The 98816-nt window shown below is 63.6% G+C and carries 88 protein-coding genes and 1 riboswitch; of the genes, 51 read left to right on the top strand and 37 right to left on the bottom strand.

The features are described from left to right. Positions 1-304: 304 nt before the first annotated feature. The 8 genes from MPN20_RS06655 to MPN20_RS06620 all read left to right on the top strand — a co-directional run bounded on the left by MPN20_RS06655 (position 305) and on the right by MPN20_RS06620 (position 8595). Positions 305-1390 (top strand): LacI family DNA-binding transcriptional regulator, encoded by a 1086-nt coding sequence (locus MPN20_RS06655; protein WP_242780711.1) that lies wholly within the window; start codon positions 305-307, stop codon positions 1388-1390. A 153-nt stretch (positions 1391-1543) separates the two neighbouring features. Continuing rightward, the gene (locus MPN20_RS06650) at positions 1544-2656 is read left to right on the top strand and encodes a substrate-binding domain-containing protein (protein WP_242780710.1); all 1113 of its coding nucleotides are present in this window, start codon (positions 1544-1546) and stop codon (positions 2654-2656) included. A gap of 20 nt (positions 2657-2676) precedes the next feature. Beyond that, positions 2677-3501, top strand: coding sequence for an ATP-binding cassette domain-containing protein (locus MPN20_RS06645; protein WP_242780709.1), 825 nt, complete (start codon positions 2677-2679; stop codon positions 3499-3501). Beyond that, positions 3498-4709, top strand: coding sequence for an ABC transporter permease (locus MPN20_RS06640; RefSeq protein ID WP_242780708.1), 1212 nt, complete (start codon positions 3498-3500; stop codon positions 4707-4709). The genes MPN20_RS06645 and MPN20_RS06640 overlap by 4 nt, the downstream gene beginning before the upstream one ends. Before the next feature lie 274 nt (positions 4710-4983). Continuing rightward, positions 4984-5087: riboswitch (TPP riboswitch) on the top strand. Beyond that, on the top strand, positions 5075-5986 hold the full coding sequence (locus tag MPN20_RS06635; RefSeq protein ID WP_242780707.1) for a hydroxyethylthiazole kinase: 912 nt from the start codon (positions 5075-5077) through the stop codon (positions 5984-5986). (Overlaps the previous riboswitch by 13 nt.) Beyond that, positions 5983-6864, top strand: a complete 882-nt coding sequence (thiE, locus tag MPN20_RS06630) for a thiamine phosphate synthase (RefSeq protein WP_242780706.1) — start codon at positions 5983-5985, stop codon at positions 6862-6864. The genes MPN20_RS06635 and thiE overlap by 4 nt, the downstream gene beginning before the upstream one ends. Continuing rightward, positions 6861-7742, top strand: a complete 882-nt coding sequence (thiD, locus tag MPN20_RS06625; protein WP_242780705.1) for a bifunctional hydroxymethylpyrimidine kinase/phosphomethylpyrimidine kinase — start codon at positions 6861-6863, stop codon at positions 7740-7742. Before thiE ends, thiD begins: the two co-directional genes overlap by 4 nt. Before the next feature lie 121 nt (positions 7743-7863). Further along, positions 7864-8595, top strand: a complete 732-nt coding sequence (locus MPN20_RS06620) for a TenA family protein (RefSeq protein WP_242780704.1) — start codon at positions 7864-7866, stop codon at positions 8593-8595. 33 nt (positions 8596-8628) lie between these two features. Here the strand turns inward: MPN20_RS06620 and MPN20_RS06615 are convergent, their stop codons facing one another. The 5 genes from MPN20_RS06615 to nadA form a co-directional block, all read right to left on the bottom strand. After that, on the bottom strand, positions 8629-9147 hold the full coding sequence (locus MPN20_RS06615; protein ID WP_242780703.1) for a DUF1648 domain-containing protein: 519 nt from the start codon (positions 9145-9147) through the stop codon (positions 8629-8631). A 346-nt stretch (positions 9148-9493) separates the two neighbouring features. Next, positions 9494-10708, bottom strand: a complete 1215-nt coding sequence (locus tag MPN20_RS06610; RefSeq protein ID WP_242780702.1) for a cysteine desulfurase family protein — start codon at positions 10706-10708, stop codon at positions 9494-9496. A 1-nt stretch (position 10709) separates the two neighbouring features. Continuing rightward, positions 10710-11579 (bottom strand): carboxylating nicotinate-nucleotide diphosphorylase, encoded by an 870-nt coding sequence (nadC, locus tag MPN20_RS06605; protein ID WP_242780701.1) that lies wholly within the window; start codon positions 11577-11579, stop codon positions 10710-10712. Then, positions 11573-13195: an L-aspartate oxidase gene (gene nadB, locus MPN20_RS06600; protein ID WP_242780700.1), complete on the bottom strand. Its 1623-nt coding sequence runs from the start codon at positions 13193-13195 to the stop codon at positions 11573-11575. Before nadB ends, nadC begins: the two co-directional genes overlap by 7 nt. A 2-nt stretch (positions 13196-13197) precedes the next feature. Then, the gene (nadA, locus tag MPN20_RS06595) at positions 13198-14481 is read right to left on the bottom strand and encodes a quinolinate synthase NadA (protein WP_242780699.1); all 1284 of its coding nucleotides are present in this window, start codon (positions 14479-14481) and stop codon (positions 13198-13200) included. Between the two features lie 260 nt (positions 14482-14741). Here nadA and panB point away from each other — a divergent pair, with 260 nt between their 5' ends. Together panB and panC are read left to right on the top strand one after the other, a co-directional pair. Further along, the gene (gene panB, locus MPN20_RS06590; protein ID WP_242780697.1) at positions 14742-15665 is read left to right on the top strand and encodes a 3-methyl-2-oxobutanoate hydroxymethyltransferase; all 924 of its coding nucleotides are present in this window, start codon (positions 14742-14744) and stop codon (positions 15663-15665) included. Next, complete coding sequence (panC, locus tag MPN20_RS06585) at positions 15665-16507, top strand: pantoate--beta-alanine ligase (RefSeq protein WP_242780695.1); 843 nt, start codon at positions 15665-15667, stop codon at positions 16505-16507. Before panB ends, panC begins: the two co-directional genes overlap by 1 nt. A 56-nt stretch (positions 16508-16563) precedes the next feature. Here panC and MPN20_RS06580 read toward each other — a convergent pair whose 3' ends face one another. Next, positions 16564-17277, bottom strand: coding sequence for a LysE family translocator (locus MPN20_RS06580; RefSeq protein ID WP_242780693.1), 714 nt, complete (start codon positions 17275-17277; stop codon positions 16564-16566). Positions 17278-17456: 179 nt separating this feature from the next. On the opposite strand from MPN20_RS06580, the gene MPN20_RS06575 reads away from it, so the two are divergent. The 8 genes from MPN20_RS06575 (at position 17457) to MPN20_RS06540 (ending at position 25040) form a co-directional block, all read left to right on the top strand. Beyond that, the gene (locus MPN20_RS06575; RefSeq protein WP_242780691.1) at positions 17457-18359 is read left to right on the top strand and encodes a LysR family transcriptional regulator; all 903 of its coding nucleotides are present in this window, start codon (positions 17457-17459) and stop codon (positions 18357-18359) included. Positions 18360-18468: 109 nt separating this feature from the next. Continuing rightward, positions 18469-19602: a GuaB3 family IMP dehydrogenase-related protein gene (locus MPN20_RS06570; protein WP_242780689.1), complete on the top strand. Its 1134-nt coding sequence runs from the start codon at positions 18469-18471 to the stop codon at positions 19600-19602. A gap of 31 nt (positions 19603-19633) precedes the next feature. Continuing rightward, positions 19634-20641: an SURF1 family protein gene (locus MPN20_RS06565; RefSeq protein ID WP_242780687.1), complete on the top strand. Its 1008-nt coding sequence runs from the start codon at positions 19634-19636 to the stop codon at positions 20639-20641. Between the two features lie 2 nt (positions 20642-20643). Beyond that, the gene (locus MPN20_RS06560) at positions 20644-21081 is read left to right on the top strand and encodes a DUF3817 domain-containing protein (protein WP_242780685.1); all 438 of its coding nucleotides are present in this window, start codon (positions 20644-20646) and stop codon (positions 21079-21081) included. Positions 21082-21171: 90 nt separating this feature from the next. Next, the gene (gene guaA, locus MPN20_RS06555) at positions 21172-22752 is read left to right on the top strand and encodes a glutamine-hydrolyzing GMP synthase (RefSeq protein ID WP_242780683.1); all 1581 of its coding nucleotides are present in this window, start codon (positions 21172-21174) and stop codon (positions 22750-22752) included. Positions 22753-22843: 91 nt separating this feature from the next. After that, on the top strand, positions 22844-23533 hold the full coding sequence (locus MPN20_RS06550; protein WP_242780681.1) for a biotin transporter BioY: 690 nt from the start codon (positions 22844-22846) through the stop codon (positions 23531-23533). Next, positions 23530-24333, top strand: a complete 804-nt coding sequence (locus MPN20_RS06545; protein ID WP_242780679.1) for an ABC transporter ATP-binding protein — start codon at positions 23530-23532, stop codon at positions 24331-24333. Before MPN20_RS06550 ends, MPN20_RS06545 begins: the two co-directional genes overlap by 4 nt. Then, the gene (locus tag MPN20_RS06540) at positions 24330-25040 is read left to right on the top strand and encodes an energy-coupling factor transporter transmembrane protein EcfT (protein WP_242780677.1); all 711 of its coding nucleotides are present in this window, start codon (positions 24330-24332) and stop codon (positions 25038-25040) included. The genes MPN20_RS06545 and MPN20_RS06540 overlap by 4 nt, the downstream gene beginning before the upstream one ends. A 15-nt stretch (positions 25041-25055) precedes the next feature. On the opposite strand, the gene MPN20_RS06535 is transcribed toward MPN20_RS06540, so the two are convergent. The 8 genes from MPN20_RS06535 to MPN20_RS06500 are packed head-to-tail and all read right to left on the bottom strand — an operon-like array spanning position 25056 to position 34606. Then, the gene (locus MPN20_RS06535) at positions 25056-26609 is read right to left on the bottom strand and encodes an ABC transporter substrate-binding protein (protein ID WP_242780675.1); all 1554 of its coding nucleotides are present in this window, start codon (positions 26607-26609) and stop codon (positions 25056-25058) included. Continuing rightward, positions 26606-28138: an amidohydrolase family protein gene (locus MPN20_RS06530; RefSeq protein WP_242780673.1), complete on the bottom strand. Its 1533-nt coding sequence runs from the start codon at positions 28136-28138 to the stop codon at positions 26606-26608. The genes MPN20_RS06535 and MPN20_RS06530 overlap by 4 nt, the downstream gene beginning before the upstream one ends. Positions 28139-28163: 25 nt before the next feature. After that, positions 28164-29651 carry an amidase family protein gene (locus MPN20_RS06525; protein ID WP_242780671.1) on the bottom strand — a complete coding sequence of 496 codons (1488 nt, stop codon included), beginning with the start codon at positions 29649-29651 and terminating at the stop codon, positions 28164-28166. After that, the gene (gene menC / locus MPN20_RS06520; RefSeq protein ID WP_242780669.1) at positions 29648-30763 is read right to left on the bottom strand and encodes an o-succinylbenzoate synthase; all 1116 of its coding nucleotides are present in this window, start codon (positions 30761-30763) and stop codon (positions 29648-29650) included. The genes MPN20_RS06525 and menC overlap by 4 nt, the downstream gene beginning before the upstream one ends. After that, positions 30763-31587, bottom strand: coding sequence for an ATP-binding cassette domain-containing protein (locus tag MPN20_RS06515; protein WP_242780667.1), 825 nt, complete (start codon positions 31585-31587; stop codon positions 30763-30765). Before MPN20_RS06515 ends, menC begins: the two co-directional genes overlap by 1 nt. Then, positions 31584-32591: an ABC transporter ATP-binding protein gene (locus MPN20_RS06510; protein ID WP_242780665.1), complete on the bottom strand. Its 1008-nt coding sequence runs from the start codon at positions 32589-32591 to the stop codon at positions 31584-31586. The genes MPN20_RS06515 and MPN20_RS06510 overlap by 4 nt, the downstream gene beginning before the upstream one ends. Before the next feature lie 8 nt (positions 32592-32599). Beyond that, on the bottom strand, positions 32600-33487 hold the full coding sequence (locus MPN20_RS06505; protein WP_242780663.1) for an ABC transporter permease: 888 nt from the start codon (positions 33485-33487) through the stop codon (positions 32600-32602). Between the two features lie 12 nt (positions 33488-33499). Continuing rightward, positions 33500-34606: an ABC transporter permease gene (locus MPN20_RS06500; protein WP_242780661.1), complete on the bottom strand. Its 1107-nt coding sequence runs from the start codon at positions 34604-34606 to the stop codon at positions 33500-33502. Here MPN20_RS06500 and MPN20_RS06495 point away from each other — a divergent pair. Together MPN20_RS06495 and MPN20_RS06490 are read left to right on the top strand one after the other, a co-directional pair. Then, on the top strand, positions 34588-35547 hold the full coding sequence (locus MPN20_RS06495; protein ID WP_242780659.1) for an Lrp/AsnC family transcriptional regulator: 960 nt from the start codon (positions 34588-34590) through the stop codon (positions 35545-35547). The genes MPN20_RS06500 and MPN20_RS06495 overlap by 19 nt on opposite strands. Positions 35548-35771: 224 nt before the next feature. Then, positions 35772-36377, top strand: a complete 606-nt coding sequence (locus MPN20_RS06490) for an isochorismatase family cysteine hydrolase (RefSeq protein WP_242780657.1) — start codon at positions 35772-35774, stop codon at positions 36375-36377. A gap of 103 nt (positions 36378-36480) precedes the next feature. Here the strand turns inward: MPN20_RS06490 and MPN20_RS06485 are convergent, their stop codons facing one another. Next, complete coding sequence (locus MPN20_RS06485; protein ID WP_242780655.1) at positions 36481-37734, bottom strand: glycosyltransferase family 1 protein; 1254 nt, start codon at positions 37732-37734, stop codon at positions 36481-36483. A 157-nt stretch (positions 37735-37891) separates the two neighbouring features. On the opposite strand from MPN20_RS06485, the gene MPN20_RS06480 reads away from it, so the two are divergent. The 3 genes from MPN20_RS06480 (at position 37892) to MPN20_RS06470 (ending at position 42340) form a co-directional block, all read left to right on the top strand. Next, positions 37892-38500, top strand: coding sequence for a LemA family protein (locus MPN20_RS06480; RefSeq protein WP_242780653.1), 609 nt, complete (start codon positions 37892-37894; stop codon positions 38498-38500). Continuing rightward, entirely contained in the window at positions 38497-39354 is an 858-nt protein-coding gene (gene truA / locus MPN20_RS06475) for a tRNA pseudouridine(38-40) synthase TruA (RefSeq protein ID WP_242780651.1), read from the top strand. The genes MPN20_RS06480 and truA overlap by 4 nt, the downstream gene beginning before the upstream one ends. Positions 39355-39730: 376 nt before the next feature. After that, on the top strand, positions 39731-42340 hold the full coding sequence (locus MPN20_RS06470) for a bifunctional UDP-sugar hydrolase/5'-nucleotidase (protein WP_242780649.1): 2610 nt from the start codon (positions 39731-39733) through the stop codon (positions 42338-42340). An 89-nt stretch (positions 42341-42429) separates the two neighbouring features. Here MPN20_RS06470 and MPN20_RS06465 read toward each other — a convergent pair whose 3' ends face one another. Continuing rightward, positions 42430-44604: a hypothetical protein gene (locus MPN20_RS06465; protein ID WP_242780647.1), complete on the bottom strand. Its 2175-nt coding sequence runs from the start codon at positions 44602-44604 to the stop codon at positions 42430-42432. Further along, positions 44601-47174 (bottom strand): hypothetical protein, encoded by a 2574-nt coding sequence (locus tag MPN20_RS06460; RefSeq protein WP_242780645.1) that lies wholly within the window; start codon positions 47172-47174, stop codon positions 44601-44603. Before MPN20_RS06460 ends, MPN20_RS06465 begins: the two co-directional genes overlap by 4 nt. Before the next feature lie 265 nt (positions 47175-47439). Between MPN20_RS06460 and rplM the strand changes: the two genes are divergently transcribed. The 3 genes from rplM (at position 47440) to glmM (ending at position 50063) form a co-directional block, all read left to right on the top strand. Next, positions 47440-47883 (top strand): 50S ribosomal protein L13, encoded by a 444-nt coding sequence (gene rplM / locus MPN20_RS06455; RefSeq protein WP_242780643.1) that lies wholly within the window; start codon positions 47440-47442, stop codon positions 47881-47883. 37 nt (positions 47884-47920) lie between these two features. Beyond that, positions 47921-48436 carry a 30S ribosomal protein S9 gene (gene rpsI / locus MPN20_RS06450; RefSeq protein ID WP_242780641.1) on the top strand — a complete coding sequence of 172 codons (516 nt, stop codon included), beginning with the start codon at positions 47921-47923 and terminating at the stop codon, positions 48434-48436. 274 nt (positions 48437-48710) lie between these two features. Further along, the gene (gene glmM / locus MPN20_RS06445; RefSeq protein ID WP_242780639.1) at positions 48711-50063 is read left to right on the top strand and encodes a phosphoglucosamine mutase; all 1353 of its coding nucleotides are present in this window, start codon (positions 48711-48713) and stop codon (positions 50061-50063) included. Positions 50064-50126: 63 nt separating this feature from the next. Here glmM and MPN20_RS06440 read toward each other — a convergent pair whose 3' ends face one another. Then, positions 50127-51989, bottom strand: coding sequence for an ABC transporter ATP-binding protein (locus tag MPN20_RS06440; RefSeq protein WP_242780637.1), 1863 nt, complete (start codon positions 51987-51989; stop codon positions 50127-50129). A 319-nt stretch (positions 51990-52308) separates the two neighbouring features. Next, positions 52309-53370: a type I pantothenate kinase gene (gene coaA / locus MPN20_RS06435; protein ID WP_347566805.1), complete on the bottom strand. Its 1062-nt coding sequence runs from the start codon at positions 53368-53370 to the stop codon at positions 52309-52311. Positions 53371-53434: 64 nt separating this feature from the next. Between coaA and glmS the strand changes: the two genes are divergently transcribed. The 8 genes from glmS to MPN20_RS06395 all read left to right on the top strand — a co-directional run bounded on the left by glmS (position 53435) and on the right by MPN20_RS06395 (position 61750). Next, positions 53435-55309 carry a glutamine--fructose-6-phosphate transaminase (isomerizing) gene (glmS, locus tag MPN20_RS06430; RefSeq protein ID WP_242780635.1) on the top strand — a complete coding sequence of 625 codons (1875 nt, stop codon included), beginning with the start codon at positions 53435-53437 and terminating at the stop codon, positions 55307-55309. A gap of 10 nt (positions 55310-55319) precedes the next feature. Continuing rightward, entirely contained in the window at positions 55320-55760 is a 441-nt protein-coding gene (locus tag MPN20_RS06425; protein WP_242780633.1) for a holo-ACP synthase, read from the top strand. Positions 55761-55848: 88 nt separating this feature from the next. Next, positions 55849-57156, top strand: coding sequence for a M20 family metallopeptidase (locus tag MPN20_RS06420; RefSeq protein WP_242780632.1), 1308 nt, complete (start codon positions 55849-55851; stop codon positions 57154-57156). 13 nt (positions 57157-57169) lie between these two features. Next, a complete protein-coding gene (locus MPN20_RS06415; RefSeq protein ID WP_242780630.1) occupies positions 57170-58735 on the top strand; it encodes an NAD(P)H-hydrate dehydratase in 1566 nt (521 codons plus the stop codon). Positions 58736-58778: 43 nt separating this feature from the next. Further along, a complete protein-coding gene (gene alr / locus MPN20_RS06410) occupies positions 58779-59942 on the top strand; it encodes an alanine racemase (protein ID WP_242780628.1) in 1164 nt (387 codons plus the stop codon). Next, positions 59942-60517 (top strand): tRNA (adenosine(37)-N6)-threonylcarbamoyltransferase complex ATPase subunit type 1 TsaE, encoded by a 576-nt coding sequence (gene tsaE / locus MPN20_RS06405; protein ID WP_347566804.1) that lies wholly within the window; start codon positions 59942-59944, stop codon positions 60515-60517. The genes alr and tsaE overlap by 1 nt, the downstream gene beginning before the upstream one ends. Next, on the top strand, positions 60514-61197 hold the full coding sequence (gene tsaB, locus MPN20_RS06400) for a tRNA (adenosine(37)-N6)-threonylcarbamoyltransferase complex dimerization subunit type 1 TsaB (RefSeq protein ID WP_242780626.1): 684 nt from the start codon (positions 60514-60516) through the stop codon (positions 61195-61197). Before tsaE ends, tsaB begins: the two co-directional genes overlap by 4 nt. A 4-nt stretch (positions 61198-61201) precedes the next feature. Continuing rightward, positions 61202-61750 carry a GNAT family N-acetyltransferase gene (locus tag MPN20_RS06395; protein WP_242780624.1) on the top strand — a complete coding sequence of 183 codons (549 nt, stop codon included), beginning with the start codon at positions 61202-61204 and terminating at the stop codon, positions 61748-61750. Positions 61751-61779: 29 nt separating this feature from the next. Here MPN20_RS06395 and MPN20_RS17290 read toward each other — a convergent pair whose 3' ends face one another. From MPN20_RS17290 to MPN20_RS06385, 3 genes are all read right to left on the bottom strand, one after another. Next, a complete protein-coding gene (locus MPN20_RS17290; RefSeq protein WP_278189707.1) occupies positions 61780-61905 on the bottom strand; it encodes a hypothetical protein in 126 nt (41 codons plus the stop codon). Between the two features lie 128 nt (positions 61906-62033). Next, positions 62034-62651, bottom strand: coding sequence for a maleylpyruvate isomerase N-terminal domain-containing protein (locus MPN20_RS06390; protein ID WP_242780622.1), 618 nt, complete (start codon positions 62649-62651; stop codon positions 62034-62036). Between the two features lie 82 nt (positions 62652-62733). Then, positions 62734-63372, bottom strand: coding sequence for a biliverdin-producing heme oxygenase (locus MPN20_RS06385; RefSeq protein WP_242780620.1), 639 nt, complete (start codon positions 63370-63372; stop codon positions 62734-62736). A 135-nt stretch (positions 63373-63507) separates the two neighbouring features. On the opposite strand from MPN20_RS06385, the gene MPN20_RS06380 reads away from it, so the two are divergent. The 4 genes from MPN20_RS06380 to MPN20_RS06365 are packed head-to-tail and all read left to right on the top strand — an operon-like array spanning position 63508 to position 66620. After that, complete coding sequence (locus MPN20_RS06380) at positions 63508-64455, top strand: aldo/keto reductase (protein WP_242780618.1); 948 nt, start codon at positions 63508-63510, stop codon at positions 64453-64455. After that, positions 64452-65027, top strand: a complete 576-nt coding sequence (locus tag MPN20_RS06375) for a hypothetical protein (RefSeq protein ID WP_242780616.1) — start codon at positions 64452-64454, stop codon at positions 65025-65027. The genes MPN20_RS06380 and MPN20_RS06375 overlap by 4 nt, the downstream gene beginning before the upstream one ends. Beyond that, positions 65024-66118: a tRNA (adenosine(37)-N6)-threonylcarbamoyltransferase complex transferase subunit TsaD gene (gene tsaD, locus MPN20_RS06370; protein WP_242780614.1), complete on the top strand. Its 1095-nt coding sequence runs from the start codon at positions 65024-65026 to the stop codon at positions 66116-66118. Before MPN20_RS06375 ends, tsaD begins: the two co-directional genes overlap by 4 nt. Beyond that, a complete protein-coding gene (locus MPN20_RS06365) occupies positions 66105-66620 on the top strand; it encodes an NUDIX hydrolase (RefSeq protein WP_242780612.1) in 516 nt (171 codons plus the stop codon). Before tsaD ends, MPN20_RS06365 begins: the two co-directional genes overlap by 14 nt. Before the next feature lie 46 nt (positions 66621-66666). Here the strand turns inward: MPN20_RS06365 and MPN20_RS06360 are convergent, their stop codons facing one another. After that, complete coding sequence (locus MPN20_RS06360; protein ID WP_242780610.1) at positions 66667-67794, bottom strand: glutamate--cysteine ligase; 1128 nt, start codon at positions 67792-67794, stop codon at positions 66667-66669. 87 nt (positions 67795-67881) lie between these two features. Here MPN20_RS06360 and MPN20_RS06355 point away from each other — a divergent pair, with 87 nt between their 5' ends. After that, positions 67882-69558: a glycoside hydrolase family 3 N-terminal domain-containing protein gene (locus MPN20_RS06355; protein WP_242780608.1), complete on the top strand. Its 1677-nt coding sequence runs from the start codon at positions 67882-67884 to the stop codon at positions 69556-69558. A gap of 57 nt (positions 69559-69615) precedes the next feature. Here the strand turns inward: MPN20_RS06355 and MPN20_RS06350 are convergent, their stop codons facing one another. Beyond that, complete coding sequence (locus tag MPN20_RS06350) at positions 69616-70452, bottom strand: sulfurtransferase (RefSeq protein ID WP_242780606.1); 837 nt, start codon at positions 70450-70452, stop codon at positions 69616-69618. Positions 70453-70519: 67 nt separating this feature from the next. Beyond that, a complete protein-coding gene (locus tag MPN20_RS06345) occupies positions 70520-71761 on the bottom strand; it encodes a class I SAM-dependent methyltransferase (RefSeq protein WP_242780604.1) in 1242 nt (413 codons plus the stop codon). Positions 71762-71849: 88 nt separating this feature from the next. Between MPN20_RS06345 and rsmA the strand changes: the two genes are divergently transcribed. The 4 genes from rsmA (at position 71850) to MPN20_RS06325 (ending at position 76021) form a co-directional block, all read left to right on the top strand. Then, entirely contained in the window at positions 71850-72773 is a 924-nt protein-coding gene (rsmA, locus tag MPN20_RS06340; RefSeq protein WP_242780603.1) for a 16S rRNA (adenine(1518)-N(6)/adenine(1519)-N(6))-dimethyltransferase RsmA, read from the top strand. After that, complete coding sequence (locus MPN20_RS06335) at positions 72770-73720, top strand: 4-(cytidine 5'-diphospho)-2-C-methyl-D-erythritol kinase (RefSeq protein ID WP_242780601.1); 951 nt, start codon at positions 72770-72772, stop codon at positions 73718-73720. Before rsmA ends, MPN20_RS06335 begins: the two co-directional genes overlap by 4 nt. Before the next feature lie 96 nt (positions 73721-73816). Then, positions 73817-74959 carry an alanine--glyoxylate aminotransferase family protein gene (locus MPN20_RS06330; RefSeq protein WP_242780599.1) on the top strand — a complete coding sequence of 381 codons (1143 nt, stop codon included), beginning with the start codon at positions 73817-73819 and terminating at the stop codon, positions 74957-74959. A 219-nt stretch (positions 74960-75178) separates the two neighbouring features. Continuing rightward, entirely contained in the window at positions 75179-76021 is an 843-nt protein-coding gene (locus tag MPN20_RS06325; RefSeq protein ID WP_242780597.1) for a formate/nitrite transporter family protein, read from the top strand. Between the two features lie 150 nt (positions 76022-76171). On the opposite strand, the gene MPN20_RS06320 is transcribed toward MPN20_RS06325, so the two are convergent. The 5 genes from MPN20_RS06320 to MPN20_RS06300 all read right to left on the bottom strand — a co-directional run bounded on the left by MPN20_RS06320 (position 76172) and on the right by MPN20_RS06300 (position 80818). After that, positions 76172-77221 carry a homocysteine S-methyltransferase family protein gene (locus tag MPN20_RS06320; RefSeq protein ID WP_242780595.1) on the bottom strand — a complete coding sequence of 350 codons (1050 nt, stop codon included), beginning with the start codon at positions 77219-77221 and terminating at the stop codon, positions 76172-76174. Between the two features lie 198 nt (positions 77222-77419). Then, a complete protein-coding gene (locus tag MPN20_RS06315) occupies positions 77420-78211 on the bottom strand; it encodes an acyltransferase family protein (protein ID WP_242780593.1) in 792 nt (263 codons plus the stop codon). Continuing rightward, complete coding sequence (locus MPN20_RS06310) at positions 78212-78472, bottom strand: hypothetical protein (RefSeq protein WP_242780591.1); 261 nt, start codon at positions 78470-78472, stop codon at positions 78212-78214. Positions 78473-78543: 71 nt separating this feature from the next. Then, a complete protein-coding gene (locus MPN20_RS06305) occupies positions 78544-78888 on the bottom strand; it encodes a TraR/DksA C4-type zinc finger protein (protein ID WP_242780589.1) in 345 nt (114 codons plus the stop codon). A gap of 58 nt (positions 78889-78946) precedes the next feature. Further along, complete coding sequence (locus MPN20_RS06300; protein WP_242780587.1) at positions 78947-80818, bottom strand: ABC-F family ATP-binding cassette domain-containing protein; 1872 nt, start codon at positions 80816-80818, stop codon at positions 78947-78949. A gap of 355 nt (positions 80819-81173) precedes the next feature. On the opposite strand from MPN20_RS06300, the gene MPN20_RS06295 reads away from it, so the two are divergent. The 7 genes from MPN20_RS06295 to deoC all read left to right on the top strand — a co-directional run bounded on the left by MPN20_RS06295 (position 81174) and on the right by deoC (position 89126). Further along, positions 81174-82244: a BMP family ABC transporter substrate-binding protein gene (locus MPN20_RS06295; protein ID WP_242780585.1), complete on the top strand. Its 1071-nt coding sequence runs from the start codon at positions 81174-81176 to the stop codon at positions 82242-82244. Positions 82245-82318: 74 nt separating this feature from the next. Continuing rightward, positions 82319-83935, top strand: coding sequence for an ABC transporter ATP-binding protein (locus MPN20_RS06290; RefSeq protein WP_242780583.1), 1617 nt, complete (start codon positions 82319-82321; stop codon positions 83933-83935). Further along, a complete protein-coding gene (locus MPN20_RS06285) occupies positions 83932-85164 on the top strand; it encodes an ABC transporter permease (RefSeq protein WP_242780581.1) in 1233 nt (410 codons plus the stop codon). The genes MPN20_RS06290 and MPN20_RS06285 overlap by 4 nt, the downstream gene beginning before the upstream one ends. A gap of 1 nt (position 85165) precedes the next feature. Continuing rightward, positions 85166-86449, top strand: coding sequence for an ABC transporter permease (locus tag MPN20_RS06280; RefSeq protein WP_242780579.1), 1284 nt, complete (start codon positions 85166-85168; stop codon positions 86447-86449). Positions 86450-86476: 27 nt separating this feature from the next. After that, positions 86477-86986 carry a cytidine deaminase gene (locus tag MPN20_RS06275; protein ID WP_278189705.1) on the top strand — a complete coding sequence of 170 codons (510 nt, stop codon included), beginning with the start codon at positions 86477-86479 and terminating at the stop codon, positions 86984-86986. A 99-nt stretch (positions 86987-87085) separates the two neighbouring features. After that, positions 87086-88375: a thymidine phosphorylase gene (locus tag MPN20_RS06270; protein WP_242780577.1), complete on the top strand. Its 1290-nt coding sequence runs from the start codon at positions 87086-87088 to the stop codon at positions 88373-88375. A gap of 97 nt (positions 88376-88472) precedes the next feature. After that, positions 88473-89126 carry a deoxyribose-phosphate aldolase gene (gene deoC, locus MPN20_RS06265; protein ID WP_242780575.1) on the top strand — a complete coding sequence of 218 codons (654 nt, stop codon included), beginning with the start codon at positions 88473-88475 and terminating at the stop codon, positions 89124-89126. A gap of 123 nt (positions 89127-89249) precedes the next feature. On the opposite strand, the gene MPN20_RS06260 is transcribed toward deoC, so the two are convergent. Together MPN20_RS06260 and MPN20_RS06255 are read right to left on the bottom strand one after the other, a co-directional pair. Then, entirely contained in the window at positions 89250-91082 is a 1833-nt protein-coding gene (locus MPN20_RS06260; protein ID WP_242780573.1) for a phospho-sugar mutase, read from the bottom strand. A gap of 147 nt (positions 91083-91229) precedes the next feature. Then, a complete protein-coding gene (locus tag MPN20_RS06255) occupies positions 91230-92039 on the bottom strand; it encodes a purine-nucleoside phosphorylase (protein ID WP_242780571.1) in 810 nt (269 codons plus the stop codon). A 46-nt stretch (positions 92040-92085) separates the two neighbouring features. On the opposite strand from MPN20_RS06255, the gene MPN20_RS06250 reads away from it, so the two are divergent. Beyond that, positions 92086-93087, top strand: a complete 1002-nt coding sequence (locus MPN20_RS06250; RefSeq protein WP_242780569.1) for a GNAT family N-acetyltransferase — start codon at positions 92086-92088, stop codon at positions 93085-93087. Between the two features lie 25 nt (positions 93088-93112). On the opposite strand, the gene MPN20_RS06245 is transcribed toward MPN20_RS06250, so the two are convergent. The 5 genes from MPN20_RS06245 to MPN20_RS17285 form a co-directional block, all read right to left on the bottom strand. Further along, on the bottom strand, positions 93113-96976 hold the full coding sequence (locus MPN20_RS06245; RefSeq protein ID WP_242780568.1) for an FtsK/SpoIIIE domain-containing protein: 3864 nt from the start codon (positions 96974-96976) through the stop codon (positions 93113-93115). Between the two features lie 180 nt (positions 96977-97156). Continuing rightward, positions 97157-97696, bottom strand: a complete 540-nt coding sequence (locus tag MPN20_RS06240) for a pilus assembly protein TadG-related protein (protein ID WP_242780567.1) — start codon at positions 97694-97696, stop codon at positions 97157-97159. Between the two features lies 1 nt (position 97697). After that, positions 97698-98189: a hypothetical protein gene (locus tag MPN20_RS06235; RefSeq protein ID WP_242780566.1), complete on the bottom strand. Its 492-nt coding sequence runs from the start codon at positions 98187-98189 to the stop codon at positions 97698-97700. Further along, complete coding sequence (locus tag MPN20_RS06230; RefSeq protein ID WP_242780565.1) at positions 98182-98625, bottom strand: TadE/TadG family type IV pilus assembly protein; 444 nt, start codon at positions 98623-98625, stop codon at positions 98182-98184. The genes MPN20_RS06235 and MPN20_RS06230 overlap by 8 nt, the downstream gene beginning before the upstream one ends. Continuing rightward, positions 98622-98744, bottom strand: a complete 123-nt coding sequence (locus MPN20_RS17285) for a hypothetical protein (RefSeq protein WP_278189716.1) — start codon at positions 98742-98744, stop codon at positions 98622-98624. Before MPN20_RS17285 ends, MPN20_RS06230 begins: the two co-directional genes overlap by 4 nt. Between the last annotated feature and the right edge of the window lie 72 nt (positions 98745-98816).

Raw genomic sequence — 98816 nt, 5'->3', positions numbered from 1 at the left:
GGGACCCAGCCCCCACCTCGGCGGACATCATGCTTGAGTTTTGGGACCGCTCTGTTGCCTGTGAGTTTGGGCAGGTGTCGCGTTGGCGGGGAGTTCCGTGGTTCGATGACTGAGTGGAGTCATCTTCAGAGAAGCAGAAGGCAATGATTGATTTTCGGCAAGAAGAGGCTGCCCTGACCGGACGCTGATCCGCTCGCGCCTCCAACTGGGTCCTCTCAGGCGCCAACGGCTATCATCATTCCTACGGTCGCGGATTCGCCGGCCGCGCAACGGTGCGAGGAACTCCCGACTCAAAGGTGTCGTCATGGCGAAGCAGAACGATCGGCCGACTCTGGCCACGGTCGCTTCGCGCGCAGGCGTCAGCATCAAAACAGCTTCTCGAGTCCTCAACGGCGAAAAGCACGTGGCCGCTTCCACTGCAGAGAAAGTCGAAGACGCCGCGGCTGAGCTGGGCTTTCGCCTCAACTCAACGGCCAGACGCCTACGCGCCGGAAGCCGATCGCCCTATATCGGCGTGATCATGAGCGACGGAGCCGACCCGTTCCAGGCCCGACTCTTCACCCGCTTGGAAGCCGCACTCGGGCAGGTCGGACTGCACCCGGTCGTGACGGTGACCAACGACGATGCGAACCGCGAGCAGATCTTCCTCGACGAGTGTCTGGCCACCGACATGGCTGGAGTCTGCGTCATCCGGGCCCACCCTGACGTCGCCCACTTCTACACCCGAGCCGCACAGTCCTCATCTGCAGTGATCGTCTCCTTCGACCCCGCAGTCACCGGCGATGGAGTCATCGTCATCACCGGCGACGAAGAGCGTGCCGGTCGACTCGCCGCCGAGCAGCTGCTCGCCCACGGACATATCAGCCTCGGCGTCATCGGCGACCATTCGACGACCCAGATCAGCGCGGACCGCCTCGCCGGAATCCAATCGGCCTTCGTCGGGCGCTCCGACATCGGCTGGCGTGCCTACATGCAGGAAGAGGCGCACGACCAAGCGAGTGCGAAGAACGTCGTCGCCGCGTGGCTCGGCTCCCGCAGCGCCCCGAGCGCCCTGATCACCTTGTCCGCGACTCTGACTCAAGGAGCCATCGACGCGTGCCGCCGCCTCGACCAGTGGCCGGCGCTGGTCGGGATCGACGATTTCCCCGCCGCTGAGCTGCTCGATGTGACCGTCATCGATCGCGACATCGACCTCATGGCCGCCGAGGCGGTCCGCCGTCTGCAGGGTCCGCCGGATTTTGAGGATGGGCCTGAAACCGTCGCCGATGCCGACGACGGAGATCGTTCGCAAGGACAGGGCAACCTCGGCGATCGTGGGGGAGCGGGTGCGATCGAAATTCCCGTCCATGTGATTCCCCGCGGAAGCGGCGAGGAGCGTCCGGACCACTGACAGACTGCAGGCAGGCGAAATCAGGGCAGTTCGTCTTGTCCTCAGAGACGACACCGGCGAACTCATTTCATCGAAACAGTTGACACCGGGCCCCGATGGGCGAATTATATTGACCAGCCTGACAACGTTGTCAGAAAAATTGAAAGGTTCACAATGACGCACAACCTGCAGTCCCGTAACAAGCAGTCCCGGAAGAGATTCGCCCTCCTCGGTGCCTCAGTTGCCATAGGCGCCCTCGCGCTCAGCGGCTGCGGAAGCCAGAAGGGTCAGGGCAATGAGGAAGCCGACAGCGGTTCCTCGAGTGGAGACGGCGACGTCACCATCGCTCTGCTGCTGCCGGAGTCCAAGACCACCCGCTACGAATCGCTCGACAAGCCGAACTTCGAGAAGTACGTCAAAGAAGCCAATCCTGACGCGAAAGTCGAATACCGCAACGCCAACCAGGACGCGACTCAGCAGCAGCAGCAGTTCGAAGCCGCTGTGACCGAGGGCGTCGACGCCATCGTGCTCGACCCGGTCGACGCATCGGCTGTTGCCTCCTCGCTGTCGAAGGCCGAAGCGAAGAAGATCCCTGTCATCGCCTACGACCGCTTCTTCGACGGCGCTGACTACTACACTTCCTTCGACAACAAGAAGATCGGCAACCTCCAGGGCCAGGCTGTCCTCGACGGACTCAAGGCCAAGAAGGTCGACCCGAAATCGGGGCCGGTGTGGATGGTCAACGGTGATCCGAAGGACCCGAACGCCGCTGACTTCAAGGCCGGCGCCGAGGAGACCCTGAAGAAGGCCGGCGTCGACATCGCCGCCAGCCACGACACCCTCGACTGGAACCCGGACGACGCCCGCCAGTGGGTCGAAGGCCAGCTGCAGAGCTCGGACAAGAAGCCCATCGCCATCTACTCAGCCAACGACGGCACTGCCGGCGGTGTCATCGCCGCTACGAAGAAGGCCAAGGACGAACCCGTGGTCACCGGCCAGGACGCCGAGGTCGACGGTCTGCAGAACATCCTCAAAGGTGATCAGTACGCCACGATCTACAAGTCGATCCCGCCCCAGGCGGAATTCGCGGCCAAGGCCGCAGTCGCTCTGGCCGGCGGCGAAGATCCCAAGGGCTCAACGACCTACAAGGACACCCCGACGGACTTCGTCGAAGCCAAGGTCGTCACGAAGGACACCATCAAGGACATCGTCGGTGACCAGATCAAGGCCTCTGACATCTGCACCGGTGACGTGAAGAAGCTCTGCGACGACGCCGGCGTCAAGTAAGCATCGGCGAGTAGGAATACATGAACACTCAAACCAATGATCCGGCGCCCGCAGACCAGCGGGCGCCGGCGGGCGGAGTCGAGCCAGTGCTTGAGCTGCGCGGAATCAACAAACGATTCGGCGCCGTCCAGGCACTGACCGACATCAATCTCACGATCGGCCGCGGTGAAGTCGTCGGTCTCGTCGGTGACAACGGTGCGGGAAAGTCCACGCTCGTCAAGGTCATCGCGGGCGTCCACGGCGCTGATGAGGGCCAGGTCCTCATGGATGGCCGGCCGCAGAAGTTCACATCACCCAAGGATGCTCAGAAGGCTGGTGTGGCCACCGTCTTCCAGGATCTCTCCCTGTGCGAGAACCTCGACGTGGTGGCTAACCTCTTCTTGGGACATGAGAAGACTCGCGGCGGCGTCCTCGACGAAGTCACGATGGAGGCCAAATCCTGGGAGCTGCTGCGCAGCCTCTCGGCGAAGATCCCGAGCGTGAGGGTCCCGATCGCAGCCCTGTCCGGCGGCCAACGTCAGACGGTCGCGATCGCCAGGTCCCTCCTCGGCGAACCATCGGTCGTCATGCTCGACGAGCCGACCGCGGCACTGGGTGTAGCCCAGACGGCCGAGGTGCTCAACCTCATCGAGCGTCTGCGTGAACGCGAACTGGGCGTGCTGCTGGTCAGCCACAATATGGCCGATGTGCAAGCCGTCTGTGATCGAGTCCACGTACTCCGATTGGGCAAGGATGCCGGCGACTTCCCCGGCGACGAACGCACGGATGTGCTGGTCGCCGCGATCACCGGTGCCAGCGACAACGTCGTCACTCAGCGAGCGACGCGAAGGGGTGAGCGTCGATGACCCGCAACTCATTCATCACCGACGAACGGATTTCCAGCGAGGGATTCTTCGCCACGTTCGTGCGCCGAGTCAAGGAGGGCCAGCTCGGCTCGTTTCCTGTCATCCTCGCGCTCATCGTCATCATCGTCGTCTTCCAGTCGGCGAACAGCAAGTTCATCTCACCAGCCAACCTCGTCAACCTGTCCACCCAGGTCGCGTTCCTCGCGATCCTCGCGCTGGGCATCAACCTCATCCTGCTCCTCGGCGAGATTGATCTTTCCCTGGCGCAGTTGGGCGGGCTTTCGGCCTCACTCCTCGGCGTTCTCGTGGTCAGGCAAGGGGTGCCACCGCTGATCGCGCTCGTCATCATGCTGCTGTTGGGCCTGGTCGTCGGTGCGATCCAGGGGTGGTTCTTCGCCGTGGTCGGCATCCCGGCCTTCGTAGTCACCTTGGCTGGTCTGCTGGCATTCACCGGGCTGACCCTGACAACGCTGGGCGTGCAGAAGAACCTGTCGATGGCCGACACCTTCGCCTTCGACTTCTCCAGCTACTACTTCCCAGCCGTCTGGGCCTACGTGTTCGGAGCAGTTGCCGTCATCGGCTTCGGCGCCGGCATCGTCTACTCGAAGATGCGTCGCCATAAGGAAGGCCTCGACAGCCCCAGCTGGACCTCGGTCACCGTGCGCATCGTGCTGTTGGCAGCCATCGTGTTCGGCTTCCTCGTCCTCGTCAACCAGGACTTCGGTCTGGCGATGCCGTTCTTCCTCATGATCGTCATCGCGATCGGCATCGATCTGGTGCTGCGCAAGACCAAGTACGGTCGTTCGATCTACGCCGTCGGCGGCAAGGTCGAGGCGGCGAGGCGTGCGGGTATCCGCGTGACCTGGGTGCGCATCAGCGTGTTCATGGCCGCCGGTGTGCTGGCCGCACTGTTCGGATTCATCAAGACCGGTGTGACGACGAATGCGGGATCGACGCTGGTGAGCACGCAGGACCTGCTCAATGCCATCGCGGCAGCAGTCATCGGCGGCACGTCGCTGTTCGGTGGGCGCGGTACCGCTTGGGCAGCCGTGCTCGGTGCCTTGGTCGTCGGTGCGATCAACAACGGTCTCTACCTCATCGGCTTCAACTCCGATGCGCAGCAGATCATCACCGCGCTTGTCCTGCTCACGGCTGTCGTCATCGACGCCTTGAGCCGCCGCGGACAGCGCTACGTCGGACGCGGCTAGCCCCGATTCGCCGATCTCGCCCAGCGAGTTCATCGAGTGCAGTGAGTGCATCTCGCCCGGCGAGTTCATCGAGCGGACCACTTAACGTCGAAAGTACCAGTTGTAACTGGTGCTCTCGATGATAAGTGGTCCGCTCGACGCGTTGGCGGGCGCTGAGGCGCCGAGGTGGGGAGGGCGCCGAGGTGGGGAGGGCGCCGAGGTGGGGCCTGAGTTCCAGCGTGCCGTCACAGGGTTGCTGCCTCGGCGGTGCTGGGCCTGGGCTGATACAGTCGAAGGCATTGACATGGGGTGCCTGACGCTGATCGCGTGAGGCTGAGAGAACACCCATCGAACCTGATCTGGGCCATACTAGCGAAGGGATCGTCATGGTTGACTTCGACCTGCGTTCTGCCAATGCGCGACTGCGTGCGAACAATCCACTCATCCAATGCATCACGAACACAGTGGTGCAGCAGTTCAGTGCCAATGTGCTTCTGGCGATCGGTGCCGCCCCGGCGATGCTCGACCATGACGCCGATGCCGCACAATTCACTCACATCGCGAACGGTCTGCTGGTCAATTTCGGCACCGCTACGAACCAGCAGTTCCTCGCCGCCGACGCCGCCATCGAGGCAGCCAACGCTGACTCCAAGCCCTGGGTCCTCGACCCGGTGAGCGTCGGAGCCGTCGACTTCCGAACCACACGGATCCACCGCGCTGCCGCGTCGTCACCCACAGCGATTCGCGGAAACGCCTCCGAGATCGCCGCTCTCGCGGGAGTCGGTCTGGGCGGTCGCGGAGTCGATTCCACCGACGAGGTCGACGCAGTGCTTCCTGCGGCAGCAGCCCTTGCGCGAACGACCGGTGCCGTCGTCGCTGTGTCCGGCCCGCGGGACGCGATCATCGCTCACATCGATGGGACAGACCATGTTGCCCGAGTCGACGGAGGACACTCGTTCATGCCGCTCGTCATCGGCACCGGTTGCTCGCTCGGTGCGGTGACTGTCGCGTACCTGGCGAGTGCCGGTGGAGCAGTCGACGACTCGACGGGGGCTGGTGCGTCGGAGGCCAGTCAGTCGCGGCCCGGTCAGTCGGAATCGGCTACCGCCTGGGCGAGGTTCAATGCCGTGGTCGCCGCTCATGCCCACTTCGCCGTAGCCGGCGAAGTTGCTGCCGCAGGGGCGCAGGGACCGGGCAGCTACTCGGTCAACTTCCTCGATGCGCTCTACTCGATGACCGGCGATCAGCTGGCACAGGCTCGCGTCGAGGTCGCAGCCTTCGAGGAGGACGCATCATGATCGAGTCGGACATCTCCGCAGGTCAGAATTCGTCGTCGAGCAGCGAGACTCAGTCTGCTGATACTCAGTCTGCTGATACTCAGTCTGCTGATACTCACCCTGCAAACCCGCGCCTGTCCGGCATCGACTCTCGCCTGTACCTCGTCACCGACACTGCCCAGTGTGAGTCGGCTGGGCGCAGTGTCGCCGAGACTGTTCACGCAGCCGTGGCCGGGGGAGTCGGAATCGTCCAGGTCCGTGACAAGGACATCGACGATACGGCGTTCTACACACTGACGCGCGAAGTCATCGCGGCCGTCGACAGGGCCGTGGCGGGCACGAACCGTCGGGTTCCCGTCGTCCTCAACGACCGCGTTGCCGTCGCCCAGCGACTCCTCGCCGAAGACGAGGCCGTCCACATTCACGTGGGGCAATCGGACACCTCGGTCGAGAAAGTGCGAGGGTTGGTCGGACCGGAACCACTCATCGGACTGTCCGCGGCGAACAGCGCAGAGTTCGACGCCGCCCGCGCTTCGGGCGTCGTCGACCTCATCGGCATCGGGCCGGTCTACGACACCACGACGAAGACCGACGCACCCGACGGGATCGGGCCCGACCGCCTCGGCGAGCTGGTGAGTGAAGCGGGACTTCCCGCGGTCGCCATCGGCGGGATCAGCACCGATCGTGCTGCCGAGCTTCGGGGTCGGGGACTGGTTGGGATCTGCGTGGTCTCTGCGATCTGCCGTGCCGAGGACCCGCGTCTTGCAGCCGAGGAACTGCTCGCAGAATTCGGCAACGGTACTGCTGACGGCAAGGGCAGCGCTGACGGGGACGTCAGTACTGACAGCAACGGCACTGCTGACGGCGACGACTCGACGACCGAGGGCGACGCATCATGACCGGGGCAGAGCAGACCACCCGGCCGCCGATCGTGCTGTCCATCGCGGGCACCGACCCCAGCGGGGGAGCGGGCATCCACGCGGACCTCAAGACCTTCACCGCGCGCGGGGTGTTGGGCACTACGGCCATCACGGCGCTGGTCGCTCAGAATACACACGGAGTCTCGCGCGTCTATCCGATCGACGACGACTTCGTCTCCGACCAGCTCGACAGTGTGCTGACCGATATGCCAGTCGACGCCACGAAGTCGGGGATGCTGGGCTCACGCTCTCTCGTGGAACTCGTCGTTGAACGAGCGGCCCAAGGTCAGCTGGGCTTCTACACAGTCGATCCGGTCATGGTCGCGACCTCCGGACACCGCCTGCTCGAGGTCGATGCCGTCGACGCCGTCCGCGACCACCTGCTGCCGGTCTCCGACCTCATCACCCCGAACCTGCCCGAGGCGGCCCTGCTCCTCGGCGATGATGTGCCCGCGGCGCAGAATCAGAAGCAGATGGTCGAGCAGGCGAAGGAGCTCGTCGCCCGCGGTCCGCGAGCGGTCCTGCTCAAGGGCGGTCATGCGCTCGACGGGGATGTCGCCGATGTCCTCGTCACCGCAGATGGCGAGCTCACCGAGTTCACCCACCCGCGGGTGCCGACGCCGAATACCCATGGCACCGGGTGCACCCTGTCGGCCGCAATCACCGCCGAGGTTGCTGTGCGCAAACGCGAACGTGGAGTCACCGAGGTGAGCACGTCACTTCTGGTTGATGCGGTGGACAGTGCGCTGAACTACCTGGCCCGTGCACTGCGCTCAGCAGCCGACTGGCAGGTCAGCCTCGACCCGGACGGGGCCCACGGTCCCGTCGACCACCAGGTCGACATCGTCCGTCGCTGACACGAGTGGGCTGCGTGGTCGGTTCACCGCACTCGCACACCTCAAACTGACACACACCTCAACTGACACACACCTCAACTGACACACACCTCAACTGACACACATATATAAGGAGAATGAGATGACGACCGACTTCTCTGCCGGATCGCAGACCACGCAGATGTGGGAGCGCGTTCGCCCGATCATTGATCAGATTGAGAGCCTGCCATTCCTCAGCCAACTGGCCGACGGCAGCCTCGATGTGAAGGCATTCACGAACTACATCACTCAGGACAGCCTCTATCTCACCGGCTACGCCAAGGCGATGTCATTCCTGGCAGCATCGACGAACGACCGGGACGAGTCGCGTTTCTGGGCAAGCTCGGCGGCAGAGGCCATTACGGTCGAAGAAGAGATGCACGATCAGCTGCTCGCCGATCCTCGTCTGGCTGCAGGCCAGGAGGAGCTGGTCAACAGCGGCGCCCGGTTCAAAGCCTCTCCCACGACCCTGGGCTACGTGTCCTACCTCGTGGCCACCGCTGCCAGTGCACCATACGGCGAAGGAGTCGCCGGAGTCCTGCCGTGCTTCTGGGTGTATGCGCACATGGGCAAGGTGCTCGTCGAGCGGGCAGGCCAGATGAGCGAAAATCATCCGTATCGGACGTGGGTGCAGACCTACGAATCTCCGGAGTTCGACGAATCGACTCGGCAGGCCGTGCAGATCCTCGAGCAGGAGCTCGACAAGGCTTCGGCCGAAGATGCCGCGAGGATGCGGGCGACCTTCGAACAGGCATGTGTCTACGAGCTGCACTTCTGGGCCTCGGCGCATGCGCTGCAGGACTGGGATGCGACAGTGTTCGTGCCGAAGAGCTGAGCCACTGAGGCGATATCCGGGGTCGGCCCAGTTTCAGGGCTTGAGTTGCCGATAGGTGCGCCACGTCGCCAAACCGGCGATGACGAGAAAAAACACGGTGGGGACGAAGCTCATGCCGGTCGGCATCGATGCGCCGCGACCTTCGCGCAGGATCATGACAAGAATCGTCGTGAAGAGCAGGGCCAGCGAGCCGCCGAGGGTGCGCAGGAACTGCATGAGGCAGTCATAGAGATACGCGTGCTCGCCGCGTTCGAGCCAATAGTCCTTGTTCGGAAAATTGATGATCGCTGTCGGCAGCTTCTCCCAGATCCACCGGATCGAGAAGATCAGCGGAAATCCGATGCCGAGCGGTACCAATACCGCCATCATTCCAGCCTTCGACGACCAGTCATCGGGTTGCCCGGACGCGTCGAAATGGCTGGCGACGGTCTCCGGAGCCTGAGTCCAGAACCATATGGAAGCACCGATGAACACAAGAATCGAGACCGTCGCGAAGACGAGCGCGGCGGTGGCCTCGAGCGGATTCTGGCGCGGAGCTGATGAGGAAGTCACCCTGCCAGACTAGCAATGTCAGCCGATCAGGCTGGGTGAGTTCCCGGCGGTCCTTCGGTCTTATTCGTGATCGGTCCGAACGAACCCATGGCATGCCAACCGCGACGCAACGTGGTCCACAGGAGAATATGGTCGACTTCCATGAGAGGCACGCGATCTCGTCGCGGACAGGCATATCGTCCGATGAAGAAAACGATCGTGGTGAAGGACACCCCGATAACGAAGAGAATCAGCAAATCCATGACGGCCCCCTCGCGCCCGTGTGGAATACTCCCTTCTATTTTCGACCCAAAATGGGCATAAAGATAGAGCCACTTAGCGAGAAGTGGACTGCTCATGCGGAGACTCACATATAGCTGAGCGCCAAGTGATTCGCCGCGGCAACCACCGCTTCGGCAGCCTGACGTCCCTGGTCAGCAGTGATGCTCGACGGGAACGTGAAACGGACGCTTGTCTTGGCGACCTCGGCGTCAATGCCCATTGCCACGAGCACATGCGAGGGTTCGTCAGAACCGACCGCACAGGCTGACCCGCTCGAAGCGGTCACGCCCAAACGCTCGAGTTCGAGCAGCACCGCCTCTCCGCTGGTGCCCGGAAAGCAGAACGACGCATGGTTCGGGGTCCTGGACTCAGCGCTGCCGGTGAGGAAGACACCCGGCACCGAGCCGGTCACCTCGGCGATGAAGGCATCCCGGATGGCCTGGACACGATCGGCGGCCTCGATGCGCTCTGCCTCGGCGAGGTCGAGGGCAGTGGCGAAGGCAACGGCCAACGCGACGTTCTCCGTCCCCGACCGGCGCCCGGACTCCTGGCCGCCACCGTGGATGATCGGCTCGACCGGGATGCGTGCGCGGATCGCGACCACGCCGATTCCCTTCGGTGCACCGACCTTGTGCCCGGCCAGGCTCATGGCGTCGACGCCGAGCCCGCTCAGCGGCAGCCAGCCCGCCGCCTGCACGGCATCCGTGTGGAACAGGGCACCTGCCTGATGGGCGGCCTCGGCCAGAGCTGAGACATCGCCGACCGTTCCGACCTCGTTGTTCGCATAGCCCAGACTGACCAGCGCCGTGTCCTTACGCAGCGCGGCGCGGAGGGCATCGGGCGTGATGGTGCCATCAGGCCCGACCGCAACCTCCGTGACTTCGAACCCGTGCCGACGCACCAAGAAATCCACCGAGGCGAGCACGGCTTCATGCTCGATGGCCGAGGTGACGATATGCCGCCGAGGTGACTCATCATCGGCATTGCCACCACCTGAGGGAACGCCCGCATCGGCACCGAGCCCCATCCCGATGATCGCAAGATTGTCCGATTCGGTGCCGCCGCTGGTGAAGATGATGTCCGTGCTGCGCATGCCCAAGACCTTCGCGACCCGGCGCCGGGCATCCGTGAGCGCTTCTGCCGAAGTGCGCCCAACCTCGTGGTGGCTCGAGGGGTTGCCGAACGCTGCGGTCAGATATGGCCACGCGGCTTCGAGAGCCTCTCGACGGACCGGTGCCGCCGAGGCGGTGTCGAGGTAGAGCGGAGTGCTGCCGTTGCCGAGGGGCGAATCGAGCGTCATGTCAGCCCGCGTCCAGAACCAGGTCGAGCCCCAAATCGATCGCGCGGACACTGTGAGTCAACGCCCCGGACGAGATCACGTCGACCCCGGTGGCCGCAATATCGGCAACCGTGTCGAGAGTGACGTTGCCGCTGGCTTCGACCACCGCGCGACCGGCGATGAGTTCGACTCCGGCACGCAGATCGGCCAGCGAGAAGTTGTCGAGCATGATGATGTCGGCACCACCGTCGAGGACCGGGCCGATCTGCTCGAGTCGGTCGACCTCGACCTCGATCGTCGTCGTATGCGACAGCTGCGCTCGAGCCGACCGGATTGCGGCGCTGACATCTGCCTTCTCACCGGCGAGGACTGCGAGATGGTTGTCCTTGACCATGACCGCGTCGGAGAGGCCGAACCGGTGGTTGTGTCCGCCGCCGCAGCGCACCGCGTGCTTCTCGAAAGCTCGCAGACCCGGGGTCGTTTTGCGAGTGTCAGCAATGCGCACACTCATGCCGGCGGAGTTCGTGGCAGCAGCATCAACGAAAGCCCGGGTATGCGTCGCGATGCCACTCATTCGCTGGCAGAAGTTGAGCGCGATCCGCTCTGCCCGCAGCACTGCCCGGGCCGGGCCCGACACCGTCGCCAGGGTGTCACCGGGGGAGAAGGACTCGCCGTCGGCGGCGGTGACATCCACTTCGACACTGGCATCGACGAGCGAAAATGCCCTGGCGAAGACCTCACCACCAGCAAAGATGCCGGCCTCACGCGCACTGAGTACCGCCTGCGCCGAGGCGGTGGCCGGGATGAAAGTGTCACCCGTGATGTCGCCCCAGGGAGCATCCTCGTCGAGTGCGAATCGAAGCGCGGACTCGATCGTTGCGGTCGTCAGCATGAAACAGCCTCCTGAAGCAGGGAAGTGGTGGGCGTGGATTCGACGAATCCGGGCTGCAGAACCGGCACGGCGCCCGTCGCGGGGAAGTCGGTGCGGGTATGGGCTCCGCGACTCTCCTTCCGCGCGAGCGCATGAGCGGCGATGTGCCGCGCGATGAGGGTGAGGTTCGCGGTCTCGAGTTGCTCGCGCAGCTGCTCGTTGTCAATGTCCGACGCGAATCGATCCGCGGCGCCGGAGATGGACCGATCAGCGTTTGCCTCAACCTCGCCGAGGCGGTCGAGCAGTGTCCGCAGTCCCGTTTCGCTGCGTTCGACGCCGAGGTGATCCCACGCGAGATTCTGCACTTCGTTCCGAGCAATCTGACCGTTCCGAGCGATCTGAGCGAGGGAGGGAGTGGTGCCAGGGAAGCGAGCAGCCCCGGGGGATGCAGTGCAGCCAGAGGAGCCACGGGCGCCCGCCGCGATCGCCTCAGCGGCTCGTGCTCCGAACACCGCACCTTCAAGCAGAGAGTTCGAAGCCAGACGGTTGGCGCCGTGAACGCCGGTGAAGGCAACCTCGCCGATGGCGAAGAGTCCGTCGACCGAGGTTCGGCCGTCCAGATCAGTGGCGACACCGCCCATGAAGTAGTGAGCCGCAGGAGTGACAGGAATGAGGTCGGTCGCGAGGTCGAGTCCGTGGGCTGCGAGACCGCGGGTGATCGACGGGAAGTGAGCAGTCACCTCGGCGATGGCCCTCGCATCGAGGTAACAGGGTTCCCCATCCTGCGCCGCCATTGTCCGGTGGATCGCCAGTGCCACGACGTCGCGGGGCGCGAGTTCGGCTCGGCGGTCGACGTCGGGCATGAAGCGGCGACCGTGCGCGTCGAGCAAGATTGCACCAGCGCCGCGGACCGCTTCCGAGATGAGGAAACCGGCCCCGGCAAGTGCCGTCGGGTGGAACTGAAAGAACTCCAGATCAGCGACGTCAGCACCAGCACGGATCGCGGCGGCCAGACCGTCACCTGTTGCGGCCAGTGGATTCGTCGTGTGGGCGAAGAGCTGTCCCGCACCACCGGTGGCCAGCACCACAGCATCGGCGGCCAGTATTTCGAGTCTTCCGTCGTGGAGCAGGCTGACGCCGGTGGCTCTGCCCTCACCGATTGCGACGTCGACGAGCATCGAATGCTCACGCACAGCGATGGTCCCAGCGGCCGCCTCGGTGCGGGTGGCCTTGACCAGGGCATCGGTGATCGCGTGGCCGGTGGCATCTCCGCCGGAATGGACGATGCGCGCCACAGAATGTGCGCCCTCCATGCCTCTGGCCCAGTGCCCGGAAGTATCCGTGTCGAAGGTGACGCCGGCTGCGGCGAGCTCAAGAATCCGATCGGGGCCCTCTGTGCACAGCACACGGACGGCGGCCTCATCACTGAGCCCAGCGCCGGCGATCAGGGTGTCGTCGATGTGCGAATCGACGCTGTCATCGGCCGCGAGAACGCCGGCGATCCCGCCTTGGGCCATGGCCGTATTCGACTCTCCCAGACCGTCCTTGGTCACGACGGTCACCTCGTGGCTGCCTGCCAACCGCAGCGCAGTGGTGAGGCCCGCAATCCCGGAGCCGATGATGACGATATGAGCCATGATCAGATCCGGGGCTTCGCAGCGAGCATTCGCTCCAGCGAGACACGAGCCGGATCGGCCACCTCGGCGTCGACGGAGATCTGGTTGATCACGGTCCCGTCGAGCAGCGACTCGAGGACCCAGGCGATGTAGCCGGGGTGGATCCGATACATCGTCGAGCATGGGCACACGACAGGATCGAGGCAGAAGATGGTGTGCTCGGGATGTTCGGCCGCCAGGCGCTGGACGAGGTTGATCTCGGTTCCGATGGCGAACGTGGTCGGCTCGACCGCCTCGGCGATGGCCTTCGTGATGTAGGCCGTGGACCCGGACTCATCGGCCGCGGCCACGGTCTCCTGCGGGCACTCGGGGTGGACGATGACGCGCACATCGGGGTGATCGACGCGTGCCTGCGCGATCTGCGCGGGGGTGAAGCGTTTGTGCACGGAGCAGAATCCCTGCCACAGGATGACCTTCGAGTCCTTCACGGTGTCGGGGGAGTTGTTGCCCAGCGGCCGGGCCGGGTTCCACAGCGGCATCGCCTCGATGTCGATGCCCATGGTCAGCGCGGTGTTGCGGCCCAGGTGCTGGTCGGGGAAGAACAGCACGCGCTGCCCGCGCTCAAACGCCCACTCAAGGACCACCTCGGCGTTGGAGGAGGTGCACACGATGCCGCCGTTGCGTCCGCAGAACCCCTTGATCGCGGCCGAGGAATTCATGTAAGTGACCGGGATGACGGGCACCTTGCCCTCGGCATCGGGCTCGGTGCCCAACAGATCGGTCAGCTGCTCCCAGCAGTCCTCGACCTGGTCGATGTCGGCCATGTCTGCCATCGAGCAGCCGGCGGCGAGGTTGGGCAGGATCACCGACTGGTCAGAGGTGGAGAGCAGGTCCGCGGTCTCAGCCATGAAGTGCACGCCGCAGAAGACGATGGCCTCAGCCTCCGGGTGGTTCTGGGCGGCCTTGGCGAGCATGAACGAGTCGCCGATGTAGTCAGCGTGCTCGATGACCTCGACCCGCTGATAGTGGTGGCCGAGGATGACGACCCTGTCGCCGAGCTTGTCCTTGGCGCGGATGATCCGGTCATTGAGTTCCTCAGCGGAGGCGTCCCTGTACTCGGCGGGGATCTCACCCTGGCGTGGAGATGCAGCGGGAATCGGATCGTCCATCGAAGCGCCGGGCCCGTATCCGGGTTTGACGTCGACGTCCCACGGGGCATCGATGAGGTCGGTCGAACACATGTCGTCGTTCGCACCCTTCGCGGAGATGTCCCTGAGGGTGAGCTCGATCGAGGCTGTTGTGGTCATCATCGTCCTTCGCGGTAGGTGCGGGTCCTTCGCGGTGCAGTGTGGCGCGCAGCGAAATATTTACGCAGATTTGAGCTTAATCACCTGAGGTCGTAATGTACAACTCCGACGCCCGCCTCTGTGATGTCCGAGCCGATGCCATAGGCTGGAATCAGGCTCGCAACCCGGGTCGACTCGATTTCGATACTGCGCATTCCGGCATGGGGCAACCGACCGACGCCGGTAGTGTGCCGAACACAGCCGACCGAAGAGGATCCACAATGCCCATGCCCGAAAACTCACTCCCATCCGAAGAGCCGTCGCCGTACGGGGGAGGTGTTGGTGCCTCCGCCCCGTCGAGAGGCGTCGCAGCAGATGCCGCCGATTCTGCCGGAACGGCGAAACCGCCGCGACGGGTGCGCACGCTCGACCTGATCAAGGCCAAGGCTGAAGGCCGGCGGTGGGCGATGCTCACCAGCTACGACCAGTACACGGCCGCGATCTTTGAGCAGTCCGGCGTCGAGGCGCTGCTCGTAGGAGATTCCGCCGCGAACAATGTCTACGGCCACGAGACGACGCTTCCAGTCACAGTCGACGAGCTCATCCCCTTGGCCAGAGCGGTGTCGAAGGCGACATCGCGCGCCCTCGTCGTCGCAGACCTGCCCTTCGGCAGCTACGAAATCTCCGACGAGCAGGCGGTCGCGACAGCCGTGCGGTTCATGAAGGAGGCCGAGGTCCACGCGATCAAGCTCGAGGGCGGCGTCGGTGTCGCCTCGCGCATCCGGGCGATCACGAGCGCCGGTATACCTGTCATGGCCCACATCGGGTTCACGCCCCAAGCCGAGCATAACCTCGGCGGGTACAAGGTTCAGGGTCGCGGGGACGCCGCCGAAGCGCTGCTGGCCGATGCGCATGCCGTCGCCGAGGCGGGTGCATTCTCCGTGGTCATGGAGATGGTCCCAGCGGAGTTGGCCGCCCAGGTGACGGCCGCTGTGGCGATCCCGACCGTGGGGATCGGGGCCGGCGCCGGGTGCGACGCACAGGTCCTCGTGTGGCAGGACATGGCCGGTCTGCGCCCCGGGAAGGCTCCGCGCTTCGTCAAACGGTATGCCAACTTGCATTCGATCCTGTCTGAAGCCGTCGGCAATTATGTCGCTGAAGTCAAAAGCGGAGAGTTCCCCGAGCCGGAAAGGAACTTCGAGTGATGGAGATCGGTGGAATCCAGGCCCTTCGCGCCTGGAGGAAAGGACAGTCCGGAACGGTCGCGCTGGTGCCGACGATGGGTGCATTGCATTCGGGGCATCAGGCGCTGATGGACCGGGCTCGGGAGTCGGCCGATCTGGTGGTGACGAGCATCTTCGTCAATCCTCTGCAGTTCGGAGCAGACGAGGATTTCGTGAAGTATCCGCGCCCGTTCACCGCCGACAAGGCACTGTGTGAGGAGGCGGGAGTGGATTTCGTCTTCGCCCCGGCTGTGGGGGAGATGTATCCCTCGGCTCCGGAGGTTCGCGTGTCGTCGGGACGCATGGGTGAGGTCTTCGAAGGTGCGGCCAGGCCCGGACATTTCGACGGCGTCCTCACCGTCGTCGCGAAGCTCTTCACCTTGGTGAAACCCGATATCGCGGTCTTCGGGCTCAAAGATATTCAGCAGTACTGCCTGGTCAGGCGCATGATCGAGGATCTCAACTTTGACCTGGAGTTGGTCGGACTGCCGGTGGTTCGAGATCCTGATGGCCTCGCAATGTCGAGTCGCAATACGTTCCTCAACGCCGAAGATCGGAGTGCGGCACTGGCGATTCCCCGCGCGCTTGAAGCGGCAGTCGAGGTGGCGTCGCAAGGAGCTGGGCCCGGGGACGTTGAGCGTGCTGCCCGTGTGGTCCTCGATGCCGCCGTGACTGCCGGCGGTATCGATGTCGACTATCTCAGCCTCGTCGATGCGGGCAATCTGCAGCCGTGCCCGAATGACTTCCGCGGTTCAGCGCTGCTGCTCGTCTCTGCGATCGCCGGTGCAACTCGGCTGATCGACAACGCCCCGTTTGAGTTCTGAGCCTGAGGCTGCGGCCAGGAATCGAGAGCTCAAACGGGCATGGCGATGACGAGGGCTCAGACGGGCATGGCGATGACCACGATGCCCATGATGACGAGGATGCCCGCTGAGACGGCTTCGATCCAGAAGTCTGTGCTTCTGCGCTGCAGGGCTGCTGCTGCGTATCCGGCAAGCAGGGCCAGGATGATCTGGTAGACGAGGCCGATCGCGATGACGACTGCAACGAGGAGGACGAAGTCCGCGCCCGCCGCCGACGCTGGGATGAAGGTCGGCATGACGGCTAGGAAGAACAGTCCTGCCTTCGGGTTGGTCAACGACGAGATCAGGCCACGACGGTACGAGATGACCGAGCGCAGCTGTCCCCAGGATCCCTTCGCGCCGGTGCTCGCTGCAGCCGGGACATCGTCGGAGACGAGGTCATCTGTGGCAGCGGCGATCTCACCGACCTGGCCGAGCGGGGGAGTCCCTCGCAGCTCGGTCCTGATGCGCTTGGCCTGGCGGGCCGCCAGCACACCGAGGAAGCACAGGTAGAGCCCGCCGACGACCTTGAGCCCGATCAGCGCCGAGGGATAGGCGGTGAGCAGGGCCGAGACGCCGGTCAGTGCCGCGATCATCCACACCGTCATGCCCGTGGCCGAACCGAACGAATAGATCAGCCCGGCCTTGCGCCGCAGGGCGGCCAGTCGCACGGTGAGAATGGTCTCGGGGCCGGGCGTGACCGCAAGAACGGCGGCTGCGCCGGCGATCGTGATGAGCTCGGGTCCGGTCATGGTGCTCCTTGGTGCATAGCGATGCGATGTGGACGGGTGGGGCGGTGCGTGCAACGCTGCACAAGAGCGACCCCAACGGGGCCACAGCCAATTCTGCCTGCCCAGACAGGTCGAGAAAAGCAATCATTTGCTAACAACCATTCGGTTCTGCCTAACATTCATCGCGTACGCTGAACTGCATGTGGGAACTCAACCGTCTGCGCGTGTGGCGAGCCGTCGTGGCCACCGGCTCCGTGGTGGCCGCAGCGCGGAGCCTCAACTACACCCCGGCCACGGTCAGCCAGCACATCACCACGCTGCAGAAGTCCGTCGGTCTGCCTCTCTATCGCCGCTCGGGGCGGGGCATTGAGATCACCGAGCTGGGCAAGCGCCTGGCCGAGGAGTCCAACGACGTCTTCACCGGTCTGAGCCGACTCGACTCGCTCGTCGAGAGTTTCCGCACCGTGAATCGCCCGCGGATGCGCATCGCAGCCTTCACCTCATTCAATGCCGGACTGCTGCCAGGCATCATCGAACCGATCGCTCTCGACCACCCCGATCTGCGCTTCGACATTCAACTCAACGAACCGGCCAAGGTCCGTCGCAGCCATTGCACGATCGAGATCCGCAGCGAGGTCCCCCAGGACGAAGCCGTCCACCTGCCGGGGATGACGCGCACCGTTCTCTTCGACGACGACTACCGGGTCGTCGTCTCCGAGAGGCACGAGTTCGCCGATCTCGACGTCGTCCCGTTCAAAGACCTCGAGGATCAGCGTTGGGTCGACTACGACCTGTGGGCCGGCCCAACGAGCAAGGTCGTCGAACTCGCCTGCGCCGCCGCTGGCTTCGAGCCGCGGACCTTCGCCGCCTCCGAGGACGACTTCGCTGCGCTCGCCCTGGTCGCGGCCAACCTGGCCATCACCGTCCTGCCGCGCTTGTCGACGCTCCAGCTGCCGCCCGGGTCGGTCGCCGTGCCACTGACCGACCCGCTGCCCGTCCGCCGGGTGGTCATGCATGTGCGTGAGCGCGAAGCCCATCTTCCGCATGTGCGGGCCTTCGTCACCGCCGCCGAGGCGGTCGTGGCCAACTACCTGCACGCTTAGGTTCCGCTTCACCCTTCACGCTCAAGCTCCGCTTTCTACCAGGGGAGACTCCCCGTTCCTCATAGTGGGCTGAGTCCCCGGCGACAGTGGGGTGGGATAGGCTATTCGCGTGACTTCAGAAATCGAAATCGGCAAAGGCAAGCGCGGTCGTCGCGGCTATTCGCTAGATGACATCGCCGTCATCCCTGCTCGGCGAACGAGGGACCCCGAAGATGTGTCCCTGACCTGGCAGATCGATGCCTATCAGTTCGATCTTCCATTCATCGGCGCCCCGATGGACTCGGCGATGTCTCCTGAGACGGTCATCGCGCTGGGCCAGCACGGCGGCCTCGGCGTCCTCGACCTCGAGGGACTGTGGACTCGCTACGAGGATCCCAACCCGCTGCTGGCCGAAATCGCCCAGCTGCCGGCCGAGATGGCCACGGCACGGATGCAGGAGCTCTACTCCGCACCGATCCAGGCCGAGCTCATCACCGCGCGTCTCGAGCAGATCCGTGAAGCCGGAGTCACCGTCGCCGGTGCGCTGACCCCGCAGCGGACTCAGCAGTTCTACAAGACAGTCATCGACGCCGGTGTGGACATCTTCGTCATCCGCGGCACCACGGTCTCGGCCGAGCATGTGTCCTCGCAGTCGGAGCCGCTCAACCTCAAGCAGTTCATCTACGAACTCGACGTTCCTGTCATCGTCGGCGGCGCCGCGACCTACACTGCTGCCCTTCACCTCATGCGCACCGGCGCGGCTGGCGTGCTCGTCGGCTTCGGCGGGGGAGCAGCAGCGACGACCCGTCGAACCTTGGGAATCCATGCCCCGATGGCCACCGCCATCGCGGACGTCCACGCAGCGCGCCGGGACTACATGGACGAATCCGGAGGCCGTTACGTCCACGTCATCGCCGATGGCGGACTGGGCACGAGCGGCGAGATCGTCAAGGCCTTCGGTGTCGGCGCCGACGCTGTGATGCTCGGCACCGCGCTGGCCCGGTCGACCGAGGCACCCGGTCGCGGCATGCACTGGGGCGCCGAGGCGCACCACCCCGAACTGCCCCGTGGCCACCGCGTGGAGCTGGGAACCGTCGGCAGCCTCGAGCAGGTCCTGTTCGGCCCCGGCCGGACGGCGATCGGCGAACTCAACCTCGCCGGTGCCCTGCGCCGAGCTCTTGCCACCACGGGTTACGTCGACCTGAAGGAATTCCAGCGCGTCGACGTCACCGTGTCGCCTTACCAGCCTGGCTCGGTGGTCTGATCTGTTCCGTCTGGCGCTGACCCCCAAATGGTTGGGGTCTCTGCTCCTCGTCCTGCTTCTCGTCACCTGCTTCGTCGGGCTCTCCGCCTGGCAGGTCGATCGGGCCGAGCACAAGAACGACGTCGTCGAGTCGTCTAGCGTCAATGAGCTCAAGGACTTCAACGATGTCATGGGCGCCGAAGCCCCGATGCCCGGGATCCTCGCCGATCAGCGAGTGAGCCTGTCGGGTCATTGGATCCCCGACGCCCAGGTGGTCGTGCCCGAACGAGTCCTCGATGGGGAGAAAGGGTACTGGGTGGTGACGATGTTCGCCCCCGACGGCGCCCACCTCGGCGAATCGGCTCGCGTGAACTCGGACGACAAGACGATCGCGATCCCCGTTCTGCGCGGATTCACCACGGACGAGAAGACCGCTATGAACTCGCGTGCCCAGGAGGGCGACGTGAAGATAGCGGCACGGATCGGGCCGATCGAGGGCCCGCTGCCGGGCAACAGCCTGCCCGAAGGTCAGGTTCGCAGCGTCTCCACTTCGCAGATCATCAACATGTTCCCGGACCTGCTCACCTATTCCGGGTTCCTGATTCCCGAGTCGGCTACCGGCGCCGCCTCATCGATCGGCACGGACGGTCTGACCCTGGTCCCGCCCACGACGACGCGCGACGAAGGCGGATTCGATCTGCAGTCGGCCGTCTATGCCGTCGAATGGCTGATCTTCGCCGTCATGGCCCTGTACATGTGGTGGCAGCTGCTGCGTGACGACTATATGAGGCGCCGACTCGATGGCGGCTCCGACTCTCAGGACCCTGCGAACCAGGTCGAGTATGTTGTGGTCAAGGCTGCGGGCCGGTCCATGATCGATCCCGAGGTGATGTCGGGACTGACGGGGCTTCCCGCCCACAGGCACGGGGCCAAGAAGCCGCGGGGCAGACGTTCCGGTGCCAAGGCCGGCGATACCGATCACGGCGATACCGAATTCAGCAGCACCACGAACAGCAGCACCACGAACGACAGCGACACGAGAACGACCGGAGGAAACTGAGCGTGAGTCACGAACCTGAGTCCTTGGATTCCCGACCCGACGTCGACGAGAGCAATGTGTGGAGCGTTAAGCGCTTCACCTCGGCGCGCAATGCCCTGAAGTTCTACCGGGTGATGGCCATCATCACCGGCACGATGCTGCTCATCCTCACCTTCGAGATGATCTACAAGTACCTCATCGCAGCCGACTCGGAGGCGGCGCTGAACTTCGGCGGCTTCAACCTCGCTGCGGCGATCGCGATCTGCCACGGCTGGTGCTACGTCGTCTACCTCATCGGCTGCTTCTGGCTCAACCAGCAGATGCGCTGGAGTCTGGGCCGCTACATCGTGCTGGCGCTGGCCGGCGTCGTCCCGGTGATGTCGTTCATCCTCGAACGGCGCATCAACCGGCAGGTTGAGGGCGAACTGGCAGCGGCCGTCGTGGTTGCACCCAAGAGCTGAGCCCCACCTCGGCGAGGTTCCGACGGCGCGGTTCGTCCGCCCGCTGAACCTCGTGTTGGGTGCTGGGGGCCCGGTGTTTAGAATTGGGGCATGACGCAAACCCAGAGCACACAGGTGCCTCCTGTCCTCGTAGTCGATTTCGGTGCGCAGTACGCCCAGCTCATCGCCCGGCGCATCCGCGAGGCGGGACTGTATTCCGAGATCATCGCCCACGACGCACCGGCCGCGGAGTTCGCGGCGAAGAACCCGGTGGCCATCGTGCTCTCCGGCGGACCCTCGAGCGTCAACGACGAGGGTGCACCCGGCTTCGACACCGCAGTGTTCGACCTCGGAGTGCCGACCATGGGCATCTGCTACGGCTTCCAGCTGATGTCGACCGCCCTCGGCGGACGCGTGGCGAAGACCGACAAGCGCGAGTACGGATCGACACCGGTCTCAGTTTCAAGCCCCGGATCTCTGCTGGCCGAGACCCCGAGCGACTACAAGGTCTGGATGTCCCACGGGGACTCCGTCGCCGAGGCGCCTGCTGACTTCGATGTCCTCGCCTCGACCCCTGATACCCCGGTCGCAGCTTTCGAATGCGCGGCCCGGAAGTTCGCCGGCGTGCAGTGGCACCCCGAGGTCCTCCACTCCGAGCACGGACAGAAGATCCTCGAGAACTTCCTGTTCAACGTCGCCGGCCTGAGCGCCGATTGGACGAACACCTCCGTCATCGATGAGCAGGTCGAACTCATCCGCGCTCGCGCCGGATCGAAGAACGTCATCTGTGCTCTCTCCGGCGGCGTCGACTCCTCGGTTGCCGCGGCACTCGTGCACAAGGCGATCGGCGACCAGCTCACCTGCGTGTTCGTCGACCATGGCCTCCTGCGCGAAAACGAACGTGAGCAGGTCGAGAACGACTACGTGAACTCGATCGGCGTCCGTCTCGTCACCATCGATGCGCGTGAGCGCTTCATGAGTGAGCTCGCCGGAGTCTCCGACCCCGAGACCAAGCGCAAGATCATCGGTCGCGAGTTCATCCGCACCTTTGAGCAGGCCGCTGCCGACCTCGTGCTCGAGGCCAAGGACGAAGGCGAAGAGATCGGCTTCCTCGTCCAGGGCACGCTCTACCCCGACGTCGTCGAATCCGGCGGCGGATCCGGGACTGCGAACATCAAGAGCCACCACAACGTGGGTGGCCTGCCCGACGACATCACGTTCGAGCTCATCGAACCTCTGCGCGCCCTGTTCAAGGACGAGGTCCGCGCGATCGGCCGGGAGCTCGGCGTGCCGGAGACCATCGTCTCCCGCCAGCCGTTCCCCGGACCGGGGCTGGCGATCCGCATCATCGGCGAAGTCACCGAGGACCGCCTGGCGATCCTGCGCAGGGCCGACGCCATCGCCCGCGAGGAGCTGACGAAGGCAGGCCTCGACGACGAGATCTGGCAGTGCCCGGTTGTCCTGCTGGCTGACGTCCGCTCGGTCGGCGTCCAGGGCGACGGCCGCACCTACGGCCACCCGGTCGTGCTGCGCCCGGTCTCGAGCGAGGACGCGATGACCGCTGATTGGACTCGCGTGCCCTATGACGTGCTCTCGGTGATCTCGAACCGCATCACGAACGAGGTCGACGAGATCAACCGAGTCGTCCTCGACGTCACCTCCAAGCCTCCGGGCACCATCGAATGGGAGTGAGTCGGACCCCCGGCTTCCTCTCCTGAACAGTGTTCAGTTATGGTTGGGTGAACCCGAATCGGCCTCGGGCCACCCAACCAACGGAGAACTCATGACACACGCGCATACCGGTACCCCCGCCTCGGCGAAGGTGCGAGCCAGCAGAGCTGGCGACGTCGCTCTCATCGCGGTCTTCGCGGCCCTGCTGGCAGCGTTCGCGATCATGCCTCCGATCCCCGTCGGCCCCGCCGGCGTCCCGATCACCCTGCAGACCTTCGCGGTCGCGCTCTGCGGTTTGGTGCTCGGGCCGTGGCGCGGTGCCGGTGCGGTGCTGCTCTACGTCGTGCTGGGACTCATCGGCCTGCCGATCTTCTCCGGGATGAACGGCGGCATCGGCGTCCTCGCGGGCCCGAGCGCCGGCTACATCACGTCGTTCACCCTCTACGCCTTGGCCGTCGGCTTCGTCGCCCGCTGGGCCATCCGCCGTTTCCGCGGATCGAAGCTATGGATCGTGCTGTTCCTCGGCGGCCTGGGCTCGAGCCTGCTGCTCAACCATCCCCTCGGCATCCTCGGAATGTCGATCAACGCGCACCTGCCGCTGGGCGTGGCCGCCGTCGCCGACCTCGCGTACTGGCCCGGTGACATCATCAAGAACGTGCTCGCGGTCTCTGTGGCCATCCTCATCCACCGGGCGTTCCCCGATGTCCTCCGCCGCCGAGGTGTCCCCGTCCATGCTCCGAATGCTCAGTCCGTGAATGGTGGGGCTGCGGACTCGACGGCCAAGGGCACGCCTGCGCCATGATCTTCGGACGACGGCCAACCTCGGTGCCGGGGGAGGGCGGCGCAGCCTCGAAGGGTGTGAGTGCGGCTCCGGGGGAGCAGGCGATCCGCTTCACGGACGTCTCTGTGGGAGTCCTCGACGACACCCCCACCGGTGACGTCTACCGGCCGATCCTCACCGCCGTCGACCTCGCCCTGACCGAGCCGAAGATCGCGATCATCGGAGCCAACGGATCCGGGAAGTCGACACTGCTGCAACTGTTCAACGGGTTGGTCACGGCGAACTCAGGGCAGGTGCTCATCGACGGGCTCGACCCGATGGCACAGCCCGGGCAGGTGCGCTCACGCGTGGGGTTCGTCTTCACCGATCCGGCAGCCCAGTTGGTCATGCCGACCCCGCTCGAAGACATCGAGCTCTCCCTGCGCAAGCGCGTTCCCAAGGCCGAACGACGGGATGCCGCGCTGGCAGTGCTCGACGAACTCGGCATCGCCGATCTTGCTGAGCGCAGCGTCTACGAACTCTCCGGCGGTCAGCGTCAGCTCGTGGCGCTTGCCGCAGTCCTCGCCGTCGACCCGCAGATCCTCGTGCTCGACGAGCCGACGACACTGCTCGACCTGCGGAATCGAGAAAAGCTGCGGCTGTGCCTCGAGGACCTCGTCGATCGCCGCGGAGTTCGAGTGATCTTCTCTACCCACGACCTGGAGTTCGCAGAACTCGCCGACCGTGCCCTCGTCGTCGACGACGGACGCATCATCTGTGACGCCACTCCCGCCGAGGCGGTTGCTGAGTACCGCCGACTGATCATGAGCGACTCGTCATGAGCCGAGCATCCGACGGCGGCGACCCGGGAGCCGCTGCCGCTCGACGACCGGCTGGAATCCGGCGACGTGCTGGAATCCGGCCGCGTGCTGGAATCCGGCCGCGGCCACAGCTGTTCGGGAAGGTCGCACACACACCTGGTTGGCTGCACAGGACTCCGACCGGTCTCAAACTCACAGCCATCGCACTCATCGGCATCGTGGCGCTCGTGTTCCGTGACCCGGTCGTGAACTGGTCGATGTTCGCCGTCCTGGTCGTCCTCGGGTTCACGGCGAAGCTGCGACCGCGTCATTTCGTTCGGACCTGGATCTATGCCGGTGTTCTGGTCATCATCGTCATCGCTATGCAGTTCTTCTTCGGATCGCTGACTGCAGGCCTGACCGTGGGCGGGACAGTGTTCGCGTGTGTGCAGGCGGCGATGATGCTGACGCTGACGACGACCGTGGCCCAGCTGCTCGACACCTTCACGGTGATCGTCTCTCCGCTGCGTTTCGTCGGTGCTGACCCGGCCGCGATCGCCTTGACTGCAAGCCTGATGGTTCGCGCGATCTCCCACATCTCCGGACTGCTCGGTGAGGCGGAGCGTGCGGCCAGAGCCCGGGGCCTCGACTCGAGCATCAAGGCCAGAGTTGTCCCCGCGATCCTGCGGTCGGTGAAGTACGCGCAGGACACGGGCCGGGCCCTCGATGCCCGCGGCATCGTCGACTGAGTCTTGGAAAAGAATCTACTGGTGATCGGGGTGGACGTTGTAGAAGATGTCACCTGAGATAGCTGTGAACTCATGGCCAGTGAAGCCTGATCTGATTCCAGTAGTCGTTGTTCTTCCTCCGAATTTGAGTACTGGGAGATAGTCGAAGTAGGCCTTCTGCAGATCATCTTTTGCGGACACAGCTTTGTCCGTACTTGGGGCATTGACAATCCGGTCGAAGGCATTTTGGATCTCCGGGCTCTCCGTCCAGCCGGGCCAGACAGGGTCGAAGAACACCTGGGTCAGAGGCGTCGACGTTGGTGAAAATCCAGTGATGAAGATTTCATAGCTTGTATCATCGGTTCGATTCTGGAGAACTGTAGCCCAGTCGGTGACAATGAGGCGGGCGTTGATGCCCACTTCGTTGAGCTCTTGATTCATCACCACCGCGTTGTTGTAGTGTTCTTCGTACTCTCGTGAGGTGAGAATCCGTACCTCTTCACCGTTGTAGTCAGCCTTCTTGAGCAGCTCGGCAACTTTGTCACGATCTTGGTGGTTATATGAGGCGAGTCCCTCGGTCGAATACCATTCCGAAGTTTTGGGCATCAGCGCGCCATTGGTGTCATAGAGCTTTTCCTGAGAAAATGCGGCCTTCTGAATGTCATCGATGTTCGTTGCGGCGAGAACGGCCTGACGCATATCAGGGTTCGACATCACACCAGTCTTTTTATTGAAAACTGCGGCATTGAATCCGTTGTCGCCCGTCACCACGGAGATGTTCTCATCGCTTTCGAGCATGTCGATATTGTCCGGCGGAAGAGCATTTGCGGCGTCGTACTCGCCAGTCTGCAATCCGGACATTCGAGTGGAAGGATCATTGACGAAATAGAAAAACATGTTGTCGAAAGCTGCATTCTTCTTGCCTGCAGTTCCGCTCGGAGGTCCAGTCGGAGACACATAACCGTCGAATCGTTTCAACTGAACGTATTGGTCAGTGTCCCATTTTTCCATCGTATAAGGTCCAGTCCCAATGAACTTTTCGACTGGGTCCGCACCAGCAGCATCGAGAACTTCCTTTGGCTGGATCGCGGGAAGTTGCCCTTGGTCAGCAAGTAAAGAGAGTGCGATGAAGAGCGGTTCGGGAAGTTTGACCTCGACCTTGTTCTTCACAGGTGAATACACCTTCGCGTCGGAGAAGAATTGTTGCCCGACGGAAGCCTTTGCAATCCAAGCCTTGAGCGAGGCGACGACGTCTGTTGCCTCCATCGTTGATCCGTCGTGGAATTTCACATTCTCGCGAAGGGTGAAACTGATGAGAGTTCCGTCGTCCGAGAAGGAAAACGATTTCGCCAGAACTGGTTTGACTTTATTGTCAGCATCCAAGGTGATGAGCGGTTCGAAGAAGTTGCGTGAAATGTCTCGCGTAGCGGTTGACGTGGTCATGAGTGGATCGAGAGTAGGTGGCTGTGCATTCCAAGCGACAATAAAGTTGTTGCCCTGGCCGCGTTGAGCATCTCCGAGGCCACCACCGGTGCACGCGGTCAAGGGAAATATCAGTACAAGGATGGCGCAGAGGAGTAGCTTTTTCATCCGTGTACTCCTCGCTGAGTCGTGGTAGCTCCGTTGAGTAGAGCCTTCCCGGGAGATATCGCTTGTAAAGTTCCGTTCTCGACGAGCAGTTCACCATTGACGAAGAGATGTACGACTCCGATTGCCGGTTCAACAGGAGCAGGGTTAGTCCGGGGCATTGCTGAATCGAGGTCAAAGATGACGATGTCGGCATCGGACCCCACTCCGAGGTGACCCTTGTCGTTGAATACGGGAGCACAATTGCTGAGAATCCTGGCTGGTATGTCACTAGAACGTGAGATCACTTCACTGAGGTTCATTAACCCGGTATCTCGATGCAACCATGTCAGCGCGCGAATGAAGCAGGAGCTGCTTCTCGGGTGAGCGGCGAAACCCTCCGGGACAGGAAGTGTTGTAGGCAATGTGGTTTCTGATCCGGTGGAACCGACCGTTGTCAGAGGCATTGCGTCAGAGGCGAACGCGGCTCCGGGGAAAGACAATGCCTTCAGGAGTTGGTCGACTCCAACTTGTTGATCGTCTCCGTAGTATTGGATCAGGCAAAGCCCGCCCGGGTCCTGATGTCGCAGTTCCGCGAGCCGCTCGTATGAAACGACCACTTCTGAACGTGGAAGGTAGGTGATCGTTGAAGCTGGTGTTCCGTTGCCTTCGAGAATTTCCGGTGCGAGGAAGTCCGCTCCGATCACCGTTGAGGCGAATTCGAATGGATACGACTCTGTAGTGATGGAGACACCTCGATTGATTGCTTCCAGCAGCAGTTGACCCGATTCGTCGCTCCCGTCCGCATTGGAACTCGCGAAATGGCAGATGTGGATTCGTACCCCAGTAAGCTTGCTCAGCTCGATCAACTCTTCAACCGACTCATGCGCAGGATGTCCAGGGATTCCAGAGCCGAAGCGAGCGTGGACAAACAGAGTAGTATTTCGCGACACTGCCAGCTCTGCGAGCGCTTTGAGTTCCGCTGCGGAAACTTTCGGAGCATAGCCGAGGAGTACTCCGATTCCGATCGCTCCATCATCGAGTTGTTCGGCGATCAAATCGATGATGGCTTGCTGTTGTTCGGGTGATGATGGGTTCGGCCAGTCTCGACTGGTCTGCAACTCGCCAAAGGCGTCGAGGGGAAGTGTTGGAAGGGCATTGATCTCAGAGGGGTTCATGCCCTCCATGACGATCATTCGGGCGAGAAGCCAAGAAGCTGAATATCCATAGTTGAGGACACGCCCTTCGTATTCTGCGGCATCAAGAGCATGCAGAAAGGGGGTCGCACCGCACTCAAGCTCCAAACTCGTTGTCACACCATCGTGTGCCTGGAGTAGGTGACCTATCGGATTCTGCGCATGTGAGTGCAGGTCAACAAACCCGGGGGCGACGATAAGTCCGTCAGCGTCGATTGTGCGTTCTGCAGGAATGGCATATTTGCCCACGTGAACTATTCGACCGTCGGTGATGCCCACAGTGAGCACTTCGTCGACTTCGTGACGCGGATCCACCACGCGACCGCCTGTGATGAGGACCTGGCACTGTGTTGTCATGAAAAGACTTCCTTCCGAGGGCTTGTCATCGAATATCCGGAAACCGGTCGAGTGTGGTCGCGGTGTCGATTGTGGGGGTGATGCTCCATGAACCAATGCGGTCCTCAACCCGTTTAGCGATCTCCAAGAGCCGGGCCTCGTCGCGAAACCGTCCCACCAGCTGAATTCCGACAGGGAGGCCTGCAGAGGTGAAGCCGACTGGGACCGAAATCGCGGGGTGATTCGATGCTGTGATGATGCTCGGAAGTGTCATCCAGTCGAGATAGTCTGACATTTGTGTGCCATCGATTTCCCGGGGATATCGGAGACGGGCGTCGAATGGTGGAACTTGTACAGTCGGCGTGATGAGTACATCGACCTTTTCGAGAAATTCGGCCATCGACGACCACGTTTGTGCCTGACTCCGCATCGCCGATGCGGCGTCTTCGCCGGTGACTTCCCGGCCGGCTTGCACGTTCCACAGAGCGTCGTTCTTCATATGTTCGCTGTGCTCAGTGGCGAGCGGCCCTAGGGTGGCGAGCATCTGCAATCCTCGCAATACTCGAAATGAATCTTTCGCTACAGGCAGCTCAGGATGGGAATTGACAACTCTGAAGTCACTTGCGTTCAACTGCGAAATTGCGCTCTCAAAGATGGATCTGACTTCGTTGGAGACCGGATACATTCCGGAGAAATCAAGGGTGCAGGCCGCAGTGATGTGCGAGTCGCCCATCATTGAGCCTTGCGCTGACTGCGCCACCTCGTGAAGCACGCTGGCATCTGCAGCATAGGAGTAAGGGTCAGTAATCGAGAAACCTACCATCGAAGCTAGCAGGTGAGCTGCATCTCTGACAGTGCGTGCCATGGGCCCTTTGACTGAAAGAGTGCCGAACGCAAAGCCGTTAGGAGAGTTTGGCACCGTTCCCAAAGATGGACGCAACCCGACGACATTGCAGAATGAAGCCGGGTTCCGCAATGACCCACCTGTGTCGCTTCCGTCGGCGATGGGCAGCATGCGTGAGGCTAGAGCTGCGGCCGCGCCGCCGGAACTTCCGCCGGCAGAATGCTCGAGCGAATATGGATTGCGAGTAAGGCCGGTAACGCCGTTGAATGTGTGAGAACCGAGACCGAATTCTGGAGTGTTCGATTTGGCTACAACAATGGCGCCAGCTTGCTTCATTCTCTGGACGATAACGTGATCTTGTGAGGCAACTCGCTCCGCAAATATCAGACTGCCCTGAGTATGGCGAAAGCCAGCTGCAGGTATGAGATCTTTGACAGCCACTGGCAGACCAGCCAACGGCAGGTTCTGACGCTCAGCCGGAGACAAGTGGTCAATCCGGGAGGCCTCGGCCAGTGCCCGATCTGATTGAATATCAAGGAGTGCGTTAACCGTCGGATTGGTGTCAGAGATCTTCTCCAGATGTGAGGTGATCACCTCAGCTGCAGTGAAATCGCCAGATCGAACGCCATTGCTCAACGCAACCGCGGTGGCATCAGTGAAGCTCAGTTCAGAAATGTTCCGCATGCTCATTGACCGGTTGCTTCGAATTCAGAAATATCCGTTGTAATGGCTTCCAGCTGCTCAGTATCGATGTCAAACCCGATGCCGGGGCCAGCTGGAACTTGAACGCTTCCTCGATCCATCGTCACCTCGGGAATGATGACATCACGATCCCAGTAACGGGCTGAAGGTGCGGTGTCACCTGGCAACGTGAATCCCGGAAGCGAAGCAATCGCAAGATTATGAGCGCGCCCAATGCCGGACTCAAGCATTCCTCCACACCACACGTCGATACCTTCGCGCCGGCACAGGTCCTCAATATCTTTGGCCTCGCTGATTCCTCCTACACGCCCGATTTTGATATTGATGATTCGGCAGCTGCCTAGCTCAATGGCTTTGCGAGCATCGCCGAGGGAATGGATGCTTTCGTCTAGACAGATCGGTGTTCGAAGTATTTTCTGAAGATGACGATGGTCGACGATATCGTCATGCGCCAAAGGTTGCTCGATCATCATGAGGTTCAGGTCGTCGAACAGTCGAAGGTGCTCAACGTCATCCAGGGTGTATGCGCTGTTGGCATCGGCCATGAGGGGAACATCCGGGTGTTCTTTGCGAACAGCTCTCAAATACGACAAATCCGTGCCCGGCTTGATCTTGATCTTGATCCGCGCAAAGCCTTCGTCCACGGCTTGTGAGACGAACTCGACCAACTCATACTCTGAACCTTTGATACCAACGCTGAGCCCGACCTCTACCGAAGGTTTTGTTCCGCCTATCGCCGCCGCAAGGGACGTGCCTTCGTGCTTCGCCCAAAGATCCCAGATGGCTCCTTCTACTGCAGCCTTTGCCATGTTGTTCCGCTTAAGCGGAGCCAAAGTAGTACGCACCTCCGCCGGGTGCGAAACCTCAGTGCCAACAAGCAAGGGAACGAGATGGTCTTTCAGGACAAGCTGGCAGCCCGGGGTGTATTCCTCGGAGTAGTAAGGGAACGCGAATGCTCCACACTCGCCGTATCCGATCAGGTCTCCTGAGTGGGCTTCGACTATGAGAAAGTCACGATTCGACTGTGTTGAGAAACTCGTCGTAAATGGGGTGATGAGGTCCAGGCTGGCCCTGCGAATAATGATCTTGTCGATGTTCACTAGTTTTTGCCCTTTGCTTCAGCTCGTTGAGATGGGTGGTGAATCGGTACGGATGCCAAGAGGCGCTTGGTGTAGTCGTGTTGAGGGTTTGCGAAGAGGTCAGCGGTGTCGGCTTCTTCGACGATCTTTCCTCGGTGCATGACACCGACCCGATGTGCGAGATAACGGACGACGGTCATGTCGTGGGTGATGAAGAGATACGCGAGCCCCAATTCGGCCTGAAGCTTACGCAACAGGTTGAGAATCTGAGCCTGGATCGAGACGTCGAGTGCCGATACTGGTTCGTCGCAGATGATGATCTTGGGCGAAACGACGAGCGCACGGGCGATGCCGATCCGCTGTCGTTGTCCACCTGAGAACTCGTGAGGGTATCGCTGAGCGTGTTCTTCTCCGAAACCGACTGCAGCGAGGGCTTCGTCAACTTTGGAACGAAGCACGGCTGGCTCACGTTCACCAATGATGCGAAGGGACTCTTCGAGAATGCCGCGGATCCGGCGTCGTGGGTTGAGAGACGAATATGGATCTTGGAAGATCATCTGCACATCTCGATTGGCTCGTGAAATGCTCTGAACCGATGTTGAGCCGTTGGAGGCTCTGATCGTGACTTCCCCCGCGCTTGGGGAGATAAGGCCTTGGAGGAGACGACCCGTGGTCGATTTACCCGACCCTGATTCCCCGACAAGGGCATAGGTCTTTCCCGCGGTCAGAGACAGACTGACGTGATCCACTGCCCGGGTCTCGGAGGTGGTGCGCCCCAACAACGACCGGGATGAGAAGGTCTTGGACAGATTTCGCGCTTCAAGCACGGTGTGGTCGTCGTTCATCGGGCGACTCCGTCCGACATTGCGGAATCTTCGAATAATTTGACGCTGCGTATACACCGAGAAGAATGGCCGTCAGACAGCACTTCCAAATCGATTGGACGGTCGCGACATTCCGGCAGTACAAAGGAACAACGGTCGGCGAATCGGCACCCTACTGGCACATTATGCAAAGTTGGCACAGTGCCTGGAATGATCGGAAGATCTATGCTCGGGTCTGATGCAATATCCGGAGTCGATGCCAACAAACCCCGCGTATATGGGTGCGCGGGGGAGTCGAAGAGCGTATGTACGTTTGCAGATTCGACAACTTCGCCCAAGTACATGACTACAACTCGGTCGCAGATCTCTGCCACAACACCTAGATCGTGCGTGATGAAGAGAATGCCAGCATCAAATTCATCTTTGAGTTCAATGAGCAGCTTGAGAATTTGTGACTGAGTGGTGACATCGAGAGCCGTCGTTGGCTCGTCTGCGATAAGCAGCTCAGGATCACAGGAGAGGGCCATGGCAATCATCACCCGCTGCCGCTGTCCGCCTGAAAGCTGGTGAGGATACTGCCGCATACGTCGCTGCGGTTCCGGGATTCCAGTCTTTTCCAAGAGCTCGGTAGCTTCTGATCGCGCACGTTGTTTACCGATTCGCCGGTGCGCGAGGATTGCCTCAGTGAGCTGATCGCCGATCGTGAAGACGGGATTGAGTGCACTCATCGGATCCTGGAAGATCATGGAAATCCTGTTGCCGCGAATCCTGCGCATAGCCGTCTCACCGAACGTGAGCAGATCCTCGCCTCCGAACCGTACCTGGCCTGAATAGGTGGTGGATGCAGGGTCCAGAAGTTGCAGGATAGATTCCGCTGTCACACTCTTGCCGCATCCGGATTCGCCGACGATTCCGACGACTTCTCCCGGGGCAACCGTGAAAGAAGCGCCGTCGACCGCAGTAACGGTACCGCGTTCAGTGTCGAAGCTGGTTCTGAGATCGACAACTTCCAACAGATTCGTCATTGTGTGGCTCACTTTCTGCGGTTGAAGGTCGGGTCCAGGAGATCTCTGAGACCATCGCCAAGAAGATTGACAGCCAGGATTGTTGACATAATGAAGGCTCCTGGGAAGACAGTCATCCACCATGCGTTGTAGATGAGTGTCTTGCCGTCAAGGAGCATGTTTCCCCAGCTCGGTGCTGGGGGCGGAACGCCTGCCCCCAGGAAGCTCAATGCAGCTTCGGTGATGATCGAATCAGCAAAGACGAATGTCGCTTGAATGATTAGCGGCGAGAGAATGTTCGGAAAAATATTGATCCACAGTATGCGGAAGAGAGACGCGCCTTGTGAACGGAGCGCTTCCACGTAAGTTTGTTCTTTGGCCACAAGCGCAGCCGATCGCACGATTCTTGCGACATATGGGGTAAAGACGATGCTCAGAGCGATGATGACATTTGATATCCGCTGCCCCATCGCTGCCATGATGGCTATTGCCAAAAGGATCGCAGGAAAAGCCATCAAGCCGTCTGAGATACGCATGAGGATGGCGTCCGCAATTCGGTTGTACGACGCGAACAATCCCACGATCGCACCGAGAACCGACGTGATGATTGCAGTAACTGCTCCGACAAGTAGCGAAACTCGGGCCCCGGCCACGGCACGAGCAAATGTGTCGCGTCCATAATTGTCGGTTCCGAAAGGATGCTCGAAACTCGGTGATGCGAGTCGCTGCGAAGGGTTGAGCGCGAGTGGGTCGCCAGCCAGAAGCGGCCCGATGAGTGCGACAAGTACGACAACCGCGAGAACTATACCGCCAGTCACAGCCAATTTATGTGCGCCGAAGCGTCGCAGAAACATTGATCGCCGCGAGTAGGTTTTGTTGATTCGGTTGAGTGAACCGACCGTCATTGTGTCTGTCATAGCCGGTTCACCTCAGGAGAATCGAACGCGTGGGTCGAGGACACTGTAAAGAACGTCGACGAGAAAATTGATGAGGACATAGGAGACTGCAATGAGAAGGATGACCCCTTGTATGACGACGATGTCGCGTCGTTCGATCGAATTGACTATCAGCTGACCGATGCCTGGAACATTGAACACTGTCTCAACTACCGCAGCTCCAGCAACCAGGGTGCCCAGAGTTTGTCCGATCGTTGTCAGGATGGGCATGGCAGCGTTTTTCAGTGCGTGCTTGTAGATAATGCGGTTGCCCGACAGTCCCTTGGCTTTTGCGGTTTTCAAATAGGGCTTCGAGAGTGTCTCGAGCATGCTGGTGCGTGTCATTCGGGCGATGAGTGCCGCTTGCATACTCCCGAGTGCTATTGCCGGAAGAAGAAGATATCTCAACGTTTCGAATACACCGTCTTCGAGTGGCGAATAGCCCGCGACTGGTAGCCAACCTAAAAGCACGGCGAAGATAAGCATGAGGAACAGGCCGAGGAGAAAGCTCGGAACAGAGATTCCGAGGAGAGCGCCGACCATTACGGCCTGGTCGGTGCCCGTTCCCTGCTTTCGCGCGGCGATTATTCCCGCTGGCACGCCCACAAGAATCGCAAAGATTTCGGCAAAAATCGCCAAGTTGATTGTAGGCGCCAGCGCTGCTTGGATTACCGATATGACGGGAAGACCGATGAAAAACGATTGGCCTAGATCGCCCTGAAGCGCATTGCCAACCCACGTGAAGAACTGGATGTAGAGGGGCTGGTTCAGTCCCAGACTCTCGCGCAATGTCTCGACCTGTTGCGGTGTTGCCTCCGGTCCTAGCATCACAGCGGCGGCATCACCCGGCATCAGGTGGATGAGGAGAAAAGTGACAATCGCAACCACTATCAATACTGGTATCAGCGCCGCAGCCCTGCGTAGGAGGAAACCGCCCATGTGAACTTCCCGTCTTTGGCACATGTCACTTTTGTGGAGGATTCGTCCAGTATTCAGCCAGGAAATCTCGAGGTCAACGATGTCCAGCACAATGGTGATATCAGACACAACAGTGGCGAATAATGGCATAGAGGTGGTGGCCAATGACTGAAAATCATACAAATCAGAAGATTCTCGAGGCGTTACATATCGATGGCCGTGCCTCGTGGCAACGAATTGCGGAAGCGATCGATGAGAACGAGCGGACTGTAGCCCGACGCGGCAACGCCATGCTTAAGAGCGGAACGGTCCGCATCGTCGCATTCAATGTTCCAGCTCACGGTTTCGTTCTCTCCGTCAAGAGTGGGCTCGGTCAGACCAGAATGGCTTCTCTTGCATTAGGGAAACTTGAAACTTCTATGTGGGTTCATCTGACTACGGGAACGAGTGACATCGTTGGTGCAGTCGGTGTGTCGCCAGCTGGCCAAGAGGAATTTCTGCTCGACGAGATGCCCGCCATACCCGGAATTGCGCAGTGGCAGGCATATCCTGTCCTGAGCTATTTGCGGACTGCCAGGATATGGAGACCTGGCGTCCTCACATCGGGGCAGCGGCAGATGCTCATGGATACCTCTCCGCAGTCAGCAGCACTCAAGCTCGGTTATGAGATCGATCTTGCTGGAGAAGACGCGGCTATACGAAAGGTTCTGCAAGAGGACGGCCGTCAGAGTTACGACGAAATCGCGCGCCAAGTGGGCACCTCGGTTGCAACTGTCAGACGTAGGCTCGATCGGATGCGACGAGATGGACGACTTCAGATACGCGCAGTAGTCGCCCCTCTGCACCTGGGGCTGGATACGGAAATCATCATGTGGTTACGCGTTCGCGATTCAGATATCGCTGAGGCTTCCCATGCACTTGAAGCTGATGAAGCAATCAAATACGCGGTACGGGTAGCCGGGGATTGGACGTACGTTCTCAAATTCGATGTCATCGACCAACTGCACGTCGATGATTTTCTTGGCTCCCGTAGTTGGATTCCGTTCGTCCGGGACAGCAGTATTGCCGTTGTGGTTGCTACGACGAGGCGCAACAGCACCCGACGTGCTTTCGGCGAAGGGTGACCAGTGTGAGATTCATGGTGATACAACCTGTATATTCCCCGCTACCGCTCGGCAATTATGTCCCGAGATTTCGTGCCTTCGACTACTAACGGCATTCTGTTCACACGCTGAAGAGCTGCGCAGAATCAGCAGAGAGCTGCTCCTGTCGGGCGGGAGTATCGTCGGCAGAGAACCGTTGAACAGCACTGCGGCAGGCAGTGCCGCCGATTCGTGAAGGAGCCACAGTGACTGCATCCGCGACGCCCACCACCTCGTCCTCAGACGCTCGCACCACCCCCGAGCGGTCCGTCATGCTCGCGATGGACTTCCAGAACGGCATCGCCGGCAGCGACGCCTTCACTAAGACCGGGGTCCTCGAGCGCGCTCGGGATGCAGTCGCCGCTGCTCGGCAGAAGAACATTCCTGTCGTGTGGGTGCGAGTGGCGCTGCGGGAAGGAGCGCCGGAGCTGGCGAGTGAGTCATCCTTCGCGCAGATCGCGGCCCATGGGGACCTCGATCAGGCTCATGCCTCGACGAGCATCCACGACATGCTCAATCGCCACGAGTCCGAGCCGATCGTGACCAAACGCCGCATCAGCGCCTTCACCGGCAGCGACCTCGAAGTTCTCCTGCGCGGCTATGGGGCGAACACTCTCATCCTCGCAGGCGTGACCACCAGCGGCGTGGTCCTCTCGACCATCCGCCAGGCCGCGGACATGGACTTCCGGCTGACCGTGCTCTCCGACGCCTGCGCTGACCGCGACGAAGAAGTCCATCGCGTGCTGATGGAGAAGGTCTTCCCGAAGCAGGCGACAGTCCTCACCGTGGATGATTGGGCCGCGCAGGCCTGAGCCGCTCTCATCGAAAGCCGACCGCAGCGTCGAGAGCCGAGTGCCGGGTGTCTGCTCTCGACGCTGAGGTCTGCTCTCGACGAATGTCGCTGCTGCCGGCGGTCTATCGCGGAGTGTAGTCCTCGAGGTGGTATCGCGGGGCAGTCGCGAAGGTGCGGCCGAGGACCTGCGGTGCCGGGCTCTCGATTGCTCGTGAGTAGTGCCCGATGAGCTGTGAGCACACGCTCTTCCAGGTTCGGCTGAGCACCTGCTGGCGCCCGGCGATGCCGAAGGCTCGGCGCTTGGCCTCATCACCCAGGAGATCGACGGCGTGCGCACGCATCGCAGAGAGATCTTTCGGGGTGTAGAGCCATCCGGTGCGGGAAGAGTCGACGAGGTCGAGGGGACCGCCTCGGGCAGGAGCGATGACTGGAACCTCGGAAGCCATGGCCTCTTGGATGGTCTGGCAGAAGGTCTCGAGCTCACCCGGAGCGACCATGACGTCGAAGCTAGCGACGGCCTGCGCCAGGGCGTCGCCGCCGAGAAAGCCGGTGAAGTGCGCGTCGGGAAGCATCCGCTCGAGCTTGACCCGCCACGGGCCATCACCGACGATGACGAGCTTCGCATTAGGAATGTCGCTGAGCACGGCAAGATCCTCGACCTGCTTCTCAGCTGCGAGACGCCCGACGTATCCGATGATCTTCTTCCCGCCGGCACTCCGATCGCTAGCACTTTGACCCTCGGCACTCCGATCCCCGGCGCTCCAACCCCCGGCACTCCGGTCCCCGGTCACGGACCTCCGCCACGCCTCGGACCGGTGGCTCGGATCGAAGCGGGAGGAATCGACCCCGCGGGCCCACAGATCCACCTCGGCGACACCGAGTGTGCGAAGCTGCTCGATCGTGTACGACGACGGTGCCAAGGTCAGGGACGCATGCTGGTGGATGTTGCGCACATGCGACCACAGCATCGCCTCGATCCCGTGCATCCCATAGCGAGCGGCGTAGGCGGGAACCTCGGTCTGGTAGATGGCCACGGTCGGGAGGTCGAGGCTCTGGGCAGCGAGCACTCCGCGCCACCCGAGGACGAAGGGACTCGCCAGATGGACGACGTCGGGGGCGAACCTCTGCAGAAGTCGCCGGATGCGAGTCACCCCGCCAGGCGCGACCCGCACTCGCCGATACTTCGGCAGAGCGATCGAGGGAACACGGACGATACGGGCACCGGCGACCTCTTTCGGACCGTCGCGGCGGGTGCCCGGGGCGATGACGAGAACCTCATCGCCGCGGTCGGCCAGATGGTCGAGGACCCGCAGGAGTGAGTGGGTGACCCCATTCATATTGGGGAGGAAGGATTCTGCAATGATCGCTACTCTCACAGGACCCAGTCCACGCCTCCCGGGTGAAGCCGCGGCGACGTCGAGGCGACCAGTCGGGGACGTTTGGTCGAAATCGTGACGCAGCACCGCCGTCTCAGTGACGAGAGGCTGACCTGTTCGCGACGAGCCTGAACCCCGCGTAAACTCGAGGGGCGGAATGCCAGCAGAAAAAAAGGGGGAGTCGTCGATGGGTTGGTTCATCGTGACGGCATGTGCACTTGCCGTACTCGTCGTCCTCGCCCTGGTCCTGACGATCATCCGGTTCAATCAGCTGTCCATGGCGCGCTCGCTCTGCGACGAGGCCAAACGCCAGCTCGTCGTCGAACTCCGCGCTCGGCACGCTCTGGTGCCTGCGTACATCGGAACCCTCAAGCAGATCACCGCGACCGACTTCAGCACCGTTGAACTCGCGCTGGCCTCTGCCGAGCGGGCGCCGTTCGGTCGCCGTGGAGCCGCCGCAGAGTGCGCTCTGACCAACGCCATCGACGATGCGGCGCTGATCCCGGGCACGCTATCGGATAGAACGCTGGCCACCGATTCGACGCTGACGATGCGAGACGGCGCCCGCGAGGAACTCGACACCACAGTCCAGCTCCTGCACGGTCAGCTGGGTGTCTTGTCCGATCGCATCCTGGCGGGTTCGCGCATCTACAACACGAATGTCGAGCACTATCACCGGCAGCGTCGGAGGTCGCTCTCCCGCCTGTTCCAAAGGGTGTTCAAAGCACGCGAACCCTTCGCTGAGGCTGAAACGGTCGAATCATGACGCGCTTCCGCATCGACCTCGGATATCGGGGCACCGACTTCCACGGCTGGGCGAAGCAGCCGGGTCTGCGCACGGTCCAGAGCTCGCTGGAGGCGGGACTGACGCGGATCACCGGTGCCGAGGAGGTGCCCACCGTCGTCGCCGGTCGCACCGACGCCGGAGTCCACGCCAGACGCCAGGTCGTCCACATCGATCTGTCGACGGAAAGCGTCGAGAAGCTCATCGGCCGTGCGTCGCGATCCGCCGAGGCGGCGCTGCTGTCCCGGCTGCGCGGGGTGCTCACCGTCGATGACACCGACGACATCGTCATCCATGCCGTGAGCGAGGTGCCCGAAGACTTCGATGCCCGGTTCTCCGCTCTGTGGCGCTCCTACCAGTACCGTCTGGCCGACTATCGGTCGTTCATCGATCCGCTGCTCACCGCTGTCACCCCCCGGCACAAAGGCGAACTCGACGCCGAGGCGATGGCCGAAGCAGCACGTGAGGCTCGGGGGCTCCACGATTTCCTTCCCTTCTGCAAGCCCCGGGAAGGTGCGACGACCATCCGGACACTCTTCACCCTCGACGTCGCCCGCGACCAAGAGGCTGTGATCACGATCGACCTGCGCGCCGACGCGTTCTGCCACCACATGGTCCGTGCCCTTGTGGGCGGACTGATCAAGGTGGGTGCCGGGACCTGGCCCGTGACCCGGCCCGCAGAACTCCTCGCCGAGGCGGACGCCGGCATCGAGCCCGGTACGCCGATGTTCGTCACGCCTGCTCACGGTCTTGTCCTCACCGAGGTCGGCTATCCCGAGGCCGAGTTCTACGCCAGCCGAGCGGCCCAGACGATGGCCCGCAGGGATACCGAATAGCCGATTCCTGTCAGCCGACGACCGGACTGTGAGTAGTCGCTGGCACGGGCGCCGACAGACGCCGGTACGGGCGCCGACAGTCGGCGGCACCGGCGCCGACAGTCGGCGGCACCGGCTCCGACAGTCGGCGGCACCGGTCTGAAACGGCAACGGTCAGGTTCCTTGCCTCATCGCTTCACCAGGTTCCTTGTCGTGATGGGCGATGATATCTGCTGCCTTTTTGTGAGAACCCCTCTTCCCAGTTGTGAAAATCCTGTGTACATTCACGTGTAGGTAACTCACCGTTCGCTTAGGCACTGCAGGATGAATGTGATCGATTCTCATCCTGATGCACGGCTGCTGTGCAGTGGACGTCCCAATTGAAGGAACTGAATACATGTCGACCCTTGTGACCAAGATGCTCGCGACCGGAGCTGCAGTGTCAATGCTGACTCTGCCGGGCATCGCTCCCGTCGCCGCCGCACCGTCGTTGGGCGGTGATTCCGTCAAGGAAGCACCCTCCGAAGCAGGCACTCCCGCCCCATCGTCAACCGACTCAGGCTCAGCTGCCGGCAAAGACGCCGTGGGCGAATCCGAGCCGAAGAAGTCGGATTCCACAGAGGGCAAGGCCTCCGCGCATGCCGCGGTCGAGGGCACGAAGGTCCAGCTGCTCAACATCACCGACTTCCACGGGCGCCTCGATGAAGCGGGCACCCAGGTGGCCTCCGTCGTCGAAGAGGAGCGCGCGAACTACGCGAAGCAAGCCGGCACTGCTGGCACTGGATTCCTGTCTGCCGGTGACAACATCGGTGCGTCGACCTACGTCTCCTCCTCTCAGCAGGACACGCCGACTCTCGACGTGCTCAACGCGATCGGCGTCGAGGCTTCAGCGGTCGGCAACCACGAGTTCGACCAAGGCATCGACGACCTGACAGGTCGGGTCTCCGACGAGGCGGACTTCCCCTACCTCGCTGCCAACGTCTACGACAAAGGCACCACCAATGTGGTCGACGGACTCGACGACTACACCACGATCGACGTCGGCGGCGTGAAGATCGCCGTCATCGGCGTCGTCACCAAGGACACGAAGTCCCTGGTCTCTCCCACAGGAATCGCGGACCTCGAATTCGGTGATCCCACGGATGCCGTTAACCGCGTCGCCGGTGAGATCGAGGACCTGCCCGTCGACCAGCAGCCGGACATGACGGTCGTCGAGGCCCACCTCGGGGCCTCGAACACCGACAGTCTGGGTGAGGCTGAAGCCTCGAATGCGGAGTTCAAGAAGCTCGTCACACAGGCAGACGCCTCCGTCGATGTCCTCTTCACCGGCCACACGCACCTGCCGTACTCGTTTGAAGCCCCCGTGCCGGGCGAGTCCGATCGCACCCGTCCGGTGCTCGAAGCAGGCAGCTACGGTTCGGTCGTCGGACAGGTTCAGCTCGAGTCGGATGCCGACGGAAACTGGACGACGGAGAAGTCCGAGCTGTTGTCGACGAAGGACAAGCAGTTCGACTCACCGGTCGTCAACGAGGTCGCGAAGATCATCGCCGAGGCTGACGAGAAGGCTCGAGAAGTCGGTTCCGAGGTGGCAGGATCTATCACCGAGGACATCACCCGGGCTGAGAAAGACGGCAAAGAGGACCGCGGTGCGGAGTCCACTCTGGGCAACCTCGTTGCAGATGCGCTGAGGGACGGAGTCGACGATACCCAGCTTGAAAAGGCTGACTTCGGCATCACCAACCCTGGCGGTCTGCGCACCGACCTCAAATGCGACGATCAGTACAACGAAGAGGACAAATGCGAAGTCACTGTGGCTGAACTCAGCGGTGTCCTGCCCTTCGCCAATGACCACGGGGTCGTGACGATGAAGGGTGCCGATGTCATCGGACTGTTCGAAGAGCAGTGGCAGCCGGAAACGGCCTCGCGTCCGTTCCTGCACCTGGGAATCTCAGACGACCTCGACGTCGTCTATGACGAGGATGCCAAGAAGGGCGAACATGTGGAGTCAGTCAAGGTCCATGGCAAGGATATCGACCCGAAGAAGGAATACCGCGTCGCGACGCTGAGCTTCCTGGCCGCGGGTGGAGACGATTTCTCCTCCTTCGCCAAGGGAAAGTTCGAGCTCTCGGGCCTCACGGACTTCGAGACCTGGGAGAACTACTTCAAGAAGAACACCCCGGTCGCCCCGGATAAGTCCGAGCGCCAGGTCGATGCGGCTCTCGACGTCATCGACGGCAAGAAGCTCAAGGTCGACTTCAAAGCCCCGAGCGGAGGCATCAAGCCCGGCGAGACCAAGGACTTCGTGCTGAGCACCGATGCGAAGGAGAAGGTGGACGGTCCGGTGGACGTGTCCGTCGATGTGCCCGAAGGCTACACCGTGAACGTCGCGGGGTCCGGTCAGGCAGCCAGCTCGAAGGCAGCGAAGTCTGAGTCAGCCAAGTCTGAGTCAGCGAAGTCGGCCGATGCCGTCATTCCCGAGGTCGAGGCGAACGCGGTCGCGACGACCCTCCCCCCTGTTTCAATCCCGGCCGGAAAGTCCGAGACACGGATCACCATCACTGCTCCAAACAATGCTCACGACAAGGTGACCGTGACAACGAGTCTCCAGGCTGGCGACGCCGAATGGTGGGACAACAACCCACTTCCGGTCAGCCACAAATACGAGGCAACCGCCACAGTCAACGACGACGCGAATGCGTCTGGCGGTGACGACGGCGGTTCCGGCTCGAACGGCGGTTCGGACTCCAGTGGCAGTGCCGACGGTTCCGGCTCGAACGGGAGCGCCGACGGCGGAGATGCGAGCACTTCGGGGTCCACCTCGGCGGATGCTGACGGCAGCGGAGCCGACGCCGATGGAAGCGGATCGGATGCGAACGGTTCGAAAGATGGTGGGGACCTGCCCCGCACCGGCTTCGAGGCGCTCAACATCGTGGCAGCAGCTCTGGCGCTCATCGTCGCCGGCGGCGCTGCAGTGGCCGCAGTCCGCAGGAAGAAACTCGACGCCTGAGGCAGCTCACCGGCTGCAATGAACAGTAAGGAGGGCTGGGACGTGATTCGTCCCGGCCCTCCTCACTGCATCTCGTGGTGTCCGAGCCTTCAGTGCTCGGTGGAGTCCTTGGCTGCGGATCTCGACCGCTGCTCGGGAACGGCAACGGCGTCCTCGGCGAGAGGAAGCGTCCTCGGGAAGGTCTCGAGGTGGACCAGGACAGGGACGAGGAAGAGGATTCCGACAGCCGGGACGACGATGCCCGAATCGTTGATGATCGTGCCGACGCCCAACAGGATCGCCAAGCTGATCATTCCCGCCTTCAGAAGCGGGATGCGCTGGTAGGCATCCTGTATTCCGCTCAGGTTGAACCGCCTCGGCGAAAGGGCGAGCCAGAAGACTCCGATGATGATCAGCGGCAGCAGCAGAGTCATCCAGGACTGGGTGAGGATGTCGATGTTCATGCCGATCTTGCGCGCCAGGACCCCCAGCGCTTCGCCGCTGATGATCGAGTCGAAGAAGCGGCCGAAGTGAGTGCGCTGATCGGGCGGGCGCAGCCAGTCGAGGAAGAGGACAGCGAGCATGACGAAGCCGGCGATGCCGACCGTGAGCAGAAGCCGTTTGAGCGAGAACCGGATTCCGGCGGCCGCCAGCGCGAGGTAGGCGACGCCGATGATGAGCGTGGGCACGGACCCGAACTTCGTGCCCAGGCCCGGCGCGGCCAGAATCACGCACGAGACCAGGACGGGAACAATGACGATGAGGATGCGCATGAGCGGCTTCTTCGACAGTGAGGCGAAGCCCGCGACCGCCAGCAGCAGAGCACAGCAGTACAGTGCGAGCGCAGAGTTGCCGATCCCGTAGAAGCGTGAGGCGATGAGCAGCGGCTCACCCAGCAGCGTCGACATCTGCAGCTGCGAACCGGTGATGACGTCGTAGGCGAGGACCCCGACTGAGACGACGGAGACGAAGAGCACGGGCCCCAGCTTGTGTTTGCGCCACGGTCCCAGCAGCGCGATCGAACCGAGGATCAGCGACCACCCGACCACAGCGCCGAGCATCGCGATGTCCGGGTTCGTCGCCCTCTCCCACGGCACGGTGTTGACCAGATACGTCGACACCGGCATCGAGGCGAAGGCGATGCCGAGCCGGTAGGCACCGGAATGGACGAGGTCACGGTGGTTCTTGCGCAGGAACCAGGCCAGGACCAGCAGGCCGATCATCAGCGTGGCAACGACGGGGAAGAACCATGTCGACAGCTCGTTCTGCGTCGTCACCGCCACCTGACGGTCGAGGACGTCCTGATAGCGCGACTCCCAGCTGCCCGATGGATCGGAGGTCATCGGAGCTCCGGCGACATTGTCCATGGACTCGCCGCCGCTGAGCGCGACGAGCGTCGGCGCGATGTCGGGCACCTGGACCAGACCCGGCTGCCGCGTCGACGAGGAGGTCAGCAGTCCGGGGGAGTGGCCGGGCTGAAGCATCATCGTCGACTGCATCGAGGACCCCTCATCGGATCCGTCGGCGATTGAGGAGAAGATCACAGGTGAGCGGCCGGCCTTGAGGCGCTCGGAGGTGCCGTCTCCCAACCATCCTGTGGAAGCAAGGATCTCTCCGATTCGGCGATCGAGGTCCTTGAGAGAATACCCGTCGGCGGCGGTGTTGCCGAGGTCGACCAGGGTCAGTCTGCCGTCTTCGGAATCCTGTGCTGCCTTGTGGCCGAGGTCTTCGGACACCGGCGACCACTGGTCGACGTGGCCCTCCGGATCCGCCGCGGCAATGGCCGAACCGGGACCGATGGCCGAGATCTTGGGCACCGCTTCGGCCAGTCCGCCCAGTGCCGCGTCGTAGTTGTCGCCGCGCGCGACCTGGGAGTAGACGTCCCAGTCGGAGACCCAGCCGTCGAGAGGGGCCAGAGGCTCACGGCACTGCTCGCGCGGCTCGTCGGCGGCTCGGCGACCGGACCCTACACCCAGCCAGCCGTCGACCGGGCAGCTCGTGGAGCGCACGCTGCGGGGTGTGATGGTTCCGATCTGGCCGGACTTCATCATCTTCCACAGGTTCGGCGTGGTGCGCGGGTCGAGGTCCTCGAATTTGAATCCGGAGACTCCCACGAAGATCGGTGCTGCATCCGCCGAGGTGGTCGTGCGTGAGGTGCTCGTCGACGTGGCGGATTCCGTCTGCTCGCTCGCGAACGAGGACTGCGGCAGACCGAGGATGAGCAGCGCGATGGCGAAGGCGCCGAGCAGTACGCGCAGACCTCTGGGGACGGCGTTGGCAATCATGCCCGGCCCGTGCGCTTCGAAACGGCGGTGTCGCGCGAACCCGCGGCACCGCCTCGGCGGGTGGAGGACCTGATGCCTGCGGTTTCGTCAGCGTGCTCGGCGCTGAGGGCCAGCAGATAGGGCAGCAACACCATCGCACCCGTCGAGGGTACGGCGATGCCGGAGTCCGTGAGGACGAGCCCCACGGCCATGCCGGTCACAGCGGCGAGGAAGCCGAAGTGGATGTCCTGATCCTCGAACACCTGTGGCAGGCGTCCCCGCCATTTGTTCGTCAGTCGGCCGGTGCGGCTGGCAGGCCCGATGCGCGGGAAGTGGAGCAGGTAGCGCAGGAAGAACAGAATCGCGATGACCGCCAGCGGAGTGACGATCGCCAGCGCAGGATTGACCTGGATGATGTGGAGATTGGCGCCGAGCTTGCGCCCGATAACCTGCAGCGCCTCCCCGGTGACCAGCTGGTCGAAGAAGTTTCCGAAGTGCGAGCGCTCACCCGGAGCACGTAGCCAGTCGAGGAACGCGATGCCGATGAGCACGGCCAGGGAGGCCGCTCCGATGAGTATCAGCCGGAAGACCGAGAGGCGGATGTGACTGACCAGCGCCAGCAGCACCAACAGCCCCGCGAGAGTTGCGATCGTGCCGCCGAACTTCGCGCCCCAGGACGGATTGCCGGAGACGAACACAGCCGCGAGCCCGAGCACGACCGGCAGGACGATGACGAGGCGCCGGTGGCCGTGGGCGCGCAGCCAGGAGATCGCCAGCCCGAGGAAGATGAACAGCCCGACGATGAAGATTGCAGCACCCTGATTGCCGAGACCGTAGAAGCGGCCGCCGACGATCGGGTTGTACCCAAGCAGCGAATTGCCCTGCAGGCGAGATCCGGTGGCCAGGTCGACGGAGATGACGAGCACGCTCAGCAGTGCCAATGCGGCCACGCGTCCGCGCCAGGTCCGACCCCAGGGCGGCAGCAGCGAGACCGCGAAGACGAGGATGGATCCGACAGCGACGGACACGCTCAGACCCAAGCCCGGCTGGGACAGTCGGGCCCACGGGAACAGCCCTGCCAGGAACGCTCCCATCGGCAAGGACGCGATGAGGAGCGAGACCCAGGCCAAGGAGCGGTGGATGAACGGGGCGATCGTCGCACCGCCTCGGCGACCGAGGATCGAACGGCTGAGCACAATGCCGCAGACGATGAACAGGACGTAGAACGTGATGTCGAGGAGGAGGGAGAACGTCGACAGGTGCTGGTAGATCGTCGTCGCCTTCTGCGAGGCGGAGACGAGATCGTCGAGACGGTCCTGCGGGTCATCCGAGTCGGGTGTGGTTTCGAAGGCAATGCCGCTGGGGGAGTCGAGGCCCAGCTGGTTGAGCAGCCCCGGGGCCAGGTCCGTCAGCTGGAGCAGCCCGGGCGTGCGCGTGCTCGCCGAGGACACGGTGCCGGGCTCATAGCCGGGTCCCGAGGCGATGAACGCACGCAGCTGCGGCAGCCCGGAACTGTCGCCGAGGCCGGCCACGATGATCGTGGGATCGGCGCTTCCAGGTTCGGCCGACTTCTGGATCTCGTCGAGTTTGACGCCCAGGCGCTTGTCCGCCTCGGCGACTCGGGTCTCCCGGTTGAAGTTCACGGGCATCGTGTAGGAGTAGTTCGGGATCGGGTTGAACAGCCAGGAGCGGGTGCCGATCGCACCGAGGTCGATCAGGTCGAGGCGGCAGTTCGTGGCGATCGCGTCGTCCGTGTAGTTGCGGACGATGCCTTCAGAATCGGCGACAGCGTAGGCTGCGCCGGAACCTTCGGCTGCGACGCATGCGTCGAGGGAGGCATCGTTCGCCGAGGCATCTGCTGGCTCGGTCTCGCTCGCTGCGTTCTCGGCGACGAGGCGGGAGAGCATGCCGTAGTCGACGGTGTATCCGGTGCCGATGTTGGGCGCCTTCACGCTGTCGAAGTCGTCGATCTTCGCCGTCGTCGTGCCGGGAACGGATTTCGCGTCGAGATCTTCATCACTCCCGGACGCATCGCTGCCGGTCGACTTCGTCGTCCCGGGAGTGCTTTCGTCCGTGTCGCCATCGTCGCTGGTGTGGGTCGACGGGGCGGTCATCGTCGGGCAGCGGGCCGTGCGATCCTCGTCGTCCTCGATGGCCTCCTCTGACGGCCCGGCCATGGCGCGGGCGCCCGCACCCATCGACAGCCATCCGGATCCCGGGCAGGTGGCGGAGCCGATCGTGCGCACATTGAGGTTCGCCGAGGCGCCGCTGCGGAAGAGTTCGTAGAGGTTCGGAGTCCGATCCGGATCGATGTCGTTCAAGGTCAGACCGGGTATGCCCACGACAACCGACCTGCCGTCCGGCTGATCTGCGCCGGCGGTGGACGCGGCAGCCGACGACGCCGAAGCGGTCTCCGATGCAGTGTGCGGTGCCGTCTCTATGGACGGCTGGTCCGACGATGAGGGGGAAGGCGCGGCCGATGCGTGAGAGGCCGGCGGCCCGAGCACCAGTGCCAGGAGCCCGAGAGTGAGACCCAGCACCAGGATTCTGAATGCGGGAAGACGTGTGGGCAGGCTGGAATTGGGCGGCACAGGACAATAGTATCGGCTCAGCTTTCCACCCGCTCTGTCACTGGCCTGAGCGTTTGCTCCGCGGGAGCGGGAGCGTGTATATTTGATTGTCGTTGTGTGTGTCCGTCGTGCTCCCTTACATAGCCTCATGCGTTGCAGGCCCGTAGGTGAGGGGAAACCTCGGCGGACAGACCCGATTGAAAACAATCAGTGTCACTGACTCATCGACCTCACGACCGGATGAGTCCACAGCACTACACCAAGAGATACGAAAAGAAGGCTACTTTTGCGTACGTACACTCCCAAGCCCGGCGATATTGAGCGCCAGTGGCACGTCGTTGACGCCACTGACCAGGTGCTCGGTCGTCTTGCTGCCAAGGTTGCAACCCTGTTGCGCGGCAAGCACAAGACCACCTTTGCTCCTCATATCGATACCGGCGATTTCGTCATCATCATCAATGCCGACAAGGTCGCATTGACCGGTGCGAAGCTCGATCAGAAGCGCGCTTACCACCACTCGGGTTACCCGGGCGGCCTCAAGAGCGTCAACTACGCCGAGCTTCTTGCCACCAACCCCGAGCGTGCAGTCGAGAAGGCTGTCAGCGGAATGGTTCCGAAGACTCGTCTCGGACGTGCCCAGATGCAGAAGCTGAAGGTGTACAAGGGTGGAGAACACCCTCACGCCGCTCAGAATCCGCAGCCGTACGAACTCGGTCAGGTCGCGCAGTAAGCGCCCTGTTCGAGACCTAGACTTTTCGAGGAGAACCGTGGCTGAAGAAACCACCAATGAGACAGAGGCTGTCGAAGAACCGACAGCAACCGAATACACTTCTGAGACTCCCGCATCCGCAGGCTTGGGCGAACAGACCGCCGGCGGTCGTGGACAGTCCCTGACCGCTCCCGGCAGCGCAGTCGGTCGTCGCAAGCAGGCAATTGCTCGCGTCCGCCTGATCCCCGGATCCGGCGAGTGGACCATCAACGGACGCACTCTCGAAGAGTACTTCCCGAACAAGCTGCACCAGCAGCTCGTGAACGAGCCGTTCCGCCTTCTCGACCTCGAAGGACGTTTCGACGTCATCGTGCGCATCGGTGGCGGCGGACCTTCCGGCCAGGCCGGAGCAGTCCGTCTGGGCATTGCCCGTTCGCTCAACCAGATCGACGAAGAGTCGAACCGTGCCGAGCTGAAGAAGGCAGGCTACCTGCGCCGCGACGCACGCGTCCCCGAGCGCAAGAAGGCCGGTCTCAAGAAGGCTCGCAAGGCACCTCAGTTCTCGAAGCGCTGATTCTGCTCTCCGGACTGCGCCTGGCCTGCCGCTGAAGCGCAGTTACCAGCAGTCACGCTCGACGAACACCGCGATGCGGCCCCGAACCCGGTTCGGGGCCGCATTTCGCGCATTCACTCCCTTATTCGCACCACCACCTCTGTACGCAGACGGCGTACTCTCTCCCTGCGGTGAGACAGTCTTCGCGACGAATCTGCACCGGCGACGGTCAGTCACCACCGCCTCGGCGATGGCATGTACTAATATCGACGGGAACTTGAGGAAAGGATCTTCCATGACACGACTCTTCGGCACCGACGGGGTGCGCGGGCTTGCAAACCGCGACATCTCCGCCAAGCTGGCCCTTCAACTTTCGGTCGCGGGCTCGCGGACACTCTCCCGCGGCTGGAGCGGCGGCAAACGACCCTTCGCCGTCGTCGGCCGCGACACCCGTGTCTCCGGTGAGTTCCTCTCCGCTGCCATCAGCGCTGGCATCGCCTCGGCCGGAATCGATGTGCTCGACGCCGGCATGCTGCCGACGCCGGGCATCGCCAGCGTCGTCAAGGACACCGGTGCGGCCTTCGGCGTGGTCATCTCCGCCTCACACAATCCGATGCCCGACAACGGCATCAAATTCTTCGCCGCCGGAGGAACGAAACTCGACGACGCCGTCGAAGACGAGATCCTCGCGATCCTCGACCAGGACTGGGATCGCCCGACCGGCGCCGACGTCGGACGCATCTCCCGCTATCCGGCCGCTGCCGATGAGTACACGGAGAAGCTCGTGCGCTCCCTCGACGCCGAGGGCACCCGCCCCCTGTCCGGACTCAAGGTCGTCGTCGACTGCGCCCATGGTGCCGCATCCATCGTCGGTCCTGCTGCACTGCGCCAGGCTGGCGCCGAGGTCATCGTCTCCGCCGCCGAACCTGATGGCTTCAACATCAACGACGGTGTCGGCTCCACCCATCTCGAGCCCCTGCAGCGTCTCGTCGTCGAGACCCAGTCGGACCTGGGCGTGGCCTTCGACGGTGACGCCGACCGGTGCCTGGCCGTCGATTCGCTCGGCCGTGTCATCAACGGCGACCAGCTGATGGGTATCCTCGCCATCGGCCTCAAGGAGCTCGGCGAACTCACCGGCAACACTCTCGTGACGACCGTGATGTCGAACATCGGCCTCAAGCAGGCCATGGACAAGTACTCGATCGACACGGTCCAGACCGCTGTCGGCGACCGGTACGTGCTCGAACGCATGCTCGCCGACGGTTTCGTCCTCGGCGGTGAGCAGTCCGGTCACGTCCTCATGCTCGATCACGGCACCACCGGTGACGGAGTGCAGACAGCTCTGCACCTGATGAAGCGCATGGCCGACTCGAAGCGGACCCTTGCCGATCTGGCTGCCGAGATCCCGCAGCTGCCGCAGGCACTCGTCAACGTCAAGGGCGTCGACAAGAACGGAGTTGATCATCCTCAGGTGGCGGCCGAAGTCGGAGCCGTCGAAGCCGAACTCGCAGGCTCCGGCCGTGTCCTCCTGCGTGCCTCGGGAACTGAACCGTTGATCCGCGTCATGGTCGAAGCTGAGACCGAGGACGCGGCTCAGGCCCAGGCTGAGCGCCTGGCCGCCAGCGTCAAGGAGCACCTGGCGCTGTAAGTGTGTGGCGCGGGCCGTGCCGCTCCCGCCGCCCGTGCCGTTCTGGCTGCGCCGGCGGATGCCTCAGCTCGAGGCGAACTGTGTCTTGTAGAGCTCCGCGTAGCGACCGCTCTGCGCCAGCAGTTCGTCGTGCGATCCGGATTCGACGATGCGTCCGGCTTCGATGACGAGGATGGTGTCGGCCTGCCGAATGGTCGAGAGCCGGTGCGCGATGACCATCGCGGTGCGACCGCTCATGGCCTGGTTGAGTGCTGCCTGCACGGCCGCTTCGTTCGTCGAGTCCAGCGCGGAGGTTGCCTCGTCGAGGACCACGACCTCCGGAGAGGCCAACAGCATCCGTGCGATCGTCAAGCGCTGGCGCTCTCCGCCGGAAAGGCGGTAGCCGCGTTCACCGATGATCGTGTCCAAGCCGTCGGGCAGGTCCGCGATGACATGGTGGAGCTGCGCGCGGTCGAGAGCACTGTTGAGTTCGGCATCGGTGGCCTCCGGTTTGGCCAGGGTCAGGTTCGAGCGGATCGACTCGTGGAAGACGTGCCCGTCCTGCGTGACCACGCCGACGGTCTTCCGCAGGGTCTCGCTCGACAGTTCCCGCACGTCGACTCCGCCGATCGTGATTGAGCCCGAGGTGACGTCGTAGAGGCGGGGCAGCAGCGAGGAGATCGTCGACTTGCCCGCTCCGGAGGAGCCGACAAGGGCAACAGTGTGTCCGGCTGGAATCGTGAAGTCGAGTGAGTGCAGGACCTCTTCGCCGCCTCTGGCATCGAGGACCGAGACGTCCTCGAGGCTGGCGAGACTGACCTGCTCAGCACTCGGGTAGGCGAAGTCGACGTTCGAGAACGTCACGTCGAGACCGCCCTTGGGCAGTGACTTCGGGGACTCGGGCTCCTTGATCAGAGGCACGAGGTCGAGGATCTCGAAGACGCGCTGGAAGCTGACGACGGCGCTCATGATGTCCAGGCGCGCGTTCGCGAGCATCGTCAGGGGTGTGTAGAGGCGGGTCAGGAGCAGTGCCAGGGTGACGACCTGACCGGCATTGAGGTGGCCGAGGACTGCCTGGGCACCGCCGACACCGTAGACCAGAGCCAGGGCCAGAGCTGAGACCAGCGTCAGCGAAGACACGAACGTCGACTGGAGCATGGCGACTTTGACGCCGATGTCGCGGACCTGACCGGCACGATCGGCGAATTCGTCGTTTTCGATCCTGGGGTTGCCGAAGAGTTTGACGAGAGTCGCTCCGCCGGCGGAGAAGCGCTCGGTCATCCGGGTCGACATACTCGCTGAGTTGTCCGCCGCCTGGAACTGCAGTGAGGCGAGCTTCCCGCTGAGCATCTTCGTCGGGATGATGAACAGGGGCAGCAGCAGGATCGACATGACTGTGACCTGCCAGGAGATCGTGACCATCACACCGACGGTCAGCGCCAGCGACACGAAGTTCGACACGATGCCCGAAAGCGTGTTCGAGAATGCGCGCTGAGCGCCGATGACATCGGTATTCAGCCGCGAGACCAAGGCACCGGTGCGGGTGCGGTTGAAGAAGGCGATCGGCATCTTCTGCACGTGAGCGTAGACCGCCGTGCGCAGGTCGAAGATGAGACCCTCACCGATCCTCGACGACAGATACCGGTTGGAGATTGTGATCGCAGCATCGGCGATCGCCAGTCCGCCGATCGCCACGGCCAGCCATGCGACCGTCGCCACGGGACCGCCGCCGGTGATCGCGTTGACGACTTTGCCGGCCAGGACCGGGTTGAGGACGCCGATGACGGCGGATCCGACGGAGAGGATGAGGAAGACGACGAGGCGCTTCTTATGCGAGGTCGCGAATGAGGCGATCCGCCGGTACGTGCCCGGCTTGATCGAGGTCTGTTGGGTCTTCTTGCTCGACACGGAGTTGTACATCACCCTGTGCGCTGACTGCAGACTCATATCGGCCTCTTCTCCTTTTGGCACCCCGGTGGGGGCGTTCGATGCCCGGACTCAGGTCCCCGGCGGCACGTGTGTGCGGGACCGTGTCGTATTGCGCCGGGTCGAACGGTCGCAATCGGACAGAGCTGTTCTCAGATTCGAAGCCGTCGCAGATGCCGAGGCATCGAACCATGCACTCAGTGCAACTATGGCGGGGTCGAATCTATTTCCCCGAGGTGGTCGCGCGGGGGCTCTGGTGAGAGACGTCACGTGCAGGCCGCAGCAGACTGGCTCAGAGTTTGCGCAGCGGACTGACTCAGAGCTTGCACAACTGCCTAACTCAGAGCTTGCGCAGCTGGACCTTGCGGATCGTGTGATCGCCTGACTTGTGCAGCACGAGATCCGCGCGGCCCCGGCTGGGCTGAACGTTCTCACGCAGGTTCGGGAAGTTGATCGAGTCCCAGATCTCCGTCGCCAGCGTCACTGCCTCTTCGTCGTCGAGCTTCGAATAGCGGTGGAAGTACGAGTCCGTGTCCTGGAATGCACCGTGCTTGAGTTTGAGGAAGCGCGAGATGTACCACTCGCGGATGTTCTTCGAACGGGCGTCGACGTAGACGGAGAAGTCGAAGTAGTCGCTGATCGACAGTCCCAACGTTCCGTCGCTGCGCGGCCGGGCGGGTTGGAGGACGTTGAGGCCCTCGACGATGAGGACATCGGGGGAGCGGACGACCACCTCGGCGCCGGGGACGATGTCATAGGTGTGGTGCGAGTACACGGGTGCGCGGACCTCGGGGGAGCCCGACTTCACCGCCGAGATGAACCGCAGCAGCTTGCGCCGGTCGTAGGACTCGGGGAAGCCCTTGCGACCGTTGAGTCGTCTCCGATCGAGTTCGGCGTTCGAGTAGAGGAAGCCGTCGGTCGTGATGAGTTCGACGCGCGGGGTGTCGGGCCAGCGGGCCAGCAGCTCGCGCAGGACGCGAGCGGTCGTGGACTTACCCACGGCTACGGATCCGGCCACGCCGATGACGAACGGCGTGCGCTTGGCCTCCTGCGGCTCCATGCCCTGCTCGTGCAGCGGAGAGAAGAACTCGCGCGTCATGTCGTGCTTGGCCCGGCGGGCGGAGACGTAGAGGTTGAGCAGGCGCGACAGTGGCAGATAGACCTGCGCCACCTCGTCGAGGTTGATGCGATCGCCGAGACCGCGCAGACGCTCGATATCGCGCTGCTTCAGCGGCAGGGGAGTGGCCTGGGCCAGGGTTCCCCACACCTCGCGGTCGAACTCCCAGAACGGGGAAGTCGGTTCAGCATCGGGTTTGCGACCGATGTTGAGGCCCGCGAGGCGCCGCGCGCGGTCAAGGATGGGATCGACGTGGGTCATGGCCCCAATTGTGTCATGCGTCATGTCCGCACCGCCGCCGAGGTGGTCGATGCGAACATATTTGACTCCATTGCGTAAAATTCGACTCATGTGTGGAATCGTTGGCTATGTATCCAAAGCATCCGTTGATAATGCTGATCACTCGGCGCTCGATGTCGTGCTCAGTGGGCTCAAGCGGCTCGAATACCGAGGGTATGACTCCGCGGGTGTTGCTCTCGTCACTGCTGGCGGCGAGCTGGAGACCGCGAAGAAGGCCGGCAAGCTCTCGGCCCTGACCGATGAACTCGCCGAGCACCCGCTGCCGGCAGCGCAGACGGGCATCGGACACACCCGGTGGGCCACCCACGGCGGTCCGACCGACGCCAACGCCCACCCCCATCTGGCCGATGGCGGCAAACTCGCCGTCATCCACAACGGCATCATCGAGAACTTCGCGCACCTCAAGGCCGACCTCGTTGCCGAGGGCGTCGAGTTCCTCTCACAGACGGACACCGAAGTCGCCGCCGCTCAGCTGGCGAAGAACTTCCAGACCACCGGTGACCTCACCGAAGCCATGCGCGTGACCGCCACTCAGCTCGAAGGCGCGTTCACCCTCCTGGCCGTCCACGCGGACGCCCCCGGTACGGTCGTGGCAGCTCGTCGCAATTCGCCTCTGGTCATCGGCCTGGGCGAAGGCGAGAACTTCCTCGGCTCCGACGTCGCCGCGTTCATCGACTACACCCGCACAGCCGTCGAGATCGGTCAGGACGAGGTTGTGACCATCACCCCCGACGCCGTCGTCATCACCGACATCGAGGGCAACGAGGTGCAGGGCACACAATACGAAGTCAACTGGGACACCGCTGCCGCTGAGAAGGGCGGCTTCGCCTCCTTCATGGACAAGGAGATCCACGACCAGCCGCAGGCCGTCGCCGACACCCTCCTGGGCCGCATGGACACCGACGGCAAGCTCGCGCTCGACGAGATGCACATCGACGAGACCGTGCTCAAGACCATCGACAAGATCGTCGTCATCGCATGTGGCACGGCAGCCTACGCCGGTCAGGTCGCAAGGTACGCGATCGAGCACTGGTGCCGCGTGCCCGTCGAGGTTGAACTCGCCCACGAGTTCCGCTATCGTGACCCGGTCGTCAACGAGAAGACCCTCGTCGTCGCGATCTCCCAGTCCGGCGAGACGATGGACACGATCATGGCTGTCCGTCACGCCCGCCAGCAGGGCGCGAAGGTCATCGCGATCTGCAATACCTACGGCTCGACGATTCCGCGCGAATCAGACGCCGCTCTCTACACGCACGCAGGCCCGGAGATCGCAGTCGCCTCGACGAAGGCGTTCCTCTCCCAGGTCGTGGCCTGCTACCTGCTGGGTCTCTACCTGGCACAGCTGCGCGGCAACAAGTTCCGCGACGAGATCGCAGCGATCCTCACCGAGCTGCAGGCCATTCCGGCCAAGGTCCAGCGCGTCCTCGACGAGGACAAGGAGCAGGTGCTGGCCCTGGCCCGTCGCAACCAGGATGTCGACTCGGTGCTGTTCCTGGGCCGCCACGTCGGCTTCCCTGTGGCCATGGAGGGCGCACTCAAGCTCAAGGAGCTCGCTTACATCCATGCTGAGGGCTTCGCAGCCGGTGAACTCAAGCACGGACCGATCGCGCTGATCGACGACGGCCAGCTCGTCATCATCGTCGTGCCCAGCAAGCGCGGCCGCGATTCGCTGCACGCCAAGGTCATCTCGAACATCCAGGAGGTTCGGGCCCGCGGCGCGAACACCGTGGTCATCGCCGAGGAAGGTGACGAAGAGGTCCGCGAGTTCGCCTCGGAGGTCATCTACGTCCCCGAGACCACGACCCTCATGGCTCCGCTGCTGACCACGGTTCCGCTGCAGATCTTCGCGATGGAACTGGCCACGGCCAAGGGCCTCGACGTCGATCAGCCACGCAACCTGGCAAAGTCCGTCACCGTCGAATAAGGGGAACGACATGGCGATTCTGGGAATCGGCACCGACATCGCCGATGTGCCGCGCTTTGCCGAGCACATCGAGCGTGTCCCCGAACTCCTCGATCGCCTGCTCACCCCAGCCGAACAGCTCAAACGCAACGGCAAACGACGCACGGATGCCTCCTTGGCGGCGAGATTCTCCGCCAAGGAGGCCCTGAAGAAGGCGATCGGCTTCCCCGGATGGCTGCCCTGGCAATCCGCCGAGGTGGTCCCCGCGAGGTCCGGTGCGCCCTCATTCCGCCTGCGGGGTCTGGTCCTCGAACATTTCCACCGCATCGGGGCAACGAACATCCACCTCTCGATCACTCACGACGCGAACCTCACCATGACCTTCGTCATCGTCGAAGGCGAGGGGCCCTCGCTCAGCCCCGGCGTGGATTGGGATGCGGAGCATTTCGGGCACGCACTTGGGCCCAGGTAGGGTTCTGGTTCCGACTTCAGGCGCGCGATGAGGTTCCGCTGTGCGGACCTCGGCCTCACCTCGGCGAGGTCGGCAATAGACTCGGACCATGAGCTCCGATACCGACACCGTCACCACCGATACCACCGATACCACCGATACCACCGTCACTGACGCCGCTGCGACATCCGACGTCCACCTGCCCAGCACCGAGGATGCCGCGGATATTGCGCCCGGCCTCGTCACTCTGCGTCGTGCCCTGCATGAGAACGTGGAAACCGGGCTTGATCTGCCGGCCACGCAGAAGCTGGTCCTCGAGGCCATCGAAGGCCTTGATATCGAGGTCACGAAGGGCAACGGACTCTCCTCTCTCGTCGTCGTCCTCCGCGGCGGCCAGCGGAAGAACGACTCGACCGGTGTTGTGCCCGCAGTGCTGCTGCGCGGAGACATGGACGGCCTGCCGGTGTCGGAAGCGACAGGATTCGACTTCGCAGCCACGACCGGCCGGATGCACGCGTGCGGTCACGACCTGCACACGACCGGCCTCGTCGGTGCGCTCAAACTCCTCCACCGTGACCGGGACTCCCTGCCCGGCGACGTGGTCTTCATGTTCCAGCCCGGCGAAGAAGGCTATGACGGAGCCGGGAAGATGATCGAGGAAGGTGTCCTCGACGCCGCCGGTCCTCGGGTCAAGGCTGCCTATGGCATCCACGTCTCCGCTGACCAGGACCTCGGTGTTGCCTACTGCCGGCGGGGCTCGTACATGGCAGCGTTTTCGAAGATGTCCATCACGGTCCGCGGCAAGGGCACGCACGCTTCCCGCCCGGCGACGGGCCGCGACCCCATCCAGGTCGGGGCCATGCTCGTCGGGCAGCTCCAGGAATACGTGACCAGGCGATTCGACATCTTCGACCCTCTCGTCATCACCGTCGGCCAGTTCAACGGGGGCACTGCCCCCAACGTCATCCCCGACTTCGCGGAACTCGTCGTCAGCGTGCGCACGTTCTCCGATGAGGTCACCGCCCGCGCCGAGGCTGAGCTGCCTCAGCTGGTCACCGAACTCGTCGCCGCCCACGGCCTCGAAGCCGACGTCGACTACGAACGAGTTCTGCCGCCGACGATCAACAACGATGAGGAAGCCGACTTCTTCCTCGACACGTTCGCCGACCTCTTCGGTGCCGATCGTGCCGTGGTCCGACCGAACCCGATCCCCGGGTCCGAGGACTTCTCCCGCGTGCTCGAACAGGTGCCGGGGGCCTACGGACACTTCGGAGTGGCCCTGCCGAACCTGCCCGTCGAGGAACGCGAAGCCAACCATTCGCCGCGGGCCCGTCACAGTGATGAGGGACTGGCCGACCACGCGCTGTTCCTGGCCCATCTGGCTGGGCGGAAGCTCGCTCAGCTCTCGCACGAGTGAGAAGGAGAAGTCGATGGTGGTATTCGCCTATCCCAGCACGGTCATCCGTGAGGCCGAAGGTCCGCTGATCGATGCCGGCGTCCCACTCATGGCCCGCGCCGCGCAGGCACTGGCACGGTTCTGCGCCGACGAGATCCGAACGGCTCGGGGCCAAGTCGCGGGCGCTCGCGCGTGCGTGCTGGCGGGGCCGGGCAACAATGCCGGCGACGCACTCTTCGCCGCTGCCGCGCTGAGCCGCAGGGGTGCCAAGATCACCGTCGTCACCCTGTTCGAGGGCACTCACATCGACGGGCTGGCCGCTGCGCAGCGTGCCGGAGCCGACGTCATCGCGTATCCCGCAGCCAGGTCTGCGGGTGACACCCGCGGGGACATCCTGCGGGAACTCACCCGGGCCGACCTCGTCCTCGACGGAATCCTCGGCACCGGTGGCAGGCGCGGACTCCCGCCCCATATCGCCTCACTCATCAAGGACTGGACCCCCAGGGACGACAGCATCCTCGTCGCCGTCGATGTCCCATCTGACCTGTCTCCGGCCGAGACCGGTGCCGACGATCGGCTCCACGCCGATCACACGGTGACCTTCGGCGGGCTGAAGGCCGAACTCATCGACCCGCGGGTGAGCAGGTTCACCGGCGAGGTCCACGTCGTCGACATCGGTCTCCACCCGGCACAGTCGGCGGCGGCGGGCGAGGTGCTCGACTCCGAAGATCTCATCGCGGAATTCCCCCGCCCCGACGCCCAGGGGTATAAGTACTCCCGCGGAGTCGTCGGCGTCCTCGCCGGGTCCGAGGAGTACCCGGGTGCAGGAGTCCTGACGACCACCTCGGCGGTCAACTGCGGCATCGGAATGGTCAGGTACCTGGGTTCGCCCTTGGTTGCGGAGTTCGTGCTCGGACTTCACGCCGAGGTGGTCACGGCATCGGGACGCATGAATGCCCTGGTCATGGGCCCAGGCGACCCCGAGGACGAATTCCTCCGGGACGCCGTCGACGCGCTGACCGATACGAGCATTCCCGTCGTCCTCGATGCGGGAGCCCTCGAGATGGTCGGCCGCGCCGACTCCGTGAGAGGGACCTGGCTGGCGAAGAGGCCTGTGGTCCTGACCCCGCACGCGGGGGAGCTGGCCCGCCTGCTCAGCCGCATCCTCGGCGAGATCATCACCTCGTCGAGGATCACCGCGGACCCGATCGGGTGGGCCAAGCGGGCGGCGAAGCTCAGCGGCTGCATTGTGCTGCTCAAAGGCCACCAGACGGTCATCGCCTGCCCCGACGGTTTCTGCGTCCTGCCCGAAGCGGGACCCGCGAGCCTGGCCACGGCCGGTTCCGGTGACGTCCTGGCAGGCATCATCGGCGCCATGCTCGCCGTCTTCCACGCCACCCGGCAACAGGCATCGGCGGAGAGTCAGCAGACCTCGCCTGAGGCTCCGCTGCCGGATCGGGACTGGGCGCACATCGTCGGCCTCGCCGTGCTCATCCATAATGCGGCCGGATACCGCGCGGTGAATGCGGGCACACTCGTCGACGCCGTCGTCGAGGTTGCGGGCGACCTCATCCACAGTCGCTCGCTGGGTGGAGGATGACCGCAGGCGAACGCCTGGGCATGGCGGACGGTATTCTTATCCAGTGACATCAATCGACACTTCAGAGGCACTGGTCCGGGCAGAGATCGACGTGGCCGCGCTGCAGGCCAACGCGGCGGTCCTCGCCGAGCGACTCGCGCCGGCCCGACTCAAATGCGTCGTCAAGGCCAACGCCTACGGTCATGGCGTCGACATCGTCGCCACAGCGCTCTTCGCCGCTGGTCAGCGCGACTTCTGCGTCGCGACCATCAGCGAAGCCCTGCAGCTGCGGGAGATCCTCGGCGACGAGGTCACCATCACCGCCTGGCTCTACAGTTCGACGACAGACCTGGATGCGGCCGTCGCGGCCGGGATCGAACTGGGCGTCTCGACAGTCGACAGTCTCGACCGGCTCCGCGCCGCAGCCGAGGCCACGCACACCGCTGCTCGCATCCACCTCAAAATCGACAGCGGACTCGGCCGCAATGGGTTGGCCCCTGTCGACTTCGCCCTGGCGCTCAAACGTCTGCAGACCGTTGCCGACGAGCCCGAGCCCCGGCTCGAAGTTGTGGGCATCATGAGCCATTTCGCCGTCGCCGATGAACCCGCACGTCCTGAGACCGGCGAGCAGATTCAGGCCTTCACCTCAGCCCACCGGGATCTGACGGCGCTTCTCGACGCAACGCAGGGCCGCCTCGGCGAATCGGACCGTCTTGAGGTCCACATTGCGAATTCGCCCGGTGCGCTCTCGCTGTCTCCGTTCCCAGGGAACTCAGCGCGGGTCGGCCTGGCACTCTACGGGCTCTCCCCGTTCGAGGATCGCGGGCCCACAGACATGGGGCTGACACCCGTAATGCGTTTGGTCTCCCACGTCATCAACGTCAAGGACATCCCTCGCGGGCACGGTGCCTCCTACGGGCTGACATTCACCGCCGAGGCGGACACGCGTTTCGCTCTCATCCCCGGTGGGTACGGGGACGGGATCCCTCGGTCGGCGTCGAACCGGGCAGAGGTCAGCGTCCGTGGCAAGCGGTATCCCGTTGTGGGTCGGATTGCGATGGACCAGATGATCATCGACGTCGGTGACGACGAAGTGGCCATCGGCGATGAAGCCGTGATCTTCGGGCCGGGCGGTCCCAGCGCCGCCGAATGGGGTGCATGGGCGGACACGATCAACTACGAGATCGTCGCCCGTCTCAGCGCGCGTGTGGATCGTCGGGAAGTCTGATGAGAGTTCAGATCTCATCGTTGGCGCAGATGAGGACCTTCGCCGAGGTGCTCGCAGAGAATCTGCGGGCCGGCGATCTCCTCATCCTCAGTGGCAATCTCGGTGCGGGCAAGACGACGTTCACCCAGTCCCTGGGGCGGGCCCTCGATGTCGCCGGGCGGATCACGTCGCCGACGTTCGTCATTGCGCGCGAGCACCCCTCACTGGGTGAGGGCCCAGCACTTGTGCACGTGGATGCGTACCGGCTCTCGGATGCCGAGGAACTCGAGGACCTCGATCTCGACTCCGAACTCGACGAGTCGATCACGGTTGTCGAATGGGGCGAAGGACTCGCCGAGCAGCTCAGTGCCGACTACCTGAGTCTGACGATCACGCCGGTGTTCGAGGATGAGATCGGCGCCGGCGGCGAAGACGACACGGACGTCACCGCCGGCGACGACGAGTCCGAACCAGACGAGCATCGCATCGTCGACCTGCATGGTCACGGCGACACTTGGGACGAACGCTGGCAGCGGCTGGATGCATCAATTCGCGCTATCGTGACAGTCACCGCAGACGAAGAGGACACAGCATGATCATTCTCAGCATCGATACGTCGCAGTCAGCGTCTGTCGCTCTCGTCGACACGGAGTCGGACACCGTACTTGCCGCCGAGCATGCCGATGACCAGCGCAGACACGTCGAATTCATCGGACCCGCCCTGGCGCGCGTGCTGGCCGATCCGGTGGAGCCTGAACTCGTCGTGACCGGGATCGGTCCGGGACCCTTCACCGGTCTGCGGGTCGGCATCGCCGCCGGAATTGCGGTCGGCCAGGCGCGAGGCATCCCAGTCAAGGGACTCCTGTCCCAAGCAGCGCTCGCCGAAGAACTGCAGCGAACCAACACCCAGACTGTGGGACCAGTGCTCATCGCCGCTGATGCGCGGCGCAGAGAAGTGTATTTCAGCGTCTACGAGGCCTCGGATGCGTCGCTGGCCGCCGGCCCGTTCGTCGCGAAGCCTGCCGAAGTCGACACCGTCCTCGCCGCTGCTGGCCAGACGGAAATCGCTGGCCGCCTCGGCCGCGGGTTCGTCCTCTATCCCGACGTCCTCGGAAAGTCCAGCTTCCCCACGATCGTCGATCCGCGCGCCGAATACCTGGCGTTCGCCGCATCCAGAGAGATCGTTGCCGGCCGTGAGCTGGCCGAACCGGTCCCGGAGTATCTGCGCGATCCCGATGCCAAGGCGACACCGGTGCGCGCGAGCACGTTGAAGTGAGCCGATGATGACCGGACCGGCGGTGCGCAGCGACACGACCATCGGCGATCTCCACTGGTGGGACCTGGCGGAGATCGCTGACAACGATGCCCGGATCTTCGGCCCTACCGCGTGGACCGTGAGCTACTACTGGGCGGTCATGGCGCAGTCGGGAACGGCCATGTTCCAGGCCAGAACCGCCTCGGCGGGGGACAGCTCTGCTGCTGTGGGAGGGCAGCGACCTTCTGATTCGGTGGGGCAGCGACCTTCGGATTCGGTGGGGGAGTTGGCCGGGTGGATCGTCATGTCTGCCAGTGGCAGTGAAGCCGATGTGATGACGATCGCTACCACCGAGGCGGCTCGCGGCCAGGGCATCGGACGATCCCTTCTGAGCGCTGGGATCGACTGGGCTCGTTCGAGAGGTGCCCATGTCGTCCATCTTGAAGTCGACGAGCGCAATGAATCGGCCTTGGCCCTGTACCGATCATTCGGGTTCGAGGAGTGGGGCCGGCGTTCGGACTACTACCCGGGAGCTGACGCGATCCTCATGCAGCACCGCTTGCCGCCGGAGTAGCGTGCTCATCGAGGTGTGGAGTTCGCGATTCAGGCATGCCCTGTATCTGCGATCTTCTTCATCAGGTCGAGCAGCGGTGCGGGCATCGGGTGGCCGGCGAATTCGCGTGGCTGAGGGTTGAAGGGCATCTGGAACAATTTCTCATCATCGGACATAGGCCTATTCTGTCGCACACAATCCTGCCTGTGCGGATCAGGAACGGAGGCTGCAGTGATTCCGGCGCGGGATTCGGACTCCCTCATCCGCGACACCGCGGACTAGGCGCAAATGGATCGGTCGGGCCTCAGATGATGGTGAAGTCTGGAGGCAGTTCCTCCCGGCCCGTGATCGTCCGCAGCAGCCGCAATGACTGCTCTGGTGTGGCAATCAGCGAGCTGAGTGCAATGGCAGAGCTGATGTTCTGATGAAGGTGCTCGGGTACCTGCTGCTTCGTGACCACAGCGAGGTCGATTCCATGCACAGTCAGTTCGAACGCACGTGTCGGCAGATAGGCGTCGAGCTGCATGGCACCGACAGGTGTCATGACAATGGCATGGTCCGGTGTCCGAGCGACCAGACTGCAGACTCGTAGGATCATCGCCTCGGCACTCGCAGCGGGATCGTCCCCGAGGTCTCGGCCGGCGTCATTCCCTCGTTGCGTGACCCGCTGAGGGTCGGACAGCGAAGCCGCAGCGGCACGAAAATAGTCCTCGGCCGAGTCGAGATCCGGTTGTGTGTTCGGCGGCGCGTCGGCGCCAGCGCTGAGATAGCGCTCCACAGTGATGAAGGCACGACATGTGTGTCCGAGAAGTGCGCGTACATCCCATTCCCCAAGAGCTGGAACGTCCAATCGGCCGTTGACAGCGGGGAGGAGAGTCCTCAGCCACTGTGCTGATGAGTCGAACCATGTGCGACTGTCCATGTGCCAAATCCAACAGCGGAGATGATGCTGCTGTCAACAGCACTTCCGTGGTGGTTGAGGCTCCGGGTGCTTCGTGCCGCAACTACGCGACAGGGACTGCCGGGTGCTGAGTCATCGCTGTCAGCTCGGCGAGAAGTTCGCCGTTGAGCGTGAACGCGGTCATCGTCTCGTCGATGACGACCTGCTCATCACCGCCGGTGCTTGCGATCTCATTGAGCCGCAGGCGGTAGGCATCCTTGTACGGCTTCGTTTTGCCCAAGTCGGTGAAGTCCCAGATCGTCAGTGCGCTGGAGGGAAGTCCGTAGTGCCTGCCCATGAGAGCGCCGATTGCCTGCCCGCCTGACAGATCGCCGAGGTAGCGAGTGTAGTGGTGGGCGATGATCTGTTCAGGAGTCTCGAGAGCGTCGAGGTGTGCCGCATAGGCTTCGGCGCTGCGGGTGGCCGGCAGCTCGGTTCCGCCGAGCTCACGCAGATCATTGCGGATCCGATCATGACGGGACAGTGATTCGTCGTGGAACGGTGCGAAGACGGGATCCTCAGCGAAGTCGCGTGACTTCTTCTCCAGGGCTGCGTAGACGACCTCGTACTGCCTGATCAGAAGCGAATAGGCAGCTGCATCGAGGCGGCCCTCCATGAGGTCGATCATGAACGTCGTGTGTTCGACTTCGTCGTGGATGGTGGCGGTGCTGGCCTTGAGCCGAGTGGAGAATGGTTCAGTCATGAGTATTCCTCTGAGTCAGCGTTGATCCGGACGAGTCACACGGTGCACTACAGCCCTCGTTGATCACTGAGTCTAGCCTGTCCTAATGAATCCCCGAACCCTCCGGCCAGCTCTACCAGCGGGTAAGCTGGGGCTATGACACGAGTGCAATTGGCAGACACGAATCTGATGGTCCATCCGCTGCAGCTGGGAGGCAATCCCTTCGGCTGGGGCGCCGACCGCGACCAGAGCTTCGCTGTCCTCGATGCCTACGCTGCAGCCGGCGGAAACTTCATCGACACTGCAGACGCCTATTCCGTCTGGGTCGACGGAAATGTCGGCGGTGAGTCGGAGACGATCATCGGCGAATGGATGAAGGCGCGCGGCAACCGCGACGAGATGATCATCGCCACCAAGGGCGGAATGCATCCGAAGCACAAAGGCCTCGATCCGGCCAACATCCGCGAGTGCGTCGACGCCTCGCTGCGTCGACTCGGTACGGATCGCATCGACGTCTACTACGCCCATGCCGATGATGAAGACGTCGACCAGGTCGCCGTGGCCGAAACCTTCGACGCCCTGGTCCGCTCCGGAAAGGTCAGCTACCTCGGTGCCTCGAACTTCCGCCTTGACCGCCTGCAGTCGGCAATGAAGATCAGCGCGAAGTATTCGCTTGCCTGCTACCGAGTTGTGCAGGACCGGTACAACCTCGTCTCCCGCGGCGCGGTCGATCCGCAGAAGCAGGCCTACCTGCGCAGCCAAGGCATCGCAGAGCTTCCATTCCACTCCCTGGCCTCCGGCTTCCTCACCGGCAAGCACACCGGTGGAGACGCCACCGGCAGCGTCCGCGGCGAACGCGTGGCCGACTTCCTCGACAACCAGGAAGCACTGCGTGCCCTCGAGATCCTCCACGATGTCGCCTCTGCCCACGACGCAACGATGACCGCGACAGCCGTGGCCTGGCAGCTGACACACGATTTCATCCCCTCGACGATCGCCTCAGCGCGGGTGCCCGAACAGCTGACCGAACTGTTCGTCGGAACCGAGATGCAGCTGGCGGATGATGAGATCACCGCCCTCAACGAGGCTTGGGTGGAAGCATGACCACGACCAGTCCACGCTTGGTGAACTGGGAGAACGGCACCGATCTCGTCATCGAGCTGCCGCTGGCCGTCGACCTCTCGACTGTCTGGGCGAAGCTCGTCGACAGTGAGACGGCTGGCGCCTGGTTCGCGCCCTTCACCGTCAGCGACCCTGCCGGTGAATCCACAGACGATTCCGAGGACGCCAACTCGGCGATCAGCTTCGACCTCGGTGAGACCACGCTCAACGGCGAAGTCCTGAGCTTTGAGCCCGAGGATCACATCCTCGTCGAGTTCGACGACTTCGGTGTGCTCGGGATCCAGCTGCTGCGCCTCGAACTCACCGACGGTGAGGCGACGCTCCTCGTCTTCACCCAGTCCGCGCCCGATGACGAGAGCGCTCGCCTCAAGGCCGCCGACTTCGGACCGATGTGGGACACCCACCTGCGACTGTTCGCTCGAGTCCTCGGACTCGACGTCCCCGAAGCGACCGAACCGGAACTGCTCACGATCTACGCCGATCTCGATCTCGAGCACAGCGAGACCGGCGCGGACACGGCTGCGGAGGGCAGCCTCGGCGGGGGAGCTGTATGAGCGAACCTCGTGGCAGCGAACCGCTCGTCCTGGGCATCGAATCCTCCTGCGATGAGACCGGAGTCGGGATCGTGCGGGGACGCGCTCTGCTGACGAACACGGTGTCGTCCTCGATGGATGAACATGTTCGGTTCGGTGGAGTCGTCCCCGAGGTCGCTTCACGCGCCCACGTCCAGGCCATCGGTCCGGCCATCGCCTCGGCGTGTGAGGAGGCCGGTGTCGCGCTGACCGACCTCGACGCGATCGCGGTCACGGCAGGTCCCGGCCTCAGCGGTGCCCTCATGGTCGGAGTCGGCGCGGCCAAAGGACTCGCAGCCGCACTCGACCTGCCGCTCTACGGGGTCAATCACCTCGCCGCCCACGTTGCCGTCGACCTCGTGGCCGAGGACATCGACGGCCTGACGACCCCGACCATCGCCCTCCTCGTCTCCGGTGGGCACACGGAGATCCTGCGCATCGGCGACGTCGTGACCGACATCGAGCTCCTCGGCGCCACGATCGACGACGCTGCCGGTGAGGCCTTCGACAAGACTGCGCGCCTGCTGGGGCTCAACTACCCGGGCGGGCCCAACATCTCGAAGGCCGCTCTGGGATTACTCGACGGCACTGGAACGCCAGGTGATCGCACTGCCGTGAAGTTCCCCAGAGGGCTCGCAAAGAAGCAGGACCTGCGCGATCCCGAACGCCGCTATAACTTCTCGTTCTCCGGCCTCAAGACCGCAGCCCTGCGGGAGGTCACGAAGGCAGAGACTCTCGGTGCCGATCTGCGCGTCGCCGACGTCGCCGCCGGATTCGAAGACGCCGTCGTCGACGTGCTCGTGACCAAGACGCTGCTGGCCGCCGCCGACACCGGGATCAACCACGTCGTCCTCGGCGGGGGAGTCGCCGCGAACTCCCACCTGCGCGAGGTGCTCGGAGCCCGGTGCGCCGAGGCGGGGGTGACCCTGCGAGTGCCACCGCTGAAGCTGTGCACGGACAACGGCGCCATGGTCGCAGCGCTCGGCACCGAGCTTGTGCGACGCGGCATCGGACCCAGCGATCTGTCGTTCGCCGCCGTCTCCTCATTGGATGTTGATCATGTCCTCGTCTGATCCGAACTCAGCGGACCTGCCCCACTCCCTGCCGCCTCGGCGCTCCGGGGACGGGCTGACCGTCGGTTCCGACGGGCAGAAGCATTGGGGCCTCAATGGTGCGGCCGGACTCATGCTCCTCGACCCGGAGCAGGGAATCCTCATGCAGCATCGGGCGCTGTGGTCGATCGAGGGCGGCACCTGGGGATTTCCCGGCGGAGCCCGCGACATCGGGGAGTCTGCAATTGATGCGGCCATTCGCGAATCCTGGGAGGAAGCCGGGGTTCCCGATCCCAACGGCCACGACATCGAGATCCTTGAGACTCATGTCCTCGACCTCGACACCTGGTCGTACACGACGGTCATCGCGCGGACTCTGCGCCATCTGGAACCCGTCATCAGTGATCCGGAGAGCATCGAGCTGAGCTGGGTGCCGATCGCGGAACTGGGCGACTACAACCTGCATCCGGGGGTCGCCTCGGCGCTTCCGACACTCTTGGAGCTGCTGCGCCCGCACCTGTAGGCAGACTTGCCGCACCTGCAGGTGACTGCGACACCTATCGGCAGACTCAGGTGTACGAGGTGCGCAGATCCTTGATGAGCGAGCGTGTGACCTCGGTGAGCGATCCAGTCGTCTGGAACACGTTCTTCAGCCGCTGGTACGGCACTCCGCGCTCGATGATCGCCGTGATCGAGTTGAGCTCGTCGAGGCAGCCAAGACGGGTTGCAACCGGAGTCAGACGCTCGATCTCATCGGCCAGGCACTCGGTGACGAGACGCTCATCGGCCTCGGCGTTCTCGATGATGATCGCGTCCATGCCGTAACGGGCAGCGCGCCACTTGTTCTCGTCGTGGAACCAGTCCGGCATGGTCGGCAGGGTCTCACCGTTGTCGAGGCGTTCGGAGAAGTCATCGACGAGGCACTGGATAAGAGCAGTGATCGCCGTGATCTCCTCGAGAGTCGGCAGGCCGTCGCAGACCCGAACCTCGACCGTGCCCCAGTTCGGGGCGGGGCGGATGTCCCAGCGGATCTCGTTGATGGTGTCGATGATGCCGGTGGTGAGCATGTCCGCGACGTACTTCTCGTAGTCCGACCATTTCTCGAACTGGAACGGCAGGCCCGCAGTGGGCAGCTGCTGGAACATCATCGCGCGGTTCGACGCATAGCCGGTGTCCGTGCCGCCCCAGAAGGGCGACGAGGCGCTGATCGCCTGCAGGTGTGGGACGTAGGCGAGGAGGGAGTTGAGGATCGGCAGGACCTTGTCGCGGGAGTCGATGCCGACATGGACGTGCACGCCGAAGATCAGCATGTTCCGGCCCCACCACTGAGTGCGGTCGACGAGTTCGAGGTAGCGGTCCTTGGCCCGGACCTCCTGCGACTGCCACTGCGCGAACGGGTGCGTGCCGGCCGACATGAGTTCGACTCCGCGTTCCTCGGTGAGAGCGCGCAGGGCACCCATCGACCCAGCCAGGTCCTCGGCGATCCCGGAGACCGTGTGATGGACGCCGGTGACGAGTTCGATCGTGTTCGTGAGCATCTCGCCCACGATCTTCTTCTCGAACTCGGGTGCATGCTCGGCGACATCGGCCAGGAGTGCCTCGGCGGCGGGAGTCAGATCAAGGCTCTCACCGTCAAGCAGAGCCAGTTCCCATTCGACTCCCAAAGTGGAGCGGGGTGAGCGTGCAAAATCGACCATGGACCGATCATAGTGGCCAGTGCCCGAATTTCCGGTCCCGACCCCGTGATTCGAAACGCAGATCACTCGAGCCGATAGCATGGTGGCATGCGTGTAGGCCTCAGCATCATGGCATTGACCACGGCACTTGTCCTCGCCGGCTGCTCCGGTGGAACCAGTGACCCTAAGGCGAGTTCGTCAGGGTCCGGACCCGGTACCGGCGCCGAATCCGCTCAGTCCCCGTCGCCGGCTCCGACAGAGGTCGGTCCCGCCGACTTCGCGGATCAGGCCAAGGGCATCGTCGATTCCTTCTCCGACGAGGAGCTCGCCGGGTCCCTCATCATCGGCACCTGGTCGGGCACCGACACCCAGACTGGGGTGAACCTCGTGACGAAGAACCACCTCGGCGGGGTCATCATCATGGGTGACAATCTGCCGCAGGATCCAACGTCTGACCAGGTCAAGGGCGTCACCAAGGCGATCACCGGGGCGCGCACGAAAGGTCAGCCCGTGTCGATCGGGGTCGATCAGGAGGGCGGTCCGGTCTCACGGCTGAGCACCGGTGCTCTGCCGTTCCCGCCGCTCATGGCGTTCGGCGCCGCCCAAGATCCGGAGCTGACGCAAACCGCGACGGCCGTGCAGGGACGCAACCTTGCCGACCTCGGATTCACGATCGACTTCGCCCCCGATGCCGACGTCACGACGGGACCCAAGGACGTGGCGATCAATGTGCGCTCGGCCGGCGATGACTACAAGAACGCCGCCGAGGTGGTCGCTGAGGCGGTCACCGGATACCACCTCGGGGGAGTGGGCAGTGCCGCGAAGCACTTCCCAGGCCACGGTCGCCTCCACGTCGATTCGCACAAGGCACTGCCCGTGTCGCAGAAGAGCATCGACGAGCTCGAGGACACGGACCTGCTGCCGTTCAAGTCCGCGGTCAAGGCCGGCGTGCCCATGGTCATGATGGGCCACATCGGTCTGCCGGACGCGAAGACCACGCCTGCCACGCTCAATCCCAAGGCGTACACAGCGCTGCGGACGAAGCTCGACTACGACGGGGTCATCATCACCGATGCTCTGAACATGGAGGCTGTGAACCAGAATCTGCGCGGCGGTGAGACGGTCAAGGCCCTGCAGGCGGGTGCAGATCTTGCGCTGATGCCGCCGGACTCGGCCGCGGGGCAGCAAGCCGTGGTCAAGGCGATGAAGGACGGCGACCTCAAGAAGTCCGACCTGAAGAAGAAAGCGCGCCGAGTCGTCGCAATGCAGCTGGCCACCGCCGATGTGCAGAAGGGTCTGGCGGACGCCGAATCGTCTGGTTCCGGGTCGGACTCTTCCGGGTCGGACTCAGACGGCGCGGGGAATGCTGGGGCGAAGGATCTTGGGGCGAAAGATCCGGAGAAGGTCCTCACCGAGGTGGGCGAGAAGTCCCTGACGGTCCTCAAGGGCAAGTGTTCCTACAAGGGCACCGATTCGATCTCGATCGTCGGTGGCAGTGAGAAGGAGAAGACCGCCCTGACGGCCGCCGCGAAGGACGCGGGGATCAGTGTGGGATCCGGTGGCACGAGTGTGAGCCTGAGTCCCAACACCTCCGCCGAGGTGGCTGTGGGCACCGCTGCCCCGTGGACGATGCGCAATACCTCGGCCAAGGCCGCGGTGACCGCCTACGATAGCAACGAATACGCGTTGAAAGCCGTCGCGAAGTGGCTCAAGGGCGACCTCACAGCGGCGGGGAAGCTGCCCGTGAAATACGACGGCAGTGATCAGGCTCCCGACTGCAGCTGAGACCCCCAGCTGCAACTGGGGCCCCCGGCTGCAACTGAGCTGCCCGGCTTGTGTGGTTCAGGCGCCGGTCTCGACCGGGCGCTGCGGATCCGAGGACCAGCCGGACCAACTGGCAGGGTAGAGGCTCGTCTCGATGCCGAGGGTCGCCAGTGCCAGAGCATTGTGGCAGGCAGAGACGCCGGATCCGCAGTAGACGCCGACCGGCTGATCGAGGGCGCCGAGGCCCGCGAAGCGCCGGCGCAAGGAGTCCTCGTCGAGGAACGTTCCATTGTCGGTGTTTTCCGATGCCGGCGCGTTCTTCGCGCCGGGGATATGGCCGGCCTTCGAATCGAGCGGTTCGGTCTCACCGCGGAAGCGTTCGCCGGCGCGGGCGTCGAGGAGGACTCCGTTCCAAGCGGCTGCGGCGTCGGCATCGATGACCGGCATCGAATCCGGGATGATGGTGACGGTGCTCGGCTGGACAGGTTCGCCGGCTCCGGTCGCCAGCTCGCCACCGGCTGCGACGTAGGCGCCCAGGCCGCCGTCGAGGACTCGGGCCTTCAGGCCAGCCCACTGCAGCAGCCACCATGCGCGGGCAGCGCCCTGCCCGGAGTTGTCGTCATAGACGATGACGTCGGTGAGCTGGTCGATGCCCCAGGCCCGGACCTGCTCCTGGAAGGCCGCAGCCGAGGGCAGCGGATGACGACCGGCAGTCGCATCGCGAGAAGAGTGGTCGGCGAGTTCGGTGTCGAGATCGACGTAGATCGCACCGGGGATGTGGCCGGCGGTGAAGTCATCCCGACCATCGGGCTTGGTCAGGGTCCAACGGACGTCGAGCAGCCTCGGCGTGGATCCGTCGTCTGCCAGGCGAGCGAGCAGCTCTGGTGCGGTGATGAGGGCATCGGAACGGTTCATGGTGAGTCTCCTCAAATCGGGGATTGGGGCAGTGTCGGAGCGAGCAGTTGGCGGAAGGCCAGTCGGGTCAGAGCGGTTGGGTCAGGAGGACGACGTGGCGATCGCCTAGTCGGGTGAAGACCAGGGTTGCCTTGTCACCGCCCGACGGGAGCTTGAGCTGGCGTCGGACCTGGTCGGGGACGATGTCGGCGCCGCGCTTCTTGATGACGACCGAACCGATGCCGCGGCTGATGAGCTCCTTGCGCAGGCTCGGGACCTTCGCGGGCAGGACATCGGTGATCTCAAAGGCTCTGACTCCCGTGGCTGCGGGACCGGTGGGTGCGACGTCCGTGGTCAGATAGGCGATCTTCGGGTGCAGACGACGAGCCTGCAGCGGTGGGCAGAGGGCGGTGACGAGGCCCGCACGGACGATGGCGCCGTCAGGTTCGAGGAGGTACTGGCCGAGTTCTCCGACACCGTCCTCATCCTCGGTCGGCAGATCGTCCTCGTGGACGAGTAGCGTGCGGTCGCCCATGACGAGGGCGTTGCGTCCGGGGCGCTGGCGGGCGGTGCCGAAGTAGAGGCAGACCTCGACGACTTCGCCGGCGTGGGAGACCCACTGGGCTTCAGCCTCGTCGGGAATGAGCTCATGATCGAGGGCCGGGCCGAGCTTGACCCCGGCTGCCTTCGCCGCGATAGCCTTGTCGATGACCCACGACAGGGACGGCGAGAAGTCCTCGGGGTCGGCGATGCGCAGGGTCGAGCCGCGTTTGTTGCCCTTGCCGATCGAGCGTCGGGCGGGGTCGAACCACAGCGCGTCGAAGTCGGCGGTGTCGATGTCTTCGGCGTGCGCGTGTTCGACATCGGCATTGGCCAGGTGGCGCAGGTTGAAGCTGGCTATGGCTGCTGTGACCTCATCGGAATCGACGGCCGTGACCTGGGCACCCATTCCGGCGAAGGCGAAGGAGTCCGCGCCGATCCCGCAGCCGAGGTCCGCGATCGTGGTGGGCGCGGCTGCACTTCCTCCGGCACTCTCGCCGGCACCCTCGCCGAGGAGGCGGCGGGCATGGTGGGCCGCGACCGGCAGACGCGTGGCTTGGGCCAGACCGTCGCGGGTGAAGAGCATTTCGGCGGCGAAAGGACCGAATTTCGCTTCGGCCTCCGTTCGCAACCGCGCCTGAGTGAGCAAGGCGGCAGTCACTTCGGCGGAATAGCCCTCTTTGCGCAGCGCCGTTGATCGGGCGAGCTCGTCCGCAGGCAGGTCGTCGATCCGGTCGAGCCGGTCGAGGACGGAGACGTCGAGGAGTTCGGTGAGAGTCTGCGGATCCATACCGTTCACCCTATCGCGCAGGGTGCGGGTGTGGGTGCGGGTGTGTTCGGGGAACGCGGTGAAGAACCAGTGATGTAAGTTGTTGGCTGTGACGTTATTGACCGCCCGCGACATCCGCGAAATCGCCGCTGACATCGGCCTGCGCCCAACGAAGCAGAAGGGGCAGAACTTCGTCATCGACCCCAATACTGTGCGCTCGATCGTCACGTCGGCCAAACTCGAAGGCGTGCAGAACGTCGTCGAGATCGGGCCCGGCCTCGGTTCTCTGACCCTGGGGCTCCTGGAAGCCGGCCACCACGTGACTGCTGTGGAGATCGACGAGGTCCTGGCCTCGAGGCTGCCCTCGACGATCGCGAAATACACGGATTCGTCGACATCCGCTGCGACCGTGTCCTCCGCCGAGCCTGCCGCCGACCAGGGTGCGAACTTCGACCTCGTCAACGCCGATGCCCTCAAGATCACCGAACTGCCGCGCGAACCCCAGGCTCTCGTCGCCAACCTGCCCTACAACGTCGCCGTGCCGGTGCTCCTGCACTTCCTCGAGATCTTTCCGAGCCTGAAGTCCGTGCTCGTCATGGTCCAGCTCGAAGTCGCCGAACGCCTCGCCGCCGGCCCCGGTTCTCGCACCTATGGGGTCCCGAGCGTGAAGGCTCAGTGGTACGGCGACGTCACCCTGGCCGGACGAATCGGCAAGAACGTGTTCTGGCCTGCCCCGAACATCGACTCCGGGCTCGTCCACATCGACGTTTCCCGCACCCATCGCGACCCGGCCCAGCGCCGACGCCTGTTCAGCGTCGTCGACGCTGCGTTCGCCCAGCGCCGCAAGACGCTGCGCGCGGCACTTGCCACGTGGGCCGGCAGCCCGCAGCACGCCGAAGAGCTGCTCATCGCCGCCGGGATCGACCCGAAGACCAGGGGAGAGGCGCTCGGAGTCGCGGACTTCGAACGCCTGGCCGCAGCACGCCTCGCTGACACCTCGGACGAAACACCCGAAGCAGGGTCCCCGTCATGACTGCCCAGCTGCACCCGGTCTCGGGCATCCCGACACCGGTGAAGGTGTGGGCGCCCGGGAAGATCAACGTCCACCTCGGCGTGGGCAAGTCGGGTGACGACGGGTATCACGAACTCGCGACCGTGTTCCAGGCGCTCAACCTCGGTGAGACCCTTACCCTCGTCCCCGGCGGCAACGGTTCAATCGTTGTCAGGGGCAGGTACGCCGATGCCGACGTGCCCCAGGGTGATGCGAACTTCGCCCGCAGAGCCGTCAACCTCCTCATCAGCGCCCTCGAGGACGAACGCGATGTCGACGTCCTGCGCGACCTCGACATCATCATTGACAAGCAGGTGCCGGTGGCCGGCGGCATGGGCGGCGGATCAGCCGACGCCGCCGCTGCGCTGTGCGGTGCCGCGCACCTTATCGGGGGAGTCGACGACGGCCTGCTCCACGACTGCGCGGTCGAAGTCGGAGCGGACGTTGCGTTCCTCCTCCGCGGGGGAACGGCCATCGGCCACGGACGCGGGGAGAAACTCAGCCCCGTCCTGACCCGGGGATCATTCCATTGGGTCATGGCCACCTCGGCGAGTCAGCTGTCGACCCCGACGGTCTACTCCCGCTTCGACGACCTCAACCCGGATCCCGAGCCCGCTGTCGTCCCTGCTGAGGTGCTCACGGCGCTCGCCGCTGGCGACCTCGACACGCTCGCCGGTGCGGCGGTCAACGACCTCACCGAGGCGGCGGTGTCGTACATGCCGGAACTCGCCGAGGTGATGGAGGCCGGACGCGACGCCGGTGCACTCCTGCCCCTGCTGAGCGGATCAGGGCCGACGATCGGATTCCTCGCCCGCGACGCCCACCATGCCCTCGACCTCGCGGTTCTGCTCCAGGCCACGCGCGGAGTCAAAGAGGCGCTGCGGACAACGGGCCCGGCGCCCGGGGCCCACATCATCGACGAGCACTGAACCGACGAGCACTGATCAGGGCCCAACGGCAGCCTCGGCGTTCTCACACTTCGGCCTCAGTAGCCCAAACCCGCCGAACGTGGCAATGTTGGGGACATGACTTTGCCACATGAAGATATCGACCCTGACGGCCTGCTCGAATACTCGGTGGTCTTCACCGACCGATCGCTCAATCACATGTCCGGTCGGTTCGTCTCCGTGATGCAGGATGTCAACCGCGTCCTGCGAGAGGCCTACGACGCGCACAGCGTGGCTATCGTCCCAGGTGGCGGTAGCTACGCGATGGAGGCAGTGGCCCGACAGATCGCGACCGGCAAGAAGTGCCTCGTCGTGCGCAACGGCCTGTTCTCCTTCCGCTGGTCGCAGATCCTCGACGCCGGATCCATCGCCAGCGAGACGACCGTGCTCAAAGCCTCCCCGCAGTCCGACGAGCACCAGTCGGCATGGGCTCCCGCCCCCGTCGCCGAGGTGGTCGACGCCATCGAGCGCGAACGCCCGGCCGTCGTGTTCGCTCCCCATGTGGAAACCGCCTCGGGCATGCTGCTGCCCGATGACTACATCAAGGCCGTCAGCGACGCCGTCCATAACGTCGGCGGAGTCTTCGTCCTCGACTGCATCGCTTCGGGTGCGGTGTGGGCGTCGATGAGCGACCTCGGCGTCGACGTGCTCATCAGCGCTCCGCAGAAGGGCTGGAGCGGAACCCCGTGCGCCGGTTACGTCATGCTCAGCGAGGCCGGACGGGCCGCCGTCGAGGCCAGCACCTCGTCGAGCTTCGCCATGGACCTCAAGAAGTGGCTGTTCATCGCCGACGAGTACGAAGAGGGCCGCGCGCCGTACCACGCGACGATGCCCACGGACTCGCTCGCGCACAACGCCGCACTCATGCTTGAGACTCAGGAGCGCGGCTTCGACAAACTGGCTGCCGCTCAGTTCGAACTCGGCGACCGTGTCCGCAAGGTCTTCGCCGATCGCGGACTCCCGTCGGTCGCAGCACCGGAATTCGCCTCGCCCAGCGTGGTCGTCGTCCACACGGACAACCCGAAGCTGGCCACCGGTGCGAGCTTCAAGGAGGTCGGCGTGCAGATCGCTGCCGGCGTACCGCTGCAGTGCGACGAGCCGGAGGACTTCTCGAGCTTCAGGATCGGCCTGTTCGGTCTCGACAAGCTCGGTGACATCGACGGCACGATCGAGCGTCTGGAGAAGGCACTCGACTCGATCGGCGTGACGCCGCAGGGCTGACGCGGCTGGGCTGAAGGTGCCGCCGACGTGGCACCGCCGCTGTGCTGCGGCCGAGCCAGCGGCACAGCATGCCAAAACATCTCGCTGCACACTAAGAGCGTCAAAACCTCCCGTTGCAATTGGAGGTTTTGACGCTCTTAGTGTGTGATGGTGGCCGAGTCGCTTGCTGCTGACTCGCCGTCTCTGGCAGAGCACAGTCTCCACAAATACACTGTGACGATGACCCAGAGAGAACAGCGTCGGCGCCTTGGGACGAATGACTTCGACCTCGAAGACGAACTGGTGGATGAAGCAACCGCGGCCGTGGTTGCGGGGGCAAAACGTCTGAATCGGAAGTGGCCGGAGCTCGTCGTCACCGGATTCTTCGGCGGTGTCGACGTGGGCCTGGGCATTCTGGCGATGGTGTTGGTCAAGCAGACAACAGGTTCTGATGTGCTGGCAGGTCTCGCCTTCGGTACGGGTCTGCTGGCGTTGAAGCTTGCACACTCGGAACTGTTCACTGAAGAGTTTCTGCTGCCCATCAACGCGGTGATCGCAGGCCAGGCCAACGTGCTTCAGGTCGTCCGCCTGTGGGCGGTGACCCTGGTGACCAACCTGGTCGGGGGCCTGGCCTTTGCTGGGCTGATGGTGTTGGCGCTTCCCGACTACCACTCGACGATGATCGAAACGGCCGTGAAATACATCGACCAACCGTCGCTGGTGGTGATGATCGCGCTGTCGCTCTTGGCGGGCGCCACCGTCACATTGTCGACTCGGATGTCACAGGGCACCTCGAACGACGTCGTCTTGGCCATCGTCAGCATGGCATCGGGTCTGCTGCTCATCGGCCTCGGCATGCTCCACGGCGCTCTCAACGCGATCGTCATCTTCGCCGCCATGTTGGCCGGGGCAGATATCTCGATGCTGGATCTGCTGAAATGGTTTGCGATCGTCATCCCGTTCAACATGCTCGGCGGGCTGCTCCTAATCACTCTGCCTAGGGTGGTTCGGACCTATCGTGTGCTGCGCGCGGTGCGCACGGGCACAGTCTCCTTGGAAGAGCTTGAAGACCAGTCCAGCTAGGCGATAGCCACCTACACCTGAATCTCCTACCGGAAGTCGCTACTGACACATGTAGCAACGCGTCAAACACTCAGTGCCATAACCTCCCCTTGCAACTGGAGGTTATGGCACTGCTGGTGCGTGGTGCGTGATGCTGTTGGCTGCTGTGCCTTAGGCAGTGCTGCCGAGGGCGACGACGTTCTCAGCTAGGCGCTCGTTGTCGCCGTACATGAAGTGGTTCTTCATGTTCTCGGAGAAACGGCTGGCGTCGGTGGTCAGCCCGACCGCCTCGGCGACTTCGCGGATGTGCATCGGGGTCGCGCCGCAGCACACGCCGATGTAATTGACGCCCAGGTCGTAGGCTTCCTTCGCGAACGCGCCGATCTCGTAGCGGTTCGTCTGCAGCGGGTCGAGCGCGGTCGGGAACGTCCGTCCGTGCGGTGAGGCCACTGCGGCGTGCGGATCGGAGAGGTTGAAGAACGTTGGCTCCTTCTCCGTGGTCCGGTAGGGGATGGGCAGCGCACCGACGTGACAGGACACAGCGGCGCGGATCTGCTTGAGCCACGGCAGCATCGTCTCAGGTCCGCGGAAGCAGTTGAGGCCGACGACGTCGACGCCCAGCTGTTCGAGTTTCTGCGCAGTCTCGACGATGCCGACGCCGTCAGCCATCTGCTGGAAGGCCATGGGAGCCAGAGTGAGAACGACGGGCAGTCCGCTGGCCTTGGCGATCTCGGCTGCGGCGATTGCTTCGCCGGCGAAGTAGAAGGTCTCTCCGATGATGAGGTCAGCACCCTCGTCCACAGCCCAGCCCACCATCTCGGTGAACATCGACCGGACTTCGGCCTGACGCTCGGGGCTCTCCGGATCCCAGATGTTCGAGTTCGAGATGTTGCCGGCCATGAAGTTTCCGGGCTTGGCATCAGCGACGCTGCGGGCGATCTGGAGAGCTGAGCGGTTGAGAGGTTCGAGCAGGTCCTCCTTGCCGATGACCCGCATCTTCTCACGGTGCCCGTTGTAGGTGAAGGCCTCGACGATGTCCGAGCCGGCGCGTTGGAAGTCCACGTGCAGGGAGCGCAGGGCATCGGGGAACTCGAGGGCAACCTCGGGCACGAATTCACCGGCGGACAGGTATCCGCGCTTCTCGAGCTCGAACAGGAAGCCTTCGGCGCAGATCACCGGACCGGCATCGAGGCGTTCGGTCAGGGCGTTGGTCTGGGACATGAGTTCTCTCCGTATGGAAGGTAGAGGACAGGTGGTCGGTCACGACCAGGTTGGACACCTGGACCTTCGCATGGTGCCACGCCCGATTTCGTGCCCGCCGTCACAACGACATATTCATGTGTGCATGGACTTGCGGTGTCACATGAGGTCACAGAGCGACCCGGTGGGGTCAGCCCGACTGGACCCGCCTGTCGACGGTCACGTCGACGACGGAAGTGGGGACGAAGCGACCTGGGCCGAGTGCTTCCCAGGCTTCGACCGGAGCTGCGCGAAGGGCATGAGGAGCAGGGCGGTGACCGTACTTCCGTACCAGCGCAGAGCGCGCTCGAAAGGCGCCAGTGACAGCAGATACGTCGTCAGCAGAGCCAGCAGGAGGCAGATGGCGAGGACGACCGGCGAGCTCAACGTGTCGCGACTGTCGTCGAGCAGTGGTTGGAGTCCACGGACGACGAATCCGTGGATGATGTAGACGGCGAGACTGTGGCGGCCGATCTTGGCGATGAGGTTGTCCCCGTCGCCCACCCACATGAGGAGCATCAGGGTCATCAGCACGGAGCCGATGTCGATGATGAGTCGGAGGCCGACTCCTTCGGGAATGCTGACACCGAAATGGGCGAAGTTGAGGCTGCCGTAGAACCAGTCATAGTCGACCTCGTCTCGGTAGAAGTAGCCGACGGTGCCCAGCGCCGCTGCGGTGAAGAACAGCTTCTGCCAGATGCGCAGGCTGCCCGCCCAGTTGAGGATCTGCTTGCCGTAGAGCTTGCCGATGACGAAGAACGGCCAGAAGATCAGCGACCGCGCGGCGGAGAGCTCGGTGTCCAGGATCGGCAGGACGCCGCCGAAGAGCCCCACCACCACCGAGGTGACGAGCAGTGTCCGCGGGAACCGTTCGATGAACGGCACGGTGATCATCCAGCAGGCCATCGACAGCAGGAACCACGAATACCAGAACGGAGTCAGGAAGCTGTAGTCGGGATCGAGCCCGAACATTCACATCCAGACCCACATCATCGGCAGGCCGGTGAAGAGGAACACCAGGAACGTCAGCACTCGTTCGGGCAGTCTGTTCGACTTCGCCGTGATCCCAGCGAGAAAGACGAACGCCGGCATGTGGAACGAGTAGATGAGGTACATCGGTGCCCTCAGGACATCCGATTCCCAAGCCGATGTCCGCGCCAGAAGGTGGCCGAGGACGACCGTGAATATGAGGATGCCTTTTGCGCGGTCGAGTCGATGATCACGTAAGGGCACGTCGACACGATACGTGCACGTCCCGCAAATGATCAAGATTTTATAACGTTTTGAGGTGGTGCTCAGGTTCCTCAGCTCGCGCAGGCGACGCACATCGGGGTGTAGGGGCGAACTTCGAGGCGCACCGCGGGGATGGCCTGTCCACAACTGGTACACGTCCCGAACGTGCCGTCGTCGAGTCGCTCGAGTGCCTCGGCGATCTGGGTCAGCCGATCTCGGGACTGAATGAGCACGGCATCTGCCTGTGAGCGCTCGAACGCCAATGTCGACCCTTCAGGGTCGTGCTCGTCGTCGCTGTTGTCACCTTCACGCGCGCTCGAGAGGTCGTCGATGTTCGAGGTCAGCGAGTCGATCAGCGCCTGCGTCTCGCGCGCCTCCTCGCCCAGCAGCTCGCGCATGGCAGCGGAGTCTGTCATCGCGACGGTGCGTTCGCGTCGGTGCCTGCGCGCCGTCGGTCAGTGTCGTGGTGGTCGATCATGCTTCGAGTGCTTCAGTGGATTCGAGCCAGCGCTCTTCGAGTTCGCTGAGTTCGTCCTCGAGCTCACGCACCGAGGCGGTCAGCTTCGCCAGTCCTTCGAAGTCGGTCTGGTCGTGGTCGGCCATGGCTTCGTGCTTCTTCGCGATCTGGGTCGACAGCTTGCTCATCCGCCGTTCGATCGACGCGACTTCCTTCTTGGCGGCGCGCGCTTCGGCACCGGAGAGTCGTTCGATGCCCGCACCATCAGCAGGATCGTCGGCAGACGAACCGATGTCGGTACCGGCACCTGCAGCCCCGGCTCCGGCACCGTTGGTCCGGGATGACCCCGCTGCCGCCGAACCCGACTTGGACGAACCCGACTTTGCGCTCTGAGCCCGCAGTGCAAGGTACTCGTCCACGCCGCCGGGCACGTGCCTGAGCCCATGGTCGAGGATCGCGTACTGCTGGTCGGTGACGCGTTCGAGAAGGTACCGGTCGTGAGAGACGACGATGAGTGTGCCCGGCCAGGAGTCGAGCAGATCCTCCATCGCGGCCAACATATCGGAGTCGACGTCGTTGGTCGGCTCGTCGAGGATGATGACGTTCGGTTCGGACATGAGCAGCAGCAGGAGCTGCAGACGTCGTTTCTGGCCGCCGGAGAGTTCCTTGACCCGAGCGGAGAGATGCTCCTTGGCGAAGCCGAGGCGCTCGAGCAGCTGCGCCGGTGTGAAGTCCTTGCCCTCGATCGTGAACGAGGTCTTCGAATCCGCCAGAACTTCACGGACCTTGCGGCCGCCGAGGGCCTCGAGATCCCTGAACTGCTGATCGAGGACGCCGACCTGCACGGTCTTGCCGCGCTTGACGCGTCCTTCATCCGGTTCGATCTCACCGGCGACGAGGCTGAGCAGCGTCGACTTGCCCGCACCGTTGGGGCCGAGGATGCCGGTGCGCTCACCGGGGCCGATGCGCCAGGTGACGGTGTCGAGGATCTGATTGTCCCCGAAGCTCAGGGACACGTCGAGGAGGTCGACGACATCCTTGCCCAGCCGCGCGGTCGCCATCTTCTTCAGCTCGAGCGGATTGCGCACCTCGGGGACGTCGGCGATGAGCTGGTTTGCCGCCTCGATGCGGAACTTCGGCTTCGACGTGCGGGCAGGAGCGCCTCGGCGCAGCCATGCCAATTCCTTGCGCATAAGATTCTGGCGCTTCTGCTCCGTGGCGGCGTTGATGCGATCGCGTTCGACGCGCTGGAGGACGTAGGCGGCGTATCCGCCTTCGAAAGGTTCGACGATGCGGTCGTGGACTTCCCAGGTCTTCGTGCAGACCTCGTCGAGGAACCACCGGTCGTGCGTGACGAGAAGGAGGGCGCCGGAATTCTTCGGCCATCGGTTCTTGACGTGCTTGGCCAGCCAGGCGATGCCGTCGACGTCGAGGTGGTTCGTCGGCTCGTCGAGGATGATGAGGTCCCAGTCCTGGACGAGGAGAGCGGCAAGTGCCACACGGCGGCGCTGACCGCCGGAGAGGCTGCCGACGGTCGCCTGCCAGTCGAGGTCGGCGATGAGCCCGCCGATGATGTCGCGGATCTTCGCATCGGAGGCCCACTCGTGGTCATCCATGTCGCCGACGACGGAGTAGCCGACGGTCGCCTCGGAGTCGAGGTCGTCACGCTGGCTGAGCATGCCCAGCTGCAGGCCGCCGCGGTAGGTCACGCGTCCCGAATCGGGATCGAGGGTACCGGCGAGCATGTTGAGCAGGCTCGACTTGCCGTCGCCGTTGCGGCCGACGATGCCGATCATGTCGCCGGATTCGACGCCGAGTGTCACGGAATCGAAGACGATGCGGGTGGGGAATTCGAGGTGCAGGGCTTCAGCCCCCAGAAGATGTGCCATAACTCCATCAAGCCTAGAGCACCGGTAGGAGACGGGCACTCGGCGCCCACGCAGCGAACGGTTTCCGCGTCACCAAGCGAACGGTTTCCGCGTCACGAACCGAACGGTTCTCGACCCCGTCGTCAGGCTCCCGGGAATCGCCTCAAGATGAAGTTATGTTGCGTTTTCATATCGGTGTCGGAGATTCCGGTGGTACTCGCGCCTGACGCGCGCCTTGAGTGCATTAGACTGACGAAAACTCACCAAAATATGACAGTTCATACAGTGGTTTCACAAGTTCGGCAGAGGCGTATATGGGCCTCGACCGGGTCCATTGTCGGTCACGAGAAGTGTCGGTAACGAGAAAAGAGTAAACGTGAAGAAGCTCGTATCAGCGGTGTCCATCGCCGCCGCATCTGCCCTTGTGCTCTCCGCCTGTGGCTCAGGCGACAGCGGAAGCTCCGAGTCCGCGGACTACATGGCATGCATGGTCTCCGACTCCGGCGGCTGGGACGACCAGTCGTTCAACCAGTCCGGTAAAGAGGGCATGGAAGCCGCGAAGAAGAACCTCGGCATCGAGGAGAAGCTCGCGGAATCTGCAGGCGACTCGGACTTCAAGCCGAACGTCGACAACATGGTCCAGGCCGGATGTAACCTGACCTTCGGCGTCGGATTCCTCCTCGAGGACACGATCCAGGAGGCCGCTGAGGCGAACACCGACCTCAACTTCGCGCTCATCGACTCGACATTCTCCGATGCCGACGGCAACCCCGTCACGGTCGACAACGCCAAGCCCCTCGTCTTCAACACTGCAGAGGCCGCCTACCTCGCGGGCTACGTGGCAGCAGCGACGTCCGAGTCCGGCAAGGTGGGCACCTTCGGCGGTATTCAGATCCCGTCGGTCACGATCTTCATGGACGGCTTCTCCGATGGTGTGAAGAAGTACAACGAGGACAACAAGAAGGACGTCAAGCTCCTCGGCTGGAACAAGGAGAAGCAGGACGGATCATTCTCCGGTGACTTCGAGAACCAGGGCCAGGGTCAGGAACTGACCAAGCAGCTCATCTCCCAGGGTGCCGACGTCATCATGCCGGTCGCCGGTCCCGTCGGCCTCGGTGCCGCCGCTGCCGCGAAGGAAGCCAAGGACGTCAAGCTCGTCTGGGTCGACTCCGACGGCTACGAGTCCACTGAGTACGGCGACATCATCCTCACCTCGGTGGTCAAGGAGATCGCCAATGCGGTCGAGGACACCATCAAGGAGGGCAAGGAAGACAAGTTCTCCGCTGAGCCCTACGTCGGGACCCTCAAGAACGAGGGCGTCGGACTGGCTCCCTTCCACGACTTCGACTCCAAGGTTCCGGACAAGGTGAAGAAGCAGGTCGAGGATCTCAAGCAGCAGATCATCGACGGCAAACTGACCGTGGAATCCGAGAGCACGCCTAAATAAGCGAATAGGTTAAACTGCAGGGCCGATATCTTTCGGCCCTGCAGTTTTCGAATTTGTGAGGAGTACCGGAAGCAGTGAAACTCGAGCTTCGCGGGATGACCAAGGTGTTCGGATCGTTCGTGGCCAATGACCACATCGATCTCACCATCGAGCCGGGCGAGATCCATGCCCTGCTGGGTGAGAACGGCGCCGGTAAATCCACCATGATGAACGTCCTCTATGGACTCTACGACGCCGACGGGGGAGAGATCCTCATCGACGGCAAGCCGGTGAAGTTCTCCGGCCCCGGCGATGCTGTGGCCGCAGGCATCGGCATGGTCCACCAGCACTTCATGCTCGTGCCCGTGTTCACGGTCGCCGAATCGGTGGCGCTGGGATACGAGCCGACGAAGAGTCTGGGACTCCTCGACCTCGCCGAGGCGCGGAAGAAGGTCCGGGACATCTCCTCCCGATTCAACTTCAACATCGACCCTGATGCCCTCATCGAAGATCTGCCTGTTGGTGCTCAGCAGCGGGTCGAGATCATCAAGGCGCTGTCGCGCGATGCGGAGATCCTCATCCTCGATGAGCCCACTGCAGTGCTCACTCCGCAGGAGACCGACGAGCTGATCTCGATCATGCGCCAGCTCAAAGAGCAGGGCACCTCGATCGTCTTCATCACCCACAAACTGCGTGAGGTCCGCGCGATCGCGGACTCCATCACGGTCATCCGCCGCGGCAAGATCGTCGGCGAGGCCTCACCGGAATCCACCGAGGCGGAACTGGCCAGCCAGATGGTCGGCCGCAACGTCTCCCTGACTACCGAGAAGGACACCGCTGATCCCGGCGATGCGACCTTCAAGGTCAGAAATCTCACCGTGGTCGACAAGACCGAGAACGTCGTCGTCGACGATGTCAGCTTCGACCTCCACCGTGGCGAGATCCTCGCCGTCGCCGGTGTGCAGGGCAATGGCCAGACGGAATTGGCCGAAACCATCATCGGACTGACCGAGCCGCGTCTGGGCACGATCACGCTCGACGGCAAGAACCTGGTCGGGCAGTCGGTGAAGAGTCGTCTGGGCTCCGGCATCGGCTTCGTTCCGGAGGATCGATCGACCGACGGCATCATCGCCGAGTTCGCGATCCGCGAGAACATGATCCTCGACGTCTACGACCGTGCGCCGTACGCGAAGGGGCTCAACCTCAAATCGGCCGTCATCACCGAAGCGGCGAAGCGCAAGGTCGACGAGTTCGACATCCGCCTCGGCAGCGTCTTCGACCCGATCGCGACGCTCTCGGGCGGCAACCAGCAGAAGGTCGTGCTCTCGCGCGAGCTCGGCCGTGACCTGCGCCTCTTCATCGCCAGCCAGCCCACCCGCGGCCTCGACGTCGGATCCATCGAATTCGTGCACAAACGCGTGATCGCCGAACGCGATGCCGGCACCCCGTGCCTCATCGTCTCGACCGAACTCGACGAGGTCTACGGCCTCGCCGACCGGATCGCGGTCATGTACTCGGGGCGCATCGTCGGCATCGTCGGCGCTGACACCTCGCGTGAGGCACTCGGTCTGATGATGGCTGGTGTCCCGGCCGAAGAGGCCCTGGCCGCCACCGCGGGACATGACGACGCCGCCACCGCGGGACATGACGACGCCGCCACCGCGGCATCCGAGACGAACTCAGCCACCACCTCGGCGGAGGAAACCAAATGACGACTGACATCTCCCCGGCTGCTCCATCGCCGGCACCACCACCGACCGCCGAGGCGGAACCGGGCAAGGAACAGAACCTGCTGCAGGAGATCCTCTCGGGTTCCTGGCTGGTCTCGGTGCTGGCCATCGTGCTCGCGCTCCTCCTCGGTGGGGTTCTCATCGCGGTGTCGAACGCCGACGTCATCGACGCCGCGAAGAACCTCTTCGCCGCACCCGGTTCGTTCTTCTCGACACTGTTCTCGACAGTCGGTGAGGCATACTCGGCACTGTTCCGCGGCGCCGTCTTCGACTGGGACGCCCGCACCGCTGAACGTTCCATCCGCCCGCTGACCGAATCCATGGTCAACGGCACCCCGCTCATCCTGGCGGGCCTCGGCATCGCCATGGCCTTCCGTTCGGGTCTGTTCAACATCGGCGGTCAGGGCCAGGTCATCCTCGGCGCCACGATCGCCGGTTTCCTCGGTTATGCCCTGCACCTGCCGCCTGTCGTCCACATGCTCATCGCCGCCGTCGGCGGCATCGTCGGCGGTGCGATCTGGGCAGGCATCGCCGGCGTCCTCAAGGCACGCACCGGTGCCAACGAGGTGATCGTGACGATCATGCTCAACTCCATCGCCGGCTACATGCTGGGGTACCTGCTCAAGCAGAACTGGTTCACCCACACCACTTCGGCGAACCCGCAGTCACGGACTATCGACGATTCCTCGCAGATGTTCCTGCTCCTGCCGGCTCCGTTCCGTCTGCACTTTGGCTTCATCATCGCCATCCTCGCGACGATCTTCGTATGGTGGCTGCTCGAGCGCTCGACCATCGGCTTCGAGTTCAAAGCCGTCGGCGCGAACCCGCATGCGGCTCGGACCGCAGGCATCTCGGTGTCGAAGGTGACGATCATCGTCATGGTCGTCGCCGGTGCCCTGGCCGGACTCGGCGGGGCTGCGCAGGTCCTCGGCACCGAATACAAACTCACCGGCGGAATCAGCGGATCGATCGGATTCGACGCGATCACCGTCGCCCTGCTGGGACGCTCGAAGCCACTGGGAACGTTCCTCGCGGGCCTGCTGTTCGGTGCGTTCAAGGCCGGCGGCTACCTCATGCAGTCGCAGACCGGAACCCCGATCGACATCGTCCTCGTCGTCCAGTCCGTGATTGTTCTGCTCATTGCGGCCCCACCGCTGGTGCGGTCCATCTTCCGGTTGCCCACACCGGTGCTCAAGCGGAAGGAGGCCTGACATGACTGCTCAGATCCTTGAAGAGAAATCTGCGTCCCAGTCGAAGGCGCTGGCCCCGATCGTGTGGAAGTTCCCGATCACCTATTCGATCCTGGCCCTCGTCTCGCTCATTTTCTTCGGCATTCTCGGCCGCGACGGTGAGACGACGTTCCGGATCGCGACCGGCGGAGATTTCTTCGCCATCCCCGACGTCGTCGTGTCCTCGACCGTGGCCGGGCTCGTGCTCTCGATCATCCTGGTGATCATGGCTGCGGCCGCGATCTACTTCGCAATCAAGCGGGTCACCCTTGCCGCATGGTTCCCGATGGTCTTCGGCATCCTCTTCGTCGTCTCGTTCCTCGCCTGGGCCGGCGGCGGCAGCGGCGGCGTGATCCCGTTGACGACCCTGCTCGCCGGTGCTCTTGCACTGTCCGTGCCGCTGATCTTCGGTGCCATGTGCGGGCTCGTCGGTGAACGGTCGGGCATCATCAACATCGCCATCGAAGGTCAGCTGCTGGCCGGTGCGTTCCTCGCCGCAGTCGTCGCCTCGGTGGTCAAGAACCCCTACGCGGGACTGCTGGCAGCACCGATCGCCGGTGCCCTCGTGGCCGTCGTCCTGACGTTCTTCGCTGTGAAGTACTGGGTCAACCAGATCATCATCGGCGTCGTCCTCAATGTTCTCGTCGTCGGCCTCACGAGCTTCCTCTACTCCACGGTTCTGACGCAGAACCCCGAGCTGTGGAACGCGCGGCAGAAGCTGCCCAATCTGCCGATCCCACTGCTCTCGGACATCCCGATCCTGGGCCGGGTGCTCTTCGACCAGAACATCCTCGTCTACATCATGTACGTCGTGGTGATCGCTCTGCAGATCTTCGTGTTCCGCTCGAAGTGGGGCCTGCGCATGCGTGCCGTCGGCGAACACCCCAAGGCCGCCGACACCGTGGGCATCAAGGTCAACTTCACCCGCGTGCGCAATACGCTCATGGCTGGTGCCATCGCTGGACTCGGCGGTGCGTTCTTCACCGTCGGCTCAGGCCTGGCCTTCGGCAAAGAGATGTCCGCCGGGCAGGGATACATCGCCCTGGCCGCGATGATCCTCGGCAAATGGAACCCGAAGGGCGCACTGTTGGCAGCGCTGCTGTTCGGCTTCTCGAAGAGTTTGGGCAATACCCTGCAGTCCATCGGCACCCCCGTGGCCAACGAACTGCTGCTCATGCTTCCCTACATCGTCACGGTCCTCGCCGTCGCCGGTTTCGTCGGCCGGGTTCGCCCGCCGGCAGCTGAAGGCGTGCCGTACGTCAAATAGGTCACCATTGAAGAAAGAGGTATCCCCATGACTTCTGCAGATGTCGAAGCCTCTGAACACGTGTGGAGTGAGGAACCGATCCCCGTCTCGGTCGATGACCTGAGCGAGGACACCTGGTCGCTTCTGCGCGACGAGGCCCTGCGCGCGATGAGCCAGGCATACGCCCCGTATTCGTCCTACCCGGTGGGTGCAGCCGCGCTCGTCGACGATGGACGGATCGTCAGCGGTGCCAATATCGAGAATGCCTCGTTCGGAGTCACGCTGTGTGCCGAGTGCTCACTGGTCTCCGATCTGTTCATGTCCGGTGGAGGACGCCTCGTCGCGTTCGACTGCGTGGACGGGAAGGGTGCGACCCTGGCGCCCTGCGGTCGGTGCCGCCAACTGCTGTTCGAACACGGCGGCAACGACATGGTCCTCAACATGCCCAACGGCAGAGTTCCCATGTCCGTCGTGCTCCCCGAGGCCTTCGGTCCCGCTCATCTGCGGGTCGAAGCCCAGACCGAGGGTTCCGGTTCGCACAGCGCAGCGAAGCACTGAACCCGATATCGCCGAGGTGGCACTGCGATCCCAGCACCACCTCGGCGATCGACCGCGGCCGGGAGTCCGGCCGCATCCGAAGAACGAAGGACTGACACTGTGACCATAGAGGCATTCGACGCCGTCGACGTCATCGCAGCCAAACGCGATGGCCACACCTTGAGCAAGGACCAGATCGACTGGGTGATCGACGCCTATACCCGTGGTGTCGTCGCCGATGAGCAGATGGCGGCCCTGGCCATGGCCATCTTCATCAACGACATGGAACCGGGTGAGATCGCGGACTGGACGCAGGCGATGATCGCCTCGGGTGAGCGGATGGACTTCTCCTCGTTGTCACGGCCGACCTCGGACAAGCATTCGACAGGGGGAGTCGGTGACAAGATCACCCTGCCTCTGGCCCCGCTGGTGGCAGTCTTCGATGTCGCCGTCCCGCAGCTCTCCGGACGCGGCCTTGGTCATACGGGTGGCACCCTCGACAAGCTCGAATCCATTCCCGGTTGGCAGGCCGGTCTGAGCAACGAGGCGATCCTCGACCAGCTCGAGGACCTCGGTGCTGTCATCTGCGCTGCCGGGTCCGGCTTGGCACCGGCGGACAAGAAGCTCTACGCACTGCGCGACACCACGTCGACGGTGGACTGCATCCCGCTCATCGCCTCCTCGATCATGTCGAAGAAGATCGCTGAGGGCACTCAGGGACTTGTCCTCGACGTCAAGGTCGGATCGGGTGCGTTCATGAAAGACCTGTCCAAGGCGCAGAAGCTCGCCAGGACCATGGTCGATCTGGGCAAGGCGGCCGGGGTCAAGACCTCAGCTCTGCTCACCGACATGTCGACCCCGCTGGGGCTCACGGTCGGCAACGCACTCGAGGTCCGCGAATCCGTGGACGTGCTTGCCGGAGGAGGCCCCTCCGACGTCGTCGATTTGACGGTGGCCTTGGCTGAGGAGATGCTGCGCCTGGCCGGCAAGACCGACGTCGATGTGCGCGCGGCCCTGTCCGATGGTCGGGCGATGGATGTGTGGAAGAAGATGATCCGGGCCCAGAACGGTGATCCGGAGGCGGCTCTGCCCGTGGCAGAACACACCGAGGTCGTCACCGCGCCTGCGTCCGGGGTTCTCAGCCGACTCGATGCCCTGTCCGTCGGAGTTGCGTCCTGGCGCCTGGGTGCCGGACGGGCCCGCAAGGAGGACCCGGTCCAGGACGTGGCCGGGATCGAACTCCACGCCAAACCGGGAGACACTGTCAGCGCCGGCCAACCCCTGATGACGCTGCACACGGCCACCCCGGAACGCTTCGCCCGGGCCCTCGAATCTCTTGAGGACGCCGTCGAGATCGGTGGCAGCCTCGGCGCTGTTGCGGATTCGATCGTGCTCGAGAAGATCACCTGAGCCCAACGCTTCTCACCGGTGCAGCGTCCCGATCACAGGCGTAGCACGAACCACCTGAGCACTCACAAACACAGCACGAACCACACTGGAGGACACCATGACCAGCAGAGCCGAAGTCGCAGCACTCATCGACCACACGCTACTCAAGCCTGAAGCCACACCAGCCGATGTCGAGGCTCTTGTGAAGGAAGCCAAGGACCTCGGCGTGCTCGCCGTCTGCGTCTCGCCGTCGATGCTTCCCGTTGCCGATACCGCCGAGCTCCTCGTCGCCACAGTGGTCGGTTTCCCCAGCGGTCAGGTCAAGCCCGAAATCAAGGCCGCCGAGGCCGCTCAGGCAGTCGCCGACGGCGCCGATGAAGTCGACATGGTCATCAACATCGGTCAGGCCATCGCCGGTGACTTCGACGCGCTGGAGGCCGACATTCGCGGCGTCGTCGACGCCAGCGGATCAGCCCTGGTCAAGGTCATCATCGAGTCGGCTGCGCTGAGCGACGAGCAGATCGTCGAAGCCTGCCGCCGTGCCGAGGCCGCCGGGGCCGGCTTCGTCAAGACCTCCACCGGCTTCCACCCCGCAGGCGGAGCCAGCGCACACGCTGTCTCTCTCATGCGCAAGACCGTCGGGGACCGCCTCGGCGTCAAAGCCTCCGGTGGAATCCGTACCGTCGAAGCTGCCGAAGAGATGATTGCCGCCGGCGCCTCACGCCTCGGGCTCTCCGGTTCCGCTGGGATCCTCGCCGGTCTCTCGGACTGAGGCTTGCAGTAAGTTCAGGGCTCGGTCTGTGTTTCAGCGCTCGGTTTCAAAACCCGAGCCCTGAAACACAGACCGAGCCCTTTCTCACGCGCACACGTGGTCAGAGGCCGCGTACACGAAATCTCAGAGGCCGAAGAAGTCCTTGAGCTCGGAGCTGATCGAGGTCAGTCGCTCCTTGAGCGCAGGAGCCAGCGACGCACTCGCCGAGGTTGTGGTGAGGCTGATCCCGGCAGCGGCGACTGCTCGCTGGTCGGCGGCAGCTGCTGCGGCTATACCCTCCGGGTCGGCGACGACCTCGAGATAGCACTTGAGCTTCGGCTCCGTTCCCGAAGGACGCACGATCACACGGGTGTTCGACTCCGAAAGCAGCAGAATCCCGTCCGTCGGGGGCAGGCCCTCATACCCCTGGGACAGGTCATGGACTTCAGCGACAGGAGAGCCAGCCAGAGTCATCGGTGGGTTCTCCCGCAGCTTCGCCATCGCCGAAGCAATGAGACTGACGTCCTCGAGGCGGAAGCTCAGCGGTGCGGTTGCGAAGTATCCGTCGCGGTTGCGGATCCGGTCGAGTTCGGCGTCGATGCTCGAACCCGATTCCTTGAGGCGTGAGGCCAGAGCCGCGAAGGTCACAGCTGCTGAGATTCCGTCCTTGTCTCGGACCGCCGCGGGATCGACACAGTAACCCAGCGCCTCTTCGTAGCCGAAGACGAGGCCGGGCACTCGCGAGATCCACTTGAACCCCGTGAGCGTGTTCGTCGCCGTGAACCCATGACTGCGGGCAGCAGCGGCCAAACCTCGCGAAGAGACGATCGAGTTCGCGAACACCGGCGAGACGCCGCCAGCGTGGTCCGTGTGATGGTCACCCTGCGCCAGACGGGTCGCGATGTCTTCGCCGAGGAGAAGACCCACCTCGTCGCCGGACAGCTGCCGATAGCCTGCAGCGAGTGAGGAGTCAGGGATCGCTGCGGAGAACCGATCAGCGTCCGGGTCGTTGGCGATGATGAGTTCTGCACCGACCTCCCGGGCCAGTGCATACGACTCGTCGAGAGCTCCGGCCTCTTCGGGGTTGGGAAACGCCACGGTCGGAAAGTCCGGATCAGGTGCCTGTTGGGAGGGGACAGGGTGGAGGTTCGTGAAACCGGTGCGGGCCAGTGCCGCCTCGGCGACGGAGGCTCCGACACCGTGCAGGGAGGTGAGCACAATGGACAGGTCGGCACTCGAGGACACGTTGAGTGCATCGATGCGCTCAAGGTAGGTCTCGACGATGGTGTCGTCGAGGCATTCCCACCCGGATTCGGCACGCGAGACGGAGGCCACGGATTCGACGGCAGCGATCTGCTCGGCGATGAGAGCGTCGGCAGGGCTGACGATCTGGGCACCGGCCCCCGCCTCGGCGGCAGCAGGATCGGACTCGATCGCCAACAGCGGACGCTTGCCGAGGTAGACCTTGTAGCCGTTGTCGGCCGGCGGGTTGTGGGACGCGGTGACCATGACGCCGGCGTCGGCCTGCAAGTGCGACAGTGCGAACGCGAGCAAGGGGGTGGGCAGCTGATCGGGCAGTTGGATAGCTGTTCCGCCGGCCGCCGTGACGACAGCTGCGGTATCACGCGCGAAGTCAGAGGACTTGTAGCGGGCGTCGCAGCCGATGACGACCGTGAAACCCTCGCCAACTGTGTCGAGGAGGAAGCGGGAGAGCCCGGCCGCGGCACGGATGACGACGGCACGGTTCATCCGGTTGGGTCCGGCAGCGATCTCTCCGCGCAGTCCGGCGGTGCCGAAAGTCAGGGGGCCGGCGAATCGGTCCTTAAGGTCGGCTCGCGCCGCTTCGTCGCCATCTTTCGCCGCGGCCAGGATGTTGGCCAAGGTGGTCGCGGTCTGCTGATCGGGATCATCGGCGATCCACGCCTCGACGACGGCGGCGTCGAAGCCGTTGGTGAAGCGATCGGCTACTTCGGTCATGTCTGTCCTTGTCCAGTGCTGCTGGGGTGTGGGAATTCGGTCGGTGAGACGCGTGCTGTCGATGAGGAGTGCGCCGCCTCAAAGGGGCCTGGGCTGGTCGGTCCGATCTCTCAGTACCGACCAGCCCTACGAGGTATTGCTAGTTGCTCAGAGCTTCGCGACGATGTCGGCGAGCAGCTGGGAGATGCGCGGGGCGGCTGCGACCCCGGCTTCGATGACCTCGGCGTGGGAGAGTGGGGTCTCCTGGATTCCGGCGGCCAGGTTGGTCACGAGGGAGATTCCCATGAGCTCCATGCCGGCCTGTCGGGCGGCGATGGCCTCCAGCGTGGTCGACATCCCGACGAGGTCGGCGCCAAGGACACCGGCCATGCGCACTTCGGCGGGGGTCTCGTAGTGGGGTCCGCGGAACTGGGCGTAGACGCCTTCGTCGAGAGTCGGGTCGATCTCTTTGGCGATGGCGCGCATGCGCGGCGAGTACAGGTCGGTGAGGTCGACGAAGTTCGCGCCCTCGATGGGGGAGGTGTCGGTGAGGTTGATGTGATCGGAGATCAGCACCGGGGTGCCCGCGGCCCAGTTGCGGTTGAGTCCGCCGCAGCCGTTGGTGAGCACGAGGTTCTGACATCCGGCGGCAGCGGCGGCGCGGACGCCGTGAGCCACGGCACGCACGCCCTTGCCTTCGTAGTAGTGGGTGCGCGATCCGAGGACGAGGGCATGCTTGCCGCTGGCTTCGATCCGGATCGTGCGCAGGGTGGCACCGTGGCCCTCGACGGCGGGGGCATGGAAACCGGGGACCTCGGCGGCGGAGATCTCGCTGATCGTCTCGCCCAGGAGTTCGGCGGCGCCGCCCCATCCTGAACCGAGAACGAGAGCAATGTCATGGGCATCGATTCCGGCCTTGGCGTTGATGGTCGTGGCCGCAGCGCGCGCGGCGGCGGTAGGATCGCTTAAGTCAGTCATGACGCCAAGATTATCAAGTTCTCGAGCTGTCCAAGGAGCGAACACCATGCCGATCAGAGAGCTGACCGACGGCGACGATCTGCGCCTGAACGAGGTGTTCGCCGACGCCGAGTCGCCGGCGGCCCACATGGCCAGGTCCCTCTTCCGCCCATCCTCGGATTCGCCGCTGCTCAAGTCCGTCATCGCCGAGGTGGTCCCCGGGGTTCCCGTCGGCGCCGCCGTCATCGCTGAATCCCCGCTTCACCCCTACCGGGCGTGGGTCCACGTCGAGGTGGCGAAGGAGGAGCAGGGACACGGGCAGGGCCGAGAACTCTTCGAAGCCGCGTGTGCCGACACGGTCGGCACAGCGCTCGAAGGTCTCGACCTGCGGGCCCGTGTGCAGGCAGGCAGTGCAGGTGAGGGCTTCGCCCAAGCACTCGGGTTCTCTCCGCTGACGACGACGAGAGTCATCAAGGTCGGAGCCGGAGCGCTCCCGCCCAGCGGCGGCGGTCGCGCCGAAGACCTCGATATCGTCGCCACTGGTTCGGTGAAGCTGACGAAGGCGTTCCTCGCCTGGTACACAGCCGTGAACAAGGATGATGCGGTGGGGCCACTGACCATCGGCCAGGTCAACAACGCGTTCCTCTCCGAGGCCGCCGGCGCCCATGGTGCCGCACTGCTCAACGGAGAAGCAGGCTCTGCCGATGATGGCGGACTCAGCGCTTTCGCCGTGTCCTATGCCCGGGAAGCCGACCAGGCGGGTGTCGAGATCACTGATGCGAAGCCTGCCGCCGGTGAGGAAGAAAAAGCGCCTACCGAACTCATCCTCGGCTCGATGTTCGAGACCCGTGAGGAAGCACCTGAAGCCACGAGCGAACTCTTTGCGGCGGCCGTCGCCGACGCTGAGCTGCTTCTGGCCCGGCTCTCAGTCGATGCTGACGTCGTCCTCGAGGTCACGAGTGGCATGCCGGTGATCTCAGCACTGGCCGATCGCCTGCTCGAAACCGGCACGGCCACCGAGCTCTACCGCTATGAGACTCTCACAGGACCTCCTGCCGATACGCACTGATGTGTGTACCTGGTCGCGTGAACTGTCAGTGACTCTGGCTGGTGAAGGCACTGTCCCCACGAGGGATCGCGTCAGCCTCTGCGGGGAAGATTCGCACTGCTCGCGTCCGCTGCTCGGTGACGAACCAGGCGACTCCGGCATCTCCGTCGAGAGGCGGCAGCCGGAGGAGCCCCAGATTGCTGAGATCCTGTCGGCTGTGGGCTCCGAGGATCAGCATCGGTCCCACGCCCTGTGCCTTCGCCAGTGGTGATCCGTAGCCCGGAGTGAAGCGCATCGGAATCGTCACGACATGGACCCTTCCGTCGAGAAGATCTATGTCGTCGGGATTCACCGCAAGATGCGCATCGTCATGGGTGGTACAGGTGGACCGCAGCAGTCGTGTCAGAGTGGTTTTTCCGCTTTGCGACGATCCGCGCACGGTGAGCACCGGACCGTCACGAACCGGATTCCAGGCAACGACTTCACCGAACGGGTCGACTCCGAGGGGGATCGCCGTGTCGGTGGAAGACGGCCGAGTCGGCAGCAGTCGCTCTCCGAGGCCATGCCACCTCGGCTCGAATCCCGGATCTGATCCTTCGATTCCGGAGAGGCAGACATCCTTCGAACTGGGAGGCCCAGAAACAGGAGAGCCGAAACGAGGAGCCCCTGGCCCAGGAGAGCAGGAACTGGCAACGTGAGACCGAGCGCCGTGCCCGCGAACGGGTTCCTGTCGCTGTGGAATGAGCTGAACATCTGCGCCGTCGCTTCCGGCGTCCTGAGCGCTCGGACCCAGCAGGACTGCTCTGTACTCGGGCCAGGTGCCGACGAAGCGCTGCCGCGACAATCCGACGGTCAGACCATCTCCGCCAGCGGCCGGAGGGAAGATGATCTGAGTTCGGAAATCCGCGCTGGTACTCGTGGCGGTTCTGCACCCGGCCAGCAGGAATGTCAGTCCCAATCCGGCCCCGTGTTTGAGCAGCTGCTCCGCTGCGGCAGCCTGATGATGGTCCATGGAGTCGATGAACTCGCTCCAATTTCCGCAGACGACGAGGGTAGGCACGTCCTCGCTGTGGTCGTCGGCGGCGGCGTCGGCGCGGTGCCGGCTGAGATGGTCGAGAATCGCGTGGAGTTTCCATCCGGTTTCCATGCCGGAGCTGATTTCCGCTCGATCCAGGTTCGTGGCAATCCTGCCCAGGGCAACGATGCGGTGGGTTCTGGCTGCGCTGGCCGACATGCGGGCCAGTACCGATGTGACGGTCGACGAGCCGCGGCCGACGATGAGACACGAACCGTCGACGACCGGCGTATACGACCACTCGTGCTGGCTCTGGTGACTCGGTATGTCGACGATGCCGGTGGTCCAACGGTCAGCCAGCACTGATCCGTCCAGCACTGATCCGTCCAGCGCGTTGCCCCCGGTGACTGCGGTGGACTCAGTGAGAACAGTGGCCTCGACCAGTTCGGTGAGAGTCGGCAGTGCTGGGAGGACGACGGGGTGCCGCGAGGGTGGTGGGCTCGGAGCTCCGTCGGTGGCGAGGGCTGCCGCCTGTCTGAGGCAGTCGACTCGGACTCCGTTGACTTCGGAACGGGTAGGCAGTCCCTGTCCGCGGTTCCAGGGTCGGAGTCGCGGGCGATGGACAGCCTCGGCGGGTGGACGGGCTGCGAACGGAACGGCGACGCGGAACTGCATGATCGACGATCCGGAGTCGAGGCAGGCCGCTCCGGGCTTATCCGGAGGAAGTCTGGCAGCATCGTCGACGCCGATGACGTCGAAGGAATCAGCGTCGTCGCGTACGCGCAGGCACATGCGGATGTTGATGTTGGCCTTCATATGACCGGTCACGACGCCTAACGGACGTTGAGTCGCAAGGATCAGGTGGACGCCCAGAGACCGTCCCAGTGCGGTGAGATGCTCGAGGAGTTCTGCGGCCTTGGGGTGAGTGGCCATGAGCGCGTGGAATTCGTCGATGACGACGACCAGCCTCGGCGGTGGATCGGACAGGCTGAGGACATCGGAGCAACCGTGGTCGGCCAGGAGCCGTTCTCGGCGTGTGATCTCGGCGCGGACGGAGACCAATGCTCGAAAGGCTGCGGCGGAGTCGAAATCGTCGAGGACGCAGTCGGTGTGCGGCAAGTCTTCAAGCGGAGCGAATGTCGCCCCACCTTTGAAGTCGATGAGGACGAACGTCAGCCGCCGAGGTGGGTGTTCCAAAGCCATCGCCAGCAGCCAAGCCTGAAGGAGGATCGATTTCCCACTGCCTGTCGTGCCTGCGACAAGGGCGTGTGGACCGTCGCTGAAGAGGTCGATGCCAACATTGCCATCGAGTCCGCGACCGATGAGCACGGGTCCCGAGCTCGGCCTCTCCCAACGGCTTGAAATCGCCTGAGGACCGTCATCGTAGAGATCGCCGAGGCCGTGGTCGGGCAGTCGTTCGAGCCCGACTTCATTCGTGTGTCGACGTTCAAGAGTGAGGAAGCGCCCCGGTGGCATGAGAGACGCAATCAATGATCTTCCGGGTACCGGGCCACCCTCCGTGGTCGACGAATCAGTCGTGCGGGCGTGGGCCAGGCTGCCGAGCGCGAGCGAGATCTCGGCCGTTGCAGCGGGTGCCTCCAAACGGAGGACCGCCTCGTCGCCAGTGGTGCTCAGGTGGATTCCGATCAATGCATCCGGGTGTGCTTCAGGTGGTAGGCGAGCGGAGGACGGAGACAGAGCCTGATTGTCGGCGACCGTGAAGCCAGCGTCGAAACGGGTGCCCTGAAGTTCGGGCAGTTCGAGGATCCCTGAGGATGGAGACCAGCGGTATGCGCGGTAGATCAGCCACGACAGGGCCATGCGTCGCAGTTGGTCGTATTCGCCTGTGACGGTCACGGATGTCGTCAGGGGGTCGATGCGGATCGGCACATCGTCGATGATGACGCAGCCCTCGAGCTGGTCGGCGCTGTCGAAGAGCACCTCGGCGATGGTGATGTGGCTGAGGACCGCGCCGAATCCGAGGCACAGTCCAGAACCTGTCTGGAGCGTCTTCCTGTGATCGGCCAGCCGTGATGCCAGCTCCGCGCGGGCGCGGTCGCTGGCTGCCTGACGGTCGATGACGCATTGGTGAGAGTCCCGGGCGAACCGTCGTTTCTCCATGGCATAGGCGATGTATCCGGAGACTGGAGCGGACACGCTGAAGAGGAGGAACCACCACATTCCGGTGACGAGGGCGAGGACTGCGCCGATCCCGATGGGGATGAGGAACGCCCACCATTGTGGAGGCTTGGCAGGGCGAGGGTCGTCGACCGCAGTCGGAGCCACATGGATGGGATCTCGGTGCCGGTGCGGCCGATGTCGGTTCAGTCGCGCGGGGGCTCCGGTCCGCAGTGCCTGTCCGGTTCCAGAAGACAGTCCTGACCGAGGGAATTGTTCGACATGCGCATCGCTGGGCAGGCTCGGGGAGAAGACTGTCGTTCCCAGATGAGCGAACGACTGCCGTCGGGCAGGAGCGAGTTCGAGGTCGGCAGGCTGTCGGGACATGCACGGGTCGACGATGATCAGACTGCCCGGCGAGGCGACTCGGCTGAGCTGCGGCGAATGAGGATCGATGTCGATGGCGAATCCGGAGTCGGGCCCCGCCAGAACCCAGATTGGGGCGGAACCTGATCCGCGGTGGAGGGCATGAGCGCCGAGCACTGTTACAGGATTGAGGGACTGCCACTGTCCCCACGTCATTGTCAGAAGCGCCGATTCCGGATCGTTCGTGTTCTCCGGCAGTCGATTGTCGGTGAGCAGATCGGCTGTGCTCAGGATGGGGCCGAATACTGTCCGGAGGACAGCGAGTGCGAGTTGGTCCGAATCCGCTTCCAGGACATCGGTGCGGATGGCGGCATTGGCGTCGATTCTGTGCACCAGGCCGAACGTCTTCATACCGCTAGGTTCGTCGGATCGCTCGGGCTCGGCAAGAGCCGAGAAATTCCCTGTGGACAGAGGTTCTGGATCCACAGCTTTTTGAGCACGAGTCTGCGGGGCCGTCCACAGAGGAACACGTTCGAGTGAGTCACGTACTCGGGCGCAGTCGACCCGTCTGACTCTGATCTGGTGATTGCTCTAGTTGATGCGCAGCGAGCCACGCGCATAAGCAGTGGCGTGGAGTTCAAGCAGGTCGGGAACGAATGGGGACAGCAGAGAGGGTGTATACCCGGCGCGCAGTCGGATGACGACCGAATGCTCCCCGTCCACGTCGGCGTTGAGGCGGACATTATGCAGTCCCTGAGGAGTTGGCACCGCAGCGACGTAGCGGCCGGCGGCGCGCTTGGCCGCGGGAGGCGAGAAGACAAGACCTGGCTCGCCGCCGGGGGCCGGCTCGAAGGAATCAGAGGCCGCGAGCGCCGCCGAGTCAGCCACGCTCTGGAGTTCACGTCTGGCCATGTGCAGATCGGTCAGCGCAGCCACGAGGAATGCCAGAAGCAGCGCGATGACGACGAATCCGATCGCCAGCGGGGTGATGGAGCCCTCATCCTCGGGGGCTCTCTCGACTTCGACAGTTCTCTCCACCTTGGTGGGACCCTCGTTCGCAGCAGGTCCGAGCTCGTCAGTGCCCTGGTGTGCGGGAACCGAGGTGAGAATACAGCGACGGCAACGTGCCATCTCAGCCTCTGCCCGTCACGGCGACAACATCGGAATGCGTGGCGCGGAGAGTGATGTGCGGAGAATTCTTGGTTCCGAACAGGAGCGGAAAGCCCGGGAGAGACACCTTCGTCTCGACGCGGGCAGTGATGAGGGACCCCGACCGTCCACAGGGCCCTGAACACGAGTAGTCGATCGTGACAGGGACGTCGGAGAGGCCGAAGTCGGTGAAATGCATGTCCGCGACGTCGCGTGCTCGACGCTCGGACGGGTTGGCGTCACGGGCGGCGATGCGTGATGCAGATATCGCCGTCGACGTGGTGGCGTAGCTGGCTGCTTGGAGCTGGGAGATCGCGAGCATGAGGTAGACGACGGGAATGAGGAGGACGATCGAGGCGAAGATGAACTCGATGACGGCGGTCCCGGAATCGGGTCCGGCGCACTGATCATCTCCAGCACCAGCCTCGGCGCTCGCCTCGGGTTCAAGGTTCGGCTCAGAACGGTCATCAGTCACGGTCGACGTCCTCGGCGATCGATCGACCGCGCAGGTCCCACACCTCGGCGGGGCCCCAGAGCCCGATGACCGGAAGTGGCGTTCGCACGCGGACCTCCACGACCTCAACCTGACCGTGCTGTGTCGTCGACACGCTCACGGACTCGGCATAGCGGGCGCCTACCGACACAGTGATGAGCTCGGCGGCCAGGCGTTGGCCGTCCTTCGCGGTCTGATCGGCGAGGCTGGCCTGACGGGCTCCGGCGATGGCCGAGTCGATGACCGTATTCCTGACGTGGATGACCAGTCCGATCTGCAGGGCTCCAGCGAGGACGAGTGCGAGCAGTGATGCGATGAGCGCGAACTCGGCGATCGCGGAACCGGCGTCGGCCCCGTCGGTCGGCGTTGTCGACCGAACCTTGGAGACCGGCTTGGAACCGATCGGTGTCGAACTCACCCCGCGCCCCGGACCTTGTTCATGGCGTCCTGGAACATGGAGGTGAAGGCTTCACCCGCCAGGGCCCACAGCGCGACGACCAATCCGGCGGTCATCAGGGTGACCGACTGAGCGCACACCCTACTCCCAGATGGGAACAACACTGACTTTCGACTTCGGTCGTTGCGGTTTCACCACCACATGCTTCACAA

The organism is Brevibacterium sp. ZH18 (genome assembly GCF_022748595.1).
Lineage (GTDB): Bacteria > Actinomycetota > Actinomycetes > Actinomycetales > Brevibacteriaceae > Brevibacterium.
The sequence above is the reverse complement of the archived record's forward strand: the minus strand, read 5'-3'. Positions and strand labels throughout refer to the sequence as shown.

Coding starts and splice junctions, on each gene's coding strand:
- MPN20_RS06655 (WP_242780711.1), top strand. CDS start 305: ATGGCGAAGCAGAACGATCGGCCGACTCTGGCCACGGTCGCTTCGCGC.
- MPN20_RS06650 (WP_242780710.1), top strand. CDS start 1,544: ATGACGCACAACCTGCAGTCCCGTAACAAGCAGTCCCGGAAGAGATTC.
- MPN20_RS06645 (WP_242780709.1), top strand. CDS start 2,677: ATGAACACTCAAACCAATGATCCGGCGCCCGCAGACCAGCGGGCGCCG.
- MPN20_RS06640 (WP_242780708.1), top strand. CDS start 3,498: ATGACCCGCAACTCATTCATCACCGACGAACGGATTTCCAGCGAGGGA.
- MPN20_RS06635 (WP_242780707.1), top strand. CDS start 5,075: ATGGTTGACTTCGACCTGCGTTCTGCCAATGCGCGACTGCGTGCGAAC.
- thiE (WP_242780706.1), top strand. CDS start 5,983: ATGATCGAGTCGGACATCTCCGCAGGTCAGAATTCGTCGTCGAGCAGC.
- thiD (WP_242780705.1), top strand. CDS start 6,861: ATGACCGGGGCAGAGCAGACCACCCGGCCGCCGATCGTGCTGTCCATC.
- MPN20_RS06620 (WP_242780704.1), top strand. CDS start 7,864: ATGACGACCGACTTCTCTGCCGGATCGCAGACCACGCAGATGTGGGAG.
- MPN20_RS06610 (WP_242780702.1), bottom strand. CDS start 10,708: ATGACGCTCGATTCGCCCCTCGGCAACGGCAGCACTCCGCTCTACCTC.
- nadC (WP_242780701.1), bottom strand. CDS start 11,579: ATGCTGACGACCGCAACGATCGAGTCCGCGCTTCGATTCGCACTCGAC.
- nadB (WP_242780700.1), bottom strand. CDS start 13,195: ATGGCTCATATCGTCATCATCGGCTCCGGGATTGCGGGCCTCACCACT.
- nadA (WP_242780699.1), bottom strand. CDS start 14,481: ATGACCACAACAGCCTCGATCGAGCTCACCCTCAGGGACATCTCCGCG.
- panB (WP_242780697.1), top strand. CDS start 14,742: ATGCCCATGCCCGAAAACTCACTCCCATCCGAAGAGCCGTCGCCGTAC.
- panC (WP_242780695.1), top strand. CDS start 15,665: ATGGAGATCGGTGGAATCCAGGCCCTTCGCGCCTGGAGGAAAGGACAG.
- MPN20_RS06580 (WP_242780693.1), bottom strand. CDS start 17,277: ATGACCGGACCCGAGCTCATCACGATCGCCGGCGCAGCCGCCGTTCTT.
- MPN20_RS06575 (WP_242780691.1), top strand. CDS start 17,457: ATGTGGGAACTCAACCGTCTGCGCGTGTGGCGAGCCGTCGTGGCCACC.
- guaA (WP_242780683.1), top strand. CDS start 21,172: ATGACGCAAACCCAGAGCACACAGGTGCCTCCTGTCCTCGTAGTCGAT.
- MPN20_RS06550 (WP_242780681.1), top strand. CDS start 22,844: ATGACACACGCGCATACCGGTACCCCCGCCTCGGCGAAGGTGCGAGCC.
- MPN20_RS06545 (WP_242780679.1), top strand. CDS start 23,530: ATGATCTTCGGACGACGGCCAACCTCGGTGCCGGGGGAGGGCGGCGCA.
- MPN20_RS06540 (WP_242780677.1), top strand. CDS start 24,330: ATGAGCCGAGCATCCGACGGCGGCGACCCGGGAGCCGCTGCCGCTCGA.
- MPN20_RS06535 (WP_242780675.1), bottom strand. CDS start 26,609: ATGAAAAAGCTACTCCTCTGCGCCATCCTTGTACTGATATTTCCCTTG.
- MPN20_RS06530 (WP_242780673.1), bottom strand. CDS start 28,138: ATGACAACACAGTGCCAGGTCCTCATCACAGGCGGTCGCGTGGTGGAT.
- MPN20_RS06525 (WP_242780671.1), bottom strand. CDS start 29,651: ATGAGCATGCGGAACATTTCTGAACTGAGCTTCACTGATGCCACCGCG.
- MPN20_RS06515 (WP_242780667.1), bottom strand. CDS start 31,587: ATGAACGACGACCACACCGTGCTTGAAGCGCGAAATCTGTCCAAGACC.
- MPN20_RS06510 (WP_242780665.1), bottom strand. CDS start 32,591: ATGACGAATCTGTTGGAAGTTGTCGATCTCAGAACCAGCTTCGACACT.
- MPN20_RS06505 (WP_242780663.1), bottom strand. CDS start 33,487: ATGACAGACACAATGACGGTCGGTTCACTCAACCGAATCAACAAAACC.
- MPN20_RS06495 (WP_242780659.1), top strand. CDS start 34,588: ATGACTGAAAATCATACAAATCAGAAGATTCTCGAGGCGTTACATATC.
- MPN20_RS06480 (WP_242780653.1), top strand. CDS start 37,892: ATGCCAGCAGAAAAAAAGGGGGAGTCGTCGATGGGTTGGTTCATCGTG.
- truA (WP_242780651.1), top strand. CDS start 38,497: ATGACGCGCTTCCGCATCGACCTCGGATATCGGGGCACCGACTTCCAC.
- MPN20_RS06470 (WP_242780649.1), top strand. CDS start 39,731: ATGTCGACCCTTGTGACCAAGATGCTCGCGACCGGAGCTGCAGTGTCA.
- MPN20_RS06465 (WP_242780647.1), bottom strand. CDS start 44,604: ATGATTGCCAACGCCGTCCCCAGAGGTCTGCGCGTACTGCTCGGCGCC.
- glmM (WP_242780639.1), top strand. CDS start 48,711: ATGACACGACTCTTCGGCACCGACGGGGTGCGCGGGCTTGCAAACCGC.
- MPN20_RS06440 (WP_242780637.1), bottom strand. CDS start 51,989: ATGAGTCTGCAGTCAGCGCACAGGGTGATGTACAACTCCGTGTCGAGC.
- coaA (WP_347566805.1), bottom strand. CDS start 53,370: ATGACGCATGACACAATTGGGGCCATGACCCACGTCGATCCCATCCTT.
- glmS (WP_242780635.1), top strand. CDS start 53,435: ATGTGTGGAATCGTTGGCTATGTATCCAAAGCATCCGTTGATAATGCT.
- MPN20_RS06425 (WP_242780633.1), top strand. CDS start 55,320: ATGGCGATTCTGGGAATCGGCACCGACATCGCCGATGTGCCGCGCTTT.
- MPN20_RS06420 (WP_242780632.1), top strand. CDS start 55,849: ATGAGCTCCGATACCGACACCGTCACCACCGATACCACCGATACCACC.
- MPN20_RS06415 (WP_242780630.1), top strand. CDS start 57,170: ATGGTGGTATTCGCCTATCCCAGCACGGTCATCCGTGAGGCCGAAGGT.
- tsaE (WP_347566804.1), top strand. CDS start 59,942: ATGAGAGTTCAGATCTCATCGTTGGCGCAGATGAGGACCTTCGCCGAG.
- tsaB (WP_242780626.1), top strand. CDS start 60,514: ATGATCATTCTCAGCATCGATACGTCGCAGTCAGCGTCTGTCGCTCTC.
- MPN20_RS06395 (WP_242780624.1), top strand. CDS start 61,202: ATGATGACCGGACCGGCGGTGCGCAGCGACACGACCATCGGCGATCTC.
- MPN20_RS17290 (WP_278189707.1), bottom strand. CDS start 61,905: ATGTCCGATGATGAGAAATTGTTCCAGATGCCCTTCAACCCTCAGCCA.
- MPN20_RS06390 (WP_242780622.1), bottom strand. CDS start 62,651: ATGGACAGTCGCACATGGTTCGACTCATCAGCACAGTGGCTGAGGACT.
- MPN20_RS06385 (WP_242780620.1), bottom strand. CDS start 63,372: ATGACTGAACCATTCTCCACTCGGCTCAAGGCCAGCACCGCCACCATC.
- MPN20_RS06380 (WP_242780618.1), top strand. CDS start 63,508: ATGACACGAGTGCAATTGGCAGACACGAATCTGATGGTCCATCCGCTG.
- MPN20_RS06375 (WP_242780616.1), top strand. CDS start 64,452: ATGACCACGACCAGTCCACGCTTGGTGAACTGGGAGAACGGCACCGAT.
- tsaD (WP_242780614.1), top strand. CDS start 65,024: ATGAGCGAACCTCGTGGCAGCGAACCGCTCGTCCTGGGCATCGAATCC.
- MPN20_RS06365 (WP_242780612.1), top strand. CDS start 66,105: ATGTCCTCGTCTGATCCGAACTCAGCGGACCTGCCCCACTCCCTGCCG.
- MPN20_RS06360 (WP_242780610.1), bottom strand. CDS start 67,794: ATGGTCGATTTTGCACGCTCACCCCGCTCCACTTTGGGAGTCGAATGG.
- MPN20_RS06355 (WP_242780608.1), top strand. CDS start 67,882: ATGCGTGTAGGCCTCAGCATCATGGCATTGACCACGGCACTTGTCCTC.
- MPN20_RS06350 (WP_242780606.1), bottom strand. CDS start 70,452: ATGAACCGTTCCGATGCCCTCATCACCGCACCAGAGCTGCTCGCTCGC.
- MPN20_RS06345 (WP_242780604.1), bottom strand. CDS start 71,761: ATGGATCCGCAGACTCTCACCGAACTCCTCGACGTCTCCGTCCTCGAC.
- MPN20_RS06335 (WP_242780601.1), top strand. CDS start 72,770: ATGACTGCCCAGCTGCACCCGGTCTCGGGCATCCCGACACCGGTGAAG.
- MPN20_RS06330 (WP_242780599.1), top strand. CDS start 73,817: ATGACTTTGCCACATGAAGATATCGACCCTGACGGCCTGCTCGAATAC.
- MPN20_RS06325 (WP_242780597.1), top strand. CDS start 75,179: ATGACCCAGAGAGAACAGCGTCGGCGCCTTGGGACGAATGACTTCGAC.
- MPN20_RS06320 (WP_242780595.1), bottom strand. CDS start 77,221: ATGTCCCAGACCAACGCCCTGACCGAACGCCTCGATGCCGGTCCGGTG.
- MPN20_RS06315 (WP_242780593.1), bottom strand. CDS start 78,211: ATGTTCGGGCTCGATCCCGACTACAGCTTCCTGACTCCGTTCTGGTAT.
- MPN20_RS06305 (WP_242780589.1), bottom strand. CDS start 78,888: ATGACAGACTCCGCTGCCATGCGCGAGCTGCTGGGCGAGGAGGCGCGC.
- MPN20_RS06300 (WP_242780587.1), bottom strand. CDS start 80,818: ATGGCACATCTTCTGGGGGCTGAAGCCCTGCACCTCGAATTCCCCACC.
- MPN20_RS06285 (WP_242780581.1), top strand. CDS start 83,932: ATGACGACTGACATCTCCCCGGCTGCTCCATCGCCGGCACCACCACCG.
- MPN20_RS06280 (WP_242780579.1), top strand. CDS start 85,166: ATGACTGCTCAGATCCTTGAAGAGAAATCTGCGTCCCAGTCGAAGGCG.
- MPN20_RS06275 (WP_278189705.1), top strand. CDS start 86,477: ATGACTTCTGCAGATGTCGAAGCCTCTGAACACGTGTGGAGTGAGGAA.
- deoC (WP_242780575.1), top strand. CDS start 88,473: ATGACCAGCAGAGCCGAAGTCGCAGCACTCATCGACCACACGCTACTC.
- MPN20_RS06260 (WP_242780573.1), bottom strand. CDS start 91,082: ATGACCGAAGTAGCCGATCGCTTCACCAACGGCTTCGACGCCGCCGTC.
- MPN20_RS06255 (WP_242780571.1), bottom strand. CDS start 92,039: ATGACTGACTTAAGCGATCCTACCGCCGCCGCGCGCGCTGCGGCCACG.
- MPN20_RS06250 (WP_242780569.1), top strand. CDS start 92,086: ATGCCGATCAGAGAGCTGACCGACGGCGACGATCTGCGCCTGAACGAG.
- MPN20_RS06245 (WP_242780568.1), bottom strand. CDS start 96,976: ATGAAGACGTTCGGCCTGGTGCACAGAATCGACGCCAATGCCGCCATC.
- MPN20_RS06240 (WP_242780567.1), bottom strand. CDS start 97,696: ATGGCACGTTGCCGTCGCTGTATTCTCACCTCGGTTCCCGCACACCAG.